This window comes from Deinococcus arcticus (assembly GCF_003028415.1).
Lineage (GTDB): Bacteria > Deinococcota > Deinococci > Deinococcales > Deinococcaceae > Deinococcus > Deinococcus arcticus.
On record NZ_PYSV01000015.1, the window covers coordinates 1 to 114009 of the forward strand.

Below are 114009 nucleotides of genomic sequence, written 5' to 3' on the forward strand. Positions count from 1 at the left end.
CGAGGCTTGGGTCGCAGCGCGTGAACGTGCTGGGGCCACACTCAGTTGGCAGTTTTCAACCCAAGTCGCCCGTCGAACCCTCCAACCCCACTACGAAGCCATTCGTATTAATTGAACGCTGCACTAGCCCTCCCCTGCCTGGGTGGCCTGCCACGCCTCATAGGAGACGCGCTCCAGCGAGAAGGTGTCGCGTGTGCGGGCGTACATGCCCCGGCCCCCCAGTCGCCCCACCAGATCCAGCGCGGCGGTGTCCACATGCTGCCGCGCCTCATCCTGAACCGCGTCTGTACGCAACACCACGCCCAGAACCTCACCCAGGATGATGCGGGTGCGGCCAATGGTCAGGGTCTGCACCTCGCGGCATTCCAGCGCCGCCGGGGCCGCCGCCACGCGCGGCGTGGGCACCTGCACGCCCGGTTCCAGGGGAATGCCCAGCGCGCCAGGCTCGCTGTGGCCGTGGGGAAAGTCGGTGGCGGTGGCGTTCATCAGGGGCGCGAGGTCAAAGCTCACCAGATTGACGGTAAAGGCCCCGCCCGGCCCGATGTTGCGGGCGGTGTCCTTGGGGCTCCCGTCGGCGCGGTCCCCGGGGGCAAAGGCCACCACGGGCGGGTCCGAGCCCATCAGGCCAAAAAAGGAGTAGGGCGCCAGATTCACGTGCCCGCCCTCGCCCAGGGTGCAGACCCAGGCAATGGGACGCGGCACCACCACCCCAGTCAGCAGCTTGTAGCGCGCGCCGGGGGGCAGCGCGGTCAGATCGAAATGGGTGACGGGCGACATGGCCTCAGCCTACCGGGGAGCGCTAGCATGGCCCGCGTGAGCCCGCCTGATGCCCTGTCCTACCGCGAGGCGTACGCCCGGCTGTCGCGCATTGCGGCCGAACTGGAGGGCGGCGAGGCCGACCTGGACCGCGTGCTGCCGCTGCTGGAAGAGGCGCGCGCCGCCTACGCCGGCTGCCGCGAGCGCATTGAGGCGGTGCGCGCGGTGCTGGCCGGGCACTGGGGCGACGCAGATGAGGATGGCCCGAACACTGATGGTCCAGACGACGAGGACCCGGACGAGACCGCAGACGACGAGGATGACGCCTGACCCGCCCTGGCAGGCGCGTATCCTGGGCCGCATGAGTGATGCCGCCCGCCCCGAGCGCGCTGCCCAGGCCCAGGCCCCCGCGCCGGCCACCGAGCCCCCCGCACCCGGTGTGAACCCCAGGGTGTACCGCTTTGTGGTGGACGTGACCTACCTGCCGGTGCTCCTGAGCGGCATGCACCTGGAGGTCCACGGGCGCGAGCATGTGCCGCCCCCGGGCAGCCCCCTGGTGGTGGCGGCCAACCACGTGAGCGCCCTGGACCCCTTTCTGGTGGCGCGGGCCCTGCCGCCGGGGCGCTTCCTGCAGTTCATGGCCAAAAAGGAACTGTTCGTGCCGGGCATTGGGGACATCATCCGGGCCGGGGGGTCGTTTCCGGTGGACCGCAGCGGCACCGATCTGGGCGCCGTGCGCACCGCCCTGCGGGTGCTCAAGGCGGGCGGCACCGTGGGCATCTTTCCGCAGGGCACGCGCGGCGGCGCCGAGATGCAGGGCGGCGTGGCCCTCATTGCTGCCAAGGGCCGCGCGCCCATTCTGCCCGCCGGGATCAGCCGCCGGGGCCGGGCCTGGGTCATTCAGTTTGGCGAGCCCATCTCGCCGCGCGGCGGCATCAGGGCCGTCACCGGCGAACTGGCCGAGGTGCTGACCCGCCTGTCCGGGTCCCCGGGCACGCCACTGCCGGGCGGGCGCTATACTGCCCCCTGACGGCTGCGGGGGGAAATCCGGTGAGAGTCCGGTTCTGTCGCGCAACGGTAAGCCCCGCACAGCTCTTCCTGGCCAGGGGACAAGACCGAACACCTCCGCCGTTCATGCCCCTGTGCGGGGCGTGTGGCCTGACCTCTCGCGGAAAGGGGGCATGGCCGTGACCGACGGGGCCTGACCACGCCCCGCACGCGGCCTCTGCTTGATCCCCCCTCCGCCCCCCAACTGGGGCGGCGTTTTTGTGGCGCCGAGACAGAGGGGCAGGCAAGGAGAACGCCCATGAACCGTACCCTGACCCTGACCACTGCCCTGTGCGCCGCCCTGTCGGTAACCGCAGGTGCGACCACCTACCCCCTGACCCTGACCGACGACCTGGGCCGCAAGGTGACCCTGAAGGCCGAGCCCCGGCGCATTGTGAGCATGCTGCCCAGCACCAGCGAGACGCTGTGTGCCCTGGGCGTGTGTGACCGCCTGGTGGGGGTGGACGATTACAGCGATTACCCCGCTTACGTCACCACACTGCCCAAGATGGGCGGGCTGTACAACCCCAACGTGGAAGCCATCGTGGCCCGCAAGCCCGACCTCGTGCTGGTGAGCAAGTACGGCAAGCTGGAAGGGCCCCTGACCCAGGCCGGCATCACGGTGCTGGCAGTCAACCCCGAAACCTACGACGAGGTGTTCAGCAAGACCCTGATCCTGGGCAAGATCGTCAACCGCGAGGCCCAGGCGAAGGCGCTGGTAACATCCATGAAGCGCGAGATTGCTAAGGTCGAGATTCTGACCAAGACGGCCGTGAAAAAGCCCACCGCCTACTACGAGATCGACCCCACGCCGTACTCGATTGGCCCCAATTCCTTCATGGGCACGCTGCTCACCAAGGCGGGCGCGCGCAACATCATTCCGGCTTCCATGGGCGACTTTCCCAAGGTGGACCCCGAATTTATCGTGAAGCAGAACCCGCAGCTGATTCTGGGCGTGGACGCGGGAACCGTGGCTGCACGCCCCGGCTGGAACACCATCACGGCCCTGAAAACCGGCAAGGTGATGGACATACCCCAGGAACTGAACACCCTGCTGGGCCGCCCCGGGCCCCGCCTGCCCCAGGCCCTGCGCGGGCTGGCCAAGCTTATTCACCCTGAACTCTTCAAGTAAGGCCGTGGCCCCCGCTGCGCCCCGGCCCCAGCTGGCCCTGCCGCTTCAGGTGGCGGGGCTGGCTCTGCTGCTGCTGGCCGCCGTGGTGCTGGGCACGGGCCTGGGCAGCGTGACCGTGCCGCCTGCCGAGGTGCTGGGCGCGCTGTGGCGGGGCCTGGCGGGTCAGGAACTGGCGGGCAACGACGTGATCGTGTGGCAGATCCGGCTGCCGCGCGTGGTGATGGGGCTGCTGGTGGGCGCGGGGCTGGGGGTGTGCGGCGGGGCCTTTCAGGGCGTGTTTCGCAACCCACTGGCCGACCCCTACCTGCTGGGCGTGGCCAGTGGCGGCGCGCTGGGCGCCACCGCCATGATCGTGGGCGGCGGGCCCCGCCCCCTGATTCCGGCAGCGGCGCTGCTGGGCGCCCTGGCCGCCGTGAGCGTCACGCTGCTGCTGGCGCGCGAGGGCCGCCGCCTGCCGCCCACCCGGCTGGTGCTGGCGGGCGTGGTGGTGGGCAGCGTGCTCAGCGCCCTGTCCACAGCGCTGCTGCTGCGCGGCGAGGACCGCGCGCGCGAGGTGCTGGCCTACACCCTGGGTGACCTGGGCTTCAGTGGCTGGCGCGAGGTGGCGGCCGTGCTGCCGTACGTGTTTGTGGGCGCGGGCGCACTGCTGCTGCTGGCCCGCGCGCTGGACACCCTGCAACTGGGCGAGCTGACTGCCCGCAGCCTGGGGGTCCCGGTGGAGCGGCTGCGCTTGCTGGTGATCGGGGCCGCCAGTGTCGCCACGGCGGGGGCGGTGGCCTACGTGGGGATCATCGGGTTCGTGGGGCTGCTGGTGCCGCACGTGGTGCGGCTGGCGTTTGGGGCGGGGCACCGCACGCTGCTGCCCCTGTCGGCGCTGCTGGGCGGTACCCTGGTGGTGCTGGCCGACCTGCTGGCGCGCACCACGCCGCTGTCGCAGGTGGGCATTGTCACCACGCTGCTGGGCGGGCCCTTTTTCCTGTGGCTGCTGAGGCGCACCCGTGACTGAGGCCGCTGTGCACCCGGGGCCGGGCCTGGAAACCCTGGACCTGCACGTGCAAGCCGGGACGTTTCCGGCGGTGCGGGGGGTGAGCGTGCAGTTTCCGGCGGGCGCGCTCTCGGCTGTCATTGGCCCCAACGGCGCGGGCAAAAGCACCCTGCTGCGCGCCTGCCTGGGCCTGTCGCGCCCCGAACGCGGCGAGGTGCGGCTGCTGGGCCGGGCGCTGGGGGCCTGGAGCCGCGCGCAGCGCTCCCGGCTGCTGGCCTACCTGGCCCAGGGAGAAGAGTTGCCCCTGGGGACCACCGTGCGCGACGTGGTGGCCCTGGGGCGCGGCGCGGGCACGTGGCGCTTTGGCCTGCTGCCCCGTGACCCCTGGCGCCCGGAAGATGAGGCGGCGGTGGAGGGGGCCCTGGCGCGCACCGACACCGCCCGCTTTGCCGCTCGGCGCCTGGGCGAACTGTCGGGCGGCGAGCGGCAGCGGGTGGCGCTGGCCCGCGCGCTGGCGGCGCAGCCGCGCTTTCTGCTGCTGGACGAACCCACCAACCACCTGGACCTGGCCTACGCGCTGGAGGTCATGCGCTACCTGCGCTGTGAGGTGGCGGGCGGCCTGGGGGCTGTGGCCGTGCTGCATGACCTGAATCTGGCCGCGCGGGCCGACCATCTGGTGCTGCTGGCCCAGGGGCAGGTGCTGGCCAGTGGCCCGCCCGGGGCGGTGCTGACCCCCGAACACCTGCACGCGGCTTACGGCGTGTGGACCCGGGTGCTGCGCGACCATGACCGCCTGATCGTGATTCCCGAGGAGGGCCTGTAGATGACCCCCAAATTCTTTGCCACCCGCGCCCACCTGCTGGTCTGCCAGGGGCCCAACTGTCAGGCGCGCGGCTCGGGGCTGCTGCAGCGCGCCCTGTGGAACCACCTGGAACAGAGCGCCCTGGCCTATTACAAGAAGGGCGGCAGCCTGCGCCTGACCGAGAGTGGCTGTCTGGGTGCGTGCTCGTATGGCCCCGCCCTGTGCGTGTACCGCGCGCAGCCGGGCGGGAACGGCGCACTGGAGCAGGCGTGGTACGCCGCCGTGGACTTTCCCCTGGCCCGCCGCATTGCCCAGGCCGCCCACGAGGAAGGCCCGCTGCCCGGGGACCACCGCTACGGCCCGCACGAGGGCTAAGTAGCTCGCTGTTGATCTTTAGATCAACCGAGCGGAGCGAGTATCGAAAAAAGTACGTTGCACCGGGAGTGGAGACTTTGCGGTGCTCTCCTGCAAAGTCGTAACGTGAGGTGCAACGTACTTAATACGGACGGCCGTCCATGTCCGGAACATCCGGGAAGAAGGGGGCTGTTCCCCGCCTTCGGCTGGGGGCGGTCCGATGCCCGGACATCCGTCTCTGTTCCTGCTCTGCTCCGCAGCGCTGCGCGTCCCTCCGGTCGGAAACATTCCGTCATGGGGTAGGGCATTGTTCGGAACTCGCCTAAGTCCCTCGCCCCTCCCCCAGGCCAACGGTTCAGAAGGGCGCAGCAATGTGTCCATTCCCGGGGCGAGGCACTGTGTTCGCCACTCGCGCTGTGGCGCCGCTGGCCCCGCCCGCTCGGTTGATCGGGGGCTTGGCAGCGAGTTCCTCAACTCCGGGCCGTGCAGACAGAGAGGCGGCGCTGAGACATTCTCTCAGCGCCGCTGTCCCTGCTTTCCTTCGACCTGGGCTAGCCCCGCACCACCTCCAGAATCTTCTGGCCGTACTTGCGCAGCCGCTCGGGGCCCATGCCGCGCACCGCCCGCAGGTCGGCCTCGGTGTAGGGCACGCGGCGGGCGATCTCGGCCAGGGTGGCGTTGCTGGCAACGATAAAGCGGCTGATCTCCTGGCGCTTGGCCTCGGCATTGCGCCACTCGCGCAGGCGGGCGTACACGGCGGCCTGCTCGTCGGTCAGGCCAGCGGCCGGGTCTTCCTTGCCGCCGGGCAGGTCGGGCGGCAGCATCACGGGGGCCGGTTCAGCGGCCGGCGCTGGCTGGGGTGCGGGGGCGGCGGGGCGCTCGTCGGCGCGGGCTGGCGGCGCGTGGCTGGCTGCCGGCGCTGTGTCCTGCTGCGCCTCGCCCAGGGCCGGGTCCTGGCCCCCCTCATCCAGATGATGCACGTCGGGCAGGCCAGCAGGCTGCTCGGGGGCGTCGGGGCCGCCGCTCACCGGGATGGGCAGCGGCGCGTGGGCCGGGGCGGGCGAGTCGCTGAACACGATTTCCGGTTCCCACACCTCTTCTGTCACCTCCTGTGCAGGTGGGGTGGGCAGCGGGGTCAGCGTGAGGTTGGGGACCGGCGCTTCAAAGGTCACGCGCTGGGGAGGCTCGCGGTCTGGTCCGGGCCGGTCTGACAGGGCCCGGTCTGGCGCCGGGCGGTCTGGCTGGGAACGGTCTGGGCGCTCGCCCTCCACCCGGTCCGGACGGTCCCGGTCGCCCCGGCGCAAGTCCCGGCCCCGGTCCTGGCCGCCGCGCCGCCCACCCCGGAAGTCCCGGCGCTCCGCGCTCTGGGCTTCGGGGCGCTCGCCATGGCGCGCCGGCTCGCGCCCCTGCGCGCGGTCTTCCTGGCCCTCCTGGCGACCCTCGGGGCGCAGCAGGGCCAGGGCGCGGCCCAGGTCTTCCAGGCCCGGGGTCAGCAGCACCCCGCCCGAGACACTGCGCGCGGCCAGCAGGACCCCGCCCAGGGGCGCGTTCGTGTCGGCCACGGCGTCCGGGGCCAGCAGCAGGGCCGTGGGGCCAGCCGTCTGCGCGGCGCCGCCCAGGCGCTCGGCCAGCGCCGAGGCCGTGCGGGCCGCGCGGGCCAGACGCAGGGGCAGGGTGGCCACGTCACGCAGGGCCAGCGCCACGTTCAGGTCGCTGGGGGGCGCGCCCACGGGGGCCCGGACCTCACCCGCACCAAACAGGGCGCACAGGGGCGCGTCGCCGTGGCCGGTGAGGGTCACGCTGTCGCGGTAGGTCACGTACGCGGCCCCGCGCGAGAACCACTCGCTGCCCGGGGCCAGTGTGGCGTCCACGATCACCGGCACCCCGGCCCGGCGGGCACGCTCCAGGTCCTCTGGGCCCGGCTCTAACAGCCACACGGCCTGCGCGCCGCGCCAGTCGGCCTCCAGGGCGGCGGCGGCCAGCCCGGCCCCGGCCAGGGCGTCACGGTCCAGGCGCAGGCGGGGGTCGGCGCGCAGGGTGCCGCGCCCCACGGCGGCGGCCAGTTGCGCGGCCAGGGCGCGCGGCCCTTCCAGCAGCACGCCCCAGCCGGCCCCTTCCAGGTCGGCCAGCGCCCCGGCAAGGCGGGCGTGGGGGTCGCCGCGTTCGGCGTGCAGGCGCACAAGGCGGGCGTCGGGACGCTCGGGAGAAGGGCGATCAGTCATGGTGCCTATTGTGCCGCACCTGGGGGCCAGTGCGCCGGGCGGTAAGTGCAGTCGCCCGCCCCGGCCAGAGCGCGTAGGGTGAACGTATGCGCGCCCTTCTGTTGTCTGCCCTCCTGCTGGCCACGCCGGCCGCCGCCCAGAGCACGGTCCCAACTGTCCCAGCGCCGGCGGGCCCCGCTGCCGCCACGCCCACGCTGCTGATCACGGCCCCGGTGGGCACCACCGTGGAACAGCGCCTGACGATCAGCACCCGCATGACGCTCAAGGAGATCAAGGTTGAGGCCCTGCCCGGCCAGCGCCTGAGCGCGCAGGAGGTGGAGCAGACACGGCAGACCTTCTCGAAGGCGCTGTCCGGTCGGAACACGCAGGAGACCGGCAAGCTCTTTACGCGCGTGACCAGCCGGAGTGCTGACGGACGCGTGGGGCTGTTGCAGACCTTTCTTCAGAACATACCGGGGCAAAAAGAGCCCATCAGCTTCCGCATCACGCAGAGCCTGACCCCGGACGGCCAGAGCGAAGGGCTCAAGTTTACCAGCGATGACGCCCTCCTGAACGAGATCTTTAGCCGGATGAACCTTGAGGACTTGCAGCGTATGGCGGCCCAGAATGGCAGTTCAGTGGCGAGCACTGGTCAGGCCCTGGTCCCCGGACAGGTCGAGGAAGAGACCATGGAGATGCCCACACAGGATCTTCTGGCGTCGATGTTTGGGCCAGTGCTGGGCGAGGAAGCGCTGCTCAGGGCCAGTCCCATGAAGATCGTCAGCCGCACCGTATACACCGGGCAGAACGCTGCCGGATTCCATCAGTTTCAGACCCAGAGCGTGTTCAGCGACTGGCGCTTTGAACTGGGCGAGCCACTTCCCATGAGCGCCGCCCTCCTGAACGCCACCACCAATGGCACGCACTCGGTTCGCCCAGACGGCCTGCCCGGCGCCAGCCAGGACACCACGCGCATGACCCTTCAGCTGAGCATCGTGAGCGACAAAGCGCGCGTCAATGTCGCCTTCGAGCAGGAAAGGACGATCAGGGTCGAGAACCGCTAAGCCTGACGTCGCTGATGACCGCCCGTTGAGCCTCTCGTCATCTGGTAGCTGAAGCTGACCGGCGCCGTCCGCGCGCCGGTCACGTCCACAGAGCCCTCCAATCCCCGCCCGCGTTTCTGAGCGCGCGGGGGCCTGCCTTCATGTTGGCGGCCCAACCTGAGAGCTTTCTCCTTGAGGGGTGGGGTGCTCTCTGGGCACAATGCCCGGCGTTGGCGAAATCTTTCCCCCTCGTCCTCGCCGGGTCGCCCTTCCTCCGGGCGTCCGGCCCGCAGGCCCCTCTGCGCTGCGGAAAGGAGAGCTTCATGCGTTACGCCTTGCTGAGTACCACCACCATTGCCCTTGTGGCCACCGTCTCCCCTGCCCACGCCGCCACCCTGACCTGGCAGAACCTGCGCCAGGGCGACAGCGGGCGCGACGTAACCACCCTGCAGTACCTGCTGCGCGAAGCGGGCCAGACTGTGGATGTGGACGGCATTTTTGGCAGCGGCACGAACACGGCCGTGCGCAATTTCCAGGCGGCCCGGGGCCTGAGCGTGGACGGCATCGTGGGCGGCAACACCTGGGAGGCCCTGATTAAAACGGTCCGCCAGGGCGACAACAACAACGCCGTGCGGGCGCTGCAGGACCAGCTGCGCAGTGGCTACGGGTACAGCAGCGTGACGGTGGACGGCGCGTTTGGCCCGGCCACCAACACCGCCGTGCGCGATTTTCAGACCAAGCGTGGACTGACCGTGGACGGCATCGTGGGACTGAATACCTGGCAGGAACTGGTCACGGGAGCCAGCACGGCGCCCAGTGGCACGACCGCCAGTCTGGCCAGCCAGATTCTGAACAGCAGCCGCATCACCCTGGGCACCAGCAGTTCCACGACAAACGGCAGTCCCCGGCAGAACATGACCGACGCCGCCGCCGGTCGCCTGGTCACGCGCGGGTGTAACAGCAATGTGAACTGCGGCCTGCAGGTGGCCCTGAAGCGCTCCATGCTGGAAGGCGTGCTGAGCATGGCCAACGCCGGGAACTCGTTTTTTATCACCTCGGTGGCGGGCGGCCGGCACTCCACCAATTCGGACCATTACGCGGGGCTGGCGATTGACATTGGCATCTGGAACGGCACCAGCCTGAGTACCCCCAACAGCGCCCACACCGCCGCGCGCAACGCGTGTATTGCAGCGGGCAGTGACCCCAGTCAGACGTTTAACGCCTACAACGATTCCAGTGGCGGGCACAACAACCACGTCCACTGCGCCTGGAACTGAAGCTCAGCGCTGCCGCTTTTGTTGACCCTCTCCCCTTCGCAGGAGGGGGTTTTGCGCTGCAAGGGGTGAGGGGAGAGCCGCCGCCCCAAACGCCCGGCCCCTTACAAACCTCCGCCCGCAAAGGCGCCATGCTGGGAAACCACGGAGGACCATCTATGGCGCGCGTCACGCGGTACAGCAAATTTGAGGGCGAACTGGATCAGCTGGACTCCAGCGAGCTGATGCAGATGATTCAGGAAGCGCTGCTGGGCCAGGGCATGAACGACCCTTACGACCCCGATCCCAACGCGCGCCCCAGCATGGACGACCTGTTCGACGCCATTCTGGAAGCCCTGGCCGAACGCAACATGATTCCCGAAGAGCAGCTGCTAGAAGCCATGCAGGCCGACGACATCCATGAAACGGCGCTGGGCCAGCAGATTCAGCGCCTGATGGAGCGCCTTCAGCAGGACGGCTTTATCCGCAGGGAATTTGAAGATGGAGAGGGCGGCGGCCAGGGCGACCCCGGCGAGGCCACCTTTCAGCTGACCGACAAGAGCATTGACTTTCTGGGCTATAAGAGCCTGCGCGACCTGATGGGGGGGCTGGGCCGGTCCAGCGCGGGCGCCCACGACACCCGCGAGTACGCCAGCGGCGTGGAAATGACCGGCGAGCTGAAGAACTACGAGTTCGGGGACACCATGAACCTCGACACCACCGCCACGCTGGGCAACGTGATTTCCAAGGGCTTTGACAACCTGGAAGAATCCGACCTCGTGATCCGGCAGGCGGAGTACAACTCGTCCGCAGCGACGATTGTGCTGCTCGACTGCTCTCACTCCATGATCCTGTACGGCGAGGACCGCTTTACCCCCGCCAAGCAGGTGGCCCTGGCGCTGGCCCACCTGATCCGCACCCAGTACCCCGGCGACACCGTGAAGTTCGTGCTGTTTCACGACTCGGCCGAGGAAGTGCCGGTGGGCAAACTGGCGCAGGCCCAGATTGGCCCGTACCACACGAACACGGCGGGCGGCCTGCGGCTGGCCCAGCAGCTCTTGAAGCGCGAGAACAAGGATATGAAGCAGATCGTGATGATCACCGACGGCAAGCCCTCGGCCCTCACGCTGCCGGACGGGCGCATCTATAAAAACGCCTATGGCCTGGACCCCTACGTGCTGGGCGCTACCCTGCGAGAGGTCGCCAACTGCCGCCGCAGCGGCATTCAGGTCAACACCTTCATGCTGGCCCGCGACCCGGAATTGGTGGGCTTTGTGCGCCGTGTCAGCGAGATGACGCGGGGCAAGGCGTACTTCACCACGCCGCAGAACATTGGCCAGTACGTGCTGATGGATTTCGTGACGAACAAGACGAAACTGGTGAACTGAGGCAGATGGCGGATGGCCTCTAGCAGATGGCTCGGGAGACCGGGCCATTCGCCTTCTGGCCGCATCTGTGGTCTCGCTTGGCCCCCAATCCCGGTACGCTGAGGCGTGCGCCGACTTCTGCCGCTTCTGCTTTGCCCGCTGCTGGGCGCCTGTGGTCTGGTTCCGCTGCCCGAGGTAGAGGGGCGGGACTTCTACTTTGTGAACACGGTGCCCAACTTGCAGCCGCATGAGGTGGCTTACATGGACACCAATCAGCTGGATTACCTGACCCTGCCGCCAGCGAAGTATCAGCGCGTCACGATGGACGCCGTGTTGGTGCCCAGCGGCCCCATTCCCGAGGCCAGGGTGCAGATTTTTGCCTCGCCCACGCGGCCAGATTGCCCTACGGTGGCGCCCCCAGCCGACAACCCGGGCGACCTGGGCAGCGCCCTGCGGTGTAGTGGCCCCGCTGGTGGTCAGCAGCTGACCGAGGTGGCCCTCAAACGGGGCACGGCGACGCCCATTCACCTGGAAGGCGCCGCGCTGGACGAGGCCATTCGCAGCCGAAAACTGTACATCGGGGTGCGCCTCCTGAGCCGCGAGGACACCTTCGGCGCGGTGGTCTGGGTCCGCCAGATTCGCGTCCGCGCCCGGCTGTAGGCTCATCCAGAACATGCCGGTGGCCCGGGTCATCCCTGAGCCACCGGCCATGTGCCATCTGCCTCTTTTAGCCCATCCGCACGAACATCGGCGGCTTGACGCCCACCATGCGCGCCATGACCCACACCTGGCCCTTGTGGTGGGCTTCGTGGGCAATGATGGCGTCCAGCAGCGCGGCCACGGGCATTTCACGGCCACCGAAGGCGGGCACGCGGCGCGACAGGTCTTCGTCCGACATGGCGCTCATGGCCTGGCTGGCGGCGTCCATGCTCTGCTGCAGGCGCTCGCGGGCCTCGGTCAGGCTCTGGCTGGCCTCGGGCAGGGCGCCCGGCGCCTGACCCTGAATCATGCTCAGCAGGCGGCCCGCGCTGCCCGACAGGTGGTCGGCCTGCCCAATGAAGCTCAGGCCGCCGTCCCAGGCCGCAAAGTGGCCCTGATCTTCGGGCAACTGGCCATACAGGTCCAGCAGGGCGGCGCGGTGGCTTTCAAAATTGCGGGCGTAAATGGCGCTGCGGTTCATGGCCTGCAAGATAGCGGGGCGCGCGCGGCCCCAACTGAAGGCGGCCCTACAACGGGCGGTTTTTTAGGGCGTCCCGGATCTCGGCCAGCAGCTTTTCCTCGTTGCTGGGCTCGGCCACGGCGGGCTTTTCTTCCCGCTTGAAGCGCTCGGTCAGGCGGTTAAGCGGCGTGACCACCAGAAAGTACAGCACGGCCGCCACGATCAGCAGGTTCAGCACGGCCGTCAGAAAGGCGCCGTAGTCGAACACCGCTCCATTCAGCGTAAAGGTGCCCCCGACCTTCGGGCCGCCGCCCGTGATGGCCTTGATCAGCGGGTTGATGAAGCTGCCCGAAAAGGCGGTGACCACACCCGTAAACGCCGCGCCGATGACCACACCGACCGCCAGATCCACCACATTGCCCCGAAGAATGAATTTCTGAAAGCCGCTCAGCATGGCCGCAGTGTGGCATGGGGCGGGCAATAGGCGGCGGGGCGCAGGGAGGAGGCAAGTCCTCTCTGCGCCCCGCCGCCGTGAGGCTGGCTGCTTACGCCTGCGCCGTGTCCTTGACGGCGTGGGCGCTCATGCCCCACTGGTGGCCACTGCTCTGGGCACCTTGCAGGATGACGCGGGCCAGTTCGCCCAGGGTGGCGCCGCCCGCCCGAACGTCCATTTTCAGCTCGGCGCGCAGTTCACCCAGGCTTACGTCGTCCAGCATCAGTTCGGTGCCGTAGCGCAGCGTGGTGGGCGGCACGATCAGCAGGTCAGCCTCGCCCGGTTTGACGGCGTGCCGGAAGCAGCGCCCGGTCAGCAGGCCCGCCACCGTGGTGACCTTGCCGAAAGTCTTGTTTTCCACGGCGCGCACCTCCAGCATCAGGCCCCCAATGGCGCGCAGCGGCTCGACGGCGCGGTCCAGCGACTCGGCAAACAGGGTGCCAGTGCCCAGAATGACCCGCGTGGGCTGCGGCAGCGCGGCGGGCAGTTCGGGCAGGCCCTCGGTCAGGAAGTCGCGGATCATGCCCACGCCGTTTTCCAGCATGGGAAAGCCCTCGTACTCTTCTTCGGTGGGCAGACTTTCCCCGGCCAGCAGGTACAGTTCGTCGCTGGGAAAGACGAAGCGGGTGCCGCGCTCCTGCAGGAACTGCCGCCGCCACACGTTCAGCCGCGCCAGGGTGTCCTGCGCTTCCTCGCGCGAGAAGGTGCGCACATCCGGCAGATTGGTGCGGTGCCCGGTCAGGCCAATGGGCACCACCGCCGCGCTGATCACGTTGGGGCGGCTGCTCAGGTATTCCACGGTGTCGTCCAGATGCTCGCGGTCGTTGCGCCCGGGCACCAGCACAATCTGGGTGTACAGATCAATGCTTTCCAGGCGCTCGATCATGCCGCGAATCTGTACCGCCTGGGGGTCTTTCACCTTCAGCTTCCACCACTTCATCAGGTCCTGGCGCAGGTCCTGGTTCGCCGTGTGCACCGACACGTACAGCGGCGAGAGGTTCTCGTCCAGAATGCGGTTAATGTCGCCTTCGGTCAGGTTGGTCAGCGTGACGAACGAGCCGTACAGGAACGATAGCCGGTAATCGTCGTCCATGATGTACAGGCTCTTGCGAAAGCCGCGCGGCATCTGGTGCACGTAGCAGAAGTCGCACTTGTTGGCGCACTTCTTAATGCCGTCAAACAGCACCTCTTCAAAGTCCAGGCCCGGGTCTTCCCACTCCACCGTGAAGGTAAAGGTGTCGTCCAGACTGGGGGGCGTGGGCAGCATCAGGCGGTGGTGGTCCTGGGCCGTGCCGGGCACGCCAGTCATGACGCGCGGGGCCTCTTTGGGCCGGGCGATTTCCAGCGTGGCTGCGCCCTGCGAGAGCAGGTGGCGGTAGGCCAGCACATCGGTCACGGCCTGACCATTGACCCGCAACAGCACGTCACCGGGCCGCACACCCGCGCGCTCGGCGGCGCTGCCCTTCTCTACACTTTTAATCGGCGCAGGAAAAAGCTGCTCCTGCATCTGCTGTGCTGCCGTCAAAATTCATTCACCCCACTTTCAAGTTGGCGGTGCGACTCTTTCTCCGGCCCCGCACCAAGCACAGCAGCATACCAGGGCACTGGGTCGCGAGGTGTAACGCCGGGCGGGATTGCGGGACGGGGGTGCAGGGGCGTGGGTCGAGAAGTCTAGAGGTCGGGAAGTCGAGGCCACAGACTTTGCTCCTGGGTGAGGAATCCCATTCAGCAGCCAATCAAGCGGCCCCACAAACAAGAGGCCGGGGCGCCGCCCTGCTCGACGCCTCGACCTCTTGACAGCGGCGCAGCCGCCCCGACCCTTTACCCTATCTGCCGCAGCAGATTCACCGTCTCAATCATGGCCAGCACGGCCTCGGCGCCCTTGTTGCCGGCCTTGATGCCGGCGCGGTTGAGGGCCTGCTCCACCGTGTCGGTGGTCAGCACGCCAAAAGCCACCGGCACGCCCGTGTCCAGGCTGGTGTTCAGAATGCCGCTGGCCGCGCCGCCCGCCACGAAGTCGTAGTGGTCGGTGTCGCCCCTGATGACGGCGCCAAGGCAGACCACTGCGTCGTATTTGCCGGATTGCGCCAGCTTGCGGGCCACCAGGGGCACCTCGTAACTGCCGGGGGCGAGGTAATGGTCCAGATGCTCAGTCTTGCCGCCGTGCTGCACAAAGGCCAGTTCAGCGCCTTCCACCAGCCGGTCCACAATCAGGTGGTTCCAGCGGGTGCTGACAACGGCGAATTTCAGGTCGGTGGCGAGGAGGGTGGCTTCAATTCGGTTCATAAGGCTCCTTCGGAGGGGGTGGTGGGAAGTGGGATGTAGGTTGTGGGAAAGGCAGACAGTCACGGCTGTCGTTCAGCCATTTGCCATCTGCTCTGCGCCATCGGCCATCTGCCATTCGCCATCGGCCGCCAGATGCCCCAGCTTCGCCCGTTTGGTCTGCAAATACGCCGTGTTGTGCACGCTCTGGCCCACATGCAGGGGCACGCGCTCCACAACGTTCAGGCCAAAGCCGCCCAGGGCATGCAGCTTGCGGGGGTTGTTGGTCAGAACCCGCAGCTGCCGGGCGCCCAGCAGGTGCAGCATCTGGGCGCCAATCCCAAAGTCACGGGCGTCGGCGGGAAAACCCAGTTGCAGGTTGGCTTCCACGGTGTCGGCGCCGCCGTCCTGCAGCCCGTAGGCACGAATCTTGTTCAGCAGGCCAATGCCCCGGCCCTCCTGGCGCAGGTACACCAGCACGCCCCGGCCTTCCTGGGCGATGGCCCGCATGGCAGCGTCGCGCTGCGGGCCGCAGTCGCAGCGCAGCGAGTGAAAGCCGTCGCCAGTCAGGCATTCGCTGTGCACCCGGACAAGCAGCGGCGCCGGGCCGACCTCGCCCATCACCAGGGCCACGTGCTCGGCACCGCTGAGCGAATCCTCGAAGCCCACCAGACGAAACTCGCCGTACGCGGTGGGCAACCTCGCCTCGGCCACCAGACGCATAAACGGGTCGTGTTCCAGACGGTAGGCGATCAGCGCCTCAATGCTGCCCACCTTCAGGCCGTGTTTCTGGCCGTAAGTCAGCAGGTCGGGCAGGCGGCTCATCTCGCCGTCGTCGCCCATGATCTCGCAGATGACGCCCAGCGGAGGAAACCCGGCCAGGCGCGCCAGGTCACAGCCCGCCTCGGTGTGCCCGGCGCGGCGCAGCACCCCACCGGGGCGGGCCACCAGGGGAAAGATGTGCCCTGGGCGGCGAAAATCGGCGGGCTGCGCGCCCTCATCCAGCAGGGCCGCCACCGTCGCGGCGCGGTCATAGGCGCTGATGCCGGTGGAATTGCTGACGTGGTCCACGCTGACGGTAAACGCCGTGCCGTTGGGGTCGGTGCTGCTGCCCACCATGGGCGTCAGCTCTAGAGCGCGGGCCCGGTCCGGGGGAAGGGTTACGCAGATCAGCCCCCGGCCCTCGCGGGCCATGAAGTTGATCCATTCGGGCGTGGCAGTGGCGGCGGGCATCAGCAGGTCGCCCTCGTTCTCGCGGCCCTCGTCGTCCACCAGAATCACGGGGCGCCCGGCGCGCAGCTCGGCCAGCAGTTCGGGAATGAGGGCAAGGGTCATGGCTGCGCCCCGTCAAGGGTTGAGGAGTCTAAGGGTCTAAGGGGGTCTTTCTTAGACCCTCCGGCCCTTTGACCTTTTGACCCGCCGAAGGCGAGCAGCCGCTCCACATACTTCGCCAGCTGGTCGGCTTCGAGATTGACCCGCGTGCCGGGCGTCCAGGTATGGAGGGTGGTGACCTCCAGCGTGTGGGGCACCAGCCAGAGGGTGAATTCGTCAGCGCGCAGGTCGGCGCGGCTGCCGGCTGGGCCACCCACGTCCACCACGGTGAGGCTCACGCCGTCAGCAGTCACGCTGCCCTTGGGCACCAGATAGCGGGCGAGGTGGGGCGGCGCGCGCAGGGTCATGGTGTAGGCGCCGGGCTGGGCGTCCACGCGCCGCACCTCGGCCACGCCGTCTACATGCCCGCTGACGATGTGGCCGCCAAAGCGCGCCCCAGCAGTCATGGCGCGTTCCAGGTTCACGTGGGCGCCCTCCCCCCAGTGCGGCGCCGTTTTCGCCAGCGTTTCGCGGCTGAGGTCCACGGTAAAGCCCGCCGCGTCCCAGCTCGTGACGGTCAGACAGGCACCGCCCACGGCGATGCTCTCGCCCAGGTGCAGCTCAGGCCACATCCGGGCAGGCTGGATGGTGACGGTCAGGTGGCCGCTGTGGTCTTCGGTGCGGGCAATGCGCCCCACCTGTTCAATAATGCCGGTAAACATGGTTGACCTCGGCAGGACAGCAGGGCTCTGTGCCTGCTGTCCTGCAGCACCTCTCCTCACCGGAGAGGAGAGAGAGCTACAGCCGGGGAATCTCGCTCAGCAGACCCGTGACCAGCACATCCGGGCCCAGCGCTTCCACCGTCACGTCGCGCAGCGGCTGGGCGGCGGGCATAGGCCGGGCTGGGGCCATCAGGGGCGAGAGGCCCGCACCCAGCAGCTTGGGGGCGATGAAGGCGCGCACCTCGTCCACCAGACCGTCCTCCAGAAAGGCCGACAACAGGGTCGGGCCGCCTTCCAGCAGCAGGCTGGAGACGCCCAGGCTGCCCAGAGCGGTGAGCGCGTCAGGCAGTGTCTCTGCCCGCAGCACCGTGACGCCCGCGGCCTCATGGGCGCTGGCGTTCGCGTCCGGGGTAGTCACCAGCACAGCGCCTTGCCGCCACAACCGCGCCTGAACGTCCGATCTGGCTTGCCGGTCAAACACCACGGGGCGGGGGTCGCGGCCTCCCGGCACGCCCCGTGTGGTCATGGCCGGGTTATCCAGGGCCACGGTGCCGCTGCCCACCGCAATGGCGTCCAGTTCGTTGCGCCAGGCCATGACACGCTCACGGGCAGCCCCGCTGCTGACCGCGCCGCCCCCCTCGCCCGGCGCGGCCACCTTGCCGTCCAGGGTCATGGCGTATTTGGCAACCACCCAGGGGCGGCCCCGGGTGATCAGCGAGCGGAACCCCGCCTGCTGGCGCAGGGCCCCGGTTTCCCGCACGCCCACCACGACCTCCAGGCCAGCGGCGCGCAGCCCGGCCACGCCCTGCCCGGCCACCTGCGGGTTGGGGTCCAGGGCAGCCACCACCACGCGGCGTACCCCAGCGGCAATCAGGGCGTCCATACAGGGCGGGGTGCGGCCGTGGTGGCGGCACGGCTCCAGCGTCACATACGCGGTGGCCCCTCGCGCGGCCTCCCCCGCTTCGCGCAGAGCAAACACCTCGGCGTGGGGCTCGCCTGCTGCCGGGTGGAAGCCGCTGCCCACCACCTCACCTTCCCGCACCAGCACACAGCCCACCGGCGGATTGGGGGCGGTGCGGCCCAGACCTCTGGCCGCCTGGGCCAGCGCCAGGGCCATGAACCGCATGTCATGCGGCAAGGGCGTCTCCAGCCCGGGGGGCGGAGCATGTTCATTCACCATACGTTGTCGCTGCCCGCCGGGGTCGGCGGGTGCAGCGGTCCTCCTTCTCTCATCCGGACTGGATGGCGGGAGGCGGCGGCGCTGGCCGTGGCCTCAGGTCTGGGGGCGGCCCCAGACCTTTCCTGCCGCGCCCTGCGCGTCTCTCTTCGCCATGACACCGTCGGCCCCAGACTCACACCGGGTCGGGCCTGCGCGTGGTGCAGTTTGCGCAGGCTTCGCGGGCTGAGGCCCGGGGCCTGTGCAGCGCCCGCGCCATCACCGCCGGTAGGGATTCACACCCTGCCCCGAAGGAAGCGGCCCGCCCGAACAGCGGGCCAGGGTTGAGGCTAGCACCCCCCCTGGCCCCACTGTCTGTACGGTGCAGACACATCTGGGGAGATCCATCGGGGCGGCGGCAGACCACTACAACCGCGCTGAGGATGGGCCGCACCAGGCCCTGAGGGCCTTACCGGGGCAGCACGCTCGACCCCATCAGGGCCTCGTCAATGGCCCGTGCGGCCTGCCGCCCCTCGCGGATGGCCCACACCACCAGGCTCTGGCCCCGGCGCATGTCGCCAGCGGCGTACACGCCCGGCACGTTGGTCACGTACCCCCCAGCTTCATCGGTGCCGGCGTGGGCGTTGCCACGCGCGTCCCTGTCCACCCCAAAGGCCTCCATGACGCTGCCCACAGGGCTGACAAAGCCCATGGCCAGCAGCACGAGGTCGGCCCTGTACACGGTCTCGCTGCCCTCAATCTCTTGCAACTGACCGTCACGCATTTCCAGGCGCACGGTTTTGACACCTGTGACCTTGCCGCCCTTGCCGATAAATTCCTTGGTGGCAATGGCGAACTCGCGCACGGCGCCTTCCTCGTGGCTGGTGCTGGTGCGCAGTTTGAGGGGCCAGTAGGGCCACACCAGGGGCTTGTTCTCGTGTTCAGGGGGCTGGGGCATCACTTCAAACTGGGTGACCGAAGCGGCGCCGTGGCGGTTGCTGGTGCCCACACAGTCGCTGCCGGTGTCGCCGCCACCAATGACGATGACGTGCTTGCCCTCGGCCCGCAGCTGCTTTTTCAGCTTGTCGCCTGCGGTGACGCGGTTTTGCTGCGGTAGAAACTCCATGGCAAAGTGAACGCCGTCCAGCTCGCGCCCCGGCACCGGCAGGTCGCGCGGCTGCTCGGCGCCGCCCGCCAGCAGCACGGCGTCAAAGTCGGCGCGTAGCGCCTCGGGGCTCACGGTCTGCTTGCTGAGGTTGGTCACGCGGCTGCCGTCCGGCCACGCGCCCACCAGCACGCCCGTGCGGAAGGTTACACCCTCGGCCTCCATCTGCGCGGTGCGGCGGTCAATGTGGTGCTTGTCCAGCTTGAAGTCCGGAATGCCGTAGCGCAGCAGGCCGCCCACGCGGTCGTTCTTCTCGAACACCGTGACCGCGTGCCCGGCGCGCGCCAGCTGCTGCGCGGCAGCCAGCCCCGCGGGGCCAGAACCAATGACAGCCACCGCCTTTCCGGTCCTCACGGCGGGCGGCTGCGGCTGCACCCAGCCTTCCTGCCACGCCCGCTCAATAATGGCCAGTTCGATGGACTTGATGCCCACCGCGTCGTCACTGATGTTCAGGGTGCAGGCGGCCTCGCAGGGCGCGGGGCAGATACGGCCCGTGAATTCGGGGAAATTGTTTGTGGAGTGCAGGGTGTCAATGGCGCTGCGCCAGTCGTCCTGGTACACGAGGTTATTGAAGTCGGGAATGATGTTGTTGACCGGGCAGCCACTCGTGCAAAACGGAATCCCGCAGTCCATGCAGCGCGTGGCCTGAAGGCGCGCAGGCCCCGCCGCCAGCGGCAAAAGAAACTCGTGGTAGTGCTTGAGGCGCGCGTCAACAGGCGCGTACTGGTCTTTCACGCGCGGCTGCTCTAGAAATCCGGTGATTTTGGACATGGAGTCCTCCGTGGAATGCGGCGTGACGCCTTTGCCATCTGCCATAGGCCCTGAGCCCTCTGCGTCATTTCGTCAGCGTGCCCTGCCCGGCCACTGACCGCGCGGGCTGGCCCGTCTGCATGGAGGTCGTGCCTCCGGCCTGCACGGTGCTCGCTGCCTGGGCGCCCCGCTCCTGCAAGGCACGTGCATATTCATGCGGCAACACCTTGATAAACCGCTTCAGGGCGCTCTCCCAGTCGTCCAGAAGCTCCGAGGCCCGCTGCGAGCCTGTCCACTTGTGGTGGCTTTCCAGCAGGGTGCGGATGTGGGCCTCATCGCTCTGGCCGCCGTGCAGCACGACGGTCGTCTGGGCCAGTTGTTCGGTTTCGGGCACCACCGGATGCAGGCCCACCATGCTGAGGTTGCAGCGCTGAGCGAACTTGCCGTCCACGTCGTACACGTAGGCCACGCCGCCACTCATGCCCGCGGCAAAGTTGCGCCCGGTCTGGCCCAGCACCACCACGGTGCCGCCCGTCATGTATTCGCAGCCATGGTCCCCGGTGCCTTCCACCACCGCCGAGGCGCCACTGAGGCGCACGCCAAAGCGTTCGCCCGCCACCCCCCGGAAAAACGCCTCGCCGCTGGTGGCGCCGTACAGCACCGTGTTGCCCACAATGATGTTCTCCTCGGCCTTGCCCCGGAATTCAATGCTGGGCCGCACCACCACGCGCCCGCCAGACAGGCCCTTGCCGGTGTAGTCGTTGGCGTCACCAATCAGGTACAGGGTCAAGCCCGGGGCCAGGAAGGCGCCGAAGGACTGGCCGCCTGTGCCCTCCATCTGCACGAACACCGTGTTGTCCGGCAGGCCCTCAGGGCGCACGCGCACCAGCTGGCCGGACAGCATCGCCCCCACGCTGCGGTTGACGTTGCGGGCGTCCTGCAGAAAATGCACCTTCTCGCCGCGTTCAAAGGCGGGGCGGCACTTCTCAATCAGGCTCAGGTCCAGGGCGCCTTCCAGACCGTGTTCCTGGGCGTGCAGGTGGCGCGTGCCGACCTCGGCGGGCACCTCGGGGCGGTAGAACACCCGGCTGAAGTCCAGCCCCTGCGCCTTCCAGTGCTCAATTCCCTTGCGGGTATCCAGCAGGTCGCTGCGGCCAATCAGGTCGTCGAAGGTGCGGATGCCCAGCGAGGCCATCAGGGCGCGCACCTCCTCGGCCACAAAGAAGAAGTAGTTGATGACGTGCTCGGGCTTACCGGTAAATTTGGCCCGCAGCACGGGGTCCTGGGTGGCCACCCCCACGGGGCAGGTGTTCAGGTGACACTTGCGCATCATGATGCAGCCCTGCGCCACCAGCGGCGCGGTGGCAAAGCCGAACTCGTCGGCGCCCAGCAGGGCGGCCACCACCACATCGCGGCCCGTTTTCAGTTGTCCGTCGGTCTGCACGCGCACCCGGTCACGCAGGCGGTTGAGCACCAGCGTCTGCTGCGCCTCGGCCAGCCCCAGTTCCCAGGGCGACCCGGCGTGCTTAATCGAGCTCCAGGGGCTGGCCCCGGTACCGCCGTCATGCCCAGCAATCACGATGTGGTCGGCCTTGCACTTGGCCACGCCAGCGGCGACCGTTCCCACCCCCACCTCGGACACCAGCTTCACCGAGATATCGGCGCGCGGATTGACGTTCTTGAGGTCGTGAATAAGCTGCTTGAGGTCCTCAATCGAGTAGATGTCGTGGTGCGGCGGCGGGCTGATGAGGCCCACGCCGGGCACGCTATGGCGCAGAAAGCCGATGTAGTCGCTGACCTTGCCGCCGGGCAGCTGCCCACCCTCGCCGGGCTTGGCCCCCTGCGCCATCTTGATCTGAATCTGGTCCGCCGAGGCCAGGTACGTGGTCGTGACCCCGAAGCGACCAGACGCCACCTGCTTGATCTTGCTTCGCAGGCTGTCGCCAGCTTTCAGCGGGTAGTCCACTTCCACGCGGCCCTCGCCCAGCAGGCTGGCCAGCGTATGGCCTTCTCCCAGTGTCTCGCCGCGCATCTCGCGCTCGTAGCGGGCGGGGTCCTCGCCGCCCTCACCGGTGTTGCTCTTGCCGCCAATGCGGTTCATGGCGACCGCCAGGGTGGTGTGGGCCTCGGTGGAGATGGACCCCAGGCTCATGGCCCCGGTGGCAAAGCGCTTGACGATTTCGCTCGCTGGCTCGACCTCTTCCAATGGCACGGGCGTCACGCCTTCAGTCTTGAATTCGAACAGGCCGCGCAGGGTCATGTGGCGCCTGCTCTGGTCGTTGATCAGACGAGCGTATTCCTCGTAGGTGCTGTGAGAGCCGCTGCGCACGGCGTGTTGCAGTTTGGCCACCGAATCCGGGGTCCACAGGTGGTCCTCGCCGCGCACGCGCCAGGCGTATTCACCACCCGCGTCCAGACTGTGGGCCAGCGTGGGATCCTCACTGAACGCCGAGCGGTGGTTGCGAATCGCTTCTTCCGCCACCTCAAAGATGCCGATGCCACTCACCTGCGTTGGCGTGCCGTAGAAGTACTTACCCACAAACTCCTGCTTCAGGCCAATCGCTTCAAACAGCTGGGCGCCGCAGTAGCTCATGTAGGTGCTCACGCCCATCTTGGACATGATCTTGCTCAGGCCCTTGCCAATCGCCCCAATGTAGTTGCGAATGGCCTTGTGGGCGTCCACCCCGGCCAGGCTGGGCATGCCGGGCACGTCGGTGTGCAGGTTGATCAGGGTTTCCAGGGCCAGATACGGGTGCACGGCCTCGGCGCCGTAGCCCGCCAACGCGGCAAAGTGATGCACCTCGCGGGCGTCGCCGGTTTCTACAACCAGCCCCGTCTTCATGCGCAGGCCCGCTTTCACGAGGTGGTGATGGACGCTACTCAGCGCCAGCAGCGAGGGAATCGCCACCCGGTCGCGGTCCAGGCGGCGGTCAGTCACGATGATGATGTTGTGGCCGTTTTCCAGGGCGTCCACCGCGCGGGCGTTGATGGTGGCCAGTTTGGCCTCAATGCCGCGCGGGCCCCAGTCGGCGGGGTAGGTGATGTCCAGCTCATAGGCCTTGAACTTGCCGCGCGTGTGCTCGCCAATGTTGCGCAGGCGGGCCATGTCGTCGAAATCCAGAATGGGCTGCTCGACTTCCAGGCGCAGCTGGGGGTTGACGGCGTTCACGTCCAGCAGGTTGGGGCGCGGCCCCACGAACGACACCAGGCTCATGACCACCGCTTCGCGGATGGGGTCAATAGGCGGGTTGGTCACCTGGGCAAACAGCTGCTTGAAGTAGTTGTACAGCGGCTTGTTCTTACCCGACAGCACGGCCAGCGGGCTGTCGTTGCCCATGGAGCCAATGCCTTCCTCGCCCCTGGCCGCCATCGGCCCCATCAGAAACTTCAGGTCCTCCTGGGTGTAGCCAAAGGCCTGCTGGCGGTCCAGCAGAGACTCGCGGAACTGGCCCACGGTGCCGGTTTCCTCGGAATCGTCCAGGCGGAAGCGGGTGTTCTCCACCCACTGCGCGTAGGGCCGGGCCGAGGCAAACTGCGATTTCAGTTCGTCGTCTTCAATAATCCGGCCCTGTTCCAGGTCAATCAGGAACATACGGCCCGGTTGCAGGCGCCACTTCTTGACAATCCGGCTTTCCGGAATGGGCAGCACGCCCGATTCCGAGGCCAGAATGACGAGGTCGTCGCGGGTCTGCACGTAGCGCGCCGGGCGCAGGCCGTTGCGGTCCAGGGTGGCGCCTACCTGCCGCCCGTCGGTAAACACCATGGCGGCGGGGCCGTCCCAGGGCTCCATCATGGAGGCGTGGTACTCGTAGAACGCGCGGCGGCGCGGGTCCAGCTGCGCGTTGCCCTCCCAGGCCTCGGGAATCATCATCATGGCGGCGTGCGCCATGGGGTAGCCCGCCAGGGTCAGCAGTTCCAGGGCGTTGTCGAAGGTGGCGGTATCACTCTCGCCTTCAAAGGAAATCGGGTAGAGCTTCTTCAGGTCGTCGCCCAGCACCGGGGACACCATGATGCCCTCACGGGCGCGCATCCAGTTGAAGTTGCCCTTGACGGTGTTGATCTCGCCGTTGTGCGCCACCATGCGGTAGGGGTGGGCCAGCGGCCATTCAGGAAAGGTGTTGGTGGAAAAGCGCTGGTGCACCAGGGCCAGGGCCGACGTGACCGAGGGGTCCTGTAGGTCCAGGTAATACTCCCCCACCTGATTGGCCAGCAGCAGGCCCTTGTAAATGACCGTGCGGCACGACATGGAGGGCACGTAGTATTCCGCCCCGTGGGTGAAGTTCAGCGCGCGAATGGCGTTGCTGGCCCGGCGGCGAATGACATACAGCTTGCGCTCCAGCGCGTCCGGCACCAGGGTGTCGGGCCCCGCGCCAATAAACACCTGCCGGATGACAGGTTCTTTCTCGCGCACGGTGGGGCTCATGGGCATATCAGCGCTCACCGGCACGTCGCGCCAGCCCAGCACCAGTTGCCCCTCGGCGCGGATGGCGCGTTCCAGTTCCTGCTCGCACGCCCGGCGCGAGGCGATTTCCTTGGGCAGGAAGATCATGCCCACGCCGTAATCGCCGGGGGGCGGCAGCGTCACGTTCTGCCCCGCCATCTCGGCGCGGTAAAACTCGTCGGGAATCTGAATCAGGATGCCCGCGCCGTCGCCCATCAGGGGATCGGCGCCCACCGCGCCGCGGTGGTCCAGGTTTTCCAGAATCTTGAGGCCCTGGGCAATGATCCCGTGGCTGCGCACGCCCTTGATGTGCGCCACCATGCCCACGCCGCAGGCGTCGTGTTCATGGGCGGCATACAGGCCCTGCTCGCGCGCGCGGCGAAGTTCGGTCTGGGTGGGTGGGGTGTGGGGCACGGCCTCCGGCGTCACCCGGTTGTTGGTCTGGTTCATCTGGACACTCCCCGCTCGCGTGAAGCTTGCCCGCAGGGTGCAGGCTGCTAGAATCACGATACAGAGAGATGCATGTCTATGCAGGCCCGTTGTTTATAACGGGTTTAAAAGTGTGCCGCGTCCTTTTGTTGGCAAAGGAAAGGTGGAGACAGGCCAGGGCAGACCACCCAGAGACCCGCAGGCAGGGCCAGAGGCCTGATCAAAGGGTCTTTTGCAGCGCTACTTGGAGTCGGTTTTGAGGGGCTGGCCTTCCAGGCGAGAGCAGCGCTTTAACGCACCTCCTGCCTTCCCTGGCCTGGCGACGAGGCCTACCCTACCTTTTGCCCACTGACAGTGTGTCTATAGTTGACCATGACTCATGTGCACAGAAAGCATGTCGTGATGCCCGAAGACACCCTCTCTTTTCTGGAGAATTACCAGCGCACGCACAATCTCGCCAGCTTCAGCGCCGTGATAGAGGCCGCCGTCCTTGCCCTGAAAGAACAGGAACTGCGCCGCCAGTACGCGCAATACGCGGCCGATTACACCGCCGATCCGCAGGAGCAGGCCGAGGCCGAAGCCTGGCTGAACCTGCCCATGCAGGACATCCCGTGAAACGCGGTGACGTGTATATGGTGAACTTTGACCCCGGTGTGCCCGGCGAGCCCGCCCGCACACGCCCCGCTGTCCTGCTGACCAACGATCTGGCGAACGAGACCTTGCCACATGTGGTGGTTGCTCCGGTCACGAGCAACGTGCAGCGGGTCTACCCATTTGATGTTGTTCTGGACGCCGGGTCGTGCGGGTTACCAGAAACCAGCCGGGTGCAATTGAACTCCGTGCGTGGGTTAAATCGGGGTCGGCTGGGACGGTTCGTAGGTCATCTGACCCCGGCGCAGGTGAAAGACGTGGACACGAAGCTGAAGACGCATCTGGGCCTGCTGTGAGCGCAGAGGAACGCAGAGAGTCACTGGCCTGGCGTCACCTCTCCACTGGGCCGCAACTCCATCACTGCCACTTCTGGCTCGCACAGGTTGCGAAACGGAATGCCGCTGAGGCCCAGGCCCCGGCTGACATAAGCAGGGGTGCCCTGCGCGCCCTCCACCCAGCCCATGGCAAACCGCTGGCCATAGCGGCTGGGCACCATGACAGCACCCGCGAATGGCAGCCGCACCTGACCGCCGTGCGTGTGCCCGCACAGGGTTAGGCCCACCCGCCCCGGCAACTCGGGCAGCAGGTCGGGGTTGTGCATGACCAGCAGCGTGGCCCTCTTTCCGGCCTCGGCCAGGGCTGCCCGCACATCCGGCTGGCCGTGCCACAGGTCGTCCACGCCGCCCACATACAGGTCGTCTCGCAGAGGGCGGCCTGCGTTACGCAGCATCGTGACGCCAGCGTTGGCAAAAGCCGCTTCCAGCTGAGCGCGTGTGCCCTGCCAGTCCCCCCGCGCCGGGCCGTACTGCCGCCCGCCGTAGAAGCCAAAGCTCCCGTAATCGTGGTTGCCCCACACACCGTACACGCCCAGCGGGGCGCGCAGGCGGGCCAGCTCGGCCAGCAGGGCTTCCGGCGGCTCATCCATCCGGCTGTCGAGTTGATCCCCACCCAGCAGCACCACATCCGGGCGCTCGCGGTTCGTGGCCTCCACCCAGGCCCGCACGCTGCCGGCGCCGATGTACAGGCCGTAGTGCAGGTCTGTCAGAAAGGCCACGCGCAGCGGCGCTTCCAGGCCTGGCAGCGTGCGGGTGTGGCGGGTCACGCCAAAGCGGTAGGCCTGCGCGGTGCCCAGCCCACCGGCGGCCAGCAGGCCCAGCCCGCCGCCGCCCAGGGCGCGCAGGACCCGGCGGCGGGTCACGGTTGTCATGCCCCAGACCCTACCCGGGCGCCCCGGCCGGGGGCATCCACCGAAAGAGGGGCGCGCTAGACTTGCGCCCATGCACGCCCCGCCCCTGCTGCTCGTGATTGACGTTCTGGATGAGGACGCTGGCCTGGCCGATGTGGAAGACAGCCAGGGCCGCACCTACCAGCTGCCGGCCGAGTGGCTGCCGGGCGCGGCGGACGGCGCTGGCTACCGCGTGGAAGAAGCGGGCGGCGCCCTGACCTTCGCCCCGGCCCCCGACGCCGCCCGCCTGATGCGCGAGCGCAGCAAGCAGACCCTCCTGGACTTCAGCGACGCCCCCGGAGAGAACGCATGAGCCGTCAGGTACTGGTGATTCCCGATCTGCACGGGCGCCCGGACCTGCTGCGCGCCGCGCTGGAGCGCTTTCCCGACGCGCATTACGTGGGCCTGGGCGACGCCATTGACCGGGGGCCGCGCAGCCTGGCCACGGTGGACAAGCTGCTGGAACTGCACCAGGCGGGCCGCGCGACCCTCCTGATGGGCAACCACGAGCGCATGATGCAAGAGGGCCTGAAGTGGTACCGCCTGTACGAGGGCACGCACAACCTGGGCGATTACCGCAAGGCCATGGAAGGCTACCAGTGGTGGATGCGCGCCGGGGGCGAGACGGTACGCGCTGAACTGGGCGGCCTGACGCTGGAGAAATTTCCGCCGCTGCTGGAAGCGTACCTGAAGGTGCTGCGCCGGGTGATCTATGTCACCGCCGACGGCCAGATTCACGGCGAGGTGCCCCCACACCCCAGCGTGCTCATTGCCCACGCCGCGCCGCCCGTCAAGCACCCGCAGCACGAGAACCCGCTGTCGGCGGCGCTGTGGCTGCGGCCCTACGAGGGGCCCTTTGCGCTGCCCCCGGGCGTGACCTACTCACTGCACGGGCATACCCCGGTGCCCACACCCTGCCGCCTGAGCCGCCACCTCTACCTGGACCTGGGCGCCTACGAGACCGGGCGGCTGGCGGTGGCCGAAGTCAACGTGCATGGCCTGCCCCAGGTGACGGTGCTGTGCGGGCGGGGCGAGCCGCACCGGGGGCGGCGCTACGCCCAGTTTGGCGAACCCATTCCCGTGACCCCGGTGGATCTGCCCGGCGCCCCCAGGCGCTAGGGACCCGCGCACCACGTCAAGGTGCCCAGCGTGCAGGGTGCCGGGCACCTCGTCAACGGCATGCCGGCCCACGCTGCTTCCGGGCGCCCGCGAAAAGACCCCGGTTGTCCCTGAACCCCCCATTCACCCGGCCGACCGCGCGGCGCGCCACCATCACTCTATGCAGCTTCAGGAATCCGGAGAGTTTCAGGTCAGGGCCTCGCCCGCCGTGGTGTGGGCCTTTGTCACGCGCCCCGAGCAGGTGGCGCGCTGTCTGCCCGAGGTGCAGGACATCCGCGCCCACGCGGACCACGCCGAGGCCCGCGTGCCGGTGCGCGCCGGGCTGCTGCGCGGCAACCTTGGGCTGCGCCTGGAGGTGCAGCCGGACGACCCGGCGCAGCGCGTGGGCGTCCGGGTGCAGGGCGCGGGGCTGGGCAGCACGCTGACCCTGCAGGCCGGGGCCACCCTGGGCGACAACGGCGACGGGACCACCACGCTGCGCTGGCAGGGCGAGGTGCAGGTGCGCGGGCCGCTGGCCTCGGTGGGCGGCGGCCGGCTGGAAAGCCGCGCCCGGGCCCTGATTGAGCGCACCTTCGGCAATCTGCAGACGCAGCTCAATGCCGCCGGGGACACCCTGGCCTGAATCAGGCCGGCGGCAGGGCCAGCGCCCCAACTGGCGGCGCTGCGTCCACCGCCACGGCCGAGATCACCCCATGCGGCGACACCGCCAGCACCCGGCGCTCGGCCAGGGTCCACAGGGCGCGGTGAACGGCCATCTCGCGCGCGGGGTCGCCGCCCGGGGCCAGCCGGTCCAGCAGGATGGTGTAACGCAGCTCGCCGGGCTCACCCCCGGCCCAGGGGGTCACGGCCGCCACCAGCGTCAGCACCTGCCGCTGCTCGGGGCCCTGGGCCTGGGCCAGCAATCCGGCGCGGGCCCGGGCCTGGGCGGCGCGGGCTTCCCGGGCCGCCCGGCGCCGGGTCAGCGCGGCCAGGGTGTCGGGGTCAGTGGCTCCCCCGGCCCGGCGCTCGGTGATCACGCGTTCCAGGTGGCCATCGGCGCGGGCCTGCACCTGATCACGCAGGCCCTGGGCTCCGGCGCGCAGGCGTCCGGCTGCGCCTTGCAGCGCGGGGGTCACCAGGGCCGAGGCTGCCTGCCCGGCGGCGCGCAGCGGCGGCTCGTGGTCCGGGGATTCGGGCTCGCGCAGGGCGCGCCCCAGACGAATCAGGGTGTTCAGGGTGCGGCGGGACTGGCTCATGAATCGGTCTCCTGCGGGGCCCTGGGCTATGGGTGGTGGGCGGCCCCAGCCCAGTGTGCGCCAGAACCGGGCCCGGCGGCGTCCATCCAAAGGACGGCTCTGGTCCTGGGGAGCCTGCAGTCACCCGCCACAGCGCAGCGGCGCCCCGAACAAACAGGGGCGCCGCTGCGGTGAAGCCTGGAGTTCAGGCGGCCTGAACGTCGGTATGAGGTTCGCGGTCCAGGGTCAGGGTCTGGGCACGGGCCTGGGCCGGCATCGGGCGCAGCGCGCCGATGGCCAGGCCGCACAGGGCCACGGCCGCCACGGCCATCCACAGCAGGCCCGTGGGGTCCAGCAGGGTGCTCAGCAGCACCAGGGGGCTGCACACCACTCCGTGCGCCAGGGCCGGCAGCAGGTAGGCACCCCCGGTCCGGTGCGCCTGCGCGAAGCGGCGGCCAAAGTGCAGGCCCGAGGTGAGGGCAATCAGCGCGCACAGCAGCAGGGTCGGTTCCATGGCGCTCACCTTATGGGGGCGCTTCTCACCAAAGCGTCACGGCCCGGCAGGCCAGCGTTTCATTAAGACGCAGAAACCGGCTGCCATACGGCCTTTTGAGCGGCTGGGCCCGGCAGAGGCCCCCAAGCGTGAACCCCGGGTCAAGGTCCGGTCAGACGGGGGCAAGAGCGGCAGGAGTGAAATACAGCCATGACCACCACGGGCCCCACGCGATCCACCCCTGTGCCTGCCCGGCCGCCGCGCCCCCGGCACCCGGGCGCCGCGCTGCTGCTGGGCACCCTGCTGCTGGCCTGCGGCAGTGCCCCGGGCGGCCCCGGCACGCCGCCCGGGGGCCAGACGGGCACGCTGACGCTCAGCGTGGAGCGCCTGCCTGTGGCGGGTGAGCCCCCGCAGCCCGGCACGCTGCGCCTGCGCGCCACCCCGCCCGCCGGGGTGAGCGTGACGGTGGAAGGCGCGCCCCCTGGCCTGTACCTGACCCCGGGCCCCCCGGCCGCCGAGGGCAGCGATACGGTGGTGGCCCTGAACCCCCAGGGCCAGAGTGGCGGCCCCGTGACCCTGCGGGTGACGGCCCCGACCGGCACCGCCCGCCTGAGCGTGCCCGTGCTGGCGCAGCGGCGCTGGCGCATTCCAGCGGCGACCCCGTATCTAGCGGCGGCCGCGTTGCCCACGCCCGAGGGCCGCCTGCTGCTGCGGGCCCCCGCCAACGCCGAGGCCACGCTGCGCCACACGCTGCTGCGGTTTGACCCGGCCCAGGGCGACTGGGCCACCCTGGCCTTCGGGCTGCAGGGCTTCGAGGCCATCACCAGCCACGCGGCGCGCGGCGCAGAGGTCTGGGCCGCCGTGCGCGGCGTGACGGCGGCGGGCAGCTTTCTGGTGCGCCGCAGCGAGACGGGCGACCTGACCCGCTTTCTGGCCGGCACCCCGGAGACCCTCAACCACCTGACCCCCACCCCGGACGGGCGGCTGTGGTTCCTGGCCTACGGGCAGCCCCGGCTGCTGGCCCTGGACCCAGGCACCGGCGCCGTGAGCAGCCTGCCCACCGACGGCGTGCCCGAGACGCTGGTGGCCCTGGACAGCGCCACGCTGGCCTATACCCGCCGGGGCGCTGCGCCGGCCGTGGTGACCGTGCATGTCCCCAGCGGCGCGGCGAGGACCTTCGCGGTAGGCACCGCCAACGTGAGCGTGCCGGACCTGCTGACCCCGGCCCCAGACGGCACCCTGTGGTTTGCCGAGACGCGTACGGGCGCTGTGAGCAACCTGGACCCCCGCACCGGCGCGGCGCGCACCCTGACCCTGCCCGCCGGCACGCGCCCGGGCGCCCTGGCCGTGGCCCCGGACGGCACCCTGTGGGTGGCCGATCCCACCCGGGGCACCCTGCTGCGCGTGGCCCCTGGCGCCAGCACCGGCGCGCTGGTGGCCCTGCCCCCCGGCACGCCGGCTGGCCCCCGCGCCCTGACGGTCACCCCCGACGGCGTGGTGTGGTTCGAGACGGGCGGGCAGTGGGTGAGGATGAGTGGGTGAGGGTGGATAGGTGATGGAGAGAAGCGCCGCACGTTCAGGATGAGAAGCGGGCCGCTTCGGGCGCTCCTGGAGCGTGCAGAAAACAAACAGTCACCCATCCACAGGCAGCGGCGCCCCTCCATACTTCGGGGCGCCGCTGTCCGCTTGTCACTCTGTTGCGCTCTGCCAGGCAAGCCGCGTGGCCCTTTCCATCACCCATCTACCATCTACCCTCACCCATTGCCCCCCTACAGGTCCCGGCGGCTCAGGCGCCACATGGCCCCGGCCACTGCCAGGGCCGCCAGCACGGCCGCCCAGACCACCAGGGCCGGGTCAGCGGGCGTGGTGCCGAAAAAGGGATTGGCGCCGCGCGTGACCTCGCCCAGGTCGCGGGCCACCTGGGGCTGCAGGTGATAGCTGGCCCCCAGCCACAGGGCGTTGGTGGGCATGACAATGTTGGCCACCCGGCCCAGGGTGCCCAGAATCGGGGTGTCGGCCAGGCCGCCAATGGCCGTGAGAATCCCGCCAGTAAAGCCCACGCCGTACAGCACGAATACGCCAATGCCGTTGGCCAGGGTGGTAAAGAGGGTGCTGCCCAGCACGGTCAGGGCGGTCAGCAGCGCCACAGTCAGCAGCAGCAGCGCCACAGCGGGCACGGTGGCGGGCGGCAGGTAGCCGGTCAGCAGGTACACGCCGCCCAGCAGCCCGGCCGACAGCAGGGCCACATACAGCACGTTCACAGCCGCAAAGCCCAGCCAGCGCCCCAGCACCAGTTCGGCGCGGCGCACGGGGCGGGCCAGCACGCTCTGCATCACGCCGTTTTCGATGTCGCCGCTGACTGCCCCCACCGTGGAGAGCACCGACATCAGCGAGCCCAGGAAATACACCAGATACATGCCGAACATGGCCGAGTACATGACCGGCAGATTCGAGGCGCCCGTCAGGCTGCGCCCGTCCAGGCCCGCCGCCGCTGCCCGCTCATCCAGCGTGAGATCCAGGCGGTAGACGCCATACAGGAAAAAGCCCAGAAAGGCGGCCGACAGCAGCAGCAGCACCGTGACCAGCCGCTTGCGGGCGGCCTCGCGCAGCGAGAGTTCGGCAATCAGCAGGGCGTTAGGCATGGGGGGCTCCGGTCCCGGCGCGGGTGCGCTCGGGGGTGTCTTCAATCAGGTCCAGGAACATGGTTTCCAGGTCCGGGCGGCGGGGGCTCAGGGCATACAGATCGGCGCCGGCCGCGTGCACCGCGCGGGCCACGGCGGGCAGGGTGTCCTCGCGCGCCAGCCACAGTTCCACGTCGGCGCGCCCGGGGGTGTTCAGGTCGCTGCGGCGCACCTCGCCCAGCCCGGCCAGGGTGTCCAGCAGCCCCGGCGGCAGGTGCGAGAGCCGCAGGTCCACCGGCAGCACGCCGCCCATGAGTTCGCGCATGGTGCCCTGGGTCAGCACCCGGCCCGCCTTCACGAACGCCACCCGGTCACACACCTGTTCCACCTCTGAAAGCAGGTGCGAATTCAGAAACACCGCCACGCCCTCGGCGCGCAGCCGCTCGATAATCTCGCGCACCTCAATGCGGCCGATGGGGTCCAGGGCGCTGGTGGGCTCGTCCAGAAACACCAGCCGGGGGCGCGCCAGAATGGCCCCGGCCAGCCCCGCGCGCTGCAGCATGCCCTTGCTGTAGCCGCTTAGCGTCTCGCGCCCACGCCCCGAGAGGCCCACCAGTTCCAGCACCTCGGGAATGCGCCCGCGCAGGTCACCGGCGCCCACGCCGGCCAGGCGCCCATGAAAACGCAGAAATTCCTCGCCGGTCATCCAGGTCTGAAAGCGGAACTGTTCGGGCAGAAAGCCCAGCCGGGCGCGGACGCGCGGGTCCTGGGGACTGCCGCCCAGCACGCGCGCCGCGCCCCCACTGGGATGCACCAGCCCCAGCAGCATCTTGACCGTGGTGCTTTTGCCGGCGCCGTTGGGGCCCAGAAACCCGAACACCTCGCCCTGCGGCACCGTCAGATTCAGGCCGTCCACCACCGCCCGGCCCCGGTAGACCTTGCGCAGGTCCTGCGTTTCTATGGCATTCACCCTTGTCAGCATAGGGGCGCGCTGGGCCGGTGGGCGTCCACCTTTGGTTGCCCCCGCTGCACCCCCAGTTCCCCCAACAGACTCTGAGAGCTTTTTCAGGGTTGGGGGCCCCGGAATGTGGATGAATAGAGAGAATGTCTGCTCCCTGCGCCCCCCAGTCTCCCCAGGCGCTGCCCCCCGGAACGCCCGCGCCCCTGCTGGCGCGGGTGCAGGCGGCGCCGGGCGGCGAGGCGCGCGCCCTGGCCCTGGTGGACCTGGCGCGCGCGGTGCGCGACCTGAGCCTGGACGCGGCGCTGGATCTGGGCGAGCGGGCCCTGGACGAAGCGCTGCGCGCCGACTCGCCCCGGGCCGCCGTGCTGGCGCTGGTGGGGCTGGGCTTCGTGAGTGCCAGCCTTGGGCAGCCCACGCGGGCCCTGGACGCCGTGACGCGCGCGCAGGCCCTGATGCAGGACCACGGCCTGCATGACCTGCGCTCGGCGGTGGTCAACGTGCGCGCGCTGACCCGCGTGATCAGTGGCAACCTGCCCGGCGCCGACCAGGACCTGCGCTCGGCGCTGGCGCTGGCCCGGGAGAACGGCTGCCCGCTGGACCACGGGCACGCCCTGGGCAATCTGGCCTGGGTGGCCAACCTGCGCGGCGACGCCAAGGGCGCGCTGCACCACCTGAATCTGCTCGAAGAGCATGTGCATGACCAGAGCGACGAACCGCTGCGCGCCAGTCTGACCCTGAGCCTGCACGAGAACCGCGCCCACGCCTACGTGGTGCTGGCCCGCGAGGCCGGGCGCCTGGGCCGCCCCGAGGCGGTGCAGCAGGCCACGCAGCAGGGCCTGATGGTGCTGCGCGCCGCCGGCGCGGCGCTCCAGGCCACCCCCCACCCCACCACGGCCCTGCTGTGCGGCGCCCACCGCGCCGCGCTGCGCCTGCTGTGCGGCGATCTGGACGGCGCCCTGCAGGCGGCGCACGAGACCCAGGCCCTGAACACCGAGTTGCAGCAGCGCCTGTACCTGGAGCCCCTGCTGTGCCTGCCCGAGGTGCTGGCTGCGCGCGGCGAGACAGCGCGCGCCCTGGCCGGCTACACCGAGGCCCTGGATGAGGTGCGGGCCCAGGGCCGCCACCGGGACACCCAGCGCATTCTGCGGCGCCTGAGCGAACTGCACGAGGCGCGCGGCGACCTGGAAGCCGCCCTGCAGGCCACGCGCGCCGCCCTGGCCGAGGCCCAGGCGGCCCAGGACCAGATCAGCGAGGACGCCCAGCGGCACCTGAACGTGGAACTGCGTCAGGCCCAGGCCGACGCCAGTTCCTGGCAGGACCGCCTGCGCTGCGCCGAGGTGGAAGCCCGCCAGGACCCGTTGACCGGCGTGCTGAACCGGCGTGGCCTGGAAGAGGGCCTGCGCGCCCTGCAGGACGGGGGCGGCCCTGGCTGGAGCCTGCTGGCGGCCCTGTTCGTGGACATTGACCACTTCAAGAGCGTGAACGACCGCTTCTCGCACGCCCACGGGGACCGGGTGCTGCAGGCCGTGGCCGGGCTGCTGTCGGGCACCGTGCGCGCCGGCACGCTGCTGGGGCGCTACGGCGGCGAGGAATTTGTGCTGGTGGCGCCCATTCGCGCGCCGGGGCAGGCCCACGACCTCGCCGAGCGCTGCCGCCGCGCCATTGAAGCCCACGACTGGTCCGGCCTGCTGCCCGGCGTGGGCCTGAGCGCCAGCGTGGGCTACGCCGTGGAGCGCCCCGGGCGCCTGTCCCTGGCCCTGCAGGCCGCCGACGACCACCTGTACCGGGCCAAGGCGGCGGGGCGGAACAGGGTGCATCCGCCGGCGTGAGGGTGGGCCGTGGTGAGTGGGCAGGGGCAGGCATGAGAAAGCGGCGGGTCGGGGTTGCACGCCCCCAGCCCGCCGCTGTGCCCCTCTGCCGTCAGCGCTTCAGGATGCCTTCAATCTGTTCCAGAACGTCACTGCTCAGGCGCACGCCGGCGGCTTTGACGGTGTCCTGAATCTGGCTGGTTTTGGTGGCGCCGGTAATCACGCTGCTCACGCCGGGCTGGCGGAGCAGCCAGGCCAGGGCCAGCTGGGCGCGGGTGATACCCAGGTCGTCGGCAATGGGCTTCAGGTCGCGCACCTTCTGAATGTTGTCATCGGTCAGGAAGTTCTTGCCCCAGTTTTCCTTCTCGGTCAGGCGGGCGCCCTCGGGCCGGCCCTCGTCGTACTTGCCGGTCAGGAGGCCCATGGCCAGCGGGCTCCAGACCACCAGGCCCACGCCCGCGCCCTCGGTGTAGGGCAGCAGGTCGCCCTCCACGCGCTCGCGGCGCAGCATGGAGTATTCGGGCTGCTCGGTGACCGGGGCGTGCAGGCCATTGGCCCGCGCGAATTCCACCGCCTGGGCAATGCGCGCCGCTGGCCACATGGAGGTGCCCCAGTACAGCGCCTTGCCGTCGCGGATGACCTGATCAAAGGCCATCACGATCTCGTCCATGGGCACGTCGGGGTCGTAGCGGTGAGCGAAGTAGATATCCAGGTAATCGGTGCCCAGCCGTTTCAGGGTCTTGTCAATGCTTTCCAGGACATGCTTGCGCGAGAGCCCCCGGTCGTTCACATCGTCGCTCATGGGCCAGAAGACCTTGCTGGAGATGACCAGGGTGTGGCGGGGCAGTTCGCGCAGCACGGCGCCCATCAGCTCCTCGCTGCGGCCCCGGGCGTACACGTCGGCCTGATCAAAGAAGTTCACGCCGCCCTCGTAGGCCGCCAGCACGATCTCGCGCACCATCGCAGAGGCGTCCTGGTTGACCCCGTAGGTTTCCCAGCCGCCCAGGGCGACTTCACTGACTTTCAGGCCACTTCTGCCGAGCTTCCGGTATTCCATGCGCGACACTTTAACTGTTAAAGCATCGGTAAGGGGCCAGATGGAGGCCCGCTTAAGGCCCCCTCATCCTGCGGCCGGCCCTGTGCAGATCATCGGCGCGCCCGGTAACGGCTTTGCACCAGCCCGGATGGAAAGCTGCGTGTTTCCAGGTGCTCGAACCAGACATCCTGAGTCAGCGGCCCGAACAGCGAAAGCCCTGTCCCCAGCAGCACGGGCACCTGGGTGATCACCAGGGTGTCCATCAGCCCGGCGCGCAAAAAAGCCTGGACCGTCTGGCCTCCGTCCACATACACGCCTCCTGTTCCCTGCGCGCGCAGCTCAGCCACCAGGGTGTCAACCGGACCGGGGTGGACCGTGACTTCCGGGCGCAGCCGGGCTGGAATGGCTTCGTTCGTCAGCGTGCGGCTCAGCACCACCATGCGGGCTGAATAGGGCCACGGGTCAAGCGCCTGCACAGTCTCAAACGTGGCGCGGCCCATCACCACCACGTCAATTTCAGCCATGAAGGCGTCAAAGCCGTAGTCCTCGCCCTCGGGTGCAGGCGGGCCGTCCGGCAGGGCCCCCGGCAACCAGTCCAGGCGACCGTCGGGCCGCGCGATAAAACCATCCAGGCTGGTCGCAATGAACACATGAAAGGAGGTCATGGCCCCAGGCTAGCCACTGCTTCTGGGCCCCGCCTCAACCAGATAGCCTACTTCCCCTCTGCCAGCGCCATTCGCCGTGGCTGGCCCCCGCGCCCCTCATGGTCAGCCGGTCTTCATCAGGGCGCCCACATCATGCTGGTGCAGGCGATTGCGGCCGGCGGCTTTGGCGGCGTACAGCGCGGCGTCGGCCCGGCCCAGCAGGTCGTCCAGGTGCGCGGCGCTCAGGGCTTCGCCGGCGTCGTGGCAGACCAGGCCCGCGCTGACGGTGACAGCCCGCGCCTGCGGGTGGGCCGCGTGCGCAGCGCGCGCCTGCTCCACCCGGCTGAGCAGCGGGTCCACCTCGGGTCCGGCCGTGACCCACACGAACTCCTCACCGCCCACCCGCACCAGCAGATCGTGTGGGTGGGCGTGGTCTCGCAGCACCCCGGCAAAGCAGCGCAGCACCTCGTCGCCCACGCGGTGCCCGTAGCGGTCGTTGACCAGCTTGAAATGGTCCAGGTCCAGCATCACCACCGCCACCCGGTGTCCGGCGGGTAACTGCCCGACCAGCCGCCCAAATTCGGCGTACAGGGCGCGGCGGTTGGCCAGCCCGGTCAGCGGATCGGTGCCCACCTGCTGCGTCAGTTCTTCCGCCTCGTCCTCGGCGGCGGCACGGAAAAATCCGATGATCAGCCCCGTGACCACCACCGGCACCGCCAGCACCAGCGCCTCGATCCACCAGCGTTCGTTGCCGCCCACAATCAGGCTGCGGGCGTACACGGTCAGGGCCAGCAGCGGCGGCATCAGGGCCGCCTGCACCCGCAGCAGGCGCCGCCCCAGAAAGCCGGCGGCAAACACCATGGGCCACAGGGCCACGTGTTCGCTGTAGGTGGTGCCGAACAGCAGCGCCTCACCCAGCGCCGAGGTCAGGGCGCACACGTTGCCCAGCACCATGAACAGCGTGTCGAAGCGCTCGCTGCGCAGCACCCCGGGCCGCTGCGAGGTCAGGGCCACTGTGCCCAGCCCCACCACCGCCGTCAGCAGAAACAGCCACTGGCCCGCCTGCAGGTTGGGGGCCGCCGGGGCCGGCAGCAGCAGGGTCAGCAGGGCCAGCGCGCTGCCGCCCCCGAACATCAGGCGCAGCGCCCACCCCTTGACCCGCCCAATGCGCCCCAGCAGGGGTGGCGGCACCGGACTGGACAGGCTCATGCGAGGGCCGCCGGTGGACTGGCTCCCGGCGCACAGCCAGGGGCAGAGGGGCGCCACACCGGCAGCAGAAGGACGGCAGGAAAACGCTGGTGCGCGGCGCACAGGGACCCAGCACAGGCACCCAACGCGATCCGGTTCATAGTCAGCTTCATCCTACGATCAGCTTTGGCCCTCTGCCCAGCCCCAGCCGGGGGCCAAGACGGGGGCAGTGCCCCGGCCCCCCAGGTCAGCCCTGCACCACTTCCAGCCGGTTGCCGAATGGATCGTGCAGGAACAGGCGCGGCACCCCGCCTTCCTGGTCGGGGCGGGTGGAGACGCGGTGGGCGGCGCAGCAGGCGCTGAAAGCCGCGAGGTCACTGCACCGCAGCGCTGGGTGCCCCTTGAGGCGAGGCGCGAAATCAGGCGTCACGCCGATGTGCATCTGGCGGCCGTCCGGCAGGGCAAACCACACCCCGCCCCGGGCCTGAAGGGCAGTGGGCTTGGGCACCTCACTGAGCCCCAGAACGCCGCCGTAAAACGCACGTGCCGCCGGCTCGCAGCCCGCAGGCGCTTCCAGCAGCACGTGATCCAGTCCGGTGATGAGCGTCACACCCGGAGCTTAGGCCAGAGCCGACCCCCCGTCCGTTACTCCTGGCGAGACAACACTCTGGCCCGTTCAGGCGTTCAGCGCGTCTACGGGCGGGTCGAACTCGTCCCGGGCCCGCTCCACCAGCGTCAGGATGTCGTAGGTGGCGACCAGGGCGCCGTCCTGATTGGTGATTTCCGCGCGCCATTCCACCACGCCGGTGGGGCGGGTTTCATCCGGGCGCAGGTCCTTGCGGATCTTGCGCTTGCAGGTCAGGCGCGTGCGGATGGTGTCGCCAATCCCCACGGGCTCGATAAACCGCAGCCCTTCCAGACCATAGTTCGCCAGCACCGGCCCCGGCGCGGGCCACACGAACTGCCCGGCCGCCGCCGACAGCAGAAAGTACCCGTGCGCCACCCGCCGGCCGAAAATTCCTTCCCTGGCGCCAATCTCGTCCACGTGGGCGTAAAAGTGGTCGCCAGAGACATTGGCAAAATTCACGATGTCGGCTTCGGTGACAGTGCGGCGGTGGGTCAGCAGGCTGTCACCCACCTGAATTTCATCGAAGGTCTTGCGGAAGGGATGGGTGCCGTCCTCCTGCACCTGCGCGCCGGGCACGTATTCGCGGGTAATGGCGCTGAGGGTGGTGGGGTCGGCCTGCACCGCCAGCCGGTTCATGTGGTGCCGCACCGCCGACAGCCCGCCCAGTTCCGAGCCGCCGCCCGCCCGGCCAGGGCCGCCGTGGTTCAGCTGCGGCAGCGGCGAGCCGTGGCCCGTGTTTTCCTTGGCGTTCTCACGGTTCAGGACCAGCAGGCGGCCGTGGGTGCTCGCCATGCCCAGCACGAGTTCGGTGGCCTCGGCGCGGTCGTGCGTGACGATGCTGCCCGCCAGCGAGCCGCGCCCCAGTTTGGCGAGGTGAATGGCGTCCTCTAGCGAGTCGTAGGGCAGCAGGGTCGCCACTGGCCCGAAGGCTTCGAGTTCGTGTGGCCCTCTGGCCGTCAGCGGCGAGTCGCACAGCAACACGGTGGGGTCCAGGAACGCGCCTTTCTCGCGGTCGCCGCCCAGCAGTTCGGTTTCTCCGGTGATGACAATGCGGGCCTCCGCCTGCAAACGCGCCAGCGTCTCGCGCACCCGCTCGCGCTGCTCCACGCTGACCAGGGCGCCCATGCGCACATCGTCGCGGGCGGGGTCGCCCATCGTGACTTTCCGCAGTTCCCGGCGCAGCCCCTCGGTCACCGCTTCTACCAGATGACCCGGCACCATCGCCCGGCGAATGGCGGTGCATTTCTGGCCCGCCTTGCCCGTCATCTCGCGCGCGACCTCACGCACGAACAGCGCAAACTCGGGGTCCTCGGGCCTCACACTCAGGCCCAGCACAGAAGCGTTCAGGCTGTCGGCCTCGGTGTTAAACGGCACGTTGCGCGCCACGACATTGGGGTGCACCCGCAGCTTGGCCGCCGTGGCCGCCGAGCCGGTAAAGGCCACCACGTCCTGTTCCTGCACATGGTCCAGCAGGTCGCCGGGGTCGCCGGTCACCAGTTGCAGAGCCCCCTCGGGCAGCAGCCCAGAAGCCAGCATGTCGCGCACCACGCGCTCGGTCACGTAAGCCGTCTGCGGCGCCGGCTTGACCAGGCTGGGCATCCCGGCAATAAAGCTGGGGGCAAACTTTTCCAGCATGCCCCACACCGGAAAGTTAAAGGCGTTGATCTGCACCGTCACGCCCTCGCGCGGCACCAACAGGTGGCGGCCTACAAACGTGCCTTCGCGGCCCAGGCGTTCCAACTTGCCGTCGGGCCAGAAGCGCTCGTCGGGCAGATCGCGGCGGGCCATGCTGGCGTAGGAAAACAGCGTGCCGATGCCGCCTTCAATATCCACCCAGGAATCGCGGCGGGTCGCGCCGGTCAGGGCGCTGAGGGCGTAATAAGCCTCCTTGCGCTCCATCAGGTAGGTGCCCAGGGCCTTCAGGGCGCGGGCGCGCTCGTGAAAGGTCATGCGCCGCAGCGCCGAGGCCTTCTGCCGCCCGTAGGCCAGCGCCTGAGCGAAATCCACGCCTTCGGAAGAAATGACGGCCACGGGACGGCCATACACGGCGTCCACGAGGGTCTGGCCGTCATGGTTGCTGTGCCAGGTGCCGTAGACATAGGAGGCTGGGCGGAGAAGTTCAGGAAGGGTGGATTGCGTCATGGGGACTCCTTAAATTCGTCAGAGAGGCCCGAAGAGGTGAACCACTCTGGAAAAGGTTCTTGTTCGGCAAGCCACTGGGCGGGGATGGCTGTGGTGCTGGAAAGAGCAACAACGCTGCCCACAATGGCGCAGATCGTGTCCCTATCGCCGCCAGCACTGACGCCCCACCAGAGGGCCGTTTCATAGTCACTGAGCTGCCGCGACGCGCACCAGAGCGCAAACGGGACGGTATCCTGCGCAGTTAACTGTTGGCCGTTCCCGAGAACCGCACCAGCCACCTCGGGCGCCATTGTGCCGGGCAGCCGAGCGGCGCGCAGCAGGCGGCTCCGAACCTCGCTCTCTGGCACCCAGGAAGCCACATCTTCCAAAAAGGTTTCCTGGAAGGCCGGATGTTCATGCACCCGCCAGGCCAGGGCCGCTGCAATCGCCACAGCGATCGCCCCAGCCACCGCCTCTGGATGGGTATGGGTAGTCAAGCTGGAAAGTTCTGCCTGCCGAACGCAGGTCTGCAAATCCGGAGCAAAGAAGGCACCCAGCGGCCCCACGCGCATCGCCGCGCCATTGCCGTAAGAGCCCTGGCCTTCGAACGCAGTAGCAATTACCGAGCGCCAGTCTGCGCCGCTTCGCACGTCGGCCAATACGCGCCGCATGGATGGGCCGTACCCACGCGACATATCGTGATGCTGAGCAAAGCGCTGCATCAGCTCGTCCTGCTGAATCTCTCCGTGAGCGCGGAGCACAGCCACCACAGACAGCCCCATCTCAGTATCGTCCGTGTACTGCCAGGGACTGCCGGGAACCCGCCGCTGGGCTACAGCAGCGTCGAAAGCATCCGGCTCGACAAAAAAAAGTTCACCGAATTGATCACCGATGGTCAAACCACGGAGAGAGTGCAAGGCCCGCTGAAGGGACGTTGGCGGGGCCTTCATATCAGACAACACGTTCCCAGTTCACACGCTCTTAAACCCTTCGAACGGTTCCTTGCAAGTGTCGCAGACGTACATGCGCTTGCACAGGGTCGGGCCAAAGCTGGCGGTCATGCGCACGTCAAGGCTGCTGCACCGGGGGCAACGGGTCGGCTCGGGCTCCAGCTGAATCAGCTGGCCTTCCCCGGTGGGGGCAGGCGGCGCAATGCCGTACTGGCGCAACCTCTCGCGGGCATCGTCATTGATCCAGTCGGTGGTCCAGGGTGGCGTCAGTGTGCTGCGCACCTCCACCTCAGCCACACCTAGCCCCCGCACCGCTCCTTCAATGCTCTCCCGGATGACGTGCAGCGCCGGGCACCCGCTGAAAGTGGGCGTAAAGGTCACCTGCACCCGCCCGCCCTCGTCCACCGTTACATCCCGCACCATGCCCATGTCGGTGATGCTGACCACAGGAATTTCGGGGTCGGGGACCTGGGCTAGGGCGGCCCAGACGGCAGATGGCAGATGGTCTATGGCGGGTGACTGTTCGCCATTCGCCATCGGCCATTTGCCATCCGCCCCCATCACCAGACCTCCGCGTCCGGGTGCTGGCGGGCGACGAGTTGCATCTCGGCCAGCAGAGGCGCCAGATGCTCGGTGTGGACGTTGCGGGGCGCCTGTTCGGCCGGGGGCTCTGGCAGGGTCAGCCCGCATTTGTCCACCAGATGCCGGGTCACGAGGTCGTGCCAGCGGGCGTGAATGGTGCCCAGGTCGGGCAGCAGACCAGCGGCGACCAGTTCGGCCTCGCCCTCGACTGGCTGAAACAGCTGGGCCGCGTGGGGCCACAGGTCGTTCAGTGCGCTCTGGGTGCGGCGCCGACTTTCCTCGGTGCCCAGGGCCAGACGCTCCACCCACAAGGCGGTGTGCTGCACGTGGAATTTCTCCTCACGCACCGCTTTGGCGGCCACCGCCGCCAGCGGGGCGTAGGTGCTGCGCGTGGCCGCTTCCAGCCACAGGGCCTCGGAGGTGTCATACAGAAACTGGCGCAGCATGGTAAACGCCCAGTCGCCCTTCGGCAGTTCTACCAGGCGGGTGTTCGTGTACTCGTCTGCCCCCCGGAAAAAGGCCAGGCGGTCGGCGTCGCTGCCGTCCAGCTCGGCGCGCAGGCCCAGGTACAGGCCCGCGTGGCCCAGCTCATCCTGGGCCATGTTGGCCAGGGCGATGTCCTCTTCCAGAATGGGTGCGTGCCCGGTCCATTCGCCGCCCCGGTGCGCCAGCACAATCTCATCGTCGGCCAGGGCGGTCAGTTTGCGAATCAGGGCCTGGGTCTGGGCGGTGCTCAGGGCTTCGGTGGGGACAGTCATGCGCCCTCCTCGCTGGGGGCGCGGCCCGGCATCAGGCCCGCACGCTTCAGTTCCCCAATATGGCGGCCAATGACGCCATAAAACTGCTGCTGCTTGTAGGTTTTTTCCCTGGCGGGGGCAAACCAGCTGTCCACCGTGCCAGGGTCTTCGTCGGTGCGGACGGCGGCGGTGTCGGGAAACACCAGCCACGCCAGCGCGTCCGGATGCGCCGCTTGGGCCTGCCGCAGCGCGTCGCCGGGACCCGCCGCCTGCACGGTGCCCACGAGATCCACAAAGGTCATGGACCGCTTGTGCGTGCGTTTGACGCCCAGGTGATAGGTGCCGGCCTCGCCGCCTGTGTCCAGCACCTCGGGGCGGGTGGTCAGTTCTTCGGGTGTGGCGGTCAGCAGGTCGCTTTCGCGCACGCACCAGAGGCTCACAGCCGCTGGGCGGCGCACAAAGACGCTGCGGGCGGTCAGCAGGGCGTGGTCGGGGTCACCAGCATGCACCGTGCCGACCGCCTGATGGGGCCGCCCTGGCGCGTCCTGCTTGAACACTTCCCAGCGGGGCCACTGGGTATCGGCGGGGGGATGGGGGTCAGGATGGGTCATCTGTTCTCCAGCAGGGGGGAGCGGGAAGTGGTGAGTGGGAAGTGGAAGAAACAGCTCCACTTCCCACTGTCCACCGCCCACGTGGCGTCAGTCGGCGGCTTCGGCGCGCTGGCGGTCCGCATACGCCTGCAACGCCTCGCGCACCCAGGCGCCCTCGTCGTGGGCGGCCTGCCGCGTGCCCAGGCGCTCCCTGTTCAGGCCCTGCTCGCCCCTGATGACGGCCCAGAACTCGGTCCAGTCGATGGGGCCGTGCTTCCAGTTGCCCTGCTCATCCTGGTGCAGGTCGGGGTCGGGGATGGTCAGGCCGGCTTCCATCAGTTCGGGGACATGCTCGTTGATGAACTCCTGGCGGACCTCATCGTTGGTCTTAAGCTTGATGCCCCACTTCGCCAGCGCGCCGGTATTCGGGCTGTCGGCGTCGTGTGGCCCCAGCATCATCATGGCGGGCCACCACCAGCGGTTCAGGGCCTCCTGGGCCATCTGGCGCTGCTGCGGCGTGCCCTGGGCGTAGGCCACGATCATTTCCTTGCCCTGCTTGTGGTGGAAGGTCTCTTCGCTGCAAATGCGGACCATCGCGCGGCTGTAGGGGCCGTAACTGCACCCGGCCAGCATGGTCTGGTTTTTAATGGCGGCGCCGTCCACCAGCCAGCCAATCATGCCCACGTCCGCCCAGGTGTGGGTGGGGTAGTTAAAGATGCTGGAGTACTTGGCCTTGCCCGACAGGAGCGCCTGAAGCATGTCCTCGCGGGTGGCGCCCAGGGTTTCGGCAGCGTGGTAGAGGTACTGGCCGTGCCCGGCCTCGTCCTGCACCTTGGCCATCAGGATGGTCTTGCGCTTGAGGCTGGGGGCGCGGGAAATCCACTCGCCTTCGGGCAACATGCCCACCACTTCGCTGTGGGCGTGCTGGGAAATCATGCGGATCAGCTGGCGGCGGTACTCGGCGGGCATCCAGTCGCCGGCTTCAATCTTCTCGCCGCGCGCAATGCGGGCCTCGAATGCAGCGTGCTGCTCGGCGGTTTCGCCGGCGGGGTAGGTCTGGGGTTGGGTCATGCGGCCACCTCCACTGTGGACTGGCAATGTGAACTTCCCCCAGTGTACCTAACGGGCGTTAGGCAGGGTGTGGCGCAGGTCTCACAGCGGCGCTGGGTTGTCCAGCCTCGCGGTGCCCCAGCGGGCCATGCCCGGCGCCCAGCCCCGGCGCGGCGCGCAACGCCCGCTGAACATAGAGGTGGGCCTCCCCCACCGCCGCCGGCAGAGTCAGCCCGCGCGCCAGATGGGCCGCGATGGCCGCCGACAGGGTGCAGCCGGTGCCGTGGGTATGGCGGGTGTACTGGCGCGGCGCCGTCAGGGTGAGGGGGTGGGGGCCGGCGCGCAGGGTATCCACCACCGTTTCGCCGGGGGCATGCCCACCCTTGAGAAGCAGGGGCAGAGCTTCAGACGCCCCCGCTGCCTGCAGGGCCGTCCACTCCGGCACATTCGGCGTGATCAGGGTGGCCAGAGGAAAAAGCTCCTCTAGCAGCGCCTCCAGGGCATCCGGGGCCAGCAGGGGGTCGCCGCCCTTGGCCAGCATCACCGGGTCCACGACCAGGGGCAGGCCACGCCCACGCAGCCCCGCCGCCACCACGCGCATGAGGTCAGCATTTCCCAGGGCTCCGGTCTTGACCGCCGCCACCGGAAAATCGTCCAGGACCGCCTCCAGCTGGGCGGCCACCTGTCCGGGCGGCAGTGGCCACGCCCCCCGCACGCCGCAGGTGTTCTGGGCGGTCACCAGGGTCAGGACGCTGGTGCCGTACACTCCATGCGCCTCGAAGGTTTTCAGGTCCGCCTGAATGCCGGCCCCGCCGCCAGAATCAGAGCCTGCAATGGTCAGCGCCACCGGAGCCGTCATGCGGGCACCCCCGCCCCCACCAGCGCCAGCACCCGCGCCGCCGTCACCGGGGCCAGCAGCGCGCCGTGCCGCCCGTGGCCGGCCGCGACCACCACGCCGGGCAGGCCAGGGTGCGGGGCCACCAGCGGCAGCCCATCCGGTGTGACCGGGCGCAGGCCCACCAGGCGCGTCTGCACCGGGGTTTTGACCTCAGGCACCAGCTGCCGCGCCACGCCCAGCAGCCAGCGGGTGGCGTGGGGATCGGGCGTGGTGGCCCATGAGGGGCGTGAGGTCGCCCCCACATACACCCCGTCTGGCCGACTCAGGGCGTAGGGGGGAAAGCCGCGCGTGAGGGGGCCGTATAGAGCACCCACCTCGGCCGGGCTGTCCAGCAGCAGCGCCTGCCCCTGCACCGCCGTCACGGGCAGGCCAAAGGCGCCGCTCCAGGCCCCGGCCGCCAGCACGACGGTCTGGGCGTGCCACTCGCCCGCCGCCGCGCGCACCCACACGCCGCCCCGCACCGGGTCCAGCCCCACCACCTGCGCGGCCACCACCTGCACGGTCTGCCGCGCGGCCCGCACCACCGACGGCGGGTGCAGGCTGGCCTCGCCGGGCGTGCAGGCCTCCCCTCCGCTGGCCTTCAGGCGGCGCACCCCTTCCCGGAAGAACACCGGCTGGCCGCTGGCCGTTTCCAGGTCCCGCGCCAGCCCCGGCCAGTGGCGCAGGCCCGCCAGCGCGTCTGGTTCCAGGGGCGTGCCGCGCAGGCGCTCGCCGTCCGGGGTCAGCAGGCCCCCCGCCGCGCGCCACGCGGCCCCGCGCCGCCCGGCGTCCAGCACCAGCACATCGGCTCCAGCGCGGCGCAGCGTGAAGGCGACCAGCGACCCGATCAGGCCGCCGCCGACCACGATGACTTCGCGGGCAGTCATGGGTGGGGCGTGCGCGCGGCGCGGTCGAGGGGTCGGGAAGTCGAGGGATCGGGACAGAGCAGCGCTCGGCGTCTGGGCTCCTCGACGCCTCGACTGATTCCTCGCCACAGAGAGCCTCCGCCCCCACCTCGGCTCCTGAGGCCATCCCCTTTGACCCTCACAACAGAACCCAGAGGCGTTGAGGAAAAAGCCCCTCAATGGAACTGGCAGCCGCTGTCAGACCCTTCAACCTCTTCATACCGGCACTTCCGGGTCGGGGAGGCGGGGCACGCCGCCCGGCGGACTGCTGGGGCTGGCGTGTTCGCGCACCCCCATGCGCCCGGCCAGAAACGCCGCGCGGCCGGCCTGCACCCCCAGGGCAAAGGCGTGGCCCATGCCCACCGGATCGCGGGCCTCGGCAATGGCAGTGTTGACCAGCACAGCGCCCGCGCCCAGTTCCAGCGCCTGGGCGGCGTCGCTGGGCACGCCCAGTCCGGCGTCCACCACCACGGGCACCGCCGCGCCGTCCAGCACGGTTTTCAGCAGGTCCGGGGTACGCAGGCCCTTCCCAGAACCGATGGGGCTGGCCAGGGGCATCACGGCCGCGCAGCCCACCCCCTCCAGGGCGCGGGCCAGCACGGCGTCGGGCTGCACGTAGGGCAGAACGGTAAAGCCGTCGGCGGCCAGTTCCTGTGCGGCGGCCAGCGTGCCCACCGGATCGGGCAGCAGATAACGGGCGTCCGGGATCACCTCCAGCTTGATCCACTTCGTGCCGGTGGCCGCGCGGGCCAGCCGGGCCACCCGCACGGCCTCGGCGGCGGTGCGGCAGCCGGCGGTGTTGGGCAGCAGTTGCAGGCGGTCCCAGTCCAGGACGTCCAGCAGGCCGCCGTGCCCCGGCGCCTTCAGCTCCACGCGGCGAATGGCCACCGTGACAATCTGCGAGCCGCTGGCGGCCAGGGCCTCACGCATCACGCCGTAATCGGTGAATTTGCCGGTGCCGGTCATCAGGCGCGAGGCGAAGGTGCGCCCGCCCAGCTCGAAGGGGTCACCCCGCACCTCAGCCCCCCCCGATGATCCGCACGATTTCAATCACGTCGCCTTCCTTCAGTTCGCGGTCCGGCACGCGGGCGCCGGGGTAAAAGTCGTCGTTCACGGCCACCGCCACGCGGGCGGGCTCGGTGCCCAGGTCGCGCAGCAGACCCCACAGAGTCAGGCCCGGGGTAAAGGGCCGGGCTTCGCCATTGACGATCATGCGGGCCCCTCCTGCCGGAGGGCCGCGCGCAATTCGGCCGCTGCCTGTGCAGGGTCGCGGGCGTCCAGCACCGCACGGACTACCGCCACCCGGCTGGCCCCGGCTGCCAGGACCTCGTGAACATTGCCCGCGTCCAGGCCACCAATGGCATACCAGGGCACCTGGGGCCGCAGCGCCGCCACCTGCCGGATGTAGGTCAGACCAGCGGCTGCGCGCCCCGGTTTGGTGGGGGTGCGGTGCACCGGACCGGCCGCGATATACGCGGGCGCCTGCGCCAGGGCGGCTGCGGCCTGCGCGGATGCGTGGGTGCTGAGCCCCACCCGCAGCCCCGGCCCCAGCTGCCGCGCCCACCCGGGCGGCAGGTCGCTCTGGCCCAGGTGCACCCCGTCGGCGCCGCAGGCCAGGGCCACATCCACACGGTCGTTGATGAACAGGGGCACCCCGCGCGCGCGGCTGAGGGCGGCCACCTGCTCGCCCAGCGCGATGTACGGCCGCGCCTCCCAGTCCTTGCAGCGCAGTTGCAGCGTGTCGGCGCCGCCGTCCAGCGCGGCGGCCACGCGCGCCAGAAAGTCGCCTTCGGGCTGGCCAGGGCGGGGGGTGGCCACGAGGTACAGGTGCCCCAGGGGGCTGGTCAGAGGGTCTGATGGGCTAAGAGTCAAGGAAGGGCTGACCTGCCCAGGCAGACGGGGCGAAACCTCGGCCCCCGCCGGTTCCTGGCCTTCCCGCCCGGAAAACCCAGTGCCCCTTTCCCCTCCGTCCTCCCGACCGCTCAACCACTCGACGCCTCGACCCAGCCTCTCCTCTCTCAGCTCCTCACCCATAAATCTCGCCGCCCTGCGCGCGGAACTCCTGCGCCTTGGCCTCCAGCCCGGCCAGCACCTCGGGGGCGCGCAGGTCGTGGCTGAGTTTCATGGAACAGAACTGCGGGCCGCACATGGAGCAAAAATGCGCGGTTTTGGCGGCGTCGGCGGGCAGGGTCTCGTCGTGCAGGGCGCGCGCCTTCTCCGGGTCCAGGCTGAGGCCAAACTGGTCCTGCCAGCGAAACTCAAAGCGGGCCTTGCTCAGGGCATTGTCGCGGGCCTGGGCGCCGGGGTGGCCCTTGGCGAGGTCGGCGGCGTGGGCGGCAATGCGGTAGGCCAGGACGCCGTCGCGCACGTCCTGGCGGTCCGGCAGACCCAGGTGCTCTTTCGGGGTCACGTAGCACAGCATCGCCGTGCCGTACCACGCGATCTGCGCCGCCCCGATGGCCGACGTGATGTGGTCGTACCCCGGCGCAATGTCGGTAGTCAGCGGCCCCAGGGTGTAAAAGGGGGCTTCCTGGCACACGGCCAGCTGGCGGGTCATGTTCTCGCGGATCAGCTGCATGGGCACGTGCCCCGGCCCCTCAATCATGGTCTGAACCCCGTGGGCCCAGGCCACCTGCGTCAGTTCGCCCAGCGTCTCCAGCTCGGCAAACTGCGCGGCGTCGTTGGCGTCCTCAATGGACCCCGGGCGCAGGCCGTCGCCCAGGCTGAAGGTGACGTCGTAGGCGGCCAGCAGCTCGCAGATCTCGGCAAAGTGCGTGTACAGGAAGTTTTCCTGGTGGTGCGCCAGACACCACTTGCCCAGGATGCTGCCCCCGCGCGAGACAAGCCCGGTGCGCCGCCGCGCGGTCAGCGGCAGGTGGGCCAGCCGCACGCCCGCATGCACCGTCATGTAATCGACGCCCTGCTCGGCCTGTTCAATTAGGGTGTCGCGGTACACGGCCCAGGTCAAGTCCTCGGCCACGCCGCCGACCTTTTCCAGCGCCTGGTAGATGGGAACCGTGCCCACCGGCACGGCGCTGCCCCGGACGATCCACTCGCGCGTGGGGTGAATGTGGCGGCCCGTGGACAGGTCCATGACCGTGTCTGCGCCCCAGCGGGTGGCCCAGATCATCTTGCCCACCTCTTCCTCAATCGAGCTGGTGACGATGCTGGTGCCCAGGTTGGCATTCACCTTCACCCGGAAGTTGCGGCCAATGATGGTGGGTTCCAGTTCCGGGTGGTTGATGTTGGCGGGGATGACCGCCCGGCCCCGCGCCACCTCCGCGCGCACAAATTCAGGCGTGATCTCGCGCGGAATGGCGGCCCCAAACGCCTGTCCGGGGTGCTGCCCGGTCAGGTCAAAGCCTTCTTCCTGGCGCAGCCCCTCCCGCAGGGCCACGAACTCCATTTCCGGCGTGATTTCGCCCTGGCGCGCGGCCTGAAGCTGGGTGATCTGGGCGCCCGCACGGGCGCGCCGGGGCAGGGGCACGCGGGAAAAGGGCAGCGGGCCACTCTGGTCCAGGTCCGGCGCGTGGCGGTGAGCCCGAAGCTCCAGCCGCGCGTCCCCGGCCAGCCAGGGGCGGGCGCAGCCCAGCCCGGCGCGCAGGTCCACCGTCACGGCGGGGTCGGTGTAGGGGCCGCTGGTGTCGGGCACCAGCAGTGGCGGGTTGGGCACGCTGCGGGTCAACTCGCCCACACGCTCCAGGGTGGGCGACTGGCGAATGCGCCGCGCTGGCACGCGCACGCCGGGGTGCAGGGTGCCGGTCAGGTACACCTTTTCGCTGCCGGGAAAGGGCGCGGTCAATTCGGGGGCCAGGAGCAGATCGGGCAGGGGGGCGGTGGTCATGGGGCCTCCAGAGGGGCAATAGAGAGAGGCGCCGGGCGCGTGGGCGCACAGCCTGAAAGGACGAGCCGCGCGCAGGCCGCTCGATTTGTTCGGGACTTTCTCTTCCTAGCTCTGCATAACGACAACGCCCCCCTCACGCGTTCGGAGGGGGGCCAAACAATCCAGTCCTGGCACCCGTCACGCTCCCTCCGCTGGCACAAACCAGATCAGGTTCCTAGGGTTAGGCACTTGGCCCTCTCAGCCGCCCTTTTTCTTGGGCGGCACCCCTGGTGACTGCGGCGAGTGTACACCGCGCCCGGAAAAAAGCGAAGGCCGGGCGCCCCCGCGCGGCCCCGGGTGCCCGGGCGGGTGCTCTACTGGGCGCAGCGCCCGGGCGCCCGGCTCCCCCACCGCTGTGTCTCTCCCCACCCACTGACCCTGCTCTGCGCTGTTCCCATCTCTTCTGCCCCTGTGTCTTCTGCCCCTATGTCTTCTGGCCCCATACTCCTCTGCCCCACGTTCTTCCCGGAGGTTCCTGCCCATGCCCCGACTGCCCCTGGTGTCCCGCTTGCCCCTGGCCCTTTCCCTGCTGACCCTGGCCCTGCTGGCCCCCACCGCCGCCGCACAGAACGAGCGGCCCGCGCCGGTCAAGACCAGCACCCAGACCTGCGGCGCCTACACCCTGAAGCTGAGCGAGAACGGCTTTGGCGATCCCGAAGACCGGGTCAGCCTTGTCCGGGGCGGCACCACCTACGCCACGGTCAGCGACATCGCCGTGAGCGTGGACTGGTGCCGCGACGTGACCGGCGACGGCGTGCCGGAGGTGCTGCTGGCCGGGTTTTCCGGCGGGGCCCACTGCTGTTTTACGCACACGCTGTATTCGCTGAGCACGCCCCCCAGAAAGCTGCTGAGCGTCTTCAGCGCCCACAGCGAAACCATCACGCCCCGGCAGCTGGACGGCAAAGGGCCGCTGGAACTGCTGGTGTCGGACTGGCGCTTTGCCTACGCCTACGGCCTGAGCTTTGCCGAGAGCGTGCCGCTGCTGAATGTGTATGCCTACGTCGGCGGGCAGTATGTGGACCGCTCGCGCGCCTTTCCCGGAACGCTGCGCGGCTTCCTGACCAGGCAGGTGACCAACCAGACCGGGGGCGGCGAGGTGCTGGCCGATTACGCCACCCTGCTGGCCATCGGTAAATCCGGCGAGGCGCAGGCGTTCGTGCAGGGGCTACCGGCCCGCTTCCGCGCGTGGCTGACCAACTATGGCCCCGACATCCGCCACGCCATGAACGACTACGGCCTGAGCGACTGGCCGCTGCGCGCGGGCGCGCCCTTCAGCGCCGCCCGGATGGGACTGGGCGGCTCGTTCAGCGCGCCGAATCAGCGCGAATACCTGGGCATGGTGGGGGGCGGCACCCAGGCCACCCTGCGCCTGTACCGCGCCCAGGGGGCCCAGGTGGTGGCTGGCCCCGCCCTGATGACCGTGCCTGCCCGGCAGCCGGACCCGTATTACCTGGACACCGCCTGGGCCCCGGTGGCGACCGTGCGCCGCGCCACAGGCCGCGACGACCTGCTGGTGCGCGATGAGCGCAGTGGCGGCATGCGCTACGTGGCCTACCGGGTTTCGCCTGGCCGCCTGACCGAGTTACAGGACGATCCCCTGGCGGTCACGGCCCGGATGCTGGGTGACCTGAGCACGCTGTCCAAGCATGTGGGGGCCAGCTTCACCCAGACCACCCCGCCCCGCACAGCCGCCCAGAGGGCTGAGGTCCAGCGCCGCATTGATGTGGCGGCGGCCCGCGCCCAGCCCTGGCTGAACCTCGCCGCCAACGCCGACATCCCGGCGCGCGCCCTGGGCAGCTTGACCTTCAGTGGCCTGGACCTGACCGTGGACCGGCCCGATCAGGCCCGCGTGGTGGCGCCCATCAGCCTGGGCCTGAACGATGCCCGCACCAACAGCGAAGACATTGAGGGCGAACGCTACACCCTGACCGTGAACCTGGTGCGCTCGGCCCGGGGCTGGGCCGTGAAGGACTGGACGCTGGACGAGCGCGGCGGCGAGCTGTACGAGGAGGAATAAGGGCCGGAAGGCAGCTGCCCTCCACGCTCTTTCCTGTGGTGGGGTGGCGGGCGGTGCCCGGTCAGGCCCAGCCAGAGGAGGCCACAATGGGGGCGTGTCCGCCTCTGCCCTGACTGAACTGCTGGCCCTGGACACCCGGCTGCGTGCCGCCCTGCAGGCCGAGGCACGGTTCTCGCATGTGGTCGCCTACGGCAGCGTGCCGCAGGGCGCGGCCGACGCCTGGAGTGACCTGGACTACTGGGCGTTTCTGACCCCCGGCGCGCAGGTGGAGGCGCGGGACTGGCTGGCCGACCACCTGGACGTGCAGCACTTTGTGGTCAATGAATTCGGCACCCCCACCGCCCTGCTGCCGGGCCTGCGCCGCGTAGAGCTGCATGTGGTCGGCGCAGAGCGTCTGCCCGGGGTGGAGGGCTGGACCCCGCAGCACGTGCGGCCCGGCCGCATGCTGGTCAAGGACACGGACGGCCAGCTGTCCCGGCATCTGGCGGTGCTGGCCGCGCGCACCCCCGACCCGGCGGGCGAGGCGCAGCTCATTCTGGACCGGCTGCTGAACTGGCTGGCCTTCGGGCTGAATGTGCTGGCGCGCGGCGAGCGCATCCGCGCCCACGAGCTGCTGGGGTGGGTACAGGGCGGGCTGCTGCGGCTGGCCCGCTTGCAGGTGGGCAACACCGACCACTGGCCGAATGTTTCGCGCGGCGCCGAGGCCGAACTGGGGGACGCTGCCCTGGCGCGCTACGTGGGCGTCACGGCTGGCCTGGACGATCTGGAAGTGGCCTACCAGGGCGCGGTGAGCTGGACCCTGGACCTCGCCCGCACGCTGCACCTGTACCTGAATCCGGTCCTGGCGGCCGAGCTGGGGGAACACTGCCCTGGCCACCCGCGTACCTGAGAGCATGAAATGGCCCCTGATCCACCTGCTGCTGAATCTGCTGACCCTCAGAGCCAAGTGGCGCGCGGTGGGGGCGCGCTGGCGCGAGCAGCGCCGCTGGGCGCGGGGCAGAGCGGCGGCGGACCCTCATACGGGTTCCGAAAAATTCCGTAACGAGTTACGGAATTTTTTCGACCGAAGGGAGCAGGAAAAGATGCGGATTTCCGGGAATTGGGCTGGAACAGCGCCGAAGGCGGGGAACATCCGGCTCTTTCCCGGATGTGACGGAAATGAACGGAATCCGTATCACTTCACCCCCGGCCAGGACGCCGGCAGCGGCGCGGGGCACGTCTGAGCCTGCTGCCCCCCGGGGCCCCCCGGCTGGGCCTGGGGCTCGCCGCACTGGGGCGGCCCGGGTACATCAACCTGGGCCACGGCACTGATCTGCCCGGCAAGGGCGTGGACGACCTGAAGGCCCAGACCTGGGCCGTGCTGGACGCAGCCTGGGCGGCGGGACTGCGGTACTTTGACGCCGCGCGCAGCTACGGCCGCGCCGAGGCCTTTCTGGGCGGCTGGCTGGCGGCGCGGGGGCACAGCGGGGCCGTGCTGGGCAGCAAGTGGGGCTACACCTACGTGGCCGACTGGCGCGCGGACGCCGAAACCCACGAGGTCAAAACGCACGACCTCGCCACGCTGGACCGGCAGTGGCCCGAGACCCAGGCGGCGCTGAGCCGCGTGCCGGACCTGTACCTGATTCATTCCGCCACGCTGGACTCGGGGGTGCTGGAGAACCGGGCGGTGCTGGAACGCCTGGCCGAGCTGGCCGCCCAGGGCGTGCGGGTGGGCCTGAGCACCAGCGGCCCTGGGCAGGCCGACACCCTGCGCCGGGCGCTGGCGGTGCGGGTGGACGGCGTGTGTCCCTTTAGCGCGGTGCAGGCCACCTGGAACCTGCTGGAGCCCTCGGCGGGCGCGGCCCTGGCCGAGGCGCACGCGGCGGGCTGGACGGTGGTGATCAAGGAGGCCGTGGCCAACGGCCGCCTCAGCGCGCGCGGCCTCGGTGGGCAGGGCGATGTACCGCCCCCCCTGGCCGGGGTGGCCCGCGACCTGGGCGTGACCCCGGACGCCGTGGCCCTGGGTGCCGCGCTGGCGCAGCCCTGGGCGGATGTGGTGCTCAGCGGCGCCAGCACGCCGGAACAACTTGGGCAGAATCTGGCGGCGCTGCAGGTGTCGGTGACCGCCGAGCCCCTGCGCTCGGCGCTGGTGCAGGACCCAGCGGCCTACTGGGGGGCCCGGTCCGCCCTGCCCTGGACCTGAGGGCTGGGACTCCCCCCCGGCTTCCCTGGCGGGGGGGCGGTGCCCCCAACGGGCCCTGTGCCCGCCTGCGCCCGGCCCGGACGGAGGGTGCTGGCCCCCGCCATAATGGCAGCTGTGTCGCCGCGCACCGCAGTCACTTCCACGCCCCCTGCTGGGCGGGCCTGATGACGGACCTGCCCCCGGAGCTGTCGCACTACGAGGCCTATCTGCCCCAGCGGCGCACCCCGGAGCGGGTGGACGCCCTGCTGGACCTGGCCGGCGGCACCTTACCAGTTGAGGACGCCACTTCTTTGCTGGACCATGCGCGGACGCTGGCCCTGGAACTGGCCGACGAGGCGCGGGCCGCCCACACGGAGCTGCGGCTGGCCCTGCTGCAAGGCGGCGAGGCGGCCCTGGGTCACGCCCGGTCCGCGCAGGCCCGCTTTGAGCGCCTGAACGACACCCCGCTGGAAACGCAGTGTGCGCTGCGTCAGGCCGAACTGCTGACCCCGCTTCCGGTGCAGGCCCTGACGGCCAGCCTCGTGGCCGCCACCCTGGCACAGGAGGCCGGCGACGATGAGCTGCGGGCCCAGGCGCAGCGCCGGGCCGGCGAACTGTACAGCCGGCTTGGCGATGACCGGGCGGCCATCAGCGCCTACGAGCAGGGGCTGATCCTGACAGATGACCAGAAGCCCCAGGCCCGGGATCTGCCGGTGCTGCTGGCCCTGGGGAGTCTGCACATGCGCGCCAACCAGCCCGACGAGGCGTTCCGGGCCTACCGCATGGCCGGGCACCTGGCCCACCTGGAAGGCACCCCCGAACACGCCGACGCGCTGGGCGGCCTGGGCGTCTCCCACGGCTTCCAGGGCGACCACGCCCGCGCGCTGCAGTTTCTGGACCGGGCGGCCCGGCTCAGCTCGCTGCTGGGCGACCACCGCCGGCACACCCGTTACCTCAACCTGATGGCCTCGGCCCACGCCCGACGCGACGAACACGCCCAGGCCACCGAGGTGTTTGGGCAGAGCATGAGCGCTGCGGGGACTTCTGGACAGCCGGACATTCTGGTGATCACCCTGCTGAACGTGGCCGAATACCTGCTGAACCAGGGGCGGCACGACGAAGCGGCCACCCTGCTGGACCAGGCGCTGACCCTGAGCCAGCGGGCCCGGCTGGCCGGCGCCGAACGCCGCGCGCAGCGGCTGCTGGTCACGCTGGCCCTGGCCAGAGGTGACGCGGCCCGGGCCCTGGCCCACGAGCAGGCGTGGTCGGCGCTGGAACTGGAGGCGCAGGCTGACCGGCACGGGCGCCAGCAGCAGGTCCATGAGGCCACGGCGCAGGCCGAACTGCAGCTCGCGCTGCGGCGCGAACGCCGGGAGGTCCGGGCCAGCCTGGCCGCAGCGCTGGGCGAGGCGTCGGCGCGCGTGGACGAACTGCACCGTCAGGTGGAAGGCTGGAAGGGCAGCTCGCTGTACGACCTGCAAAGCGGCGCTCGTTCGCGGCTCTACGGCACCGAGCAGCTCACGCAGAACTTCAAGCGCAGCCTGCGCTCCAAGACGCACCTGTCGGTGGCGGTGGTGGGCATTGAGGTGGCCACGGCCAGCGTGGGGGGCGCCGGCCAATTGCTGGCAGAAACCGTCTTGCAAACGGTCCGGCAGCTGCTGGAACAGAGCGTGCGTGAAACGGATCTGGTGGCCCGTTTCGACGAGTGGAAGTTCATGGTGATCTTTCCTGAAACCCCCACGTCTGGCGCCAGGATTGCCCTGCAGCGCCTGATCGAGGCCGCCGCCGCCCACGACTGGAAGGCGCAGGGCCTGGACTCACCACCGACCCTGTTTATCGGGCTGGCCGGCCGGGGCTTTCTTCAGGGCGCCCAGCTGCTGCTGGACGTGGCCGATGAGGAGCATTACCGCGCCCGGCGGCAGGGACCCAACCAGCTGTGTACCGCCGAATGAAATGCCCGGGTGAAGAAATGACGGCGTGAAAAGGGCGCCCCGCAGGGCCGGAGGAAACAGGGGCGGGCCAACCCCTTAAGGACGTTGCCCCTCACGGTGCGACTGTTCAGGAGAGCACCGAACAGTCTCCACGCCCGGTGCAAAGTCCTTTGTTCGAGACTCGCTCTGCGGCGCAGCTGTTCCAGCCCGCTCGGTTGATCTAAAGATCAACAGCGAGCGACTTAATTCAGCGTCTCCGCCACCGCCTGGGCCAGTTCACGCGCCGCGTGCAGCCCCAGCGTGTCGGCGTGGGGGCCGCCCAGCAGCAGCCAGGTGTGCTCGTCCAGGGGTTCGAAGGTGGGGGGCCCATCGGCCCGGCCCCCCGGCAGGGCCAGCCACGCGCCGGGCACGTCGGCCAGGCTGCGGCCCAGGTGCAGGGCTTCTGTGGCCAGGGCAGGCACGGCGTCCATCAGGGCCACGAGGTCTTCCAGCGTTTCGCGCCGCAGGCCGGTGGGCACCCCGGTCAGCCCCCCGCCCGAAGGCTGGTAGCCGTGCGGATCGCGCCCGTGCAGCGGCGGAATCAGGGTATATGCGCCGTGCTGGGGGCGCAGGGTCAGGCCGCCCGCGCGCAGCACCGGACTGTGCGCCCCACTGGGCACGGCGAGGTGCGGGGTCTGGCGGTAGGCGCGGGCGTGGCGGGTGTGCACCCCCAGCGCGCATTCGGCCAGCCAGGGCCCCTTGGCCCCGGCCGCCAGCACCACGGCGCGGGCCGTGACCAGATGCGTCTCGTGCGTCACGATCTGGTGGGTGTTCGTGACTGTCAAGCGCTCCAGGCACAGCCCGCCCCCGGGCTGGGGCGCCGCGCGGGTGTTCAGCAGCAGGTCCGCCCCCGCGCGGATGGCCGCCTGCGCGGCGTGCAGGGCGGCGTGGCCGGGGCGGTACATCCCGGCGTCCGGGTCCAGTTCGGCCCAGGGCAGCGCGGCCGGGTTCACCAGGGCCCCCATGTCCGGCCAGCGCGCCAGGGTCTGGGCCGTGGGCACCCGGCCGGGGGCAGGCTCCGCGTGCAGGCTCACCAGTTCCCGGGCCTCCCAGCCGGTGCCGCCCAGGGCCTGCAGCGCCCCCCGGGTCCAGCGGGCGGCCCCGTGGTGCTCGGGCGCCAGGCCCGACAGGCTCCAGACCCCCGGGGCCAGAATGGTGGCGCCGTCCTCGTTGGGCAGTCCGCCTTCTTCCACCAGCAGCAGCCGCAGGGCCGGGGCCTGCTGGCGCAGAAACAGCGCCGCCGCCGCGCCCATGCGCCCGGCGCCCACCACCGCCACGTCGTAGGGGGACGGCGCAAAGGGCTGGCCCACATGGGCCCACACGCGGCCGGGGGCGGCAGGGAGCGGCGCACTCATAGCGGCCATGATGCCGCGCCGGCGCGCCCGGCCCCCGCATGGCCCAAGGGCGGCTCAAGGCGGCCGGTGCCGGGCGCTTTCTCACCGGGCTGTCAGATGGCGGTGCCGGTGCGCTGCGTATACTCGGCCTTGATCATGCCTGAAGGAACTGTTCTGCTTCCCGAAGTGCCGGGGAGCCGCCGCTGCCTGCGCCGCGTTTCTGCAGGCCCCTGGGCCCGCGCCGCCGCCGGGGCCCTGGCGCTGCTGGCCCCGGCGGCGGGCGCGCTGAACGTGCGGGTGCTGGTGGCCAGTGGTCCGCAGCTGACGGTGCGGGTGCCGCTGACGGCCCCGGCCACGCCGGGGCTCAATCCTCCAGGCTTGGGCACGCCGGCGCCCCTGGCCCCCACGGGCCCGGCCTCCACCCAGACCTGGACCGTGGGCGTGGCCGGCGGGCAACTGACCCTGAACGGCCAGCCCACCGGCAACGCCGCGCTGTACCTGCCGCCCGCGCCCGGGGCCACCGTGGACATCGCCGGGCGGAGCTACCGGGGGGGGCTGCACCTGCGCGCCGAGGGGGGCAAGGTGCAGGGCATCAACGTGGTGGACGTGGAAGACTACCTGCGCGGCGTGGTGCCGGCCGAGATGCCCGCCTCGTGGCCCCCGGCGGCCCTGGCAGCGCAGGCGGTGATTGCGCGCACCTACGTGGCCGCCCGGCTGAACCCGGCCGCGCCCTACGACACCTGCGCCACCGAAAGCTGCCAGGTCTACCCCGGCCTGGGCGCCGAGAAACCGCAGACCGACGCCGCTGTGAACGCCACGCGCGCCCAGGTGGTGGCCTACGGGGGCCGGGCGGCCAGCACCTATTTCAGCAGCGACTCCGGGGGCTTCACGGCGTCCAGCGCCGAGGTCTGGGGCGCGGCCCTGCCATACCTGAACGCCAAGGCCGATCCCTTTTCGGCCGGGGGCCCGCGCGCCCGCTGGCGCCTGGAGGTGCCGCAGAGCAGGGTGCAGGCCCTGGCCGGGGAATACGGAGTGCGCACCCCACTGAAGGGCGTGGCCGTGAGCCGCGTCAGTGAATCGGGACGGCCGCTGGAAGTGACCCTGAGTGCGGCCGGGGGCACCGTCAAGCTCTCGGGCGCCCGCGCCGGGGGCTTCGTGCGTGCGCTGGGGGCACCGGGCACCCGGGTCACGCTCTCGGGCCTGAGTCCGCTGGTTCTGGAGGGCAACGGCGCCGGGCACGGCGTGGGCCTGTCGCAGTACGGCGCGCTGGGGCTGGCGAAAGCGGGCTACACCCACCTGCATGTGCTGGGCTTTTACTACCCCGGCACCAGCCTGGGCACCCTGGCGGGGGGGGACGGAGGCCGACCAGCCCTGGCGGTGGGCCCAGGCCTGCCGGACCTGAACCCGCTGGCCGCCGCGCGCCCCGGGACCGCCCAGTGAGCGGCCGGGGGCAGCGCCCAGACGCCCGCCGCCCGGCCCGGCGCGCCCGCCGCACCCTCCTGAGCGCCCTGCTGGCCCTGGGCCTGCTGGGCGGCGCGCAGGCCCGCACCGTCAAGATCATCAGCGCCGACACGCTGGAACTGCGCCAGGTGGACGGCCAGGAACTGGTGATCATCACCGGCGAGAACGTGGAACTGCGCGTGGACGACGATGTGGTGCGCGCCCGGCGGGTGGAGTTCAACCGCACCCGGCGCACCCTGACCCTGGTGGGCGCGGCCAGTTACCGCAGTGCCAAGGACGCCCAGGACCTGCGCGGCGAGAACCTCGTGGTGGAGCTGGGCCAGGAGCAGATCAGCGGCGAGGACGTGCTGATCAGCGACGCGGCCCTGGAGATTCGCGGCGCCGAGGTGGAGCGCATTCCGGGGCAGCTGCGGGCCACGAACGGTTACTTCACCACCTGCGCGCGCTGCGGGCGCACCCCGAACGACTACGCCTTCCGCGCCGAGCGCCTGATTGTGTACCCCGGTGACCGGCTGGTGGCCTACCGCGCCCAGGTGCTGCTGGCCGACGTGCCGGTGTTCTTTCTGCCGGTGCTGGTGCTGCCGCTGAATGACCGTGACCGCCAGCCCCGCCTGGAAATCGGGCGCGACGCGGTGGACGGCTACACGGTGCAGGCCGACCTTCCCTTTTCCATTGGCGCCAGCACCCTGGGCACCACCCTGCTGCGCTACTACCAGAACCGCAGCCCCAGCGTGGGTGCCGGGGTGGAGCTGCGGTCCTACGCGCCGCTGCCCTTCGTGGACCGGCTGAACCTGTACACGCTGGCCAACCCCAGGCCCGTGGGCCAGAGCGGCTACGATGTGGACCTCGTGTTCGGGGTGCGCGGGCGCCTTCCGCTGACCACGGCCACGCGGGATCTGGACTACTCGCTGGACGTGACCCGCCGCGACATCGGCCGCGCGGCCACCGACCCCGAACGCGGCCTGACCCGGGTGAACTTCAGCGCGAGGGCGGACTATCCCCTCTTCAGCGCGGAATTCAATTACGTGAACCGCTTCGGGCCGGCGCCCACCACAGCGCTGAGCCGCGAGGACACCCTCAAACTCCCCGAAGTGATTCTTGACCCCAAGCCGTACACCCGTGGCGGCCTGAGCGCCGACTTCCGGGTCAGCGCCGGGCGCTACACCGGGGGCAGCAACCCGCTCTCACGCAGCGCTGCGGCGCAGGGCCCGAACATCACCACCACCCGCCTGGAAGAGCAGCACACGGTCTCGTACACGGCCAGGCCCTGGCGCGACGCGGATGTGACGCTCAGCAACTCGTTTACGGGGCGCTACTACGGCACCGGGGCGCGCACGGTGGACCTGAAGCTCAGCGCCCAGCTGACGCAGCGCTTCAACACCACGAACTCGTTCACGGTCAGTGCGGGCTACAACCGCCTGGAGGGCACCAGCCCCTTTGCGTTTGACGCCATTGGCGGGCGCATTCTCACGGCCCCGGTCAGTGTCAGTGTAACCACCGTGCCCGTGCGCGACGTGGGCTTCAGCGTGAGCAGCAGCCGCGACCTGTTCGCGCGCCCGGCGCAGCAACCCACCACCTTCAGCCTGAATGTGAACCGCAGGCCGCTGAGCCTGACCTCCTCGGCCACGGTGGACCTGCTGGACAGGGAGCTGGATTCGTTTTCCTTCAGGGCAGACCTGGGAGACCCAGATGCCGGTAAGGTCACCGTGACCCCCGCCCAGAGCGCCACGGCGACCACCCCCGCCCGAGCGGCCACCTTCACCCGCAGCAGCCGCTGGCCTGCGCCCAAGCTGAGTCTGACGGCCAGCGGCAGCTACACGAAAGAACAGGGACCCGGGCCGCTGACCGTGACGGCCACCGTCAACGGCGACGACCGCAGCGACTTTTTCTCGGCCTCGGTCACGCACGCCATGCGCACGCCGGAGATCACCTCGGTGGGGGTGCGCTACAACCTGAACGGCACCCGCGATACGGTCCTGAACAGCCTGCGCCTGTCCGGCAGCGAAACATTGACCCCCACCACCGGGCAGCTGACTGGAGACGCCACCCTGACCTGGCGTGGCCGGTACGAGTTCAAGACCACGCACAATCTGCGCCTGGTGCGCGTGCCGGGCGCCACCGACAGCGGCACCATCTTCTTCTCGGTCAAGACCGTGGACGGCGCGGCCACGAACTGGAGCCTGTCCTACGGCGGCCCCTACGATCTGGGCAGAAGCGGCTTTACCCGCCCCACCCTGACGGGCCTTTTCAACACCACCCGCCCGGGGCAGAGCCTCTCGGTGGGCGCCACCGTGAACACCCCCGGGCTGGACCAGCCCCGGCTGGAACTGGCGCGCGCCCAGGTGGGCGGCACCTGGAACACCGAGCGCTTCTCAGCCTCGGGGCAGGCCATCTACACCCGCACCCGCGAGGGCACGTTCCCGGACGACAGGGCCCGGGACCGCCTGTCACTGGAACCGGTGCGCTTCAGCCTGGGCCTGGGGCGCGCGGGGCAGCCCCCCGGCGCCTACGTGACCCTGGGCCTGCGCCAGAGCTTCGAGTGGCTGGACGGCGTGCGCCAGAACCCGTCGCCGCTGACCCCGGTGCTGGGCCTGACCATTGACCGCTGCTGCTGGGCCCTGCAGGCCGAGGCCGATCTGGTGCAGCGCCGCTTCCGGGTGGCGGTGGGCCTGCCGGGCCAGACCTTCTACCCTCTGTTCGATCTGGAACGCGACCGCGTGAACGTGCCGCTGCTGCCCACCCTGCCCTGACCCCTGGAGGATCTATGCGCCGCCTGCTTCTGACCCTGGGCCTGCTGACCGCGGGCACCCTCACCGCCTGCACCGGCACCGAGGAAACCACGCCGCCCCTGCGCCTGGTGGTGCTGGAAGGCGCGGCCACCCTGCGCGCCCTGAACCTGACCACCAGCGCGGCGGCCGCGGCACCCACCGTGACCCCCGGTCCCACGGCGGCTGTGACGGGCGGCCTGAGTGTGCACCCCACCGCCGACGCCCGGCAGTTTCTGCTGGTGCGCACCGAGGCCGCCGAGCGCCGCACGCCGGACCTCGCGGTGAGCACCACCTTTCCGGCGCCTGGCTTCACGCCGGTGTGCTTCACGCGCGCCGCGCAGAACCCGGGGCTGGACCGCCTGCTTGTGCTCAGCGACTGCAGCGGCGCGCAGCGCCTGAGCCTCTACCAGGACGCGCGCCTGGTCTGGCAGACCCCGCTGCCCTTGTTTCTGGCCCCCACGCCCGGCGTGGCCACGCCCCCGGTGCGGCTGGCCGTGCAGGGCGAGGTGGGCGTGGTGGCCCGCCCGCGCCTGGGCGGCGGCAGCGAGGTGCTGCGCGTGGCGGTGCCGGTGGGGGGCGCCGCGCCCCAGGTCAGCGAGCCGCAGCCGTCAGCGGCCATCTACGATCTGGCGGCCTACGGAAGCGACCTCCTGGCCGCCACCGACACAGGGGTACAGCGCCTGAATGCCGCCGGGCTGCCCGACCCCGCCACCACGATCAGCGCCCTGGGCACGGCGCGCTATGACCGCCTGTGGACTGGCGCCCCCGGCCGCCTGCTGGCCGCGTGGCGCAGTGACGTGGGCACCGGCCTGGGCCCCCAGCCCCTGCGGGTGTGGAACGGCACATCCACCGAGGCGAACAGCGCCGCCACCGTGGCCACCTTCAGCGACCTGCGCGACCTCACCTTTACCCCCGACGGCTTTCTGTACACCCTGACGGCCAGTACCCTCACCCGCCTGGATACCCTGCGCGGTCTGCAAAGCGGCGCCTGGAACCCGGTCACCCTGCCGGGCCCCTTCAATGACGCCCGCAGCCTGACCTGGGTGGTGCCGCCGGAAGCGCCGTCAGGGGGGCCATGAGCCATGGGCTGTGGGGGTGAGCCCCATGGCTCATGGCCCGGAGCCCACAGCCTGAACCTCACAGCTCTCCCAGCAGCCCCAGCAGCAGGCGCGTGACCCCGCCGCGCTCGCCCAGCAGCGGGAGTCCGCCGCGCACCAGCACGGCGGCCACCGCGCCGCGCCCCGTGTGAATGCCCAGGGCGGTGCGGGTGGCGCGGGCAGTGCCGTCGTGCCAGCGCAGCGCCCCCCGGGCAAACCAGCCCGGGGCCACACCGCTGAGCGCCGGGGGCAGACCCGGGGGCCGGGTCAGTTCAGTCCAGGCCGTGGGCGACAGCCCAGCCCACAGCGCGCCGCCGAAGGTGAGCAGGTCGTCGGCGCTGCCGAAGAGCCCGCCCGCCCCGGCCAGTGGGCCAAAGCCGGTGGGCGGGGCCGTCACCTGCCCTGGGCCCTCAAGGCCCACCCCCAGTTCCAGCGGCCCGGTCACCCACCGTTCCAGCGCCCGGCCGTAGCCTGGGGCGCTGAAGGCTTCGCCCGCCGCGTGGGCCGCCGCCAGGGCCAGCAGGCCCGCGCCCAGGTTGGAATAGACAAAGCGGCCCCCAGGCCGGGCCCAGCGCCGGGCACTGGCGACCACAGCGGCCGGGTCCATGCCGCCGTAGGGATCGTGAAAGCGGGTCAAGGTGGTGAGCATCACCCGCGCCGGGTGCAGGGGCAGCCCCGCCGTGTGGGTGCCCAGGGCGCGCGGCGTGATGTAGGGCGGCAACCCCCGCAGCGGGCCGCCCAGCCGGGCCAGCGGCCAGTCCCAGTCCAGATGCCCGGCGCCGTGCAGCGCCGCCGCCAGCGTGGCCGTAAAGGGCTTGCTTACGCTGGCCAGTTCGAACACCTGTCCGGGGTGAACCGGGCCAAAGGCACGCACCTCGCGCCGGTCCCCGAGTGCCACGCCCACCACGCCGCCGCGTGCAGTGGCCTGCCGCAGCAGTGGGCGTAGCCCGGTCAGGTCGGTGCCCAGCAGGTCGCTGTACGCCCGCAGAGCGGCGCGGGCGGGGTCACGGAACATGGGGGCAGCCTACCCCGCCGCGCGGGCGGCTTGACATGGCCCCGTTCTGCCTTTAGTCTGCTGGCGCTGGTCCGGTAGTGTAGCGGTTAGCATATCTGCCTGTCACGCAGAAGGTCGCGGGTTCAAATCCCGTCCGGACCGCCAGAACGAAGAAGAGGCACCCTGAATGGGGCGCCTCTTCTTCGTGTATGGGCGCACGGGGAAGTCCGGGGCGCCGCGCCCCCCCGGCCTCCCCCGGTGAATGGGGGGCCACATGACTTCCTGCCCGCGCGCTTTGCCGTATCATGCGCCCCGGTTTCGCACGGCGTCCGTGAGCTGCGCTCCGAACCCCGCGCACGGCGAGCCTATCCCCATTTTCGGAGGAGGACGCCCCTCATGACGACCCCCAGCAGTTTTTCCACCACCGACGCCGCCGAACTCTACCAGGTGCCCAACTGGTCGGGCGGCTGGTTCCGCGTGTCCGACAAGGGACAGGTGGACGTGACCCCCAGCCCCGGCCTGCACGCTCCCCTGCGCGCCATCGTGGATGAAATCGTGAACCGGGGCGAGAGCCTGCCCGTGATTCTGCGCTTTCCCCAGGTGATCACCGGGCGGGTCAAGCACCTGAACGAGGCGTTTGGCAAGGCGATTGCCGAATACGGCTACAGCGGCCATTACCAGGGCGTGTTTCCCATCAAGGTGAACCAGCGCCGCGTGGTGGTGGAGTCGGTGGCCGCCGCCGGGTACGACTACGCCCACGGCCTGGAAGCCGGCTCCAAGGCCGAGCTGGCGCTGTGTCTGGCCCAGAAGATGCACCCCGACGCCCTGCTGTGCTGCAACGGCTTCAAGGACGACGGCTTTATCAAGCTCGCGCTCTGGGGCCGCACGCTGGGCAAGAACGTGGTCATCACCATCGAGAAGTACTCCGAGCTGGACCGCATTCTCAAGCAGGCCAAGGCGCTGGGCGTGAAGCCCGCCGTGGGCGTGCGCTTCAAGCTGCACGCGCGCGGCTCGGGGCAGTGGGAGGAATCGGGCGGCGACCAGGCCAAGTTCGGCCTGAACGCCTACGAACTGCTGCGGGTCGTTGAGCGCCTCAAAGAAGAGGACATGCTCGACAGCCTGGTCATGCTGCACACGCACATCGGCTCGCAGATCACCGACATTCGCCGGGTGAAGGTGGCGGTGCGAGAGGCCACCCAGACCTACGCGGGCCTGATTGCGGCGGGCGCGCAGCTGAAATACCTGAATGTGGGCGGCGGCCTGGGCGTGGACTACGACGGCTCCAAAACCACCTTCTACGCCTCCATGAACTACACCGTGGGCGAGTACGCCGCCGACGTGGTGTACACCGTGCAGGAGGTCTGCAAGGCCCGCGAGGTGCCCGAGCCCGTGATCGTCTCCGAGTCGGGCCGGGCCCTGACTGCCCACCACGCCGTGCTGATTCTGCCGGTGGTGGACGTGACCGGCCCCACCCGTGACCTTGAGGACCTGCCGCCCGCCAGCGAGGACAGCCACCAGATCGTCAAGGACATGGAAGAGATCCTGGGCAATATCACGGGACGCAACTACCGCGAGATGTACAACGACGCGGTGGGCGACAAGCAGACGCTGCACAACCTCTTTGATCTGGGCTACGTGACCCTGCAGGACCGCGCCCGGGGTGAGGCGCTGTTCAACGCCATCCTGCGCCGCATTGCCAAGCTCATTCAGAACGAGAAGTACGTGCCCGACGAACTGGAAGACCTGCAAAAGGTGCTGGCCGACAAGTTCATCTGCAACTTCTCGCTGTTCCAGAGCCTGCCGGACAACTGGGCCATTCAGGCGCTCTTCCCCATCGTGCCGCTGGACCGCCTGAACGAGAAGCCCACCCGGCAGGCCACCCTGGTGGACATCACCTGCGACAGCGACGGCAAGATCGAGAAGTTCATTGACCTGCGTGACGTGAAAGCCACCCTGCCCCTGCACGAGCCGGGCAGCCGCCCCTACTACCTGGGCGTGTTCCTGATGGGCGCCTACCAGGACGTGCTGGGCAGCGCGCACAACCTCTTCGGCAAGGTCAGCGAGGCCCACGTGACGGTGCGGCCCGGTGGACGCTTCAACATTGACCTCTTTGTGCGCGGTCAGAAGGCCCGGCGCATGATTGAAAGCATGGGCTACGAGGAACCCATGCTGCGCGACGCCATTGAGGACCAGGCCGACGCCGCGCTGAAGGTGGGCACCCTGAGCACCGACCAGGAGCAGGAACTGCTGGACGACTACGGCGAGGAGCTGCTGGGCTACACGTATCTGGAATACGAGAACTGAAGAGGCGACAGCAGTGGCCGGGGCGGAGGCTCCGGCCACTGTTCAGTTGCGCTCTCTCCCCCGCTGGACCCGGCGCCTCCTGCTGGGTGTCCCGCGCCCTTGCAGTTGGACAGGCCCACACTGCGGCGGCAAAGTGACGCACTGTGCGCCCCCTTCACCCCATCCGCGCTACCCTGTGCCTTATGTCGGACGCTCTGCTTACGCTGGAAATCGAGAAACTGGTCGCCGGAGGTCTGGGGCTGGCCCGTGACGAGTCCGGCGTGGTGCTGGTGCGCGGCGCGCTGCCGGGCGAACAGGTCACGGCCCGCGTGCGGGCAGGCAAGGGCGTGCGCCAGGGCGAGGTGGTGGAGGTGCTGCGCCGCAGTCCGGAGCGCGTGGACGGCCCGGCGCTGCCCACCGCCGATCTGGCCCACGCCACCTACGAAGCGCAGCTGAATTACAAACGCGCCTTTGTGGAAGAGGCCCTGAGCCGCATTGCCAAGGTGCGCCACGGGGTGGCCCCCACCGTGCCCAGCCCGCAGCCCTGGGGCTACCGCAACACCGCCCAGTATCTGGTGACCCCCCGGGGACTGGCGTACCGCGAGCGCCGGGGCAGCGAGCCGCTGGTGGTCAGCCGCGATCCCCTGGTCATGCCCCAGATTCAGGCTGTGCTGGACCGCCTGGACCCCGCCCAGCTGGACCCCGCCACCGAGGTGGCCTTCCGGGCCAGCCGCCTGACCGGCGAGGTGGTGGCCGCCCTGATTGGCGCGGGCGAACCCAGGCAGTTCCTGCGCGCCAGTGACCACCTGATGGACGCGGGGGTGGTGGGGGTGTCGCTGGCCCAGCCCGCCGGGCGCCGTTTCAGCGCGGGCGTGCGCCTGATCGCCGGCGAGAGCGAGATCCGCGAGCAGTTCGGGGACGTGCAGGTGAGTGTGTCGGCCACGGGCTTCGCGCAGGTGAACCCCGAGGCGGCGGGGCTGGCCTACCGCCGCGCCGCCGAACTGGCCGGCAAGGGTGAGCACGCCGTGGACCTGTACGGCGGCGCCGGGGCCATCGGGCGGCATCTGGCGCCCCATTTCCGCCGGGTGACCGTGCTGGACGCCGCCCCCGAGGCCCTGGCACGCGGCCGGCAGGACGTGGCCCAGAGCGGCGAGAAGAACGTGACCTTCCGCAACGGCGACGCCGCGCGCTTTTCCGAGCTGGGCACCGACGTGATTGTGGTGGACCCGCCCCGCGCCGGCCTGGAAGAGGGCGCGCGCGACCACATCCATGCCAGCACTGCCGACCGGCTGGTGTATGTGTCGTGCGATCCCGCCACCTGGGCGCGCGATGTGGGCGATCTGGTGCGCCGGGGCTGGAAACTGGCCGAGGTGGTGCCGCACGACTTCTACCCCCAGACCAGCCACGTGGAGATCGTGAGCGTGCTGAGCCGCTAAGTCGCTCGCTGCCAGGCCCCCGATCAACCGAGCGGGCTGGAACAGCTGCGCCGCAACGCGAGAAGCGAACACAGTGCCTCGCACCGGGAATGGAAACGTTGCTGTGCCCTTCTGAACCGTTGCCATGGGAGGGGCAAGGCACTTAAGGACGTTGCACCTCACGTTACGACTTTGCAGGAGAGCACCGCAAAGTCTCCACTCCCGGTGCAACGTCCTTTTTTCGATACTCGCTCTGCTGCGCAGCTGTTCCAGCCCGCTCGGTTGATCTAAAGATCAACAGCGAGCGACTTAACGGCCGCCCAGCCCGCCTGAAGCCCCGGTTCACCGCCACTTCACTTCCCAGCGCTAGCCTGCCCCGCGTGACGCGCCTCCTGCTTGCCGTGCTTGGCCTGCCGCTGCTCCTCTGTGCCTGTCAGGACCAGGGCGCCCGCGCCCAGACGGCGGCCCTGCAGGCCCGGGTGGACCGGCTGGAAGAGGCCCTGCGCACCCTGCAAGAGGCCCAGGCCAACCAGGCCAGCACCCTGCCGGCCAACCTGCGGCAGGTGACAGCCCAGGCGGCGGCCCAGAACTGCGCCAACAGCCTGACCCGGGAACTGGAAAGCTTCCGCGAAAACAGCCTGGACCGCCGCTATCCCACCGCTGCGCAGCTGGTGCTGCCCCCGGCCTGCGCCGATCAGCGGGTGAACTGGCTGAGCCGCAGCCCCCAGACCTACACCTTCACCGTGACCGACGCCCAGGGCCGCGAGCTGGCGCGTCAGAGCGGGTCGTAGGCGCCGCTGGCCACAGGACCGTCTTCGGGTTCGGCCGCCGGGACGATGGCAAAGGTGGTCACCTGCGTTCCCGTAAAGCCCAGGACCAGGGCCCAGACGATCTGCGGGGCCTTCTGAAATACGGCGCTGCGCACATAGAAGGTTTCACCAGCGCGCGTGAAGGTGCGTTCGCCCACCACGCGGGTCTCGGCGCCGTAGGTCTGGACGCCCGCCACCCGGTAGGCCCGGAAAGCCGCCAGTGAGGCCCCCCACTGCCCGCGCACCCCGGGACTGAAGGCCCGCCACAGCCCGTCCAGGCGCACCGCATAGAACTCGGTCAGCAGCGCCCGGCCCCGCAGCAGCGCGGTGCGCTCCGCAGCGCTGGGCGCCGGGCTGAGCGCTGGCGGCGCCCCGGCCTGCGCCTGCGGCAGCGGAGAAGACAGAAGAACGAGGCCCAGGGCCGCCGCACGCTGCAAGGTGGTCATGGATCAGGGTACGCACGCCAGCGCCCCGCCGCTGTCAGCCTGCCGACGATTCTGGGGCAGGCTCCAGCCGCGCTTCGAGCACCACCACCGCCGAGGCGTGTTCCTTGGTGTGGGTCAGGCTCAGGTGCGCCTGCCAGCCACGGGCCTGCAGTTCGGCCGCGATCTCCGGGCAAAACCCCAGGACCGGCGGGGCAAAGGGGAAAGGCCCGTCCGGGGTGCGCTCGCGCTCCACCCACACGTCCCTCCAGCCGTGGGGGCGGGGCCAGACTTTCTGAAAGGCTTCCTTGGCCGCAAAACGGGCCGCGAGGCTGGGGGCGGGGTCTTGCAGCCGGGCGCAGTAGGCCAGTTCAGTGGGCGCAAACAGCTTCTCGGCGCGGCGGCCCTCGCGGTCCAGCATCCGGCGAATGCGCTCGATCTCGATCAGGTCATGCCCCACAGCCACAATCATCCGCCCCCAGCATACGGCCCTGACCATGTGCGCCCAGCAGATGTGCCCTATGCTGCGCGCGTGACCGGCACCGAGCCGCTGTTTCCCGAGGCCCTGCGCCTGACCACCCTCGCCGCCGCGCTGCGCGGCACCCAGGCGCAGTGGCCGGGCCTGGGCGTGGTTCGCGTGCGCGTGTTTGGTTCCGTGGCCCGGGGCGAGGCCACCCCGGCGAGCGACATTGACCTGCTGGTGGACTTTGGCCCCGACACGCCGCGCGGCCTGCTGGACCTGATGCGGGTGCGCGAGGTCTTTGAGGCCGCCCTGGGCCGCCGGGTAGACGTGGTGACCCCCGGCGCCCTGCGCCCGCCGCTGCGCGGTGAGATTCTGGCCGACGCCGTGGACGTGCTGCACGTGCCCGACCCCGCGCCCCGCAGCCACCGCGCCAAACGCTGGCGCTGGCGGGTGTACGACCTGCTGGGCGCCATTGACCGGATGACCGAGTACACCGCCGGGCATTCCCTGACCACCTTTACCCGCGACGAGATCGTGCAAGACGCCGTGCTGCACACCCTGGCCCGGCTGGGCGAAACCACCAAGTTCATTCCGCAGAGCGTGCAGGACCGCCACCCGGAGGTGCCCTGGGCGCTGCTGCGGGATGTGCGCAATCTGGTGTCGCACGATTATTTCGGGATTGAGGCGGGGCTGATCTGGCACACGGCGCGGGTGGAGCTGCCGGGGCTTCGGGGGCGGCTACAGGCGTTGGCGGATGGGGAGAAGTGAGGGGGGGTCTTGTGCGGTGGCTGGCCCTGGGTGGCCCCACCCCCCCAGCCCCCCTCCCCCAGACTCGCAGAGCTGCGCAGCAGAGGGGCAGGGGGGAGTTTTTCCGCTGCGCTCGGCAAACGTTGACTGACGCGGTAGAGCGGTCCTCCTTCGCCCCGCTGTGTACGCCGTGGCATTCCTCCGCCCATCGCCGTACGCCCGCGCGCTCCGCGCCAAGGAGGAAGTGAGCCTATGTCACCCAATCAAGATGAGTGAGGGGCCGCCCCCGAACGGATGGGGCCACGTTCGACGGCTTCCGTTGCTTGCCCTGTAAAGGTGACAGGTGGGGACGCTTCAGGCACGAGGTTCGACTTTGGAACAGCAACCAGCAGCTTCAGCTGTTCGCTGTTCCAAAGTAGAACCCTCCAGGCCGCACCAAGCCTTCTTGCCCCGTTTCCGCCCAGGTCCAGACGAGGCCGTCGTGCCCGAAGGGCGCGGGCCATTGCGCGAAGGCGGAGGATGGCGTCGAGGCCGGACACGTCAACGAAGAGAGCAACTCAGCCGACTTCAGTAAAAACTCTTGCCCAGCGCAACGTTGCTCCCCCTGCCCCTCTGGGGTAGGGGGCTGGGGGGTGGGGCAACCGCCGAAACCTCATCTACCCCTCTTTACTTTAGACAACCCCTTAACTACGATAAGCCCATGGCCTTGACCGAGACCGAAGCCGCGCTCCTGGCCCTTATCCGCGAATCCCCCCTCGCCGCCCCCGAAGACCTCGCCCGCCGCCTGGGCACCTCGCGCGCCGCTGTGAATGTTCATGTCAGCCATCTGGTGAAAAAGGGCGCCCTGCTGGGCCGGGGCTACCTGCTGCCCCCCGACCAGGGCCCTGGCCGCGTGGTGGTGGTGGGCGGCGCCAACGTGGACGTCAAGGCCCGCACCCTGGCCCCGGTGGTGCCCGGCACCAGTAACCCCGGCGCTGCTGCCCAGGCGCCCGGCGGCGTGGCCCGCAACGTGGCCGAGAACCTGGCGCGGCTGGGCGTGGCGGTCAGCCTGATAGCGGCCGTGGGGCGCGATTCCCTGGGCGACTGGCTGCTGCGGGAAACCGAGGCGGCCGGGGTGGACGTGCGCGCGGTGCTGCGCGCCCCTGGGGTGGCCACGGGCACCTACACCGCCGTGCTGGACCCGGGCGGTGAACTGGTGGTGGCCGTGGCCGCCATGGCCGCCACTGAGGCCCTCACCCCCGCCGAGATGCAGGCGCGCCGGGGGGTGCTGCGCGGCGCCGCCTGGGTGGTGGCCGACGGCAACCTGCCCCCGCCCACGCTCTCGCACCTGCTGACCCTGGCCCACGACGCCGGGGTGCCGGTGGTGTTCGAGCCGGTCAGTGTGCCCAAGGCCGCGCGGCTGCGGCCCCTGCTGGCCTCAGGGCTGGCGCCGCACACCGTCACGCCGAACGTGGCGGAACTGGGCGCCCTGCTGGGCCGCGCCCTGCCCGACGAGCCTGGCGCCCTGCACGCCGCCGCCGCCGAGTTGCAGGCCCAGGGTGTGGCGGTGGTGTGGGTGCGCCGGGGCGAACGCGGCAGCCTGCTCGCGACCCCGCAGGGCACCTGGGAACTGCCGGCGCTGCCCGCCCAGGTGCGCGACGTGACCGGCGCCGGCGACGCCATGCTGGCCGCCTTTCTGGCCGCGCTGCTCTCTGGCCGCCCGCCCCAGGAAGCCGCCCGCGCGGGCCACGCCGCCGCCGCCCTGACCGTCGAAAGTGAATTCGCCGTCTCCCCCACCCTCACCCCGGCCGCCATTCAGGCGCGCGCCGGTCTGTCCCCCCAGCCCCAGGAGGCCCCATGACCCCATTTGCCCCCAGCCGCCCCGAACTCGCCGCCTATCTGGACCTTCACCCCGAGGTGGCCACCGCGCTGCACGGGGGCCGCGCGGTGGTGGCCCTGGAAAGCACCATCATCAGCCACGGCATGCCCTTTCCGCAGAATGTGGAGATGGCGCGCGGCGTGGAAGCCGTGGTGCGGGCGCACGGCGCGGTGCCGGCCACCATTGCCGTACTGGGCGGCCGCCTGAAGGTGGGCCTGAACGAAGCCGAGCTGCACCAGCTGGCCACCGACCGGGCAGTCGAGAAGATCAGCACGCGCGACCTGCCGGTGACCGTGGCCCTGGGCAAGCACGGCGCCACCACGGTGGCCTCGACCATGCGCATTGCGGCGCTGGCGGGCATCCGGGTCTTTGCCACCGGGGGCACGGGCGGCGTGCACCGGGGCGCGGGCCAGACCATGGACATCAGCGCCGACCTGCTGGAACTGGCCCGCACGGACGTCTGCGTGGTCAGCGCCGGGGTCAAGAGCATCCTGGACATCGGCCTGACCCTGGAAGTGCTCGAAACCCAGGGCGTGCCCGCCATCACGCTGGGCAGTGACGAGTTTCCCGCCTTCTATTCGCGCCGCAGCGGCTTTGCGGCCCCACTGACGGTGCAGACGGCCGACGAAGCCGCCCGGGTGCTGCAGGCCAAGTGGACCCTGGGCCTGTCGGGCGGGGTCCTGCTGGCCAACCCCATTCCCCAGACCGACGAGATTCCCGCCGACGAGATTGGCGCGCACATTGAGCAGGCCCTGAAGGACATGGACGCCCTGGGGCTGAGCGGCAAGGCCACCACGCCCTACCTGCTGGGGCGCGTGGTGGAGCTGACCGGTGGCCGCAGCCTGGAAGCGAACATTGCCCTGGTGCGCCACAACGCGGCGGTGGCGGCGCAGGTGGCCGTGGCCTACGCGGCGCTGGGGTAGGGGCGAATCCGGGCGGGGGCGCCGTTCTTCAGGCCCGGGCGCGGCGCCCCCGCAGCCGGATCAGGCCGCCCAGGGCCGCGGCAATCAGAATCCAGCCCTTCTTCAGGAACAGCAGGGCGGCGGCCAGCAGGCCCACCTTCTTGGCGGCGGCCACGCCCAGCAACCCCGCAATGCCGTAGGTGGCCAGCTGGTCGGTGTTGGGGTTGAAGTCCTCATAGCGCGCCCCCGGCGTGAACGACACCTGACTCAGCACCGCCGCCATGTCGCGCTTGATCTGCGGCAGCTGCCCCATGCTCGCCACTGCGTTCAGTTCCAGCACGTTGTCCCGGCCCAGAATGCGCACCGCGTAGTTCAGGGTGTGCTCGCCGGGATTGTCGCTGAAGGCCAGTTCCTTGGCCCAGTACATCTTGTGGGTGGCGGCGTCGTAGCGCGGCTGGTCGGCCCAGCCTACCAGATTGACGGTGCCAAACCCGGCTTCCTCGCGGGCTCCGTTCTCCTCCTGGGTGGCGGCCTGCATGTCACGCATCAGGGTGTCGTAGTTGATGCCCGCCGCGTCCTTATCCGAGACGTGGCCGTCTTTGCTCTCGGTGATCACCACGCCCCAGCCCTCTTCCGTGCCGGGCTCCAGGCCCGCTGGCACAATCATGCCCAGCACGTCCTCGGCGGCTTCCGGGGGATTCCCCCACTGGCCTACAATCACTTCTCTTGCACCAGCGGCGTCGAGGTAGCGCAGGCCCGCGCCGGTGCTCAGCTGCGCCTTGCCGCCCAGCAGGGCAATCTGGCCGGTCTGGTAGCGCAGTGGGGCCTCGGTTGGGGTCTGCGCCGACTGCGCACCGGCCAGCGACAGGCCACCCAGCACCAGCAGCATCAAGGTCTTCTTCATCATCTTCTCAGCTTAGGGGACGGCCCGGCTGGGCGCTGCCGCAGATGTGGTGCCCCCAGTGGGGGCCGGCTCCCCCCCCTGCTTCTGTCCCCGCTGCAGGAACGCCGGGGCGTGCGCCCAGGGGGCCGGTGGTACGCTCAGGAACGCTATGGATTCCTTTGATGTGTTGGTCATTGGCGGCGGCCCGGCCGGGTACGTGGCCGCCATTCGCGCGGCGCAGCTGGGGTTCAGGACCGCCTGCGTGGACGCCTTTGAACGCGGCGGCAAGCCCAGTCTGGGCGGCACCTGCCTGAACGTGGGCTGCATTCCCAGCAAGGCCCTGCTGGATTCCAGCGAGAAGTTCGAGGTGATGCAGCACGACTTTGCCGAGCACGGCATCAACGTGCAGGGCGCCAGCATTGACCTGGGCCGGATGCTGGGCCGCAAGGCCGCCGTGGTGGACAAGCTCACGGGCGGCGTGGCCTATCTGTTCAAGAAGAACAAGGTCACCTCGTTCCACGGCCTGGGCCGCCTCGTGCGCCAGGACGGCGAGGGCTGGGTTGTGGACGCGGCAGGCACCGAGGTCAAGGCCAGGCACGTGATCGTGGCCACCGGCAGCAGCCCCCGCGCCCTGCCGCTGGCACCCTTCGGCGGCCATATCGTGGAGAACAGCGGCGCGCTGGCCTTTGAACAGGTGCCCGGCCAGCTGGGCGTGATTGGCGCCGGCGTGATTGGCCTGGAGCTGGGCAGCGTGTGGCGCCGCCTGGGCGCCCAGGTGACGGTCCTGGAGGCTCTGCCCGGCTTCCTGATGGCTGCCGACGACGCTGTGGCCAGGGAGGCCCTCAAGCAGTTTGGGAAGCAGGGCCTGAACTTCCACTTTGGCGTGCAGATCAGCAGAGTGGAGCAGGACGAGACCGGCGTGACCGTCACCTACACCGAAAAGGAGCAGGAGGTCACCGCCCGCTTCGATAAGCTGATCGTCTCGATTGGCCGCGTGCCGCACACCGCTGGCCTGGGCGCCGAGGCCGTGGGGCTGGCCCTGGATGAGCGCGGGTTCGTGAAGGTGGACGGCCACTACCGCACCAACCTGCCGAACATCTACGCCATTGGCGACGTGATTGGCGGCGCCATGCTGGCCCACAAGGCCGAGGAAGAGGGCGTGGCCCTGGCCGAGATGCTGGCCGGGCAGGCTGGGCACGTGAACTATGACGTGATTCCCTGGGTGATCTACACCAGCCCCGAGATTGCCTGGGCAGGCCTGACCGAGAAGCAGGCCAAAGAGAAGGGGCTGAGCGTCAAGACCGGCCAGTTTCCCTTCAGTGCCAACGGCCGCGCCCTGGGCCACGGCGACCCGCGCGGCTTTGTAAAGGTGGTCGCGGACGCCACAAGCGACAAACTGCTGGGCGTCCATATGGTGGGGCCCAATGTCAGCGAACTGATTGGTGAAGTGGTGGCCATCATGGAGTTCGGCGGCAGCAGCGAGGACCTGGCGCGAACGGTGCATGCTCACCCCACCCTGTCCGAGGTGGTGAAGGAAGCGGCCCTGGCGGCCGACAAACGCGCGCTGCACATGTGATTCCGGGTTGCTGGCGGGCCGTTCCCTGTGCGGGGGCGGCCCGCTTGTCTGCTCAGACTTCATGGCCCCTTGACGAACCCCGCTTAACCCAGTATCTTTCTGTGCGTGCCGGAAACGGTGCCCCTTGAAAGGCAGTCAGCAGAGGCGTCAGCCAAAGCAAAACTGAAGTGGTGTGGCCCCATCGTCTAACGGTTAGGACACTACCCTTTCAAGGTAGCGATACGGGTTCGAATCCCGTTGGGGTCACCAGAAACGCTCGCCTCTGTATCTGCAGGGGCGAGCGCTTTTTTATCCCTGGGAGCTTGCCGGGCAGGCCCTGGCAACTCCACGAAGCAACGGACGCCCGAACCACTGCGCCCGTTGCCCGCCTGGGCCACCAGGGCGTTACCGAAGACTGCCGAACTTGTTCTCGGGAATCATCTGGGCCAGCAGCGCACGAATCTGGGGGACGTCGCTCTGCTGGGCGGCAGTGGTCAGGGTCTGCACGCGCTCGGCAATCTGGGTGGCGTCCACCTGGGCCAGCCGGGCACTGAAGATCTCGGTATGGGTGGTGGCGTCGGCGCCTTCGCTGGGGGTCAGCAGCTCCTCGTACAGCTTCTCTCCGGGGCGAACGCCGGTGTACACCACGTCCACGTTGTGCGCGCCACTCAGGCGAATCACGTCGTGGGCCAGGTCGGCAATGCGCACCGGGTCGCCCATGTTCAGCACATACACCTTGCCGTTCTCGGCCAGGCCCCCGGCCTGCAGCACCAGCCGGGCCGCCTCGGGAATGGTCATGAAGTAGCGCACCATCTCGGGATGGGTCACGGTGATGGGGCCCCCCGCGCGAATCTGGGCCATGAAGGTGGGCACCACACTGCCCCGGCTGCCCAGCACGTTCCCAAAACGCACCGAGACAAAGGCCTGGGTGGAACGGGCCCGCGCCGCGCCGGCAGAAACCACCATCTCGGCCACCCGCTTGGAGGCGCCCATGACACTGGTCGGGTTGACCGCCTTGTCGGTGGAGATGTTCACCAGCCGGCCCACGCCAAATTCCAGGCAGAGATTCACGACATTCTGCGTGCCCACCACATTATTCAGGATGGCCTCGGAGGGGGTCTCTTCCATCAGAGGGACGTGCTTGTGGGCAGCCGCGTGAAACACCACCTCGGGCCGGTAGCGCTCGAAGACGGCCCGCAGCCGCGCGGCGTCCCGCACGTCCCCGATCAGGCCAATCTGCTTGATTTCCGGCCACTGCCGGCCCAGTTCCTGCTGAATGGAAAACACACTGTTCTCGCCGCGGCCAAACAGCAGCAGGGTAGCTGGCCCGAAGGGTGCAAGCTGCCGCACGATCTCTGAGCCGATGCTGCCACCCGCGCCCGTGACCAGGATCACGCGACCCTTGAGATACCCGGCAATCTCGGCCGTGTTGAGCTGCACCGGCGGGCGGCGCAGCAAGTCTTCCAGGTTGACATCGCGGATCTGGTTGATGCTCACGTTCCCGCTCAGAATCTCGAAGACCCCGGGAATGATGCGGTAGCGCAGCCCCGCGCCCTGCGCCAGATCCACCACCCGGCGCACGAACTGCCCTTCGGCAGAGGGCACGGCGATCAGAATCTCCTGGGCCTGCTCCTGGGCGGCCACAGCTGGCAGGGCGCCCACCGGACCAAAGACCGGCAGGCCCACCACGCGCGTGCGCACCTTGCCAGGTTCATCGTCCAGAAAGCCAATAGGGTCCAGGCCCGCTTCCGGGTGCCGCTGCATCTCCCGGGCAATCAGGCTGCCCGCGTCCCCGGCCCCCACAATGAGCACCCGCTGCCGCTGGGGCGCGCCGCGCAGACGAACCCGCTCACTCAGCAGCCGCGCGGCCAGCCGTGCGCCCCCCATCGCCATAAAGCCCAGCACCCCGGCCAGCACCGGCACGCTGCGCGGCAGTTGCAGCCAGCCCTGCAGGATAAACCCCAGGGCAAACATGACCAGCGTGGCCAGGGCGGCCGCCCGCGCCAGCAGGTGCAGGTCACGCAGGCCCACCCGCTGCCACTCCTGACGGTGCAGGGCGTAGTAGGTTTCCAGCGCGGCCATCACGCCCACACTGAGCAGCAGATACCCCCAGACGTTGACGGGTACCCCCTGGTAGATCAGCCCGGGTTTGCGAAAGGCGTAGGCCAGCAGTCCAGCTGCCGTCCAGAGGGCCAGATCAATCACAAATTTGCGGTTGGCCGAGCTCATTTATTGCCGGTGCCCTGAATGACCGATTGCAGCGTCAGCCTGATCACCTGCAGGTCCAGCGCCGGGCCCAGTCCCTGCAGATAGGCGGCGTCGCGCCGCACCTTCTCCTCATCGCTCAGGTCATCGCGGCCTGTCACCTGTGCGTAGCCCGTGATGCCCGGCAGCAGGGCGTCCACGCCCGCCGCCTCGCGCAGGGTAAGCACCGGGGTCTGGGTCATCAGCGCCGGGCGCGGGCCGATCAGGGCCATGTCCCCGCTCAGCACGTTCAGCAGTTGCGGCAGCTCATCCAGACTGGTGCGGCGCAGCACCCCACCCAGCCGTGTCACAGGATTCATACCCGATTTGACCATGTCCTCGGTTGACAGGTTGGGAGTGCCCACCCGCATGGTCCGGAATTTGTAGATGGTAAAAGGACGGTGGCCCCGACCGGCACGCTGCTGGGTAAACAGCACGGGCCCGGGCGAGTCCAGGCGAATCAGCAGAGCCAGCAGGGCAATCAGCGGTCCCAGCAGGACCAGCAACACCAGCGCCAGGACCCGCTCCAGCGGGCCGCGCAGGGCCAGATACAGCCGCTGGCGGGCCGAGAGCCGGGTGTGGATTCCTCCCCCTTCCAGCAGGCTGGCGCCGGTTCTGGCCAGGGCCTGCCAGGTTGGAAAGGGTGGTGCCCAGCCCAGTCGCGTGCGCGCCTTGGCACTGCTGACCTCCAGAGACCCCAGCAGCCGGGACATCACGGCCGCGCGCCCCGTGAGCTGGCCCAGCCGTTCAAGCCAGCGGACAGGCACATTCACCAACCACGCCCGGCGCCCCTGGGCCTCGGCCAGAGACCGGGTCAGCGCCGCTGTGGACAGGGCCTCGCCGTCAGAGGCCAGAAACACTTCACCTGCTGCCGCTGGATGCTCCAGGGCCAGGGCCACCAGGTCCGCCAGATTCTCGACATAGATCAGGCTGCGGCGGTTGTCCACGGCACCCAGCGGCAGGGGCAGGCCGCGCCCGGCAAGACGGGCCAGGGCCATGAAATTCGCCTTGACCCCAGGGCCGTAGACCAGCGGCGGGCGCAGCACCACAACCGCCAAGCCTGTGGCCTGCCCCACCCCCAGCAGCGCCTGCTCGGCTTCCAGCTTGCTCACGCCGTACGGGTCTGTGGGGGCGGGGCGACTCTCTTCGGTTAACGGCTGCCCGGGCTGGGTGGCCTCGCCGTTGACCTTGACCGAACTGAGATACACGAACCGGCGAACCCCGGCCTGTGCCGCCGCCTGTGCCAGAGCCAGCGGCGCGTCACGGTTCACGGCGCGGTAGGCGGCAAGTGGGTCGGGGTGGGTGTCGTTCATGACGTGAACGCGCGCTGCCAGATAAACGATATGGGTAACGCCCGCCAGCAGGGGGGCCCAGTTCACGGCTGGTCCGGTAAGGTCTGGCAGAGCAACACACTCAGCCCCAGCCGGCAGATACTCGGCCCGGCGGGCGGCGGCCCGCACCGCGTAGCCACGCCGCAGCAGGTCCCGGCACACAACCTGGCCCACAAAACCGCTGGCACCAACCACGAGAACGCGGCCTTTCACTGCATGCCTCCGATCTGCTGCAGGGTCTGTTCCAGGTCTGTCAGCAGGGCTTCGCGCTCAAAATGGGCCTCAAAATACTGGCGACCACGCCGGCCCATCTCCAACCGTTCGGCCTCGGGCAGGGCGCGCAACTGCAAGGCGGCCTCTGCCAGCGCGCCGGCGTCCTGGGGCGCACAGGTAAGCCCAGCTCCCGCCTCCTCAACAATCTGGGCGCCCTCGCCTGCCAGAGCGGCCAGGATGGGGCGCCCACAGGCCAGGTAAGACTGCAGTTTGGCGGGCACCGTCAGGGCGAACAGCTCATCGCGGGTAAGGGACACCAGCAGGGCGTCCGCCTGCGCGAAGAAGTGGGGCATCTCGCTGGCCGGGTGACTGCCCAGGAAGACCACCCGGTGCAGGCCCTGCGCCTGGACACGCGCCTCCATCTCGGCGCGCACGCTGCCGTCACCCACAAAGACCCAGTTGATTTCCTCGTCACGTAGCCGCTCGGCCGTGGCCAGCACCGTCATGAGATCCTGCGCTGTGCCCATGTTGCCCGCAAACATGATGGTGAATCCGCGCGGCAGACCGTTCTGGTGGGCCCAGGCCGGGTTTGTCGGCAAAGGCTGGTAGAAGCCCTCGGCATACTGCGGATAGTACCCAATGCGCTCCGGGGCGACCCCCAGGCGCTGCACCCTGGGCATAAAGGCGCGTGAGGTGACCAGAATGCGGTCACAGGCGCGGTAGATGCCGCGCACCATCCATTCAACCGCTTTCAGCGCCCAGGGGTGCTTGACGAAACCTGTGGCAGAGAGACTTTCCGGCCACAGATCCTGCACGTAAAACACAATGGGTCGGCCGGTCAGACGTTTGAGCACCATGGCCGGATAGCCCACAGTCATAGGTGAGGGCTCATAGACAAACATCACGTCGAAGCGTTCGCGGGTCAACAAGGGCCCCAGCACACTGGCCATCAGGGCAAAGGAGGCGTAATTCAGCAGCAGCCGTACGCCGCTGCGCTGCCCCCGGGCCAGCAGTGGCACGCGCAGCACACGAATCTCTTCGTACTGTTCCTCTCTCACCTGATGGCCCTGATAGCCGTGGGTAAAGCGGCCCGACGGGTAGTTGGGGTGACCGGTCAGGACCGTGATCCGGTGGCCGCGCTGGTGAAGTCCCATCACTAGATCATTGATCCGGAAATTCTCGGGCCAGAAATACTGGGTGACAACCAGAACGTGCATTACAGCCCTTTGCGCCACACCACGCGGTTGACATAGTCCGTGTAACTCAGGATCAGGCGGACCACCTTGTCCGAGACATTGGGCATGGCGTAGTCCTCGACCAGCCGCAGCAGTCTCTGGTCCCCCCTGGGCTGCCCCTCCAGGATGGTCAGCCCCTGCATGACCCGCGTGACATTCAGTCCGGTCAGCATCACGGCCGCTTCCTCCATTCCCTCGGGCCGCTCGTGGGCCTCGCGAATGTTGAGGGCCGGGAAGTTCAGAATGCTGGACTCCTCGGTGATGGTCCCGGAGTCTGACAGGACGGCGCGGGCATGCAGTTGCAGGTGAACATAATCGTGAAAGCCCAGAGGTCTGAGCAACTCCACATTCGGGTGAAATTGCAGCCCGGCGGCGTCAATCCGCTTCTGGGTACGGGGGTGTGTGGAGACAATCACGCGCTGCCCAAAGTGGGCGGCCACGGTGTTCAGCGTCTCGTGCAGCCTGTGTAAGTTGACATCGGAATCAACGTTTTCCTCGCGGTGGGCACTCACCACAAAGTAGCTCTGAGGCGTCAGGTCCAGCCGGGCCAGGACATCGGAGGCGTCTATCTGCGCCCGGTAGTGCTGCAGCACCTCGAACATGGGACTGCCGGTCTTGATGACGCGCGCCGGATCCAGTCCTTCGCGCAGCAGATACTCCCGGGCAATCGAGGAATAGGTCAGGTTGATGTCGCTGGTGTGGTCCACAATCTTGCGGTTGGTTTCCTCGGGCACCCGCTGATCAAAACAGCGGTTCCCCGCTTCCATGTGAAAAATGGGAACTTTGCGCCGCTTGGCATTGATGGCGGCCAGGCAGCTGTTGGTGTCTCCCAGAATCAGCAGGGCGTCGGGCTGCTCCTGGGCCAGCAGGGGATCCATGCGAATGAGAATCTGCCCGATGGTCTCGGCGGCCGTTGCGCCGGCCGCCTCCAGAAAATGGTCCGGCTGGCGCACCCCCAGGTCGCGGAAAAACACGCCATTGAGCTCATAATCGTAGTTCTGGCCAGTGTGTACGAGCACGTGGTCAGTGCATTCATCCAGCCGGGCCAGCACCCGGGAGAGCCGAATAATTTCCGGACGGGTTCCGACCACCGTCATCACTTTGAGGCGGCGGGTGAGATGAGGCGTCATACAGGCTCCACAGGTTCTGGAAAGGTATCGGGGTGTTCGGGGTCGTACAGTTCATGGGTCCAGAACAGGGTGGTCAGCAGGCCCTGGCCCACGTTGGTAATGTTGTGCGTGTGCAGTGTGGGAATGTCGACATAGGCTGGCGTCTCACCCTGCACGCGGAAGGTCTGCACCTCTTGCCCGGTGACATGCCGGAGTTTGATCTCGGCTTCGCCCCCTGTAACCAGAAAGCGCTCAATCTTCCGGGTGTGGTAGTGGTTGCCCCGCGTGACACCGGGGTGCGTGGTAGAGAGAAAGGTCTGCCCTCCGTTGGGGCTCTTGATCGCCTCAAAGAGGCTGCCCCGGGGATCGGTGTGCAGGGGCAGCGCAACCGGATAGTGGCCTGGGTACAGGTAGGAGCGGTAGGTGTTAAACAGATCCCGGTCAAAGTCCCGGCGCACATCAGGCACGATGTGCTGGCTGTACAGGGTGTGAAAGCCTTGTAACTTGCTCAGCAGCTGACCCACTGTCAGCTCCTCACCCTGAACACGAACGTCCCCCGTTGCGCCCTGCAGAAGCAGAGCGTGCATCTGCCGGGCCACCGCCTGGGCGTGCAGCTGTTCAATGGGCGCCTGTGCATTCGCGCTGGGCGTCTCGCCCCGGGCCACCTGAAAACAGAACGTGGACACCACCGAGTTGTAAAAGGGTTTGCCGCCCTCCCCAAACACGCCAGGCAGGATCACATTGGCGAACCGGGTGCCGCTGCGCCCTGCCCAAGCCCGCAGCACCGCCGCCGCCTGCCGCTTCGACGCTCCATAAGCCGTGTCCCGCTCAATGTGGGTGGATGAAGAAAACAGGACGTGGGGCCGCTCTCCGGCAGCCTCCAGCGCCTCGACCAGCTGCTCACAGAGCCGTATGTTGGTGGCTGCCACCTCCTGGTCCTCTCCCCTGTTCATGCCTGCGAGGTGGACTATGGCGTCACATTGCCGCACGAACGCCTGCGTGGCCTGGGCCGAGGCGAAGACTTCTCGCCCGCCTGACACCACCTGCGTTTCTGGTTGCCCCCGCAGGTAGGCCTGAAGATGCGTGCCCAGCAGACCCCGCGCCCCAGTGATACCGATCCTCATCGTGGCCCGCTGTGGTAGGCGAGCAGGTCCTGCTCGAAAGCGGGCAGGGAACGCAACAGGTCTTCCACCTGCGCCACCGTCAGCCGCTCGGTGTTGTGCGAGGTGTAGTCGTCAATCAGCGCCTCTTCGGGCTCCCCTTCGGTGAAGTACTTGGCATAATTCAGGTCCCGGTCATCCATAACCAGTCGCAGATAGTCGCCCATATCCTCGGCATTCACCAGTTCCCCGGAGGTGGCCAGGGTCTCGAACAGCTTCTCGGCATGACGGGTGCCGATAATCTCAACGGGAACGTCGGCTCCAAAAAGGTTTTTCACAGCCTGTGCCAGGTCCGCTACCGTGGAAGCCGGGGCCTTGCGCACAAAGATGTCGCCCTGGCGCGCATGCTCGAAGGCAAAGAGCACCAGATCAATCGCGCTGCGCAGTGAAAGCAGGAAGCGGGTCATGTTGGGGTCGGTCACGGTCAGGGGACGCCCCTGCTTGATTTGCTCAACAAACAGTGGAATGACGGAACCACGTGAATACATCACGTTGCCGTACCGCACCGTCGACACCACTGTTGAGCTTCCTTCCCCAAGTCGCCGCGCGGCCGCCGTGGCGACCTTTTCCATCAGGCCCTTGGTCATGCCCATGGCATTCACGGGGAACACGGCCTTATCGGTGCTGAGACAGACGACGGAGCCGACCCGGTGCGCGATGGCCGACTCGATGACGTTGTGGCTGCCCACCACATTGGTCATCACCGCTTGCATCGGAAAAAACTCGCAAGAGGGCACCTGCTTGAGGGCGGCCGCGTGGAACACGAGGTCCACACCCTCCATGGCCTGATCCACACTTTGCCGGTCACGAATATCACCGATGTGGAATTTGACCCTGGAGTTTTTCATGCGGACGCGCATGTGCTCCTGCTTCAGCTCGTCCCGGCTGAAGACACGCACCTCGGCCACCTCTGAATCCTTGATGAGCTGTAACAGTTCGTTGCCGAAAGAGCCTGTGCCGCCGGTAATCAATACCGTTTTGCCATTCAAATTTTGCATGGTGAACCCTCTCAGGAACTGACATTGAATTGAGGCTAAGCCCCGGGCGCAAACAACTGGAGATTATCTTCTCGCACTTCAGGATCACTGGCCACGCGCTGGGCATAGGCTACGCAGCGCTCCCGCCGCGCCTGAGCTTCTTCAGCCGACTCATTCAGGACCTGTGCCACCGCCTTGCGAAACTGGGATGGCTCGTCCAGATCGCAGACCCACCCGACCCCATAGGCGTTAAGGTCCTGCCAGGGCGTGCGGTCACTCAGAATGACCGGGCAGCCCCCACTCAGGGCCTCCAGGACCACATGCCCATAGTTTTCCCCCTGCGTTGGCAGCAAAAAAGCGGTGTAGCACGCAAATGTGGCCGTGACCGCCTCATGTGTCAGAACGCCCCGGTAGGCAACCTTGATCTGCGGAGGAAGCGTTGCCATGACCCGTTGGCACTGCTGCCAGTAGCCCTGATCCTCCAGCGGTCCGTAAATATCAAACTCGATTGGCTGCTGAAGGGTGGTCAAGAGTTGCAGGCTATACAGAAGATTTTTCATGGGTGAAATGCGCCCGATGAACACCAGCCGTGCAGACGCCGGGGCTGCAGAAGCAGGCCCAGCAGCTGTAATGTCGGGCATATCCGCTGCCACCTTCACCCGGACCGGTCCCAGGGCGCGGTAGATATCCCGTTCCTCCAGGGGACTGGATGCCTGAAACGTCGTCACCACCTGCTGAAGGTGAAGGCGCTGAAAAAGCTGCAAATAGACCCGTTTCTTTTTCGCTTTGAGAGCCAAGGCTCCAGGTGAGAATTCACCCCGGGGGGCCAGGACCACCGCGCGAAACAGACCCCGACGGCTGCTGAGCTGAAGCAGCAGCCGGATGGTCCGGACCGAGAAGAAACTGTTGAGATAGAGGGTGTCGGCCTGCAATGAGGCGGCGATCTTGAGAATGTTCCGAGCACGAAAATCGGCGCCGGCCAGATAGATGACCGAGGCTGCACCGACCGCAACGGGAGTGCCGAGGGGCACATCCGGGTAGAGTTCGCCATTGAGGTCCGCATTGCGGGTCACCACGACAAACTCGATTTCTCCGCGCAACGCCTCAATCATATTGGCCACGCTGGTCACAGGCCCACCCGCCAGACGACCGGGGAGATAGGCGTCCATCACAATCAGCACACGGCGCCCAGGCCGCTGGCTCATGGGATCAGGCATGGCCCACCTGACCTGGTGCCTTTGTCATTCCAGGCTCGAAAAGCTTCAGGGACGTCATCAGAAGAAGCCACTGCAACTGCCCCGTACCACCCATACTGAACATGGTCATCTCTCCCAGATTGGACGTGAGGAAATACAACATCATGGGAAGCGCCATCCAACTTCGTCTGACCACGGCGTATGTCATGAGGGCCAGGAAGACGCAAAGAAGCGCCAGGGTCCCCACCACCCCCTGCTCCTCCAGAGCGGCAGAAATCCAGACGCCTTTTTCCAGGGCCACCGCAATAGGGACGCCCACAACAGGTGCATAGGAGATCTCTGCTGTTTCAGGGTTGGACGGAACCCCAAAGCCAATTCCCAGCAGGGGATGGGCGCGGAAATTCTCCAGGCTGCGTTCGACAAGAAACCCACGTGAAGCCTGGGCAGCCCCCAGAATATCGCTGGCCTGAGAGCGCTTAAAAAGGAATGTCTCCAGGGTCGCATTATTGCGGGCCAGCAGGCTACCCCCCGCCAGCACCAACAGCGCCATGAGAAGGCGCAGACCAAAACGCCTGGGGCTGCGAAAAATCATGATGAGTGCTGTGACCAGGGCAGCGGCGCCAAACCCCAGCAGCGCCGTTCGCGCTTCGGACAGCAGAATGCACACCAGCAGTCCGGGAAGAACCAGCAGCATCCAGGGCCGCGCCAGTGCGCATCGCCCATTCCAAGAGCGGTAGAGTAACCAGCTTGCGCCTAGCGACATCCAGACACCGAAAGCCTGTGGCTGATTGGTGATGCCCTGAAATCCGGTGCCATTCACACTAAACCCAATAGATGGAAAGGCGAGCACAGGCAGGCTGAGCAGCAGGTACAGCGGAATGAACCGGTCCACCCGAAACGCGAATGCCTCCCAATCCACCCGGTCTGTGTTAAACAGGACCCACAGCACAAGGATGAACAGCACGCCCTTGAACAGGGAAATACTGGGAAGCTGTGAGACCAGCGCCGCATTGAAGATCAGGAGCGCGGCGCAGCTCAGGAGGCTCCACCCCACACCCAGATCGGCCACCCGATTTCTGGGCCACAGCAGCGCCATACCCAGGAGCAGCGGGATGTACCGCAGTAAGCCCATGGCAGAGGTGTCAAATATTGTTGGATTGGCCAGCGTCAGCAAGACATTTGCGGCCAGCGCATCGGGGATCCGACCACAGAAAAGGAGCACCAGAAGCAGAACCAGTGACACATAGACGCCGCCAGGAAACAGCGCCAGCGCCAGCGCCAGAGGAATGACCAGGTCCAGGACCTGAAACTGTCCCCAGCGCCCGCCTCTGCCCAGAGAAAGGACTGCGGTCACGTTCCCCTCTTGTGCAGACAAGGGGACAGAGCCTGAACCAGCCGGTTGGCCCCACTCTCTCCAGACCACTGCTCCTTCACACCCTTGATGATCTGCGCTCGGTCATTCATGGAGGGATGGCCCCGCTCAAGCTGCCTCCTGAGTGCCAGCACGAGTGCCTCTTCTGTTGGCTCAGTGACCTGACCGCGTTCAGTGACCCCGCGTACCATATCGCTTGCCCCTGTAAGGGTTGTACAAAGAACTGGCGTGCCCTGAAAGAGCGCCTCATTGACTACAGCTCCCCAACCTTCATCGGCAATGTTGGGCAACACAAGCATTGAGGCGTCGGCCATGTGCCGCAGCACCTGTTCGGGTGGCTTGAAGTCCGTGAAGGTCACACGATCATGTAAACCCAGAACCCTGCTGCAGCGCTCCCAGGCTTCACGCTCCGGTCCCTGCGTAATGAGAGTGGCGTGCCATGTCTGATCTTTCAAATGAGACAGCGCCTGTAACAACAGCTCTCCACCCTTATAGGCCAAAGCTCGACCTACAAAAAGTATCTCCGGCACTGCAGGTGCGGTTGCGTTGGGTAGACGTTCTGGAGCCACGAAATAAGCAAAAGGTGTCAGGCACTTGGATGGGTACCCTACGCGGCGATACCAGCGCACACCCAGCTCACCGATGGCCAGAATCTGGCACAGGTGCCGGCCATAGCGCAGTCGTCGCCACATATGTAGGGCCAGCCGGGGATAGCGTTTCAGACCATGTCCATGCCAGTCGCCCGCCTCAGCCATCATGGCCACCGGCCGCCCTAACTGCGTGCACCGTCTGAGCCCGGTGCTGGACGTTGGGTCAAGATGAAGCCCAGAAAACACATGCACCGTGCCGGCTTGCTGCACCAGCAGCTCTATCTGCGCCAGATCAGGGTGCCGGTGGACCGTGAGATGCTCGTAGGGTAGAGCGGCCCAGTGCATGTTCTGCCGCTCCTGAGACACATCTTGGTCGAGGACGAGATCCACAGTCTGAACTTGGGCGTGATGGGAGAGGGCGTTCAGCAGCGCGTACTGATGGGGGCTATAGAATTGCTGCCAGAACACCAAGCGCATAGCCGCAACTATACGACTTCTATTCAGAGACCCGGGCAAATGCCGCAGCCGCATTGGCACCGGTGCAGCTGAAAAAAGCGCTTGGGAGCCTCCTGATATCGTGAGCATGTGAGCGAATCTCTACCTGCACCGCCTGTCTCATTCTTTGGATTGCTGTATCTGGATCAGCAACACGTGGGCGTCGCCAACGCCACATTGAAAAACTACGATGAACAGCGTCTGGTGTATCTAAAAAATGCAGCTCTGCTCGCCGACTCTCTGCGACAACAGGGCTACACTTTTGTCTTGCTCACCAATGGCGCCGAAGAACTCCAGCAACTGGCCCGAACCAACCTCATCACTAAACTTGAAATAAAAAATATTCCTTTTGAAATATCTGTCCCTCAGGGTATACGTTTCTACAGTGCACATTTCAAAATTGACGTTTTCCGGTACTTCTCAACGCTTAGCCTTCCTTATGTGGCACTTCTTGATTTAGATATGGTGGCCATGAATGGCTTTGACCATGCCCTTGCTCGAGTAGTAGACCGTGGCACACCACTGGCATATGACATCACGAATCAGGTGGGTGGGCCAGCTTATATGAAAGACGTTCAGCGTTTGGAGCCAACCCTCAGGCTCACGCCTTGGTTTGGGGGCGAATTTCTTGCCGGCCCTCCCAGCTTCTTTCATCAGTTAATCAACGTGCTGGACGGACATCTCCCAGCTTACATTCGTCAGATCAATGCTTTCCGTCATCAGGGGGACGAAACCCTTACTACTGCTGCTCTGGGTGTTCTCATACGTCAAGGGCTTACTATTGCAGACGCTGGCCAGCTTGGTCTTGTTTTGCGCTACTGGAGTGTGCACCCTGAGCATCGCCAACCCTCAGCACACGAGCGCGCCCAGGTAAGCCTGTGGCACCTGCCCAGTGACAAGAACTTTCTGGCTCAGGTTCCTTTGCCCTTCGATCGCCTGGCGTTTGAACAGCGATACAGGTCCTATTTACGCCGACGCTGGCCCCGCAATGTGGCCAAAGCACTCCGCCTTGCCCTCCGGCGTACCTAGGCCTCTTGCCAGGGAAAGCTGGAGGCACTTGAAACAGCGGCGCCCACTGGGAGGGCTCAACAGCAGTCAGCGTAGGGCCACAGAGCCCACCAGCTACGGCCAATTCAGCGCGTCAGCTTGTGGGCATTACACGTTTCCTGGGCGCCGCTGGGTCGTCCTTGCCCGTGAACGCTGAAGAAGTGGGCGCCACTGTTCTGCTATGGCCTGAGGCGAATACTGCGCCGCAGACTGGGCGGCGGCTTCTCCCAGTTGTCGGCGCAGCGCCTCGCCTGTCACCAGCTGTTCGAAGCGGCGCGCGAAGGTCACCGAGTCGCCGTCAGGCACAAGAAAACCATCCACCCCGTCGGTGATCATCTCTCGCGGGCCGTGCGGCACATCGTAGGCCAGGGTCGCCAGGCCATGGGCCTTGGCCTCGAGAATGACCATCGGTAACGCCTCATGCCGGGACGCCATCACCATAAAAGAAGCCCGGCGATACTGTGCCGAGATGTCGCTCACAGCAGCCAGGCGTTCGACCTGCTCGGCAACCCCATGCGCCGTGGCCAGTTGTTCCAGCTCTGGGCCAGGCACATCCCGTCCGACGATCACAATCTTCCACTGTGGCTGGGTACGCAGTACAGGCGCAGCCTCAGGAATCAAACGGTCAAAACCTTTGACTCGATCAGCCGTGTGCGCACCGACAGAGATGGCCCTCGGTTGATCGTAATCTGCCACCTGCACTTCAGGAAAGGAAGTGACATTGGGAATGCGCACCACATGCTTCAGACCCCAGGAGGCAAAGGCGAGGCGCTCGTGCTCGTTCAGGACCACAACCGCGTCAAGCATAGGATAGAAAGCGCGCCGCAGACGTCGGTACAGGGGAGGGTCAAGTTCGCTCAGGAGATGTTCCCAGGCAATTACCTGCTGCCAGGGGCGCTGCATCTTCAGAATCGCGGCGTTGACTGCCAGCATGCCTTCTGCAGCGATGATGACCTCCGCAGTTTGAGTTGGCTTTGCCAGATGCCGCAATGTATGTGCAAGTTTGACCAAGCGCTGCACATTGTTACTCACTTCTCGCTGCAGTCCCAAGTGCAGCAACTCCACATCTGGCGTCAGGGGATAGGCCGCTGGCGCACCATTTGAAAACACGCTGATCAGGCGAACAGGCCACCCCGCACCCGCCAATGCATTGGCCAAATTCGTTGTGGCCCGCTCCATGCCCCGTCTGGCAGTAATGTCTGGAACAAGCAGAGCAACTCCGCGTGGGGTCATTGCTCACTCCTGAAGCAAAAAGGAACCGGCCAACCAGATGTCGGGATCATCCCACACAGCTTACTTTAACTGTGCCCGCAGGCTGGCGCCGCACCGAGGAATCTCGCCTACACTAGTCTTGATGAAGATTCTGGTGACGGGCGGCGCTGGTTATATAGGAAGCACGACCTGCGCCGCACTGGAAGAAGCAGGGCATACGCCTGTAGTTCTTGATTCGCTTCTAACAGGCGCAGCCGCTTTTACACATGGTCGCATCTTCTACAAAGGCGACGTTGCAGACAGTGCACTCCTTGAACAAATATTTGAGGAACATCCAGATATTGCACTGACCATTCACTTTGCCGCGCGAATCATCGTCAGCGAATCGGTTCAGAAACCCGCACAGTACTACCGGGAGAACGTGCTGGGGACACTCGCATTGGCAGAGAGCCTCATTCATCTGGGACAGACCCGTCTCGTCTTCAGTTCCAGTGCCAGTGTGTATGAGAGCCCAGCAACCAGTTATGAAACAGGGTTTGGGGTTTCGGAAGATAGTCCTGTGCGTCCGCTCAGTCCATACGCGCGCACCAAACTCATGACGGAGCAGATCCTTGCTGATCTGTCCGTAGCCTCGCCGATGCGCACGCTGTCTCTGCGCTACTTCAACCCAATAGGTGCTGATCCACTCCTGCGTTCAGGGCCCTACGTGCCTGACCCTTCTCATGTGCTGGGTCGCCTGCTGGCTGCCGCCCGTGAGCAAGTGCCCTTTGAAGTGACGGGGACTGATTACCCCACCCGTGATGGCACTGGCCTGCGTGACTACATTCATGTCTGGGATCTGGCACAGGCGCACGTGGCGGCGGTTGAACACTTCGACCAAGTCTTCGTGCATGCCCAGCGGGCGACGGGCAAAAGTGCCCCGGCCCTGGTACTCAATGTGGGGACTGGACAGGGCGTAACCGTTCGGGAACTTGTGCAGGCGTTCCAGAAGGTCAGCCGCCAACCCCTCACAGTGGTGGACGCGCCTCGTCGGCCAGGGGATACGCCCGGAGCTTATGCACGAATTGACCGGGCACGCCAGTGGTTGGCCTGGGCCCCCCAACGCACCACGGCACAGGCCATCGCTGACGCCCTGGCCTGGGAAGAACGCCGGCCTGCTGTCCTTTCTGACCATGCTGCTCCTTCGCCCTAAGCGCTCAAGGGAACGCCCCCACGGCCACGAAGCCCGCCGTTCTTGGCCTTGGTTGACAGTACCTTCAGGGCAAAAGCCAGGATCCCCCCTCAAGCCCCTGGGTACGCCTTCCCTTGAGCTTGTCTTGAGGTGAGCCTGTCAGCTTTCTAGCCTGCAGACCCCAGTCTGGTGCGCCGCAGTTTCAAGAACCATGCGCCAGCAGCTCCAAGCGCTATCAGATCCAACGTGGCCATGATGATGACCCATACGTTCGATGAACTTCCCCAGAGGTGCACGCCCGCCAGGGCCGCAGCTGCAGCGACCCCTGCCCATAATCGGGCAGGCAGCGCGACGCCCACCTGATGACGATACGCCCAGATGCTGGCGATCAGGTAAACGGCATAGGCCCCCGCGTACGCCCAACCTACGCCGGCAAAACCAGTCGTGCGCGTCAGAATCCACAGCAGGGGCAGATACACTGCGATCCACAGAACTTCCAGCAGAAACATATGCCTCTTGGCCTGGCGGGCCAGCAGGGTAAAGCCAATGGCCCAAGCGGCCAACTTGAAAATGTCGCCCATGAATTGCTGGCGCGCCAAGGCGGCGGCAGGCCTGAATTCTGCGCTGTAGAAGAGCGTCATAATCCACTCGCTGAGTAAGATCAGCAGACAGATAGCAGGCAGGGCCAGGCCCACGGTTAAAGTGATCTGGCGGCGAACTATATCTGTAAGCGCCGCGCTGTCGACCTCCGTGGCGGCACGGGTGATTCTGGGAAAGAATTCAGTACCCATAGCACTCAGCAGCACGCCCAGGTAGAGCATAGTCAGCGCCCAGGCAGCTTGGTACTGGCCCAATGCTTCGCCACCAAACTGCTTTTCGATCAGCCACCGGGCACCGTACTGGCCCAGCGTGGCTATGCCGGTACCCACCGCGAAGACCGCACCCAGGCTGACCATGGCACGCAGTTGTGGCCACAGCGCCCCTGGGAGAGTGCGGCTCCGGGGAGCGCGGTGTTGGCGCTGAGCGAAGGCTGCCAGCAGGGCCGTTAACAACAGTGGTGCCAGCAGCGCAGTGTGAAGCCCCCAGCGCGGCGCCACCACCAACGTCACAACTGTCAGCAGTGTTCCCAGAATTGCCGACCCGCTATTGACCCAGGCAATCTTATGTAACTGGCCCAGACCGTTAAGCAGGGCCAGTTGCCCCCCGGAAACGATGGTCAGCAGGGCTGCAAGCCCTACCGCCCAGCGATCCAAACCGTCTGAGTTCAGACCAAAGCTGGGGGCCAGCACCGCCCCCAGGATGCCGGCCACTAGGCCCAGTACCAGCGACCCCAACGTCAGACTGCGCTGAGCTGCATCAGCCTCTGAGGTTGAGGAGGTCACCGTAACGCGCTGAACTCCACTCGTGGAAAGCCCCAAGCCGATCAGCGTTGCTATGGCGCCGGCCAGGCTTGTCAGCAGCCCCAATTGGCCTACACCGACAGGCCCCAGTTCCAGGGCCAGCATTTTTTGACGAACAAGGCCAGCTGCAAGCGTGACGAGGGATGAAGCCAGCAGGACCGCAAGCACCCGCAGGATATTATTCAAGCCGCCTCTAACCGGCGAACGCGTTGACAGCGGCAATAACCTGTTCTTCCTGTTCTGGGCTCAGGTGCGGGCCGAGGGGTAGACTCAGGACACGTCGGTGCAACGCCTCCGAAATGGGGAAGGCGCCTTCAGGCCAGCCCAGTTGCGCGTAGGCCGCCTGTCTGTGTGGGGGAATAGGATAGTGAATCAGGGTCTGAATACCCTGGGCGCTGAGGTGGCGCTGCAGTTCATCGCGCCGCTCGTGCTGAACGACATACAGATGCCAGACGGGCTCGGCACCAGGCAGCACATACGGCCGCTCTACACCCTGAAGGGCGCTGTTATAACGCTCTGCCGTCACCTGACGCTGGGTGTTCCACGCATCGAGATGCTGCAATTTGACCCGCAACAGAGCGGCTTGCAACTCATCCAGGCGGCTGTTGACGCCTTGCACCTCATTGACATATTTGACGCTGGATCCGTAGTTGCGCAGGGTTCTGAGCGCTTGGGCGAGTTCGGGGTCATCTGTGGTGACTGCGCCTGCATCGCCCAGCGCGCCCAGATTCTTCCCTGGATAGAAACTCCACGCGGTGGCGTCCCCAAAAGTGCTGGCTGCCCGCCCGCTCAGCCGGGCACCGTGGGACTGAGCACCATCAGCCAGAACACGCAGGCCATGCCGCTGAGCAATCGCCGTGATCCGGTCCATCTGGGCAGGCTGGCCATAGAGGTGAACGGGCAGAATGACTCGGGTTCGAGGCGTAATCGCCGCCTCAATATGCTCGGGGTCCATGTTGTAGGTAGCATCTGGTTCAACCGGCACCAGCGTCGCGCCAAGGTATGACACCGCCAGCCAGGTGGCAATGTAGGTGTTGGACGGCACAATCACCTCATCGCCAGGACCCACGCCCAGAGCACGCAGAGTCAGCGACAGGGCGTCAAGACCATTGCCGACACCCACGCAGTAGCGGTTGCCCGTGTAAGCTGCATATTCCTGCTCGAACGCTTCAAGCTCTGGGCCCATAATGTACCAGCCGCTGTCAATCACACGACTGGAGGCCTCTTTCAACTCTGTTTGCAGAAGACCATTGATGGATTGAAGATCAAGAAAGGGAACTTTCATCTTTTAAGCACCATATACAGCCTTAAATTCATCATAGTTTCTGTAGTAGTCCTCTTCGGAATAATGTAGAGAGGCCAGGGCAAGGCAAACTGCATCCTTTGAGAAATTGTACAGATCCCCCCAGATTCCAGCAGGCATATAAAGCCCCTGATCTGGGCGGTCCAGTGTAAAGGTTGCCTTTTTTCTGCCGTCATCCAATCTGACTTCGAACGACCCGGCCAGGGGGATCAGAAACTGCTGTAACTCCCTGTGAGCATGCGCGCCACGATTCTGCCCAGGTGCAATACCGTATAGATAGAAGATCCTCTTGATTTCAAAAGGAACATGCTCTCCGGCTTCCAGAAAGCTCAGACTCCCGCGTTCGTCGCTGCGCACTGGTAGTGGCACCAGCCGCACATCATCAAGACTCACGCTGCGGCTCCTCGGCGGGACGGCGTTCTCTGACCTTGGCAGGCATGCCAAATACCAGTGCGCCGTCAGGCACGACCTTGGTCACCACAGCGCCTGCTGCCACTGTAGCCTGTCGACCAATCTTGACGTTGGGGAGCAGCATGGCTCCACCCCCAATCGACGCGCCCTCCTGAACGTGTGGTCCGATGATCTCACCTGGACGATAACTTCTGAGTGACATCTTGTTGTCATTCATGGTGCCCACCATGGTACTGATGAACACGTCGTTTTCAATAACAGCATTACCCGTAATATGCGTCAGATCCATAATCTTGACCCGGTGGCCAATGGTGGTGTTGTAGTTTACCGTAACGTAGCGGCTGACGATGCACTGGTCTCCAACACGACATTGTTCCCGGATAGAGGCGCCATCACCTATTAAGGTGTTGCGGCCTATCATCACGTCATAGAAGATCACAGCGTGTGGGCCCACTGAGGTTCCTGAACCCACGGAGATACGCTGCTCATACACGACTGCTCTGGCCGTGGCCCCAGCACCCTTGGGCGGCTTTCCAATCACCGCACCGTGCCACACCTCCACATCATCTTCCAGTACCACCCCAGCGCCCACGAAAGCGTAGGGATGAATCACCACATTGCGGCCCAGTTGGGCGCCAGCTTCGACCACAGCAAAGGGCCCAATCCGAGTGCCTTCCCCGATCTCAGTGGCCTCGACATGGGCCTTGGGCGAGATCTGAACATTATGTGCCTTCATAGTGGACCTCCAGAGTGCCTGGGCTGGGCACCTCGCGGCTCAGATGCGCTGAGCCACAAGTGACAGCAAGTATTCTCCATACTGATTCTTGGCCAGAGCGCGGGCTTGTTCGGTCAATTGCTCCGTCGAGATCCAGCCGTTGCGCCAGGCCACCTCTTCAGGGCTGGCAATCTTGAGTCCCTGACGGTGTTCGATGGTCTGAATAAACAGACTGGCCTCCAGCATGCTTTCGTGGGTCCCTGTATCCAGCCAGGCAAAGCCGCGCCGCATATGCTGCACGTTCAACTCCCCCGCCTGCAGGTAGGCAGCGTTCACCTCAGTAACTTCCAGTTCACCTCGTGCCGAGGGTTTGAGGGTTTGCACAATGTCAACCACCTGCGCATCGTAGTAATACAAACCCGTAATGGCGAAGTCCGATTTGGGCCGCGCTGGTTTTTCCTCCACCGATACCGCACGGCCCTGAGCATCAAATTCCACCACGCCGTACCGTTCTGGATCGCTGACCTGATACGCAAACACAGTGGCACCCTGCCGCTGCTGATCAGCCGCTGTCAGCAGATCTACCAGACCGTGCCCGTAGAAAATATTGTCACCCAGGATCAGGGCGCTGTGGTGACCTTCAAGGAAGTCCGCACCGATCAGAAAAGCCTGGGCCAATCCCTCAGGTTTGGGCTGCACCGCGTACTCCAGCCGCAGCCCCCACTGTTCCCCATTGCCCAGCAGCCGTTGAAAGCGTGGGGTGTCTTCCGGCGTTGAGATAATCAGGATCTCGCGGATGCCGCCCAGCATCAGTGTCGTGAGCGGGTAATAGATCATGGGTTTGTCGTAAATGGGTAGCAGCTGCTTGGAAACTGCCAAAGTGGCTGGATACAGCCGGGTGCCACTTCCCCCAGCCAGCAAAATGCCCCGGCGCTGAGATGTAGGGGTCAAGACGAGCGCTCCGCCAGGCGCTGTCCGTACTGGCGTTCGTAGTACTCGCGGAATGTTCCTTCCCGGATAGGCTCCCACCACCAGCGGTTCTGCGCATACCAACGTGCGGCATGGGCCACGGCGTCACGTGGGTGATACTGCGGCGTCCAGCCCAGCGCGCGCAGGCGATTGACATTCATGGAATATCGCCGGTCATGCCCGGGACGGTCCTGAACATGACGTACCAGCCCAGGGTCCCCCCCCAGTTCGCGCAGAACGATGTTCACCATCTCCAGGTTGGTCATCTCCTCCCCAGTGCCCACGTTGTAGACCTCTCCTGGCTGACCACGCAACAGCACGGTTTCAATGCCGGTGCAATGGTCCAGGACATGGGCGTAGTCGCGCTGCTGCAGTCCGTCGCCATACACAGGAAGAGCCTCTCCCCGCAGAGCATTGGTGGCAAAGAGCGGCACTGCTTTTTCTGGATGCTGGTAGGGCCCGACATTGTTCGCGCCGCGCGTGATAGTCACAGGCAGACCGTAAGTAATGAAGTAAGCCTGCACCAGCTGGTCTGCCGCAGCCTTGCTGGCTGCGTAGGGACTTCGGGGCGCCAGCGGATCGGTTTCGGCGCTCTGGTGTCCTGCAGCAATATGGCCGTATACCTCATCGGTGCTGATGTGGTGCAGCCTCAGCCCCAGTTCCCTAGCCACTTCCAGTAATACATGCGTGCCCCGTACATTGGTGTCTGTAAAGACCAGTGGCCCCAAGATGCTCTGGTCCACGTGCGTCTCGGCTGCGAAGTTCACGATGAGGTTGATCTGATGGCCTACACAGGCTTCCCGCACAGTGGCCTGATCGGCGATGTCGCCTTGCACAAATGTCAAACGCGGATTCGACCAGAGGTCTTGCAGATTCTCTCTGCGCCCGGCATATGTCAGCTTGTCATAAACCACCACATGGTCGTTGCTGTGGTGCTCCAACCAGTAGCGCACAAAGTTGCTTCCGATAAATCCGCAGCCCCCCGTGACGAGGATTTTCTGAGGCTTAGTGTTCATATTGTAATCCCCTTGGGTTGGGTAGATGGCGCTTTCCTGCGGCGAAGACGGGTCTCAAATAGCCAGAAAAATGCCCAGACGAATGAGAAAGGACTGGTCAAAAACCGAAGAAGCAGGGGGACCAGCGTAAGGCGGCCAGCTCGAAATTCCGTAAGAGTCAATCGAGAACGAAATCTTTCAACGGCACGCTGGTATTGAGGATACTCATTCCTCATAATCGAGATTGCCGTCCAATTATCAGAATTATCAGAAACATTAGTAATATTTGACTCATGACGGCGATAAGAGGCATAAATTCCAGGCATAAAGCCAAAATTTCCCGAATTTTTAATAAGATATTCTATACAAAAAAGCCAATCACTAGCGATTGGCGCCTCAGTTCTAAAAGTGGGCCATTTTCTAGTGTTGACGAACATGACGCTGAGTGGCAAAAACTCCATACCGTTCTCGATTAATTCTTCTGCCGATCCCTCTATGATTTTTTCAGTAAAGTAATACCAATGCTGGCCAGTTTTAGATACAAAGGCTTCCACCTGATGATATGACAGAAGGTATTCTGGATGAGATTGCATAAATTCGACTTGCTTTCTGACTTTCCCCTGAATGTACAGATCATCTCCGCCTGTGAGGCAAACATATTCTCCACTACAAGCATCGAGAACAGCTTGGCAATTCTGGGCAAGACCTATATTTTTCTGCTGAAAAATTATCTTGAGTCTACCCGGATAGAGCTCATGCAGCTTGGTAAGAATATCCTGAGTTGAGTCTGCTGAGGCATCATCAGAGACGATAACTTCCAAGTTCTCGTAATCTTGATCTAAAATACTTGTAACAGTCTGTTCTATATACTTTTCTTGATTATAGGTGACCACTCCTACCGAAACTTTAGGACTTCCACTCAAGACTATCACTCATCCTTTAAAATGAATCTTCCGAATCCCGTTCATCATAGTGTCTTGAACCATGACTCCAAGATTATCTATCTGATCTTCTTCACAGCCAGCCGCCGTTAGATAGGAATTGCTTATACTCAAGCCGATGAGTGCCCACCGCTCCACCCTAACGTGTTTACGCTGGGCCAACTCATGGCTCTCGATACTACCAGTCGTCTATGTCCTTTCCCCTCTCGCACTCATCGGCTTACGCTGTCTCAGAACCTTGCCCCCAAGCGCGTGGGCCCTGCTCGGTATATATGTGCTCACACAGCTCGGACCCGTTCTTTTTACTCCTGTCCCTGCTCTGGCCCTTCTCGCGGCCACTTTCCGAACTCTGCTGCTGTTCGGCCTCATTGGTATAGGTCACTACCTGAGGGAAGCGCCGGCCATCCGTCCAGTTCTCTGGGGACTCGGCCTTGTGTACCTTACCGCCACAGTCTTTAGCCAGATCCAGGGTGTGGACTGGCTCAGCGGCCGCCTCATCCACCCCTATCTGACCACCACCTCCCTGGGACTGGCCGGCGCTTATGGCGTGTGGTTCTGTCTCTACCTGCCTGGCCGATGGACCTGGCGGGCACCGGGCGCCCTGCTGGCGCTGGGGATCCTGCTCGCCTCTGGCAGCCGTGGGCCGCTGCTGGCCACGGTGCTTGGCGTAATATTTGGCCTGATGATGGGCCGTCACCGACGCTGGTGGCTCACTGGGGCTGCGGGTATCACTGGCGCACTCCTGCTGGCTCTTGTGCTTGTGGGTCAAAAGGCGCAAATTGCAACCCTGGAGCGGTTCCAACAATTTGATCTCGCTGGCCGTCAAGTCATCTGGCAAAACACACTGGCACTGATTCAAGATGTGCCTCTGGGAGGAATAGGCAGCTACCGTGTGGGCACAGCGCTGGCGCCCACCGGCGACTGTTACTTCTTGACTGTGCCCGACAGATCAGACGCCTGCCCCGCATGGGTGCGGGCCAGTGGCCAGCCCTGGCTCATCGCCCACAATGGCGTCTTGCACCAGTGGGCTGAGACCGGGCCAGTGGGTACACTTGGCCTCTTCGCTCTTATCGGTACAGTCCTGTTTCTCAGTGTCAGACGCCGCGACGCCCTGGTTGTGGCAGCACTGAGTGGCGTCATTCTGACCAACATCATTGATAACACCTGGATTGTTCCTGGACTGATCAGTGGCGAACTGTTCTGGATCCTCGCAGGCACACAGCTGCGCCACCTCCAGAGCAAAGATCTGCGTGGCGCTTCCCTGACCAGTGCCGCTGTGTTCGCCGTCCTGTCTGTGCCCATTGTGGCCATTACCCTGCCCCAGCGCAGCGTCTCACCCCTGAACTTTCAACTGCTTGCCGCACCGCCAACCTTCACTCCTGGACAGGCATACCGGCTTGTGGCACAGCTGAAGGGTGAGGCTGGTCAATACCGCGCCTCCCTCAACAGCTGCACCATAGGTTGCCGCTCTGTGCGTATCACTGACTTCTCGGTGACGGCACAGGGGGGAACGCTGGCAATCCCAGACCTGACGCTGGCGAACGTCCCCCAGCAGCGACTTGAACTCCGCCTTTATGCAGGTGGCCCTCTGGCTCTAAAACCCTTGGCCGTCTACCGGTGGACTGTCAGGGCGACGTCTGCGGCTGCCAGCGCAACCCCGTGATCCTGAGATTGCGATCTGCTGTTTGCTTGGCGTATGGATTGGTCATACTCAGCGTCACCTCGCCGCCCTGAGCCTGGACGGTGTAGGTCGTGGGTGTTACAGCAGCTCGCCACATGGCCAGCTGACGCCCCCCCTGCACCACCCTGACCGCAGGCGCCTCACCTCCGGCAACCGTGCCCTTCATTCGCACGCGCAACGTCCCCGCGCGGCATAAGTTGTAAGGCACAGGATCGGGGTCCAGCAGCACCAGCAGGTCACTCTGGGGCACATACGTGTTTCGCGGATTTGTGGGAAGCCGGGTCGGGGTAAGGCGCTGACAGCCCAGCGCACCGGACCTGACCTGTTGAATTTCCACTGAGCGAACGTCGGCGCGGTAGTAGTCATTCAGATATGCAAGGCCAAGGGCGCCAGCACGGGGAACCGGCACCTGAATGGTCTGCTCGGTCTGCACGGGCACCTCCTGAAGCTGCTCCCCATCCAGCAGCACAGTCAGGTGGGGTACACCTGCCGCTGGCTCTGGCCTGAGCCTCACCTCCAGGCGACCCGGTCCACACACGCGGGTCCCCACAGCAGAGGCGCCCCAGAGATTCCAGCCCTCTTCCGAAGCCTGCGCCGCATTGGGTTCAGATAGATACACTGGCGTCCACTGGGGCACAGCGGCGCAGCTCCCACCACTGAAGGTGATGGGTGGGGGCGCAGGCGCATGGGTTAGCCACCAGGCCAGGCCGGCCACAGCAGCAACAAACAGCAGAACACTGGTGCCTGTGAGCGGACTACCCAGGGGAAAAGTCCCCATGTTCTTAGCTCTTCTGTTTCGGCGCCGCAGTGTACGCGTAACCGTAGCCGTAGCTTTGTTCCTCGCGCGCATTCACCTTGTTGACCACCGCGCCCAGGACCTTCAGGCCGCCGCGTTCCGCGCGCCGCAGTGCATTACGCACGGCAGCCAAGTTGGTACGGCCATACTCTGTGACCATGACGACCGCGTCTGCGTGCGTGCCAATCACCAGACCGTCTGCCAGAGCCAGGAGGGGCGCACTATCAATCAGCACTACGTCGTACTGGGCTCGCCACAGCTGCAGGGCGCGCCCAATATCCGCTCGGTTCAGCAATGAGAGGGTATCGTGCAGGCTGGGACCAGCGGGCAACATATCCACATTGGGTTCAACTTGCAGCACCTGAACGTTATCCGGGCTGAGCAGGGCTTCCTGTGTGGTTCTGACACCGCCCGTACCGCACAATTGATGCCACTGCCCCCCATCGTTGAATTTCTTCCAGACGGCTTCCTGTGTGCCGCGCCTGAGGTCTGCGTCCACAATCAGAACACGCTGACCACTGGCGGCAAAGCCGTCGCCCAGTGTGGCAGCCAGACTGCTCTTGCCTTCGCCCGGTGCTGTGCTCGTGATCAGGATAATAGGACGGTCCTTGCCCTGCAGCGCCGTCATGAGATTGACCCGTAGAAAGCCGATCGCCTCATACAAGCCGGCCTGGCGCGCGGCGCGTACTATGCCAGAAAAAACAATGTCCCGCTGCCGCAGTCTGGGAATGGTGGCCAGAGTAGGCAAGTTCATGACCAGCAGATCATCCTCGCCACGAACAGCGCGGTCCGTCACACTCAACATGGACAGAAGCCCAAGTCCAATGAGACCAGACAATAGACTGACCAGGAGGGCATTTCGCAGTGGCCGGGGCGCATCGGGCGTGAGGGGCGCCACAGCACTGGACAGGCGACTGAGGCTGCCCATGGTGGAATCTTCCAGAATCAGCACACTCGCCAGGTTGGTTTGCAAGGTGGCGCGCCGGGCAATCAGCGTCTGGCGCTCAACCCCAGATGCCCGCCCGATCTGTTCATCCAGCTGCGCCAGCTGGGCGCGGTACCCCGCAGCGGCGCGCCGCACATTCTCCACAGCGCGTCCACGGTCCCAGTCCAGCAACGACTGGGCCGCCAGATTCGCCAGCAGGGCAGCACCCTGTGCTGTATTCGCACGTGCCGTCAGGGTGTGCACGCCACTGCCACCCGCGTAAGGATCAATCTCTGAGCCCAGATGCAGACTGCTCAGCGTCTGCGAAGCCAGCTGCTGCTGCAAAGCCGCCGTTATCTGCGCGCGCTCTGCACCAGGAAGATCCGCTCGTCCTTTGAGATTGGCCACAATAGGCTCAATGACTGATGTGCTCTTCAGGGCCTGTTGCAGGGCACCTTCGGGCAGGATGGGGGCGCGAATGACTGCGTTGCCAAACGCAGCGTCTGCACCCTGATTGCCCGCGGAAAGCAGGGTCGCCCTGGCCGCGTAAATGGCCGGCTGCGAGCGTGACCAGAAGTAAGTCGCCAGACCCAGCATCAGCGCGGCTCCTATCAGCCAGCCAAGCCGGCGGCGAACGCCCCGCCACAAAACCCCGAGATCCACTTCCTGTTCGGTTCTGGTGTGCTGGGTCATTCCTCAGCGTTCCTTCTGCCTGGTTTCAATGCGTCAACCTGCCTTTGATTTGAAATCACACACCACGCTTGGCCGCTCGCGTTCTGGAGCGCGGCCCCGCAAAGCGACAGCTTAAACTGCAAGCACCTGACGTCGCAGGTTACTGCATGATACGAGATGAATCCCGATCTACCATGGCCTTGCCAGTCACTTCTGAAGTGTAGAGGAAAACGTAAGCCTTAGGCCAGGGAAGCATGGGGCGGCCCTCCCTTACAGTCATGGGGTGAAAGCCATTATTCCTGCTGCTGGCCTGGGCACCCGACTTCGTCCCCTGACCTACACCCGCCCCAAGCCTGTGCTGCGGGTGGCCGGCTACCCTATCATCTGCCACGCCATCGGCACGCTGCAGCAGGCCGGCATCACCGAGATCGGCATTGTGGTTTCCGACATCACGCGCGACGAAATTCAGCATGCCGTCGAGCACCTGCAGGGCGTGCAACTCACCCTGATCAACCAGCACGAGCAGCTGGGCCTGGGACACGCGGTGCTCACCGCCCGCGAGTGGGTGGGGCAGGATGACTTCTGCGTGTACCTGGGCGACAACCTCTTTGAATTTGGTGCCCGGCCGTTTGTCGAGCGCTTTGGGCAGACGCGGCCCACCGCCCTGATTGCCCTGGTGGAGGTCGAGAACCCCACTGCCTTTGGAGTGGCTGAACTGCAGGGCGAACAGATCACGCGCCTGGTGGAAAAGCCGGCCGTGCCGCCCAGCAACTTGGCCGTCGCCGGGCTGTACTGCTTCACGCCGGAACTGTTTGAAGTGCTGGACGGCATGCCCGCCTCGGCGCGGGGTGAGTACGAGATCACGGACGGCATTCAGGGCCTGATTGAGCGTGGCTGCACCGTGACCGGGCAGGCGGTGCAGGGCTGGTGGAAGGACACGGGCCGCCCGGCCGATCTGCTGGACGCCAACCGCCTGCTGCTGGAACGCATTGAAAGCAATATTCAGGGCGTGGTGGAAGACGCGCAGCTCACGGGGCATGTGGTGGTGCCGGCCAGCGCCCGCGTCACGCGCAGCAAGATCCTGGGCCCGGTGCTGCTGGGCGAGGACGTGGTCATTGAAGACGCCTATATCGGCCCCTTTACCAGCATCGGCAAGGGCAGCGTGGTGCGCGGCGCCGAGGTTGAGCACAGCGTGGTGGATGAGGGCGCCATTATTGAGCACGTCTCCACCCGCCTGCAGGACTGCCTGATTGGCGTGCGCGCCCAGGTGCGCGGCGGGCGCACGCTGCCCCGCACCCACAAGCTCACGATCAGCGATGCCAGCGTGGTCGAGCTGGCCTAGGGCAGGGCGCTGGCCCGCCCACCACCCCAGCGCCCCCCACTTCGTTCACAGGCTCAGGGTTCTGTCAGCCCCCCGGCTCTATCATGAAGCCATGACCGATTCACCTCGAATTCACCTGGGGGCCCTGCTGCGTTCCTCGTCGGACGACGCCCACGCACGGGGCACCCTTGATCACCTCCAGTACGAGCAGGGCGATACGCAGCAGGTGCTGCGCTTTGCCCAGCCCGCGCCGTTCGAGGTGAGCGTCAATGCCCTGGGCAGCCATGAGATGTACCTGCAAGGCACCTTCGAGCCAGTGCTGGTGATGGAATGCGCCCGCTGCCTGCGCGAGGTGCCAGTGCCGCTGACGCTGCGCCTGGGCAGCCTGATGCGCTACGAGCCTTCCGTGAATACCCCCTTTCTGGAGGAGGCCGACTCTGGCGAGGAGGTGCTGGTGTTTGGCGCCCCCGAACTGGACCTCAGCGCGTATCTGGCGGAGTCGGCGCTGCTGGCGGCCCCGCTGAGCGTGCTGCACGACGACGCCTGCAAGGGCCTGTGCCAGGTCTGCGGCCACGACCTGAATGGGGGCCCCTGCGAGCACAGCGCCCAGGTGCCGGTGGAAGCCATTGACGATGATCTGGGCACCCCCGAGGGCTCGCTGCACGCCAAGCAGAATCCCTTTGCCGCCCTGGCCGACCTGAAGGTGCCCGAGGAGTGACCAAGCTCACGCACTTCCGGGGCGGGCAGCCCCAGATGGTGGACGTGACGGCCAAGGCGCCCACCCCCCGGGAGGCCACCGCCGAGGCCTGGGTGCGCCTGCCTCCTGGCGCCCGCGCCGCCCTGGAAGCCGGCACCAGCCCCAAGGGCGATCCCCTGGTGGTGGCCCGGCTGGCTGGCCTGGCCGGCAGCAAGCGCACAGCCGATCTGGTGCTGCTGTGCCACCCCATTCCCGTGACCGGGGCCGAGGTGCAGCTCACACTGGAGCCCGGCGGGGTGCGGGTGTGGGCCCGGGTCCACACCACGGCGCCCACGGGCGTGGAGATGGAAGCCCTGACGGCCGTAACGGTGGCCGCCCTGAACGTCTACGACATGCTCAAGGCGGCCAGCAAGGCCATCGAGATCACCGGGGTGCGGCTGCTGAGCAAATCCGGCGGCAAGAGCGGTCCCTATCGGGCGGGGACCGCCGACCCAACAGGCGAGGTGGGAACGCCAGACGCCCCAGTCCCGTAGAGGAAACGTATGGGCGTGGAGACTCACAATTCTGCCGGGGCGCCGGACTGGCGGCAGCTGCTGCACCGCGAGGCCGACGGTGAGTTGACGCCTGAAGAGGCGGCGCGGCTCTTGGCCCTGGCCCAGCAGCCGGAGGTGGCCGAGTTCCGCGCGCGGCTCCTGGCAGTCACAGCGCTGCTGCGGCGGCCAGTGCTCCCCCCTCACAGCGTGGCGCGCCCGGTGGCCCAGGACATTGCCCTGCACGCCTGCCTGAACGCCGCGCCCCCACCACCCGCTCCTTCAGTGGCCGCGCAGGTGGCGGCCGAGATCGGCTGGGCGCGGCAACTGGCTGAATCCCAGCCCCACCAGCCACGCAGTGTGGCGGCCCACACGGCACAGAACATCCGCCTGGGCGCAGCGCTGCAGGGCCGCCTTCCCCCACTGCCCCAGAGCGTGGCGGCGGCGGTGGCGGCTGACATCGCCCTGGGCCAGCAGGTGCGGGCGGCGCCGCTGCCCCCCATGCCCAGCGTGGCGGCCCCGGTCGCCGCTGAGGTGGCCTGGCAGAGCCGACTGGCCCAGCCCGTGCCGGCCGCCCACAGCAGCGTGGCTGCGCAGGTCGCGGCGCGCATTGCCCGGGACAGAGCACCGGCGCCCATGGCCCCCCTGCCCGCCGCGCCGCCCGTGGCCGCCGTCCTGATGGGGCGGGGTCGCAACCCGGCGCCCCTCTTTCTCGTGGTATCGCTGCTGAGCGCCCTGATGGTCCTGGCGGTGTCCAGCGCGTGGCCCAACCTGGCGGCCGGCGCGCTGGTCTTGCAGACCCTGCTGGCCCAGGTGTCGCCCGTGGCGGGCGCCGGGCTGGCGCTGCTGCTGCTCACCAGTGTGCTGGTGACGTGGCGCCCGGCGCCCGGCGCGCAGCGGCTGGGCGGAGCGGCCTTCGCCCTGAGCGCGGTCCTGACCCTGCCCGCCCTGTATGAGGTCACCACCCGGGGGGCCGTGACCTTCGGGCAGGACATCGTGGTCAGCGGCCCGGTGAATGGCAACGTGATTGCGGTGGGCGGCAGCGTGCAGTTGCAGGACTCGGCGCGGGTGCAGGGGGAGGTGGTCACGCTGCTGGGCGACGTGCGCCGCGCCCCCGGCGCCCAGGTGCAGGGGCGCGTGAACGCCCTGATGGGCCGCGCCCCCGGTGACGCCGCTGCCCTGCAGACACCTGTGCCCCCGGGTCTGGGCGCGGTGACGGCCGCCGCTTTCCGCCCGGTCCTGGGCTGGCTGGGGGGTGCCGCGTGGCCGCAGGTGTTCGTGACCCTTACGGGGGGCGCGCTGCTGCTGCTGTTCGTCTCGGGGCTGGCGCCCGTGCTGGCGCGGCGGCAGCGCCACGCCCCCATGCGCACCCTGGCGCTGGGCGTGCTGGCCCTCTCGGCGCTGCTGGGCCCGGCGGGGGGCCTGGCCCTGGTGGGCCTGCTGGGCCCGGCCCTGATTGCGGCGGCCCTGGCGGCGCTGCTGATCGCCGTGGGCCTGAGTGTCAGCGCGTATGACGCCGGGCGCGCCCTGGCCTACCGCGCGCGCCTGCCCCTGCCCGACGCGGTGGGCGCCATGATGGGGCTGAGTGCCGTGGCCGCGAGCCTGAGCCTGCCGCCGCTGGCCTTTGGGGTGGCGCTGGTGGGCGGGGCCTGGGGGGCCGGCACCCTGCTGCTGACCCGCACCGACCCGGCCGTGGTTCCTGCCGCCGCCTGAACGCAGGACCGTAGCCCACGCCCCTCAGCATGAGAACACGCCTGAATGACCCTGAAGAGCGCCCCTCCACCGCCGGAGGGGCGTTTCGCGTTCGCGTGCGCCGGCACCCCTCGCCCGGCCTCCAGCAGTGGCCACCACGCGGCTGGCCCCTGAACGCGGGTGCGTCAGGGGCCAGCCGGATTGGGGCTGAGCGCGGGGCTCAGTTCAGGATGCGTTTCAGGTGCAGGTAGATCTCGTACCAGTCCTGCTTGTCGCGGGGGCGCTTGCCGCGCAGTTCAATGCGGGACAGGGTGCGCACCCAGTCGGGTGTGATCTGGGGCCCCAGGGTCGGGTCTGCGACCAGATCAGCGAGGCCCTTGGGCAGCGCGCCCTCGGTGGACGCACCGTAGAACTCGACGCCTTCGAGCAGGTCATGCACCGTGATGGCGTACGCGCCCGCCAGCGTCTGGAGGGTTTCCAGACTGGGGTTGGTGCGGCCACGTTCCAGATCGCTGAGATACGGAACGCTGATGCCGGCCGTCTCGGCGACGTCCTTGAGCCGCAGCCCGCGTTCGCTGCGCAATTCGCGGAGTCGTTCGTGCAGTTTCATTCTTCACCTCCTTGGCTGCGGCGTGGCCTCACGCTGGGCTTGATCCTGCACCAAGCACCGGGGCGCGTGCCGCCTGGGGCTGCCGACGGGTTCTGCCGAAAACAGGTTTGCCTGTGGGCAGAATGGGGCAGCCTTGGTTGGAGTGTAACACCGCCTCCCGATACGGTCAATACAGAATGAGGGTTAACCCTTCTTGCCCTTCACGATCTCCCCTGCTACCATGAGCCCACAGAAGGCCCCACGCCCCAACCCACTTTTCCTCCTCTTGCAGCCCTCGCCGCCCACCGGGCGGGAAGGAGTACCTTCATGCGCGCCCTGGACACCATTGCCGAGAGCATCCGCGTCGGCTACGCCCACCCCACCACCCTGCTGAACACGTTCATTGAGGTCGAGAACGAGGGCGGCCTGGGCGCCGTGCGCCGCATTGAGCGGCAGCTGCACCTGGGCGTCAGCGCGCTGCGCGAGCGGCAGCACCCCGGCAGCGACCTGGCCCAGACGTGGCTCAATTCTGCCCGCGCCTACCTGATCACCCGCGCCGAGCGCCGTCAGGCCGTGTAAAGGCTGCCGGGCTCCAGACGCCCCCGGACCCATCAACGAACAAACGAACAGCCGCACCCTGGACGTCCCGGGGTGCGGCTGTTCTGTTGTGAGCTGATCTTCAGACGCCAGTCACTGCGTTCAGGCCGTAAATCGCCTCGTACTTGCGGTGCAGGTAGCTCACGTAGGCGTCAGCGCTCAGGGGCTGCCCGGTGGCCTGGGCAATCAACTCGTTGGGGGTCAGGCTGCGGCCATGCTGGTGCACCTGCTCGGCCAGCCACGCCAGCAGGGGGCCATACTCGGCGCGGTCCACGCCGGCCGCCACCCCGGGGTCGCGGCGCGCGGCTTCCAGCAGCTGCACACTCAGGAGGTTGCCCAGGGTGTAGGTGGGGAAGTACCCGATGAGCCCGGCCGACCAGTGGATGTCCTGCAACACGCCCCGGGCGTCGTCTGGCGGGGTCAGGCCCAGGTCGGCCTGCAGGCGGGCGTTCCAGGCCTCTGGCAGGTCGCGCACCGCCAGTGTGCCCTCCAGCAATCCCAGTTCCAGCTCAAACCGCAGCATGATGTGGAAGTTGTAGGTCACCTCGTCGGCTTCGACCCGGATCAGGCTGGGCTGCACGCGGTTGACAGCGCGGTAGAGCGTTTCGGGGTCCAGCCCAGCCGTGACCTCGGGGGCCGCTGCCTGCAGCGCCGGGAAGTAGCGCTCCCAGAACGGCAGGCTGCGCCCCAGCAGGTTCTCGAACATCCGCGACTGGCTTTCGTGCACGCCCAGGCTGGCGCCCGAGGACACCGGCGTGCGGGCCCAGCGCTCGGAGACGCCGCGCTCGTACATGGCGTGCCCCGCCTCGTGCCAGGTGCCAAAGCAGCAGGCGGGCCAGTACGGTTCCACCCGCGTGGTGATACGGATGTCGCTGCGGCTGAGGTTGGACTGAAAGGGGTGGGCGCTTTCATCCTGGCGGGCAAAGTCGCGCCGTAGCCCGAACGCCTCTTCCGCCACCCGCCACGCAAAGGCCTTCTGGGCCTCCGGTGCAAAGGGCCGTGTGAGCACGCTGTAGTCGGCGGCGTCCCCGGCCTGCCGCAGCCGGGTCAGCAGCGGCAGGGTGCGAGCGCGCAGGTCGGCGAAGATGGCCCGCACCTGCGCGGCGCGCATGCCGGGCTCGTAGTCGTCCAGCAAAGCGTCGTAGGGGTGATCCTCAAAGCCCATCAGGTCGGCCTGGCGCCGGGCCAGCCCAATCATGCGCTCCAGGTGGGGCGCGAAGAGAGCAAAGTCGCTTTTGGCCCGCGCCTCCAGCCACGCGTGGTGCGCCTCGTTCTGGGCGCGGGTCTGCTCCTCCACAAAGGCAGTGGGCAGTTTGGTCGCCTTGTCGTAGTCGCGCTGGGCCACGCGCACCACGGCCGCCTGGGTCTCGCCCTGGGGTTGCGCGGCCTGCAGCAGCGCGCCGGTGTCGGGCCCCGTGAACAGCTCGTGGCCCAGGGCCGCCAGGGTGGCCAGTTGCTGGCCCCGGCCAGTGGCGGCCTCGGGCGGCATGGACACTTCCTGTTCCCAGGACAGCAGGCGGGCGGCGGCCTCCAGATCACTGACCTGCCCCAGACGGCGCATCAGATCATTCATGGTCATGGCCCTCAGCCTACCGCCGCGCCTGTGGAGCTGGGCCATCTGGCTTACCGGCCCCGCTACTGCCAGCGTTCGCGCCCCTCCGCCGCCTCGCCCAGCAGCAGGGGCCGCACCTCGCCCAGCAGATAGAGGCTGCCACAGACGAGCGCGAGGTCGGCCCGCCGGGCGGCCAGAGCCGCCAGGGCCTCGGCCGGCGAGGCTGTCACAGTGCAGGGTACCCCGGGAAACAGGGCGGCCAGCCCGGCCGGGTCCGCCGCCCGGGGGCTCAGCCGCGCGCGCGTCAGAATCACCTCGCTGGCCAGGGGCGCCAGAGCCGCCGCCACACCGGCGAGGTCCTTGTCCTCGGCTGCACCGAACACCAGGGGCAGGCGGTCCACCCCCAGCGCCCGCACTGCCTGCACGAGGGCGCGGGCGCCGTCCGGATTGTGAGCGCCGTCCAGCAGCACCCGCCGCCCCTGCCAGGGCACGGCCTCCAGCCGCCCGGGCCAGTGGGTGGCCGCCGCGCCGCGCACGATGGCCCCAGGGCTCAGGCCCAGGCGCTGCGCCGCCAGGGCCGCCAGCGCCGCGTTGTGGGCGCCGTGCGCGCCCAACAGTGGGGTGCGAAGGTTCACCTCTCCGGCTGGGCTTTGCAGGGTCACCGTGGCGCCGGCCCAGCCGTGCGCGGTCACGCTGGCCTGGGCCTCGGCGCCCAGGGCCCACAGGTCGGCGCCGGTGGCCCGCAGCAGGGGCAGCAGGTTTTCGTCCACTCCAGTCACCGCCGGACGCCCGGCACGCAGGATGCCCGCCTTCTCGGCAGCGATGGCCTGGGGCGTGTCGCCCAGGATGGCGGTATGGTCCAGCCCTACGGTGGTGATCACACTCAGGCCCGGATCCAGGGCGTTGGTGGCGTCCAGCCGCCCGCCCAGGCCCACCTCCATCACGGCCACCTGCACCCCGGTCTGGGCAAACAGCAGCGCGCCCAGAGCTGTCACGATCTCGAAGAAACTGGCGCCCTCGGCCTCGGCGGCGGGGCGCACGCGGGCCAGCGCAGCGGCCACCTGGGCCTCCGGCAGTTCCTGGCCCGCCACCACGAAGCGCTCGGTAAAGCGCGTGAGGTGCGGACTGGTAAAGAGCCCGGCGCGAATTCCCGCCGCGCCCAACATGGCCGCCAGGGACGAGGCCACCGAACCCTTGCCGTTGGTGCCACCCACCAGGACGGTCTGAAAGGCGGCCTGGGGGTTGTCCAGCCGCGCCAGCAGAGCCCGCACCCGGTCCAGGCCCGGATGAATGCCAAACCGCTGCTGGGCGAACAGCCAGTCAAGGGCCAGCGGCCAGGAGGAGTCGGAGGTCATGCCTTCAGCATAGAAGGGCCAGTGGGCCAGGAGGCAGGCGCGCATGGCCACCTCCCGGCCCAGCAGAGGCGGCTTCAGCCCTGGGGGGTGAAATAGGTTTCGAGCACCGGCACCACCTGCTTCTTGCGGCTGATGCGCGCGCCCAGATCGGCCACATGGCCCTGGGTCTCCACGCCAAAGGCTTCCCGCAGCACCTTTTCCTCAGTGGCACTCAGCACCAGCGTGCGGTTGGTCTCGTTCAGAATGTCCACCACGCTCAGCAGGACGCCGCTCAGGCCGTCTTCGGCTTTCAGGTTGTCCATGGCGGCCAGCAGCTCGCTCTGGCGCCCGAACACGTAGCCGGGATTGGTGGTTTCAATCACGCCCAGGCCCCACTGGTGCGGCGCTGTGGGCTCACCAAATGGAAACACCTTGTAGTCCATGCGCAGCAGGGTTTCAGCTGGGGTGTCGCCCAGGTCGCTCTTGGCCGCGAACATGGCCAGGGCGTACGCTTCCACATCAGTGATGCCGGCCACGGGCGCCAGAAAGGCCACAGCGTCGCGGTCCTCAGCGGTGGTCGTGGGGCTGCGGAAGTGCAGGGTGTCGCTCAGAATGGCGCTCAGCAGCAGCCGGGCGTCCAGGGGCTCCACGCTCAGGCCCGCTTCCCGGAACAGCTTGAGCAGCAGGGTGCCCGTGGAGCCCACCGGCTCAAAACGCAGATAGGCCGGCTGGGTGGTGGTCAGGTCGCCCAGCTTGTGGTGGTCCACCACGCGGGTCACGGTCAGCTCGTGCAGGTTGGGCAGCGACTGGGCGCTCTCGTTATGGTCCACCAGGACCACCTGGGCGCCGGCCGGCAGGGTCTCCAGCAGAGGCGGGGCGTCCACGCCCGCCTCGCGCAGCACAAACGCCGTTTCAAAGTTGGGTTCCCCCAGCCGGTAGGCCTGGGCGTCTATGCCCTGGCGACCCAGAAGGCGCGCGTAGACCAGCGCGGCGGTGATGGCATCGGTATCGGGGTTCTGGTGACCGAACACAGCAAGCATGGCCGGAGTCTAGCGGGTGGCGGCCGGGCATATGCGGAGCCTGCCAACACAAGAAACCCCCGCATAGAGCGGGGGCTTCTGGAAACAAGAGGGTTTAGAAGGTGACGCGGTAGCTGATCTTGAAGACGCTGCCACGGGCGCTCTGAGCAGGCTGAGCGGCGGTGGTGGTGCTGGCAGCCAGCCCCGTCAGACCCAGGGTGCCGTAGCCATACCCGAAGCTAAGGTCGTAGTAGTTACCTTCCACGTACACCAAGCTCTGGGTGAGTGTACGGTTGTAGTTGTACTGGTCAACCGTAGTGCCCGCCGTACCAGCCGTACCAGATGCACCGGCCGCGAAGGGGCGGTAGGCGCGGTTGGTGCCCACGTAGCCAGCGTAGTAGACGGCCAGCTTAGTGTTGGGCAGCAGGAACTCGTTCAGGCGCACCCCCACGCGGTAGGTCACGTCGTTGGCGGTGAAGTCCACGTTCGCGCCGGTGGCAGCGTAGTCGTAGCTCTTGTTGTAGAACTTCGCGTACGCTTCAAAGCTGGGACGGAACACGGTGTTCAGCGTGTCGGTCTTGACGTCCACCGTGCCGTTGAAGCTGGTGGTGTTGGCCAGCGTGTTGTTGGTCGACAGTTCTGTGCTGCCGTAGGTGCTGGTTTCGAAGCCTGCACCCACGTTGATGTTGGCGACACCCACCTTACCGTTATAGGCAGCGTTACCGTACACCACGTTGTTGCTGTAGCTGTTCGTGGCGGTGCGGTAGCGCGCCTTGTAGCCCAGCGTCAGGTCCAGGTTCTTAACAATTGCGTCGGCAGCCTTACCATCGTGCTTGGCTTCCACACCAAATTCGCTGTAGCAGGTGGTGCCCCCGCAGGAGTTCGAATCCAGCTCTGTGGTGGTCAGACCAAACTCGTTGCTAGAAGCAGAGGTGCTGTACGAGAAGAGGCCACTGTCGCTGTTTGCACGGAATCCAGCAATCGAGAGGTTGCGGAAGAAGGCACCAACGCTGAAGCCCAAGCCAGGCGTCACGTCAGCGCGCACTGCGTAGCGAGTACCTGCAGTGTTCTGGAAGCCAGCTGGAATCGGAGCTGCTACGTTAGCCATGTACTCGTAGTAACCACCGCGAACCGTAACCAGGTTCAGGAGGCTGACCTTGGCTGCGATCCCACGGTCCACGATAGCGCTGGGCTCACGGGCCGTGTCCAGGGGGTTCTTGCCGTATGCCACGCTGTTGTCCACGTAGCCGCCCACGGACACAGGGCCCAGGGTTGCCTTGGCCTTGACGCCGAAGCCGGTGCGGCCAGCAACGTAGGGCGCCGTGCTGTTGGTAGCTGTGGGGTCAGCTTCCATGATGCCAGCCGTGGCATTGTAACCAGGGCTCACGCTGCGGTAGTTGATGGTGTAGAACTTCACTGGGCCCAGGCTGCCAGCAGCCTTGGCGTAGAAGGCATTCTCGACCGTGGTCACAGCGGTGCGTGTGGGGGCGGCGCCAGCGTTGCGGGCATAGGTCGCAGTCGTGACGCGGCTGGTGGCATATTCGCTGTCCAGCTGCCAGCCACCCACCGTGCCGTGCAGGTCGGCGCCGAACGCCGTCACATCAGCAACCAGAGTGGTGTTCACACCCGTGTAGGCGGGAACAGCAGGCGGCCCCACAACAGCGGCGCGGTCCGTGGCCAGGAAAGCAGCGTTGGCTTCGGCAAACGCGTCAGCACCTTCCTGCATGTAGTGGATGCCCGCCTTCAGGGTGCCCACAGGGGTGATGGTGGCGCGCAGGCCACGGTAGTAGATGTTGTCGCCGTTGGCCCCGCCACGGCTGCCGTAGACACCCGTGATAGTGGGCTTGAAGGCGCCGATAACGGGCAGGGTGCTGCCGTCGACATTGACGATGTAGCCGTCGCCACGGCCCACAGCGTCGTTGTCACCAATGTAGTCGGCGAATTTGAACTTCAGGCTCTTGCCGAAGGTCACCGTGATGGGCGCGTTACCCACGGTGAATTGAGCAGTAGCGTTGTTGAAGTAGAAGAACAGGGGGCGGTAGGTCGTGCCATCCTGGACCACATCGGGGTAACGGCTGTCGGCGGTGGGCAGGCCAGCACGAATGCCAAAGCTCACATCCACCTTGTTGACGTTCAGGCCACCAGGTCCGGGAACGAACGCGCCGCTGACGGCGCTCTTGGTGGTGTCCAAACGGCCAGTCGCCGTACCGAAGGTGATGCCAAAGCTAATGGTGGTGGCACCTTCAACATTGACAGCGCCCGCAGCGGTCGAGAACCCGTAATAGTTCACTGCAGCCGCAGCGTTCTGGGTCTGGTTGGCGGTTTCATCAGTCGTCCGAGCCGGGGCCTGACCATTGGCGACTGGGACACGGCCACCAGTCATGTCGGCGTAGTCCACAGCCGTATCAACCGTCGTGGCGCTGCCGTCCGTACCCGTGGTGAAGACGGTGCCGGGAATCAGGCGGTCAAAGTCCATATCCCGGGTGCTGCGGGCCACGTAGTAGGTGGCGCTCAGGGTGGGCTGGATGCTGAAGGCGAAGCGCTCCAGCTGGGTCACGCGGTTGTCGATGCTGTTGACGCGGGTTTCCACGACGCCCACGCGGCCAGCGAGGTTGTCGAAGTCGGCGCGGGCCACCAGATCGGCCTGGGCGGCTTCCACGGCGCTGACGCGGTCCTGCAGGTTCAGGATGTCCTGGTTCAGCAGCACGGTCAGGTCGTTCAGCGCGGCGATGGAGCTGGCGTTGTCGTCAACGTCAGCACGCAGGGTGTCGTACTCGTCGGCGCGGGCGGTCAGCTCTTCAATCTGGGCGGTGATCCCGGCCAGGGCCTCGGCGTCGCCGCTGGCAGCGGCGATCATCTCGACGCGCTCTTCCAGGCGGGCGAAGTCGTCGCGGCTGACCATGTTCTCTTCCAGATCGCTGACGCGCACACCCAGAGCGGCCAGATCGGCGGCGAGCTCCTGGATGGCGTTCTGCAGCGCCGTCAGGGTCTCGGGGTCAATGTCGCTGGGCGCGACCTGGCCCTGACGCATCTGGTCCAGCAGGCGCGCGATGATGACGGCCGCTTCGTAGCGGGTCAGGTTCTGCGTGCCCCGGAAGGTGCCGTCGGGGTAGCCCAGGATGATCCCGGTGCTGACCAGGCGGTCGATGGCGTCCTTGGCCCAGTGACCGGCGGGAACGTCGGTCAGCGCGGGCACCTGGGGCGCGCTCGCGGGCGCAGTGGTCTGCGCGGCGGCGGCGCCAAAGGACAGCGCAGCGGTGAGAACGAG

101 protein-coding genes, 2 tRNA genes and 1 riboswitch (1 of these 104 only partly in view) are annotated in these 114009 nt (G+C 67.5%); of the genes, 42 read left to right on the plus strand and 61 right to left on the minus strand.

Features of this window, described 5'->3' with window-relative positions; all coding sequences use genetic code 11:
• Positions 1–123 precede the first annotated feature (123 nt).
• Positions 124–777, minus strand: a complete 654-nt coding sequence (locus C8263_RS14185) for a flavin reductase family protein (RefSeq protein ID WP_107138798.1) — start codon at positions 775–777, stop codon at positions 124–126.
• A 27-nt stretch (positions 778–804) separates the two neighbouring features.
• Here C8263_RS14185 and xseB point away from each other — a divergent pair, with 27 nt between their 5' ends.
• The 6 genes from xseB (at position 805) to C8263_RS14215 (ending at position 5097) form a co-directional block, all read left to right on the plus strand.
• Positions 805–1086, plus strand: a complete 282-nt coding sequence (gene xseB / locus C8263_RS14190) for an exodeoxyribonuclease VII small subunit (RefSeq protein ID WP_107138799.1) — start codon at positions 805–807, stop codon at positions 1084–1086.
• A 31-nt stretch (positions 1087–1117) separates the two neighbouring features.
• A complete protein-coding gene (locus tag C8263_RS14195; protein WP_158263816.1) occupies positions 1118–1786 on the plus strand; it encodes a lysophospholipid acyltransferase family protein in 669 nt (222 codons plus the stop codon).
• Positions 1787–2062: 276 nt separating this feature from the next.
• Positions 2063–2935: an ABC transporter substrate-binding protein gene (locus tag C8263_RS14200; protein WP_107138800.1), complete on the plus strand. Its 873-nt coding sequence runs from the start codon at positions 2063–2065 to the stop codon at positions 2933–2935.
• Between the two features lie 4 nt (positions 2936–2939).
• Positions 2940–3941, plus strand: a complete 1002-nt coding sequence (locus tag C8263_RS14205; RefSeq protein ID WP_199188409.1) for a FecCD family ABC transporter permease — start codon at positions 2940–2942, stop codon at positions 3939–3941.
• Positions 3934–4743, plus strand: coding sequence for an ABC transporter ATP-binding protein (locus tag C8263_RS14210; protein WP_233218829.1), 810 nt, complete (start codon positions 3934–3936; stop codon positions 4741–4743). The genes C8263_RS14205 and C8263_RS14210 overlap by 8 nt, the downstream gene beginning before the upstream one ends.
• The gene (locus tag C8263_RS14215) at positions 4744–5097 is read left to right on the plus strand and encodes a (2Fe-2S) ferredoxin domain-containing protein (RefSeq protein WP_107138802.1); all 354 of its coding nucleotides are present in this window, start codon (positions 4744–4746) and stop codon (positions 5095–5097) included.
• Between the two features lie 530 nt (positions 5098–5627).
• On the opposite strand, the gene C8263_RS14220 is transcribed toward C8263_RS14215, so the two are convergent.
• Positions 5628–7298, minus strand: coding sequence for an HRDC domain-containing protein (locus C8263_RS14220; RefSeq protein ID WP_107138803.1), 1671 nt, complete (start codon positions 7296–7298; stop codon positions 5628–5630).
• An 86-nt stretch (positions 7299–7384) separates the two neighbouring features.
• Between C8263_RS14220 and C8263_RS14225 the strand changes: the two genes are divergently transcribed.
• The 4 genes from C8263_RS14225 (at position 7385) to C8263_RS14240 (ending at position 11600) form a co-directional block, all read left to right on the plus strand.
• Positions 7385–8341 carry a hypothetical protein gene (locus tag C8263_RS14225; RefSeq protein WP_107138804.1) on the plus strand — a complete coding sequence of 319 codons (957 nt, stop codon included), beginning with the start codon at positions 7385–7387 and terminating at the stop codon, positions 8339–8341.
• Positions 8342–8643: 302 nt separating this feature from the next.
• On the plus strand, positions 8644–9597 hold the full coding sequence (locus C8263_RS14230) for a peptidoglycan-binding domain-containing protein (RefSeq protein ID WP_107138805.1): 954 nt from the start codon (positions 8644–8646) through the stop codon (positions 9595–9597).
• Positions 9598–9752: 155 nt separating this feature from the next.
• On the plus strand, positions 9753–10961 hold the full coding sequence (locus tag C8263_RS14235) for a vWA domain-containing protein (protein ID WP_107138806.1): 1209 nt from the start codon (positions 9753–9755) through the stop codon (positions 10959–10961).
• Positions 10962–11066: 105 nt separating this feature from the next.
• Positions 11067–11600, plus strand: a complete 534-nt coding sequence (locus C8263_RS14240) for a hypothetical protein (protein ID WP_107138807.1) — start codon at positions 11067–11069, stop codon at positions 11598–11600.
• Between the two features lie 67 nt (positions 11601–11667).
• Here C8263_RS14240 and C8263_RS14245 read toward each other — a convergent pair whose 3' ends face one another.
• The 9 genes from C8263_RS14245 to C8263_RS14285 form a co-directional block, all read right to left on the minus strand.
• Positions 11668–12120: a DinB family protein gene (locus tag C8263_RS14245; RefSeq protein WP_107138808.1), complete on the minus strand. Its 453-nt coding sequence runs from the start codon at positions 12118–12120 to the stop codon at positions 11668–11670.
• 46 nt (positions 12121–12166) lie between these two features.
• Positions 12167–12553 (minus strand): large conductance mechanosensitive channel protein MscL, encoded by a 387-nt coding sequence (mscL, locus tag C8263_RS14250; protein WP_107138809.1) that lies wholly within the window; start codon positions 12551–12553, stop codon positions 12167–12169.
• 91 nt (positions 12554–12644) lie between these two features.
• A complete protein-coding gene (locus C8263_RS14255; protein ID WP_233218830.1) occupies positions 12645–14099 on the minus strand; it encodes a DUF512 domain-containing protein in 1455 nt (484 codons plus the stop codon).
• Positions 14100–14413: 314 nt separating this feature from the next.
• Positions 14414–14878 (minus strand): 6,7-dimethyl-8-ribityllumazine synthase, encoded by a 465-nt coding sequence (ribH, locus tag C8263_RS14260; protein WP_107138811.1) that lies wholly within the window; start codon positions 14876–14878, stop codon positions 14414–14416.
• Positions 14879–14950: 72 nt separating this feature from the next.
• A complete protein-coding gene (ribA, locus tag C8263_RS14265; protein ID WP_107138812.1) occupies positions 14951–16189 on the minus strand; it encodes a GTP cyclohydrolase II in 1239 nt (412 codons plus the stop codon).
• Positions 16186–16887, minus strand: coding sequence for a riboflavin synthase (locus C8263_RS14270; protein WP_107138813.1), 702 nt, complete (start codon positions 16885–16887; stop codon positions 16186–16188). Before C8263_RS14270 ends, ribA begins: the two co-directional genes overlap by 4 nt.
• A 76-nt stretch (positions 16888–16963) precedes the next feature.
• Positions 16964–18013, minus strand: a complete 1050-nt coding sequence (gene ribD, locus C8263_RS14275) for a bifunctional diaminohydroxyphosphoribosylaminopyrimidine deaminase/5-amino-6-(5-phosphoribosylamino)uracil reductase RibD (protein WP_107138814.1) — start codon at positions 18011–18013, stop codon at positions 16964–16966.
• A 499-nt stretch (positions 18014–18512) separates the two neighbouring features.
• On the minus strand, positions 18513–19979 hold the full coding sequence (locus C8263_RS14280; RefSeq protein ID WP_107138889.1) for a glutamate synthase subunit beta: 1467 nt from the start codon (positions 19977–19979) through the stop codon (positions 18513–18515).
• 64 nt (positions 19980–20043) lie between these two features.
• On the minus strand, positions 20044–24849 hold the full coding sequence (locus C8263_RS14285; protein ID WP_107138815.1) for a glutamate synthase-related protein: 4806 nt from the start codon (positions 24847–24849) through the stop codon (positions 20044–20046).
• 351 nt (positions 24850–25200) lie between these two features.
• Between C8263_RS14285 and C8263_RS14290 the strand changes: the two genes are divergently transcribed.
• Together C8263_RS14290 and C8263_RS14295 are read left to right on the plus strand one after the other, a co-directional pair.
• Entirely contained in the window at positions 25201–25443 is a 243-nt protein-coding gene (locus C8263_RS14290) for a hypothetical protein (RefSeq protein WP_146160703.1), read from the plus strand.
• Entirely contained in the window at positions 25440–25775 is a 336-nt protein-coding gene (locus tag C8263_RS14295; RefSeq protein ID WP_107138817.1) for a type II toxin-antitoxin system PemK/MazF family toxin, read from the plus strand. The genes C8263_RS14290 and C8263_RS14295 overlap by 4 nt, the downstream gene beginning before the upstream one ends.
• A gap of 20 nt (positions 25776–25795) precedes the next feature.
• Here C8263_RS14295 and C8263_RS14300 read toward each other — a convergent pair whose 3' ends face one another.
• On the minus strand, positions 25796–26686 hold the full coding sequence (locus C8263_RS14300) for a metallophosphoesterase (protein WP_107138818.1): 891 nt from the start codon (positions 26684–26686) through the stop codon (positions 25796–25798).
• A 70-nt stretch (positions 26687–26756) separates the two neighbouring features.
• On the opposite strand from C8263_RS14300, the gene C8263_RS14305 reads away from it, so the two are divergent.
• The 3 genes from C8263_RS14305 (at position 26757) to C8263_RS14315 (ending at position 28445) form a co-directional block, all read left to right on the plus strand.
• Positions 26757–27017, plus strand: a complete 261-nt coding sequence (locus tag C8263_RS14305) for a hypothetical protein (RefSeq protein WP_107138819.1) — start codon at positions 26757–26759, stop codon at positions 27015–27017.
• Complete coding sequence (locus C8263_RS14310; protein WP_107138820.1) at positions 27014–27823, plus strand: metallophosphoesterase; 810 nt, start codon at positions 27014–27016, stop codon at positions 27821–27823. Before C8263_RS14305 ends, C8263_RS14310 begins: the two co-directional genes overlap by 4 nt.
• A gap of 160 nt (positions 27824–27983) precedes the next feature.
• A complete protein-coding gene (locus tag C8263_RS14315; RefSeq protein ID WP_107138821.1) occupies positions 27984–28445 on the plus strand; it encodes an SRPBCC domain-containing protein in 462 nt (153 codons plus the stop codon).
• A gap of 1 nt (position 28446) precedes the next feature.
• Here C8263_RS14315 and C8263_RS14320 read toward each other — a convergent pair whose 3' ends face one another.
• Together C8263_RS14320 and C8263_RS14325 are read right to left on the minus strand one after the other, a co-directional pair.
• Positions 28447–29058 (minus strand): hypothetical protein, encoded by a 612-nt coding sequence (locus C8263_RS14320; RefSeq protein WP_233218831.1) that lies wholly within the window; start codon positions 29056–29058, stop codon positions 28447–28449.
• A 184-nt stretch (positions 29059–29242) separates the two neighbouring features.
• Positions 29243–29551 (minus strand): hypothetical protein, encoded by a 309-nt coding sequence (locus tag C8263_RS14325; protein WP_107138822.1) that lies wholly within the window; start codon positions 29549–29551, stop codon positions 29243–29245.
• Between the two features lie 189 nt (positions 29552–29740).
• On the opposite strand from C8263_RS14325, the gene C8263_RS14330 reads away from it, so the two are divergent.
• Positions 29741–31072 (plus strand): Vgb family protein, encoded by a 1332-nt coding sequence (locus C8263_RS14330; protein ID WP_107138823.1) that lies wholly within the window; start codon positions 29741–29743, stop codon positions 31070–31072.
• A 227-nt stretch (positions 31073–31299) separates the two neighbouring features.
• Here the strand turns inward: C8263_RS14330 and C8263_RS14335 are convergent, their stop codons facing one another.
• Positions 31300–32172: an ABC transporter permease subunit gene (locus C8263_RS14335; protein WP_107138824.1), complete on the minus strand. Its 873-nt coding sequence runs from the start codon at positions 32170–32172 to the stop codon at positions 31300–31302.
• Positions 32165–33133 (minus strand): ABC transporter ATP-binding protein, encoded by a 969-nt coding sequence (locus tag C8263_RS14340; RefSeq protein WP_107138825.1) that lies wholly within the window; start codon positions 33131–33133, stop codon positions 32165–32167. Before C8263_RS14340 ends, C8263_RS14335 begins: the two co-directional genes overlap by 8 nt.
• A 122-nt stretch (positions 33134–33255) precedes the next feature.
• Between C8263_RS14340 and C8263_RS19685 the strand changes: the two genes are divergently transcribed.
• Complete coding sequence (locus C8263_RS19685; protein ID WP_233218832.1) at positions 33256–34941, plus strand: GGDEF domain-containing protein; 1686 nt, start codon at positions 33256–33258, stop codon at positions 34939–34941.
• A gap of 91 nt (positions 34942–35032) precedes the next feature.
• On the opposite strand, the gene C8263_RS14350 is transcribed toward C8263_RS19685, so the two are convergent.
• The 16 genes from C8263_RS14350 to thiC all read right to left on the minus strand — a co-directional run bounded on the left by C8263_RS14350 (position 35033) and on the right by thiC (position 50072).
• On the minus strand, positions 35033–35977 hold the full coding sequence (locus tag C8263_RS14350) for an aldo/keto reductase family protein (protein WP_107138826.1): 945 nt from the start codon (positions 35975–35977) through the stop codon (positions 35033–35035).
• 89 nt (positions 35978–36066) lie between these two features.
• Positions 36067–36621: a dihydrofolate reductase family protein gene (locus C8263_RS14355; protein WP_107138827.1), complete on the minus strand. Its 555-nt coding sequence runs from the start codon at positions 36619–36621 to the stop codon at positions 36067–36069.
• A 102-nt stretch (positions 36622–36723) separates the two neighbouring features.
• Positions 36724–37809 (minus strand): GGDEF domain-containing protein, encoded by a 1086-nt coding sequence (locus tag C8263_RS14360; protein WP_107138828.1) that lies wholly within the window; start codon positions 37807–37809, stop codon positions 36724–36726.
• Between the two features lie 226 nt (positions 37810–38035).
• Entirely contained in the window at positions 38036–38398 is a 363-nt protein-coding gene (locus C8263_RS14365; RefSeq protein ID WP_107138829.1) for a VOC family protein, read from the minus strand.
• Between the two features lie 66 nt (positions 38399–38464).
• Positions 38465–40558, minus strand: coding sequence for a phenylacetic acid degradation bifunctional protein PaaZ (paaZ, locus tag C8263_RS14370; protein WP_107138830.1), 2094 nt, complete (start codon positions 40556–40558; stop codon positions 38465–38467).
• On the minus strand, positions 40555–41487 hold the full coding sequence (locus C8263_RS14375; protein WP_107138831.1) for an ADP-ribosylglycohydrolase family protein: 933 nt from the start codon (positions 41485–41487) through the stop codon (positions 40555–40557). The genes paaZ and C8263_RS14375 overlap by 4 nt, the downstream gene beginning before the upstream one ends.
• A 21-nt stretch (positions 41488–41508) precedes the next feature.
• Complete coding sequence (gene paaD, locus C8263_RS14380) at positions 41509–42024, minus strand: 1,2-phenylacetyl-CoA epoxidase subunit PaaD (RefSeq protein ID WP_107138832.1); 516 nt, start codon at positions 42022–42024, stop codon at positions 41509–41511.
• Between the two features lie 23 nt (positions 42025–42047).
• Positions 42048–42827, minus strand: a complete 780-nt coding sequence (gene paaC / locus C8263_RS14385) for a 1,2-phenylacetyl-CoA epoxidase subunit PaaC (protein WP_107138833.1) — start codon at positions 42825–42827, stop codon at positions 42048–42050.
• Positions 42824–43417, minus strand: a complete 594-nt coding sequence (locus tag C8263_RS14390; RefSeq protein ID WP_107138834.1) for a phenylacetic acid degradation protein — start codon at positions 43415–43417, stop codon at positions 42824–42826. The genes paaC and C8263_RS14390 overlap by 4 nt, the downstream gene beginning before the upstream one ends.
• Positions 43418–43504: 87 nt before the next feature.
• Positions 43505–44467 (minus strand): 1,2-phenylacetyl-CoA epoxidase subunit PaaA, encoded by a 963-nt coding sequence (paaA, locus tag C8263_RS14395; RefSeq protein ID WP_107138835.1) that lies wholly within the window; start codon positions 44465–44467, stop codon positions 43505–43507.
• 58 nt (positions 44468–44525) lie between these two features.
• Positions 44526–45305 carry a bifunctional hydroxymethylpyrimidine kinase/phosphomethylpyrimidine kinase gene (gene thiD / locus C8263_RS14400; protein ID WP_107138836.1) on the minus strand — a complete coding sequence of 260 codons (780 nt, stop codon included), beginning with the start codon at positions 45303–45305 and terminating at the stop codon, positions 44526–44528.
• On the minus strand, positions 45302–46210 hold the full coding sequence (locus C8263_RS14405; protein ID WP_107138837.1) for an NAD(P)/FAD-dependent oxidoreductase: 909 nt from the start codon (positions 46208–46210) through the stop codon (positions 45302–45304). The genes thiD and C8263_RS14405 overlap by 4 nt, the downstream gene beginning before the upstream one ends.
• 234 nt (positions 46211–46444) lie before the next feature.
• A complete protein-coding gene (locus C8263_RS14410) occupies positions 46445–47245 on the minus strand; it encodes a thiazole synthase (protein WP_107138838.1) in 801 nt (266 codons plus the stop codon).
• Between the two features lies 1 nt (position 47246).
• Positions 47247–47441, minus strand: coding sequence for a sulfur carrier protein ThiS (gene thiS, locus C8263_RS14415; RefSeq protein ID WP_107138839.1), 195 nt, complete (start codon positions 47439–47441; stop codon positions 47247–47249).
• Complete coding sequence (gene thiE, locus C8263_RS14420; protein ID WP_233218834.1) at positions 47438–48046, minus strand: thiamine phosphate synthase; 609 nt, start codon at positions 48044–48046, stop codon at positions 47438–47440. The genes thiS and thiE overlap by 4 nt, the downstream gene beginning before the upstream one ends.
• A 208-nt stretch (positions 48047–48254) precedes the next feature.
• A complete protein-coding gene (thiC, locus tag C8263_RS14425; protein WP_107138841.1) occupies positions 48255–50072 on the minus strand; it encodes a phosphomethylpyrimidine synthase ThiC in 1818 nt (605 codons plus the stop codon).
• Positions 50073–50237: 165 nt separating this feature from the next.
• A riboswitch (TPP riboswitch) is annotated at positions 50238–50350 on the minus strand.
• Positions 50351–50592: 242 nt separating this feature from the next.
• Here thiC and C8263_RS14430 point away from each other — a divergent pair.
• The 5 genes from C8263_RS14430 (at position 50593) to C8263_RS14445 (ending at position 56241) form a co-directional block, all read left to right on the plus strand.
• Positions 50593–52128 (plus strand): hypothetical protein, encoded by a 1536-nt coding sequence (locus C8263_RS14430; protein ID WP_107138842.1) that lies wholly within the window; start codon positions 50593–50595, stop codon positions 52126–52128.
• 94 nt (positions 52129–52222) lie between these two features.
• Positions 52223–53017, plus strand: a complete 795-nt coding sequence (locus C8263_RS14435; protein WP_107138843.1) for a hypothetical protein — start codon at positions 52223–52225, stop codon at positions 53015–53017.
• A gap of 4 nt (positions 53018–53021) precedes the next feature.
• Positions 53022–53351, plus strand: a complete 330-nt coding sequence (locus C8263_RS18985) for a hypothetical protein (protein WP_146160704.1) — start codon at positions 53022–53024, stop codon at positions 53349–53351.
• Between the two features lie 104 nt (positions 53352–53455).
• Entirely contained in the window at positions 53456–54310 is an 855-nt protein-coding gene (locus C8263_RS14440) for an aldo/keto reductase (protein ID WP_233218836.1), read from the plus strand.
• 164 nt (positions 54311–54474) lie between these two features.
• Positions 54475–56241, plus strand: coding sequence for a tetratricopeptide repeat-containing diguanylate cyclase (locus tag C8263_RS14445; protein ID WP_107138845.1), 1767 nt, complete (start codon positions 54475–54477; stop codon positions 56239–56241).
• Between the two features lie 221 nt (positions 56242–56462).
• On the opposite strand, the gene C8263_RS14450 is transcribed toward C8263_RS14445, so the two are convergent.
• Positions 56463–57614, minus strand: coding sequence for an FAD-dependent oxidoreductase (locus C8263_RS14450; protein WP_107138846.1), 1152 nt, complete (start codon positions 57612–57614; stop codon positions 56463–56465).
• Positions 57615–57749: 135 nt separating this feature from the next.
• Between C8263_RS14450 and C8263_RS14455 the strand changes: the two genes are divergently transcribed.
• From C8263_RS14455 to C8263_RS14465, 3 genes are read left to right on the plus strand one after another with little or no spacing between them, the layout of a single operon-like run.
• Positions 57750–59033 (plus strand): SpoIID/LytB domain-containing protein, encoded by a 1284-nt coding sequence (locus tag C8263_RS14455; protein ID WP_107138892.1) that lies wholly within the window; start codon positions 57750–57752, stop codon positions 59031–59033.
• Positions 59030–61804 (plus strand): LPS-assembly protein LptD, encoded by a 2775-nt coding sequence (locus tag C8263_RS14460; RefSeq protein WP_107138847.1) that lies wholly within the window; start codon positions 59030–59032, stop codon positions 61802–61804. The genes C8263_RS14455 and C8263_RS14460 overlap by 4 nt, the downstream gene beginning before the upstream one ends.
• 14 nt (positions 61805–61818) lie before the next feature.
• Positions 61819–62901, plus strand: a complete 1083-nt coding sequence (locus C8263_RS14465) for a hypothetical protein (protein WP_107138848.1) — start codon at positions 61819–61821, stop codon at positions 62899–62901.
• Positions 62902–62959: 58 nt separating this feature from the next.
• Here C8263_RS14465 and C8263_RS14470 read toward each other — a convergent pair whose 3' ends face one another.
• Positions 62960–63934, minus strand: a complete 975-nt coding sequence (locus tag C8263_RS14470) for a serine hydrolase domain-containing protein (protein ID WP_107138849.1) — start codon at positions 63932–63934, stop codon at positions 62960–62962.
• 68 nt (positions 63935–64002) lie between these two features.
• Between C8263_RS14470 and C8263_RS14475 the strand changes: the two genes are divergently transcribed.
• The 4 genes from C8263_RS14475 to C8263_RS14490 all read left to right on the plus strand — a co-directional run bounded on the left by C8263_RS14475 (position 64003) and on the right by C8263_RS14490 (position 68402).
• Positions 64003–64078: transfer RNA gene (locus tag C8263_RS14475), tRNA-Asp, on the plus strand.
• A gap of 231 nt (positions 64079–64309) precedes the next feature.
• Positions 64310–66217 (plus strand): biosynthetic arginine decarboxylase, encoded by a 1908-nt coding sequence (gene speA / locus C8263_RS14480; protein ID WP_107138850.1) that lies wholly within the window; start codon positions 64310–64312, stop codon positions 66215–66217.
• Between the two features lie 182 nt (positions 66218–66399).
• Positions 66400–67632 (plus strand): class I SAM-dependent RNA methyltransferase, encoded by a 1233-nt coding sequence (locus tag C8263_RS14485; protein WP_107138851.1) that lies wholly within the window; start codon positions 66400–66402, stop codon positions 67630–67632.
• Between the two features lie 359 nt (positions 67633–67991).
• Entirely contained in the window at positions 67992–68402 is a 411-nt protein-coding gene (locus C8263_RS14490; RefSeq protein ID WP_233218837.1) for a hypothetical protein, read from the plus strand.
• Here C8263_RS14490 and C8263_RS14495 read toward each other — a convergent pair.
• Complete coding sequence (locus C8263_RS14495) at positions 68387–68866, minus strand: hypothetical protein (RefSeq protein WP_107138852.1); 480 nt, start codon at positions 68864–68866, stop codon at positions 68387–68389. The genes C8263_RS14490 and C8263_RS14495 overlap by 16 nt on opposite strands.
• A 34-nt stretch (positions 68867–68900) precedes the next feature.
• Positions 68901–69314 carry a 4'-phosphopantetheinyl transferase superfamily protein gene (locus tag C8263_RS14500; RefSeq protein WP_107138853.1) on the minus strand — a complete coding sequence of 138 codons (414 nt, stop codon included), beginning with the start codon at positions 69312–69314 and terminating at the stop codon, positions 68901–68903.
• Between the two features lie 60 nt (positions 69315–69374).
• Here C8263_RS14500 and C8263_RS14505 point away from each other — a divergent pair, with 60 nt between their 5' ends.
• The 3 genes from C8263_RS14505 (at position 69375) to C8263_RS14515 (ending at position 72833) form a co-directional block, all read left to right on the plus strand.
• Entirely contained in the window at positions 69375–70073 is a 699-nt protein-coding gene (locus C8263_RS14505; RefSeq protein WP_233218838.1) for a HepT-like ribonuclease domain-containing protein, read from the plus strand.
• A gap of 679 nt (positions 70074–70752) precedes the next feature.
• Positions 70753–71892, plus strand: coding sequence for a PfkB family carbohydrate kinase (locus tag C8263_RS14510; RefSeq protein WP_107138855.1), 1140 nt, complete (start codon positions 70753–70755; stop codon positions 71890–71892).
• A complete protein-coding gene (locus tag C8263_RS14515; protein ID WP_107138856.1) occupies positions 71889–72833 on the plus strand; it encodes a pseudouridine-5'-phosphate glycosidase in 945 nt (314 codons plus the stop codon). Before C8263_RS14510 ends, C8263_RS14515 begins: the two co-directional genes overlap by 4 nt.
• 28 nt (positions 72834–72861) lie before the next feature.
• Here C8263_RS14515 and C8263_RS14520 read toward each other — a convergent pair whose 3' ends face one another.
• Positions 72862–73719: a DUF2167 domain-containing protein gene (locus C8263_RS14520; RefSeq protein ID WP_107138857.1), complete on the minus strand. Its 858-nt coding sequence runs from the start codon at positions 73717–73719 to the stop codon at positions 72862–72864.
• 145 nt (positions 73720–73864) lie between these two features.
• Here C8263_RS14520 and lpdA point away from each other — a divergent pair, with 145 nt between their 5' ends.
• Positions 73865–75271: a dihydrolipoyl dehydrogenase gene (gene lpdA / locus C8263_RS14525; RefSeq protein WP_107138858.1), complete on the plus strand. Its 1407-nt coding sequence runs from the start codon at positions 73865–73867 to the stop codon at positions 75269–75271.
• Between the two features lie 174 nt (positions 75272–75445).
• A tRNA-Glu gene (locus tag C8263_RS14530) sits at positions 75446–75520 on the plus strand.
• A gap of 135 nt (positions 75521–75655) precedes the next feature.
• Here the strand turns inward: C8263_RS14530 and C8263_RS14535 are convergent.
• From C8263_RS14535 to C8263_RS14575, 9 genes are read right to left on the minus strand one after another with little or no spacing between them, the layout of a single operon-like run.
• Positions 75656–77479 (minus strand): polysaccharide biosynthesis protein, encoded by a 1824-nt coding sequence (locus C8263_RS14535; RefSeq protein ID WP_107138859.1) that lies wholly within the window; start codon positions 77477–77479, stop codon positions 75656–75658.
• Positions 77476–79038, minus strand: a complete 1563-nt coding sequence (locus tag C8263_RS14540; protein ID WP_107138860.1) for a hybrid nucleoside-diphosphate sugar epimerase/sugar transferase — start codon at positions 79036–79038, stop codon at positions 77476–77478. Before C8263_RS14540 ends, C8263_RS14535 begins: the two co-directional genes overlap by 4 nt.
• Positions 79035–80255, minus strand: a complete 1221-nt coding sequence (locus tag C8263_RS14545) for a glycosyltransferase family 4 protein (RefSeq protein WP_107138861.1) — start codon at positions 80253–80255, stop codon at positions 79035–79037. Before C8263_RS14545 ends, C8263_RS14540 begins: the two co-directional genes overlap by 4 nt.
• The gene (gene wecB, locus C8263_RS14550; RefSeq protein ID WP_107138862.1) at positions 80255–81403 is read right to left on the minus strand and encodes a non-hydrolyzing UDP-N-acetylglucosamine 2-epimerase; all 1149 of its coding nucleotides are present in this window, start codon (positions 81401–81403) and stop codon (positions 80255–80257) included. Before wecB ends, C8263_RS14545 begins: the two co-directional genes overlap by 1 nt.
• Positions 81400–82506, minus strand: a complete 1107-nt coding sequence (locus tag C8263_RS14555) for a polysaccharide biosynthesis C-terminal domain-containing protein (protein WP_107138863.1) — start codon at positions 82504–82506, stop codon at positions 81400–81402. Before C8263_RS14555 ends, wecB begins: the two co-directional genes overlap by 4 nt.
• Entirely contained in the window at positions 82503–83540 is a 1038-nt protein-coding gene (locus tag C8263_RS14560) for a polysaccharide biosynthesis protein (RefSeq protein WP_107138864.1), read from the minus strand. The genes C8263_RS14555 and C8263_RS14560 overlap by 4 nt, the downstream gene beginning before the upstream one ends.
• 35 nt (positions 83541–83575) lie before the next feature.
• Positions 83576–84736: a glycosyltransferase gene (locus C8263_RS14565; RefSeq protein ID WP_107138865.1), complete on the minus strand. Its 1161-nt coding sequence runs from the start codon at positions 84734–84736 to the stop codon at positions 83576–83578.
• Entirely contained in the window at positions 84729–86069 is a 1341-nt protein-coding gene (locus C8263_RS14570) for an O-antigen ligase family protein (protein WP_107138866.1), read from the minus strand. The genes C8263_RS14565 and C8263_RS14570 overlap by 8 nt, the downstream gene beginning before the upstream one ends.
• On the minus strand, positions 86066–87154 hold the full coding sequence (locus C8263_RS14575; protein ID WP_158263817.1) for a glycosyltransferase family 4 protein: 1089 nt from the start codon (positions 87152–87154) through the stop codon (positions 86066–86068). The genes C8263_RS14570 and C8263_RS14575 overlap by 4 nt, the downstream gene beginning before the upstream one ends.
• A gap of 108 nt (positions 87155–87262) precedes the next feature.
• Here C8263_RS14575 and C8263_RS18990 point away from each other — a divergent pair, with 108 nt between their 5' ends.
• Positions 87263–88201: a hypothetical protein gene (locus C8263_RS18990; RefSeq protein WP_146160705.1), complete on the plus strand. Its 939-nt coding sequence runs from the start codon at positions 87263–87265 to the stop codon at positions 88199–88201.
• 126 nt (positions 88202–88327) lie between these two features.
• Here the strand turns inward: C8263_RS18990 and C8263_RS14585 are convergent, their stop codons facing one another.
• Positions 88328–89452, minus strand: coding sequence for a glycosyltransferase (locus tag C8263_RS14585; RefSeq protein WP_107138869.1), 1125 nt, complete (start codon positions 89450–89452; stop codon positions 88328–88330).
• 121 nt (positions 89453–89573) lie between these two features.
• Between C8263_RS14585 and galE the strand changes: the two genes are divergently transcribed.
• Positions 89574–90623: a UDP-glucose 4-epimerase GalE gene (galE, locus tag C8263_RS14590; RefSeq protein WP_107138870.1), complete on the plus strand. Its 1050-nt coding sequence runs from the start codon at positions 89574–89576 to the stop codon at positions 90621–90623.
• 146 nt (positions 90624–90769) lie between these two features.
• On the opposite strand, the gene C8263_RS14595 is transcribed toward galE, so the two are convergent.
• From C8263_RS14595 to C8263_RS14625, 7 genes are read right to left on the minus strand one after another with little or no spacing between them, the layout of a single operon-like run.
• Positions 90770–92188: an oligosaccharide flippase family protein gene (locus C8263_RS14595; protein ID WP_158263818.1), complete on the minus strand. Its 1419-nt coding sequence runs from the start codon at positions 92186–92188 to the stop codon at positions 90770–90772.
• Positions 92189–92195: 7 nt separating this feature from the next.
• On the minus strand, positions 92196–93287 hold the full coding sequence (locus tag C8263_RS14600; protein WP_107138872.1) for a DegT/DnrJ/EryC1/StrS family aminotransferase: 1092 nt from the start codon (positions 93285–93287) through the stop codon (positions 92196–92198).
• 3 nt (positions 93288–93290) lie between these two features.
• Positions 93291–93698: a sugar 3,4-ketoisomerase gene (locus C8263_RS14605; RefSeq protein WP_107138873.1), complete on the minus strand. Its 408-nt coding sequence runs from the start codon at positions 93696–93698 to the stop codon at positions 93291–93293.
• Positions 93688–94452 carry an N-acetyltransferase gene (locus C8263_RS14610; RefSeq protein WP_107138874.1) on the minus strand — a complete coding sequence of 255 codons (765 nt, stop codon included), beginning with the start codon at positions 94450–94452 and terminating at the stop codon, positions 93688–93690. Before C8263_RS14610 ends, C8263_RS14605 begins: the two co-directional genes overlap by 11 nt.
• A 39-nt stretch (positions 94453–94491) precedes the next feature.
• Positions 94492–95382, minus strand: a complete 891-nt coding sequence (rfbA, locus tag C8263_RS14615; protein ID WP_107138875.1) for a glucose-1-phosphate thymidylyltransferase RfbA — start codon at positions 95380–95382, stop codon at positions 94492–94494.
• Positions 95379–96416: a dTDP-glucose 4,6-dehydratase gene (gene rfbB, locus C8263_RS14620; protein ID WP_107138876.1), complete on the minus strand. Its 1038-nt coding sequence runs from the start codon at positions 96414–96416 to the stop codon at positions 95379–95381. The genes rfbA and rfbB overlap by 4 nt, the downstream gene beginning before the upstream one ends.
• Positions 96413–97318 carry a glycosyltransferase family 2 protein gene (locus tag C8263_RS14625; protein WP_158263819.1) on the minus strand — a complete coding sequence of 302 codons (906 nt, stop codon included), beginning with the start codon at positions 97316–97318 and terminating at the stop codon, positions 96413–96415. The genes rfbB and C8263_RS14625 overlap by 4 nt, the downstream gene beginning before the upstream one ends.
• A 136-nt stretch (positions 97319–97454) precedes the next feature.
• Between C8263_RS14625 and C8263_RS14630 the strand changes: the two genes are divergently transcribed.
• Positions 97455–98999 (plus strand): O-antigen ligase family protein, encoded by a 1545-nt coding sequence (locus tag C8263_RS14630; protein WP_107138878.1) that lies wholly within the window; start codon positions 97455–97457, stop codon positions 98997–98999.
• Here the strand turns inward: C8263_RS14630 and C8263_RS18995 are convergent.
• Together C8263_RS18995 and C8263_RS14635 are read right to left on the minus strand one after the other, a co-directional pair.
• A complete protein-coding gene (locus C8263_RS18995) occupies positions 98962–99450 on the minus strand; it encodes a carbohydrate-binding domain-containing protein (protein ID WP_146160706.1) in 489 nt (162 codons plus the stop codon). The two genes, C8263_RS14630 and C8263_RS18995, sit on opposite strands and share 38 nt — an antisense overlap.
• Positions 99451–99799: 349 nt before the next feature.
• Entirely contained in the window at positions 99800–101431 is a 1632-nt protein-coding gene (locus tag C8263_RS14635; RefSeq protein WP_107138879.1) for a polysaccharide biosynthesis tyrosine autokinase, read from the minus strand.
• Between the two features lie 262 nt (positions 101432–101693).
• Between C8263_RS14635 and C8263_RS14640 the strand changes: the two genes are divergently transcribed.
• The 4 genes from C8263_RS14640 (at position 101694) to C8263_RS14655 (ending at position 105671) form a co-directional block, all read left to right on the plus strand.
• On the plus strand, positions 101694–102752 hold the full coding sequence (locus tag C8263_RS14640; protein ID WP_107138880.1) for a glucose-1-phosphate thymidylyltransferase: 1059 nt from the start codon (positions 101694–101696) through the stop codon (positions 102750–102752).
• Between the two features lie 91 nt (positions 102753–102843).
• Positions 102844–103449 (plus strand): DUF177 domain-containing protein, encoded by a 606-nt coding sequence (locus C8263_RS14645; RefSeq protein WP_107138881.1) that lies wholly within the window; start codon positions 102844–102846, stop codon positions 103447–103449.
• Positions 103446–103961, plus strand: coding sequence for a cyclic pyranopterin monophosphate synthase MoaC (gene moaC / locus C8263_RS14650; protein ID WP_408608067.1), 516 nt, complete (start codon positions 103446–103448; stop codon positions 103959–103961). Before C8263_RS14645 ends, moaC begins: the two co-directional genes overlap by 4 nt.
• 9 nt (positions 103962–103970) lie before the next feature.
• On the plus strand, positions 103971–105671 hold the full coding sequence (locus tag C8263_RS14655; RefSeq protein WP_107138882.1) for a polymer-forming cytoskeletal protein: 1701 nt from the start codon (positions 103971–103973) through the stop codon (positions 105669–105671).
• A 199-nt stretch (positions 105672–105870) separates the two neighbouring features.
• On the opposite strand, the gene C8263_RS14660 is transcribed toward C8263_RS14655, so the two are convergent.
• Positions 105871–106260 carry a helix-turn-helix domain-containing protein gene (locus C8263_RS14660; RefSeq protein WP_046843586.1) on the minus strand — a complete coding sequence of 130 codons (390 nt, stop codon included), beginning with the start codon at positions 106258–106260 and terminating at the stop codon, positions 105871–105873.
• Between the two features lie 306 nt (positions 106261–106566).
• On the opposite strand from C8263_RS14660, the gene C8263_RS14665 reads away from it, so the two are divergent.
• The gene (locus tag C8263_RS14665; RefSeq protein ID WP_107138883.1) at positions 106567–106818 is read left to right on the plus strand and encodes a hypothetical protein; all 252 of its coding nucleotides are present in this window, start codon (positions 106567–106569) and stop codon (positions 106816–106818) included.
• A gap of 100 nt (positions 106819–106918) precedes the next feature.
• On the opposite strand, the gene C8263_RS14670 is transcribed toward C8263_RS14665, so the two are convergent.
• The 4 genes from C8263_RS14670 to C8263_RS14685 form a co-directional block, all read right to left on the minus strand.
• Complete coding sequence (locus C8263_RS14670; RefSeq protein ID WP_107138884.1) at positions 106919–108415, minus strand: carboxypeptidase M32; 1497 nt, start codon at positions 108413–108415, stop codon at positions 106919–106921.
• Between the two features lie 56 nt (positions 108416–108471).
• Complete coding sequence (locus C8263_RS14675) at positions 108472–109743, minus strand: bifunctional folylpolyglutamate synthase/dihydrofolate synthase (RefSeq protein WP_107138895.1); 1272 nt, start codon at positions 109741–109743, stop codon at positions 108472–108474.
• Positions 109744–109817: 74 nt separating this feature from the next.
• Complete coding sequence (locus tag C8263_RS14680) at positions 109818–110762, minus strand: manganese-dependent inorganic pyrophosphatase (protein WP_107138885.1); 945 nt, start codon at positions 110760–110762, stop codon at positions 109818–109820.
• A 94-nt stretch (positions 110763–110856) separates the two neighbouring features.
• Positions 110857–114009, minus strand: the 3' portion of a protein-coding gene (locus C8263_RS14685; RefSeq protein WP_107138886.1) for an S-layer homology domain-containing protein. 15 nt of this gene lie beyond the right edge of the window; only the last 3153 of its 3168 coding nucleotides appear in the window; the start codon falls outside the window, past its right edge; it ends in the stop codon at positions 110857–110859.

Bases quoted from the DNA above. Each gene is read 5' to 3' on its own strand.
- C8263_RS14290 (WP_146160703.1), top strand. From the start codon at position 25,201: ATGACTCATGTGCACAGAAAGCATGTCGTGATGCCCGAAGACACCCTC.
- C8263_RS14200 (WP_107138800.1), top strand. From the start codon at position 2,063: ATGAACCGTACCCTGACCCTGACCACTGCCCTGTGCGCCGCCCTGTCG.
- galE (WP_107138870.1), top strand. From the start codon at position 89,574: ATGAAGATTCTGGTGACGGGCGGCGCTGGTTATATAGGAAGCACGACC.
- C8263_RS14215 (WP_107138802.1), top strand. From the start codon at position 4,744: ATGACCCCCAAATTCTTTGCCACCCGCGCCCACCTGCTGGTCTGCCAG.
- C8263_RS14545 (WP_107138861.1), bottom strand. From the start codon at position 80,255: ATGCACGTTCTGGTTGTCACCCAGTATTTCTGGCCCGAGAATTTCCGG.
- C8263_RS14495 (WP_107138852.1), bottom strand. From the start codon at position 68,866: ATGACCACCTTGCAGCGTGCGGCGGCCCTGGGCCTCGTTCTTCTGTCT.
- speA (WP_107138850.1), top strand. From the start codon at position 64,310: ATGACGACCCCCAGCAGTTTTTCCACCACCGACGCCGCCGAACTCTAC.
- C8263_RS14195 (WP_158263816.1), top strand. From the start codon at position 1,118: ATGAGTGATGCCGCCCGCCCCGAGCGCGCTGCCCAGGCCCAGGCCCCC.
- C8263_RS14320 (WP_233218831.1), bottom strand. From the start codon at position 29,058: ATGAGCCAGTCCCGCCGCACCCTGAACACCCTGATTCGTCTGGGGCGC.
- C8263_RS14470 (WP_107138849.1), bottom strand. From the start codon at position 63,934: ATGTTCCGTGACCCCGCCCGCGCCGCTCTGCGGGCGTACAGCGACCTG.
- xseB (WP_107138799.1), top strand. From the start codon at position 805: ATGGCCCGCGTGAGCCCGCCTGATGCCCTGTCCTACCGCGAGGCGTAC.
- C8263_RS14510 (WP_107138855.1), top strand. From the start codon at position 70,753: ATGGCCTTGACCGAGACCGAAGCCGCGCTCCTGGCCCTTATCCGCGAA.
- C8263_RS14235 (WP_107138806.1), top strand. From the start codon at position 9,753: ATGGCGCGCGTCACGCGGTACAGCAAATTTGAGGGCGAACTGGATCAG.
- C8263_RS14390 (WP_107138834.1), bottom strand. From the start codon at position 43,417: ATGACCCATCCTGACCCCCATCCCCCCGCCGATACCCAGTGGCCCCGC.
- paaD (WP_107138832.1), bottom strand. From the start codon at position 42,024: ATGGCGAATGGCGAACAGTCACCCGCCATAGACCATCTGCCATCTGCC.
- C8263_RS14535 (WP_107138859.1), bottom strand. From the start codon at position 77,479: ATGAGCTCGGCCAACCGCAAATTTGTGATTGATCTGGCCCTCTGGACG.
- C8263_RS14430 (WP_107138842.1), top strand. From the start codon at position 50,593: ATGCCCCGACTGCCCCTGGTGTCCCGCTTGCCCCTGGCCCTTTCCCTG.
- C8263_RS14335 (WP_107138824.1), bottom strand. From the start codon at position 32,172: ATGCCTAACGCCCTGCTGATTGCCGAACTCTCGCTGCGCGAGGCCGCC.
- C8263_RS14560 (WP_107138864.1), bottom strand. From the start codon at position 83,540: ATGCAAAATTTGAATGGCAAAACGGTATTGATTACCGGCGGCACAGGC.
- wecB (WP_107138862.1), bottom strand. From the start codon at position 81,403: ATGACGCCTCATCTCACCCGCCGCCTCAAAGTGATGACGGTGGTCGGA.
- paaA (WP_107138835.1), bottom strand. From the start codon at position 44,467: ATGACCCAACCCCAGACCTACCCCGCCGGCGAAACCGCCGAGCAGCAC.
- C8263_RS14270 (WP_107138813.1), bottom strand. From the start codon at position 16,887: ATGTTTACCGGCATTATTGAACAGGTGGGGCGCATTGCCCGCACCGAA.
- thiD (WP_107138836.1), bottom strand. From the start codon at position 45,305: ATGACGGCTCCGGTGGCGCTGACCATTGCAGGCTCTGATTCTGGCGGC.
- C8263_RS14455 (WP_107138892.1), top strand. From the start codon at position 57,750: ATGCCTGAAGGAACTGTTCTGCTTCCCGAAGTGCCGGGGAGCCGCCGC.
- ribD (WP_107138814.1), bottom strand. From the start codon at position 18,013: ATGCGGTTCATGGCCCTGGCGCTGGCCCAGGCGGCCAGAGGTCTGGGC.
- C8263_RS14300 (WP_107138818.1), bottom strand. From the start codon at position 26,686: ATGACAACCGTGACCCGCCGCCGGGTCCTGCGCGCCCTGGGCGGCGGC.
- C8263_RS14675 (WP_107138895.1), bottom strand. From the start codon at position 109,743: ATGACCTCCGACTCCTCCTGGCCGCTGGCCCTTGACTGGCTGTTCGCC.
- ribH (WP_107138811.1), bottom strand. From the start codon at position 14,878: ATGAACCGAATTGAAGCCACCCTCCTCGCCACCGACCTGAAATTCGCC.
- C8263_RS14635 (WP_107138879.1), bottom strand. From the start codon at position 101,431: ATGACCCAGCACACCAGAACCGAACAGGAAGTGGATCTCGGGGTTTTG.
- C8263_RS14255 (WP_233218830.1), bottom strand. From the start codon at position 14,099: ATGCAGGAGCAGCTTTTTCCTGCGCCGATTAAAAGTGTAGAGAAGGGC.
- paaZ (WP_107138830.1), bottom strand. From the start codon at position 40,558: ATGACGCAATCCACCCTTCCTGAACTTCTCCGCCCAGCCTCCTATGTC.
- C8263_RS14500 (WP_107138853.1), bottom strand. From the start codon at position 69,314: ATGATTGTGGCTGTGGGGCATGACCTGATCGAGATCGAGCGCATTCGC.
- lpdA (WP_107138858.1), top strand. From the start codon at position 73,865: ATGGATTCCTTTGATGTGTTGGTCATTGGCGGCGGCCCGGCCGGGTAC.
- C8263_RS14185 (WP_107138798.1), bottom strand. From the start codon at position 777: ATGTCGCCCGTCACCCATTTCGATCTGACCGCGCTGCCCCCCGGCGCG.
- C8263_RS14630 (WP_107138878.1), top strand. From the start codon at position 97,455: ATGAGTGCCCACCGCTCCACCCTAACGTGTTTACGCTGGGCCAACTCA.
- C8263_RS14310 (WP_107138820.1), top strand. From the start codon at position 27,014: ATGAGCCGTCAGGTACTGGTGATTCCCGATCTGCACGGGCGCCCGGAC.
- C8263_RS14465 (WP_107138848.1), top strand. From the start codon at position 61,819: ATGCGCCGCCTGCTTCTGACCCTGGGCCTGCTGACCGCGGGCACCCTC.
- C8263_RS14680 (WP_107138885.1), bottom strand. From the start codon at position 110,762: ATGCTTGCTGTGTTCGGTCACCAGAACCCCGATACCGATGCCATCACC.
- C8263_RS14225 (WP_107138804.1), top strand. From the start codon at position 7,385: ATGCGCGCCCTTCTGTTGTCTGCCCTCCTGCTGGCCACGCCGGCCGCC.
- ribA (WP_107138812.1), bottom strand. From the start codon at position 16,189: ATGACCCTTGCCCTCATTCCCGAACTGCTGGCCGAGCTGCGCGCCGGG.
- paaC (WP_107138833.1), bottom strand. From the start codon at position 42,827: ATGACTGTCCCCACCGAAGCCCTGAGCACCGCCCAGACCCAGGCCCTG.
- C8263_RS14360 (WP_107138828.1), bottom strand. From the start codon at position 37,809: ATGAGCCTGTCCAGTCCGGTGCCGCCACCCCTGCTGGGGCGCATTGGG.
- C8263_RS14445 (WP_107138845.1), top strand. From the start codon at position 54,475: ATGACGGACCTGCCCCCGGAGCTGTCGCACTACGAGGCCTATCTGCCC.
- C8263_RS14600 (WP_107138872.1), bottom strand. From the start codon at position 93,287: ATGAAAGTTCCCTTTCTTGATCTTCAATCCATCAATGGTCTTCTGCAA.
- C8263_RS14325 (WP_107138822.1), bottom strand. From the start codon at position 29,551: ATGGAACCGACCCTGCTGCTGTGCGCGCTGATTGCCCTCACCTCGGGC.
- C8263_RS14645 (WP_107138881.1), top strand. From the start codon at position 102,844: ATGACCGATTCACCTCGAATTCACCTGGGGGCCCTGCTGCGTTCCTCG.
- C8263_RS14315 (WP_107138821.1), top strand. From the start codon at position 27,984: ATGCAGCTTCAGGAATCCGGAGAGTTTCAGGTCAGGGCCTCGCCCGCC.
- C8263_RS14660 (WP_046843586.1), bottom strand. From the start codon at position 106,260: ATGAAACTGCACGAACGACTCCGCGAATTGCGCAGCGAACGCGGGCTG.
- C8263_RS19685 (WP_233218832.1), top strand. From the start codon at position 33,256: ATGTCTGCTCCCTGCGCCCCCCAGTCTCCCCAGGCGCTGCCCCCCGGA.
- C8263_RS14555 (WP_107138863.1), bottom strand. From the start codon at position 82,506: ATGAGGATCGGTATCACTGGGGCGCGGGGTCTGCTGGGCACGCATCTT.
- C8263_RS14230 (WP_107138805.1), top strand. From the start codon at position 8,644: ATGCGTTACGCCTTGCTGAGTACCACCACCATTGCCCTTGTGGCCACC.
- C8263_RS14520 (WP_107138857.1), bottom strand. From the start codon at position 73,719: ATGATGAAGAAGACCTTGATGCTGCTGGTGCTGGGTGGCCTGTCGCTG.
- C8263_RS14655 (WP_107138882.1), top strand. From the start codon at position 103,971: ATGGGCGTGGAGACTCACAATTCTGCCGGGGCGCCGGACTGGCGGCAG.
- C8263_RS14280 (WP_107138889.1), bottom strand. From the start codon at position 19,979: ATGTCCAAAATCACCGGATTTCTAGAGCAGCCGCGCGTGAAAGACCAG.
- C8263_RS18985 (WP_146160704.1), top strand. From the start codon at position 53,022: ATGAAATGGCCCCTGATCCACCTGCTGCTGAATCTGCTGACCCTCAGA.
- C8263_RS14350 (WP_107138826.1), bottom strand. From the start codon at position 35,977: ATGGAATACCGGAAGCTCGGCAGAAGTGGCCTGAAAGTCAGTGAAGTC.
- C8263_RS14340 (WP_107138825.1), bottom strand. From the start codon at position 33,133: ATGCTGACAAGGGTGAATGCCATAGAAACGCAGGACCTGCGCAAGGTC.
- thiC (WP_107138841.1), bottom strand. From the start codon at position 50,072: ATGACCACCGCCCCCCTGCCCGATCTGCTCCTGGCCCCCGAATTGACC.
- C8263_RS14450 (WP_107138846.1), bottom strand. From the start codon at position 57,614: ATGAGTGCGCCGCTCCCTGCCGCCCCCGGCCGCGTGTGGGCCCATGTG.
- C8263_RS14245 (WP_107138808.1), bottom strand. From the start codon at position 12,120: ATGAACCGCAGCGCCATTTACGCCCGCAATTTTGAAAGCCACCGCGCC.
- C8263_RS14305 (WP_107138819.1), top strand. From the start codon at position 26,757: ATGCACGCCCCGCCCCTGCTGCTCGTGATTGACGTTCTGGATGAGGAC.
- C8263_RS14405 (WP_107138837.1), bottom strand. From the start codon at position 46,210: ATGACTGCCCGCGAAGTCATCGTGGTCGGCGGCGGCCTGATCGGGTCG.
- thiS (WP_107138839.1), bottom strand. From the start codon at position 47,441: ATGATCGTCAATGGCGAAGCCCGGCCCTTTACCCCGGGCCTGACTCTG.
- C8263_RS14670 (WP_107138884.1), bottom strand. From the start codon at position 108,415: ATGACCATGAATGATCTGATGCGCCGTCTGGGGCAGGTCAGTGATCTG.
- C8263_RS14220 (WP_107138803.1), bottom strand. From the start codon at position 7,298: ATGACTGATCGCCCTTCTCCCGAGCGTCCCGACGCCCGCCTTGTGCGC.
- C8263_RS14585 (WP_107138869.1), bottom strand. From the start codon at position 89,452: ATGACCCCACGCGGAGTTGCTCTGCTTGTTCCAGACATTACTGCCAGA.
- C8263_RS14565 (WP_107138865.1), bottom strand. From the start codon at position 84,736: ATGCCTGATCCCATGAGCCAGCGGCCTGGGCGCCGTGTGCTGATTGTG.
- C8263_RS14355 (WP_107138827.1), bottom strand. From the start codon at position 36,621: ATGACCTCCTTTCATGTGTTCATTGCGACCAGCCTGGATGGTTTTATC.
- C8263_RS14575 (WP_158263817.1), bottom strand. From the start codon at position 87,154: ATGCGCTTGGTGTTCTGGCAGCAATTCTATAGCCCCCATCAGTACGCG.
- rfbB (WP_107138876.1), bottom strand. From the start codon at position 96,416: ATGAACACTAAGCCTCAGAAAATCCTCGTCACGGGGGGCTGCGGATTT.
- C8263_RS14330 (WP_107138823.1), top strand. From the start codon at position 29,741: ATGACCACCACGGGCCCCACGCGATCCACCCCTGTGCCTGCCCGGCCG.
- C8263_RS14485 (WP_107138851.1), top strand. From the start codon at position 66,400: ATGTCGGACGCTCTGCTTACGCTGGAAATCGAGAAACTGGTCGCCGGA.
- C8263_RS14515 (WP_107138856.1), top strand. From the start codon at position 71,889: ATGACCCCATTTGCCCCCAGCCGCCCCGAACTCGCCGCCTATCTGGAC.
- C8263_RS14665 (WP_107138883.1), top strand. From the start codon at position 106,567: ATGCGCGCCCTGGACACCATTGCCGAGAGCATCCGCGTCGGCTACGCC.
- C8263_RS14610 (WP_107138874.1), bottom strand. From the start codon at position 94,452: ATGAAGGCACATAATGTTCAGATCTCGCCCAAGGCCCATGTCGAGGCC.
- C8263_RS14285 (WP_107138815.1), bottom strand. From the start codon at position 24,849: ATGAACCAGACCAACAACCGGGTGACGCCGGAGGCCGTGCCCCACACC.
- mscL (WP_107138809.1), bottom strand. From the start codon at position 12,553: ATGCTGAGCGGCTTTCAGAAATTCATTCTTCGGGGCAATGTGGTGGAT.
- C8263_RS14375 (WP_107138831.1), bottom strand. From the start codon at position 41,487: ATGAAGGCCCCGCCAACGTCCCTTCAGCGGGCCTTGCACTCTCTCCGT.